Here is a 115,343-nt window from a genome sequence, read left to right as displayed (position 1 = left end):
ATCGGTTTACCCGTTTCATTATCATAAAATTCCAGTTTAACCTTTGCAGCTTGTCGGTACTTGAGATCAGCTTTAGCATAATTAGAGAGTGTAGCACCAGCTGGCGAAGTCATTTTAGCGGCTCTAAACCCGTCCAACTTCAAAGTACTCCCAATCCCGAATAACCCTTGTTCACTCTTATTAGTATTTGAACCTAGACCGTAACCGAGGCCCCAATTGGTCACAAATAGGCCATCTAAAGAGGTAGATTTATACCCTTTCGCTTTATATTGTAGCCAGTCATTATACCAGCCATGCTTTTCAAGGCCCATGAATTTCTGCTTCACATCAATCCAGTGTTGTTTCCCGTTTTCGTCACGGAAAGTCATGACTTTCGTATAATAGATATAATCTTCATCCCCATTTAAACCTTCTCCTGAGAGCTGATGATTCTTGGCCGTTGCTAATTTACCATGTAACGTCTCAGTCGAAACACCTGGAATAAAACTTGGAAACGCGTTATTTGGATAAGGAATTTCATTGTACGAATCATCTGGCACCAATGTTCCGGAGTCATCCGCAACCGATGTATGAGCGTTCCCAGTGTCATCGTAATTAACGGTAATTACACCTTTTTGTGATGATAACGTCTTACTGAAATCAGGATATTGATAATCAGTATCATCGGTAACCTCCCGCGGTTGAATTAAAACGGACTTAACTTGTTTCTTCGATGATGCTTTTTTTCCACTACTTTTCTTAGACTCACTCTTCTTAGAAGTTTGTTGTTCACTAGATGACTGAACAACACTTTGACTACTGCTACGAAGTTGAGAAGACCCACTGACTTGCGTAATTGCTTTACTGCTATCTACTATTTTAGACGTCTTCACACTATTATCACTGTCTTGCGTTGATGAGGTCGCTAATACAGCGCCTAGTGATTGAACCACCGTTGTCATCAATAGAAAAATTATTAATAAACTATAGATAATTCGCTTCTTCATGCTAAATGTCCTCCCGTAGTGCTCTGTTACGTTATGTAACCGTCTGCGTATCCTTAAGACTCGCCCTAGCTGCTACAGCGCTAGTTCAAATATTTTAAACAAAAACCATAACTCTTGAGTTATGGTTTTATCCAAAAAAGCAATTGTTGACAAAGCGTAATTAACACCCCCGTTAACAGAACAAGTTATTAATTTTTATAAAGCCCGTTAGAATAACATTAAAAAAAATAGATAATTACATTAATTACCTTGCACGCTATTAAACAATGGTGTAAACTAACTCTAGAGTTAATGATTCACAAATCAAGAGTTGTGGTTCTCATCTTTATTAATTAAAAAATTCTTTTTACGTTAAAATATAGCTATAAACCTTATGAATTAGCCCTTTTAATTTTAATTTCCCATTTTAACTAATTATAGAATTAAAAAATTACAGCTTATTATAGCCGTTAAATCAATCACATACAGGCTATTTTTATCGTATTTCTCCAATTAGCCATTTATTAGATATCATTTGAGGAATGAAATAATTCAGTATGTTGATACAAGTTAACTTAACGAATAATTCCAAATGTTAAATTACGCCTAGTCCAAACCGAATTTATTAATTCCAGATAAGCACAAAAAAAGAACTCATCACTTTCACAGTGATGAGTTCCTTTTTTTATGCTTATTTAATTTTAAGAGTTAGGGTTATGCTGTTGGCATAACTAACAAGATTGATTTGTCGCTTACTTGATCACCATTATGTTCCGTGAAAGCAACATTTGTTGGTAAATTAGCTTTGTCAATTTGTGATGTATCAAATGTGAATGATAAACCATCTTCACTAACAGTCACATTATATTTTTCGTTTGTAAACATATCAACCGCTTCAATTGTATGTCCTGGTGTACTAATTTTTCCATTTACAGTTGTACCCCACTTAACTTTCGTTCCATCTAATGATGGTGCTGGTGGCACTGCATTATCATGTTCCACAATTGCGGTTCCAAACCCTTTAGTGCCTAATGCCGTTGTTTGGTCAGCATATAGTTTCGTGCCGGCTTTTTGTTGGATAATATTAGCAATGTAAGTACCATCGACGCCAGCAATTGCTGTTCCAATCACTTCACCATCTTCTGAGTTAGCGCGAATCTTAACCGTTGAACCAGCTGGTGCGTTCCCACCAATTACTTGCTTATCTGTATCCTTAACTGGTGTGTGGATTGTTGGCACTTGGTTAATAATTGTCCATCCTTTATCTAATTTATCCCAGTTAATCTTACCTTCAGATTCTGCCTCCCCGATTAAGCTCCAATCTGGAATTGCTTCTGTCGATGTAACAACTGATTGAAATTGATAGAACGAGTTGTTATATGCATCCGGAATTCGTTCGCCTAAATCTGTAATTGCTTGACCTAAATCGATATAGATATGTGATTCAAGTGTTTGATTGTTGAAAATATTGTATAGGCCAATCTTGTTTTGGAAGACTAAGATGTTATTCGTACGATCGTATGAAATATCTTCGCGCTTATAAGTATATTTCTGTGGCTGACCAACTTGGTTATTTGGTGCGTAGAAGTAACTTGATGTTTCAATATAATCTAAGAATGTTTTACCATCCGCTGTTGTTTTATTCATTAACGCTTTAAATTCATCGGGCATTACGATCTGAGTTTTTGTTTTCTCACCTACCGCAAGAGCTACAGTTGTCTTACCGGTATATGAAATCTGTAAAGTACCAGAAGTTAATGAAAAGTCATTTGATAGATGAACACCCTCTAACATATTTGATCCTTCAAAAGTTGTTGATCCTTCCGTTAAGAATCCGATGCCCGCTTTTGGATCTGCAATCTTAGATTGTGCGTTCGTATCCACCTTTTGCGTTGTTCTCGCTGAACCATTATCTGCGGCCCGTACTGTTGCAACACCCGTACTCACCATCAAACCCAACACTGTTGATGATGCTAATAATACACTAACCATTTTTGTACTCTTAATCATAATTTTCGCCTCCATGTGCGTTTTTTATTTTTTAGCAGCGACGCTTATTAGTCAATGACGTTAATTGCCTTTGCTATGTGAACAATGTATCATCTATTTTTCGATGGTGCAAGTGATATTTTACATTAGTTTTTACTGATGTTACCAAACTCGTTGCCACTGTAAGCGTTATAAAAATAAACTTTTTTTAAATTACTCCTTCCGAGCATGTTATTTTTTTAACTTGTTCACCATTATATTTTGAGACATGTAAATATAATCTAACCCTTATATAAATCCTATTATCGTGGTGGTTTTCAGGATTCATGATAGGATTAGAAATAATTAACCGTCGATACTAAAAAAGCATCATCCATAAAATCACCCTTTTGAGGTTATTTTATAGACAATGCTTTTTTTATTGTTCATTAACGTAAGATTACTAACCCAACCGTTAATACCGCCATTGCGACAAACGCGAGTGTGTCTCTTGTTTGCCATTTTAGGACCCGGTATTTACTGCGGCCTTCGCCACCTTGATAGCCACGGGCTTCCATGGCAGTCGCTAAGTCATCAGCCCGGTTGAAGCTGCTGACAAATAGTGGAATTAAGATGGGGATAATGGATTTCATTTGTTGTAAGAGACTACCTTCTCCAAAATCAACACCCCGCGCACGCTGCGCATTCATGATCTTCGTCGTTTCATCCATCAACGTCGGTACGAAGCGCAACGCGATTGATAACATCAATGCGACTTCATAGACTGGGAAGTGAATGACTTTTAACGGCTTCAGAATCGATTCGATCGCATCCGCTAATGATAACGGTGGTGTCGTCAGCGTTAAGAGTGTCGACATGAAGATAATCAACACGAAGCGCATGAAGATGTACGCCCCGTTGAGTAACCCGAACTTGGTCAGGCTCAAAAAGCCCCATTGCCAATAGACGGTCCCCCCACGCGTGAAAAAGATTTGAAGTAAAACGGTAAAGAGGATGAGCCACAATAATGGTCGCACCCCTTTCAAGAAGAAACTGAGTTTAATTTTCGAAATTAGAATTAAGGCCATCGTGAAAACAAATAATAAGAGATAAGCTGGCCATGAGCGTGCTAAGAAAATGATCCCAATGTAATAGAAACTGGCGATTAACTTCGCCCGTGGATCCATTCGGTGGAGAATTGAATCTCCTGGAATATAGCGGCCTAAGATTAGTTTATTCATTAGCGCCACCTACTTCCCGTGGTAACTGATCGCGCAACATCGCTGCCAATTCGTGTTCTGTTAACGGTACTTTGGGGAACACGAAGCCCTTCTTGATTAATGCTTGGGCAAACTGCGTCGTGGTTGGCAGCCCTAATTGTTTAGACGTTAGCCACTCAGGGTCCGCAAAAATTTCGCGTGGTGTCCCACTCTTGGCAATCCCCCCATTTTCCAAGACAACGACATGATCCGCATAGTTGGCCACATCATCCATTTGATGCGTGACCATCACAATCGTCATGCCTTGTTCGCGGTGTAATTTTTCAAACAAGCCCATCATTTCCCGACGCCCGACTGGATCGAGTCCAGCTGTTGGTTCATCGAGAATTAAGACTTCTGGCTGCATAGCCAAGACACCGGCAATTGCGACCCTGCGCATCTGACCACCGGATAGATCAAACGGTGATTGTTCTAAAACAGCTTCCGGTAAACCAACCAGTTCGACCATCGCTTTAGCCCGTTCGAGCGCCTCAGCTTCAGGCACACCGAAATTTTGGGGCCCGAAGGCAATATCCTTTTGAACCGTCGCTTCAAATAATTGGCTTTCTGGGAATTGGAAGACCATGCCGACTTTTTGGCGGATGACCTTCAAGTTTTTGTTATTTGTTTCAGGTGTGATCTGGCGGTCACCAATCTGCACGACCCCTTCAGTCGGTTTCAACAACGCGTTCAAGTGTTGCAACAACGTCGATTTGCCACTGCCGGTATGGCCGATTAATGCCGTATAAGAGCCTGATTCAATCGTTAAATTAATGTGTTTTAACCCAATCCCTTGAAAAGGTGTCCCGGGTTGATACGTATAACTTACATCTTTGAATGTAATGTCCATAGATGATCAACCATCCTTTCCGTTGTGAGGTAGTCAGCTGGCATCGGTACACCAAGCTTAGTAAGTGCTGCTTTGAGTTTCTCGGGATACGGCACATCTAACCCAAGGTCGAGCAATCGTTGACCGTATGCGAAGATTTCGGCTGGTGTGCCTTGATCAATCACTTGTCCCTTATCCAACATGACGATCCGATCCGCACTAGCCGCTTCGTCAATATCATGGGTAATTGAAAGCACAGTCATATTCGTTTCTTGTTTCAACGTGTGAATCGTCTCGAGGACTTCTTGGCGCCCCTTAGGATCAAGCATGCTCGTTGCTTCATCGAGAATGAGAATCTCAGGTTGTTGGGCAATAATGCCCGCTAATGCCACTCGTTGCTTCTGACCACCAGATAAACGACTTGGTTCGCGCGTCATAAATTGGGTCATGCCAACGCGGTCAACTGCATCTTGAACCCGCCGCTGCATTTCAGTCCGTTCAATCCCTTGGTTTTCAAGGCCAAACGCGACATCATCCTCGACCGTCGCACCAACAAATTGGTTATCTGGGTTTTGGAAAACCATACCGATTTTACGGCGAATATCCCAAACCGTTTCAATCGATAAAGGCAAACCGTCAATCGTAATGCTTCCTGACTGTAAATCTAATAAGCCATTCAAGGATTTGGCAAATGTACTCTTGCCACTCCCATTATGACCAATAATTGCGACCCACTCCCCAGCATTGATGCTGACCGATAAATCATTAAGGGCCAACCGATTCGCCTGCGGATATTCATATTTTAAATGTGCCACTTCTATGATTTTATTTTCATCCATTGAGAATACCTAATTTCATGATTTAGAGTGCCATTTCAAGCGGTAGCTTCTGAGTATAGCATAATCAGGTGAATTAACGATGTAATCGTTGACTTGACTGATGTCGCTAGACGGAAAAAGTTGCTTGAAAGGGCACGTTTTCGATAAGAGTGCCGTCAAAGCGTTTTGGCTCTGAGCATTAGCATAGTATCGTGAATAAGCGACGCAGTCGATTATTTGCGATGCGTAGCTAAGCACAAGAGGCAGCTTTGAAAGGCACGTTTCTACTAAAACCGCCCAACCACTTGCTTCTAGGGCTGCGAAACTACCCTCTATTTTATCATAGAATCCCCTTAAAGTGGCTGTGTAAGTCGCTCTGTTTATAAATCCACCTAACACAAAAAACGCCTAACTCTGTCAACAGAATTAGACGTTTTATTATGTAAATCATCAATCGATGAAAGCTATGCTGTGGTGCTAACATAACCTTAGAACTAGACTTGGCAAACAAATGCCATCATCATAACGCCCTGTCTCATCGATCAAATGACCTAGAAATCATTTTTTATTATTAAACAAGTTCAATAATAACCATTAATGCACCGTCACCACGACGAGGGGCTGTTTTAAGAATACGTGTGTAACCACCATTTCTTTCAGCATAACGTGGAGCAATGTCACTAAATAACTTTTGTAAAGCAGATTGAACGATTACTGCTTCGTCTTCTTCGCGAATATCAGCTACTTCGTTACGAACGAATGCTGCAGCTTGACGACGAGCATGTAAATCACCGCGTTTACCTAAAGTGATCATTTTTTCAGTTGTTTTACGAATTTCTTTGGCACGAGCTTCAGTAGTAACGATACGTTCATTGATGATTAAATCTGTAGTCAAATCACGTAACATTGCTTTACGTTGAGAGCTTGTACGACCTAATTTACGATAACTCATGAATGGAGTCCCTCCTTCTTATCAGTTTATTCTTCTGTGCGTAAGCCTAAGCCAAGATCAAATAACTTGTTCTTAACTTCTTCTAACGACTTGCGACCAAGATTTCTAACTTTCATCATATCTGCTTCTGATTTGTCAGTTAACTCTTGAACAGTGTTGATACCAGCGCGTTTCAAACAGTTGTATGAACGTACTGATAAATCTAACTCTTCAATTGTCATTTCAAGCATTTTTTCTTTATGCGTCTCTTCTTTTTCGACCATGATTTCAGCATTCTTCGCTTCATCAGTAAGATCTACAAAGATTGCCAAATGCTCTGTCATAATCTTCGCAGCTAAGCTAATAGCTTCTCTAGGACTGATGGAACCGTTTGTCCAAACATCAAGTGTTAACTTGTCGAAATCGTTACGACGACCAACACGTGTACTTTCTACTTGATAGTTGACACGACTGATTGGGGTATAAATTGAGTCGATTGGTAAAACACCAATTGGCATATCGTCTGACTTGTTTTGAACAGCAGCAACATAACCACGGCCTTTTTTAACTGTCATTCGCACGTGGAAATTGCCGCCTTCAGCTACTGTACAAATATATTGATCAGTATTTAAGACTTCAACATCGTCATCCGAAATGATATCAGCAGCAGTAACTGTTGCTGGTCCCTTAACGTCAATCTCAATCGTTTTGTCTTCTTCAACGTGCAATTTAAGTGCTAATTTTTTGATATTCAAGATGATTTGTGTCACGTCTTCTAGGACGCCATCAATTGTTGAAAATTCATGTAAGACACCATCAATTTGGATATCTGTGACAGCAGTACCAGGTAAAGATGCCAATAAGATACGACGTAAAGAGTTACCTAAAGTCGTACCATAGCCACGTTCAAGTGGTTCAACAACGAATTTACCGTAGTTAGTACTTTCATCAACCTTTGTAATGTTTGGTTTTTCAAATTCGATCATTCTTATCTTTTACCCCTTTCAAAACGAGAAGTGTTTATACGTGAACACGTTTCAGTTTGTCTCAAAATGAAGCGTAGCCCAGACTAAACACGACGGCGTTTTGGAGGACGAGATCCATTATGAGGAACTGGTGTGACGTCACGAATAGCAGTAACTTCTAAACCAGTTGCTTGTAATGAGCGGATTGCAGCTTCACGACCAGAACCTGGTCCCTTAACAGCAACTTCAATAGATTTCATACCATGTTCCATGGCTTCTTTACCAGCAGCTTCTGCAGCCATTTGAGCAGCAAAAGGTGTTGACTTACGACTACCTTTGAAACCTAATGAACCAGCAGATGACCATGCAACAGCATTCCCGTTAGGATCAGTGATCATTACAAGAGTGTTGTTAAATGTTGAGTGAATATGTGCTACGCCAGCTTCGATATTTTTCTTTACACGACGCTTACGTGGTGCATTCTTCTTGTTTGCCATAAATTATAACCTCCTTTTACTGATTATTTTTTCTTGCCTGCGATAGAAACTTTCTTACCTTTACGTGTACGAGCGTTGTTCTTCGTGTTTTGACCACGAACTGGTAAACCACGACGATGACGCATGCCACGATAAGAACCGATTTCTTGTAGACGTTTGATGTTTAAGCTAACTTCACGACGAAGATCGCCTTCAACTTTAACTGTATCTAATGCTGCACGGATCTTGTCTTCTTGATCCGGCGTTAAATCGCGTGTACGGACGTCTGTTGGGACGCCAGCATCAGCCAAGACTTTAACGGCAGTTGTATTTCCGATTCCGAAAATATAAGTTAAAGCAATCACAATTTGTTTATCACGTGGTAAATCCACACCTGCGATACGAGCCATTCTTGCACCTCCTGCTTATTAATTAACCTTGACGTTGTTTATGTTTTGGATTAGCTGCGCAGATAATCATAACGCGGCCTTTTCGTTTAATAACTTTACAATGTTCGCACATTGGTTTTACTGATGGTCTTACTTTCATATCGACTGACCTCCTTGATATGATCCTTACGCCTATTTAAAGCGATACGTAATTCGTCCCTTAGTCAAATCATATGGTGATAGTTCAACTGTCACACGGTCTCCTGGTAAAATCTTGATGTAATTCTTACGGATTTTACCTGAAACGTGTGCCAAAATCACAGCACCATTTTCAAGTTCTACTTTGAACATTGCATTTGGTAAAGTATCAGTTACTTTACCTTCAATTTCAATGACGTCATCTTTTGCCACGCAAAAGTACCCCCTTGTGGTTATGAAAATTCATACAGAAAAATGGTGAGAGCTCTCCGCACTCACCCTAGTGTCATACCGAGATATTATATCACAAGCATTAAATTTTTAAAAGCACTGAGTACTTAGTCATTAACCACAAGTCAGGCTTTTACGTGAATAATGACCTAAAAGATCACTTGAGTTGATGACTAGTCTTTAATGGTATCAAGTACTTTTTTAACGGCAGCGAACACGTCATCAATTTCTTGATTCCCATCTACCGTGTAAAGCAGGTTACGTTTTTCATAAAAATCAAGTAAAGGTGTATTCATTTCGATATTGACCTTTAAGCGATTCTTAACCGTTTCAGGTTTATCATCTTCTCGTTGGAAGAAGACGTGGCCGCCACAGCGATCACATGTGCCTTCCACTTGAGTTGGATGGTAAAGCTTATGGTACGTTGCACCACAAGTTTTACAAATGAAGCGACCAGATAAACGATCAGCCAAGATTTCAGGATCAACATCAATGTTGATCACACCATCTAAAGGTTTGTTCAATTTATCAGTGATCACTGCCAAAGCATCCGCTTGGTCAAGTGTCCGAGGAAATCCATCAAGAAGATAACCTACATTAGTATCTGCTTGTGAAAGACGTTCCTCGACAATTCCGTTTGTCACATCATCTGGTACCAATTCACCTTTATCGATGAAGCCCTTAGCTTTAACACCAAGGTCTGTTTGATCTGCCATAGCAGCTCTAAACATATCACCAGTTGAGATGTGTGGAATATGATAAGTGTCAACAATCTTTTCAGCTTGTGTTCCCTTACCAGCGCCGGGAAGTCCCATTAACATGAGATTCATGCCTTTGCCTCCTATTTAAAACAAGGATTCAATACTTTTTAAACGATAATTGCTTATCGAATGAAGCCAACGTATTTCCGTTTCATGAGTAAACCTTCGAGTTGACGTGTGCTTTCAAGCGCCACACCAACGACGATTAGTAAACTAGTCCCACCTAAACCAATTGATTGAGGTAGACCACCGAGGTTTGCTGCTAATTGAGGTAATAATGCAATTACCCCTAAGAACAACGCACCGACAGTCGATAGTCGCATTAATACGCCGGAGAGATATTTCTCGGTACCTTTACCGGGCCAAACACCTGGGATATAACTCCCTTGTTTGGTCAAGTTCTCAGCAACTTTTTCAGGGTTAACCTGAACAAATGCGTAGAAGAAGGTAAAGAGAACAATGAGCACCGTATAAACAATCGAACCTGTCACAGTTTGCATACTGAAGATGTCTGACATAACTTTGAACCAAGCATCTTCACCATGACTTGCCTGGAAGGCCATTAAGATTGTTTGAGGTGTCATAATAAATGAACTAGCAAAGATAACCGGAATCACACCAGCAACATTAACCTTTAGTGGTAAGTAACTGTTGTCACCTGCACCTGCTTCGCGACGTGTATATTGGATTGGAATCTTACGGTTCGCTTGTTGAACCCAAGTAACGAAAGTCACAATGACTAAGACCGCTACAATTAAGCCAACAACGAACAAGATTCCTAACCACATTTCACCTTTAGAAGCATTCAAGACATGTTCCTTGATGATTTGATGAAGGCCGCTTGGGAGGCGCGCAATGATACCCGCGAAGATAATCATTGAAACACCATTCCCTAAACCTTTATCAGTTATCTGTTCACCTAACCAAGTAATTAACATCGTACCACCCGTAAGGATGATCCCGATGCTAACGAAGGTCTTAATTCCTGGATCTTTAACCAAGCCCATTTGACTGAGTGAGTTAAAGCCAGCAGTAATCCCAATTGATTGGATAAACGCTAAGATGATCGTTAAGTAACGCGTCACTTGGTTAAGTTTACGTCTCCCAACTTCACCTTGCTTGCTCCATTCTACAAATTTAGGCACAATGTCCATTTGTAGTAATTGAACCACAATTTGGGCCGTGATGAATGGTGAAACCCCCATCGAGAAGATGGAGTAATTCGCCAAGCCACCACCACTAACAGTATCAAGTAAAGGAATCAAACCAGTTGATCCTAACTTGGTTAACGCGCCAGCGTTAACACCTGGTACTGTAATCTGTGCACCTAAACGATAAACGATCAAAACGCCTAAAGTGAACAAAATCTTACTACGGATTTCCTTGACTTTAAATGCGTTTCTTAGTGTTTTAAGCAATTAAATCACCTCAATTGAACCGCCAGCAGCTTCTACAGCAGCTTTTGCAGCTTCAGAATACTTGCTTACCTTAATGTTCAATTTTTTGTTTAATTCACCATTTGCTAATACTTTAACACCTGAAAGTTCGTTCTTAACAACACCTGCTTCGATTAATACAGTTGCTGTGATTTCTGTACCGTCTTCAAAACGATTTAAATCGTTAAGGTTAACGATAGCATATTCTTTGCGGTTGATGTTCTTGAAGCCGCGTTTTGGCATACGACGGAATAAAGGCATTTGCCCACCTTCAAAGCCTAAACGTACCTTACTACGAGCCTTTTGGCCTTTTTGTCCACGGCCAGCTGTTTTACCAGTACCTGAAGACGTACCACGACCGACACGCTTGCGAACATCGCGAGCACCTTCGTTAGGTTTCAATTCATGTAGTTTCATTATTGTGCGCACCTCCTTGCAATATATGTTGAAATTAGTCTTTAATTTCTTCGACTGTTACTAAATGTGCGAGTTTGAAAATCACACCGCGAGTTGCAGCATCATCTGGTTTGATTACAGAACTATTTACTCGGTTCAAGCCAAATTCTTTGACCATTTTACGTTGTTCTGGAAGACGATGAGCAGCACTTTTTCTTAAAGTAATCTTTAATTTAGCCATGTTCAGTTATCCTCCTAGTTTTGTAAGCTTTCTACAGAGATATTACGCAATTCTGCGATTTGTTCAGCAGTCTTCATACGAGTTAAACCGTCAATTGTGGCACGAATAACGTTGATAGCAGTTTTGCTACCCAATGTTTTACTTGTCACATCATCGATTCCTGCTAATTCCATGACGGCACGAACAGCGCCACCAGCGGCGATACCAGAACCTTCAACGGCTGGTTTTAATAGAACACGACCAGCGCCGAAGCGACCGATAACTTCATGAGGTAAGGTTGTACCAACCTTAGGCACATTGATTAGATTCTTTTTAGCGTCTTCAACGGCTTTACGAATAGCTTCAGGTACTTCTTGAGCTTTACCAGTACCGAAACCAACGTGACCGTTTTTATCACCAACGATTACGATAGCAGCAAAACGTAGACGACGTCCACCTTTAACAACTTTTGTAACACGGTTGATTGAAACAACGCGATCTTCTAAGTCTAAATGAGTTGGATCAATGTAAGTCATAAATGGTTTTCCTCCTTATTAGAATTCTAGTCCGTTTTCACGAGCAGCTGTAGCTAAAGCTTCGATACGACCATGATATAAATAGCCGCCACGATCAAAGACAACAACTTTGTGGCCTGCTTTAACTGCACGTTGTGCAACTAATGCGCCGACTTGTTGTGCTTGTTCGACTTTAGTTCCTTCTACTTTTACTTCTTTATCTAATGTTGAGGCACTTGCTAGCGTCACACCCGCTACGTCATCAATAAGTTGAGCGTAGATGTTTTTGTTAGAACGGAAAACGTTCAAGCGTGGGCAGTCAGCAGTACCAGAGATCTTGCCACGAACGCGTGTATGGCGTTTTTGACGTGTCTTATTCTTGTCTGGTTTTGAAATCACAATTTTCACCTCTTAATGTTGTTTAAACAGCTAAGCTGCTTTATTTACCAGTTTTACCTTCTTTACGGCGAACATGTTCATCAGTATAACGAATACCTTTGCCTTTGTAAGGTTCTGGAGGACGAACATCACGAATTTCAGCTGCGAATTGGCCAACTTTTTGTTTGCTAATACCGCTGATAATGATGTTTGTGTTTGATGGTACTTCTACATTAACACCTTCTGGTGCTTCCATTTCAACTGGATGAGAATAACCAACGTTTAATACTAAAGTTTTACCTTTTAATTGAGCACGGTAACCAACACCGATAAGATCCAATGTCTTCTTGAAACCTTCCGTTACGCCCAAAATCATGTTGTTCAAGTTAGCACGCATTGTACCGTGCATTGCACGATCGCTTTCACTCTTACGTGTAAAGTTGATAAGGTTACCTTCTTCGTGCATTTCAATGATTGGATTGAAATGACGTGTTAGTTCACCCTTAGGTCCCTTAACTGTGATGTTGTTTTCACCGTCTTTAGTAACGGTAACACCTGCAGGAACTTCGATTACTTTTAATCCGATACGACTCACGTTACAGCACCTCCTTAATTTGAGTTTAGATTACCAAACGTATGCGAGAACTTCGCCGCCGGCAGCCTTTTCACGAGCTTCTTTGTCTGTTACGACGCCGTTACTTGTTGAGATAATAGCAATTCCTAAACCATTTAATACCTTAGGAACTTCGTTAGCTTTTACGTAATTACGTAAACCAGGTTTTGAAATACGTTTCAAACCAGAGATAACACGTTCGTTATTCTTACCATACTTCAAGAATACACGGATGATACCTTGTTTGTCGTCTTCAATCACTTCGTAATCGCGGATAAAGCCTTCGCGTTTCAAGATTTCAGAAATATCTTTTTTAATACGTGAAGCAGGAACTTCTAAAGATTCGTGACGTACCATGTTGGCGTTACGAATACGTGTTAGATAGTCTGCGATAGGATCTGTCATGACCATGTGGATTAACCTCCTTTATTGAATCTTTTGATTACCAGCTGGCTTTTTTCATGCCTGGAATTTGGCCCTTATGAGCTAATTCACGGAGGCAAACCCGGCAAAGCTTAAACTTACGATATACAGAATGTGGACGTCCACAACGTTCGCAACGTGTGTATTCTTGTGTTGAGAATTTTGCAGGACGATGATTCTTTACAACTAAAGATTTTTTAGCCAAGAAATTGACCTCCCTTTTTATTTAGCGAATGGCATGCCAAATTGTGTTAACAATTCGCGTGCTTCTTCGTCAGTGTTTGAAGTTGTTACAATAACAACATCTAAACCACGAACGCGATCTACCTTATCATAATCGATTTCAGGGAAGATCAATTGTTCGCGTACACCTAATGTATAATTACCGCGACCATCGAATGATTTTGCACTAACACCGTGAAAATCACGAACACGAGGTAAAGATACGTTAACTAATTTATCTAAGAAATCGTACATTCTTTCGCCACGTAAAGTTACTTTAGCGCCGATTGGCATACCTTCACGTAAACGGAAGCCGGCGATTGATTTCTTAGCTTTTGTGATTAATGGTTTTTGACCAGCAATCAAACCTAATTCTTCAACAGCTTTGTCCAAGTTCTTAGCGTTAGAAACAGCATCACCAACACCCATGTTAAGTACGATCTTTTCGATCTTAGGTACTTGCATGCTTGATGTGTAGTTGAACTTTTCGATCAACGCTGGTGTCATTTCTTTAACATATTTTTCTTTTAAACGGTTAGTCATGTAAAAAGTGCCTCCTTTCCCCAAAAGATTATTTATCGATTGATTCTCCAGTTTTCTTTGACACGCGTACTTTCTTGCCATCGACAACTTTGTAGCCTACACGAGTAGCTTCGTTGTTTGATGGGTCGATTAGCATGACGTTTGAAGCATCGATACTTGCCTCTGTATCAACAATCCCACCATTAGGATTTTGAGCATTTGGCTTAACGTGTTTTTTAATGGTATTGATACCTTCAACAACAACTCGACCTTCTTTAGGCATAGCTTTGATGATTGTACCTTCTTTACCTTTATCTTTACCGCTGATTACTTTTACTTTATCACCAGTTTTAACAAACATTGATATACGCACCTCCTTGGTAGTCTGTAATTATAGAACTTCAGGCGCTAAGGAAACGATCTTCATGAAATCACTGTCACGCAATTCACGTGCAACTGGTCCGAAGATACGTGTTCCTTTTGGAGTCTTGTCATCATTGATGATAACAGCAGCGTTTTCGTCGAACTTGATGTAAGAACCGTCTACACGACGGGCACCTGACTTAGTACGAACGATAACAGCCTTGACAACTTCACCTTTTTTGACAACGCCACCTGGTGTTGCCTGTTTAATTGTTGCAACGATAACATCACCAATATTGGCAGTCTTGCGACCTGAGCCACCTAAAACTTTAATAGTTAAAATTTCACGGGCACCTGAGTTATCAGCAACTTTAAGACGACTTTCTGATTGAATCACTTATAGGTCCTCCTTCCGTCACTTAATTATATGAGTAACGATTTAGATAATAACTGCTTTTTCAACGACATCTAATAAACGGAACCGTTTTGTACGTGACAAAGGACGAGTTTCCATAACACGTACAACGTCGCCAACTTTTGCTTCGTTGTTGTCATCTTGTGCATAATATTTCTTTGAATATTTAACACGTTTACCGTATTCAGGATGTGTTTTATAAGTTTCAACCATGACAGTGATTGTTTTATCCATTTTGTCTGAAACAACACGGCCTTGGTACACTTTACGATGGTTACGACTTTCTTCGCTCAAAGTAAATAGCTCCTTTCCATTTATTATTTGTTAAGTTCTTGTTGACGTAATACAGTTTTAATCCGTGCAATGTTCTGACGAACTTGCTTTAAGCGGGCGGTATTTTCTAATTGACCGGTAGCTTGTTGGAAACGAAGATTGAATAATTCTTCTTTGTATTGGTGTTCTTTTTCAAGCATTTCAGCAGTGGTTAATTCAATAATATCTTTAGCCTTCATTTGACTCGCCACCTACTTCCTCGCGTTTTACGATCTTAGTTTTAACTGGCAATTTATGTGATGCCAAGCGTAATGCTTCACGAGCAACTTCTTCAGAAACGCCGCCGATTTCAAACATGATCTTTTCACGTTTTACTACAGCAACCCATCCAGCAGGAGCACCCTTACCTGAACCCATTCGAACGCCGACACCTTTTGCAGTGTATGATTTATGAGGGAAAATTTTAATCCACACTTTCCCACCACGTTTCATGTAACGAGTCATGGCAACACGGGCAGCTTCGATTTGACGGTTGGTAATCCAACTTGATTCTAATGCTTGTAACCCGAATTCACCAAAAGTGACTTCTTTGCCACCTTTTGCAGCACCGCGCATCTTCCCACGGAATTCACGACGATGTTTTACACGTTTAGGTACTAACATGTTTATTTCCCTCCTTTCGTATTGTTGTTGGCTTTAGCAGGTAATACTTCGCCCCGATAAATCCAAGTCTTAACTCCTAATTTACCGTAAGTAGTCATGGCTTCGTCCCATGAATAATCGATGTCTGCACGTAATGTATGCAAAGGAACAGTTCCTTGAGCATGTGTTTCGATACGAGACATGTCAGCACCGTTCAAACGGCCGGCAACTTGAGTTTTGATACCCTTAGCACCAGCGCGCATTGTACGTTGCATAGCTTGGCGTTGAGCGCGACGGAAAGCAACACGTGCTTCCAATTGACGAGCAATACCTTCGCCTACTAAATGAGCGTCTAAATCAGGTTTCTTGATTTCCACAATGTTGATGTGTACTTTCTTGCCTGTTAAGTTATTTAAAGCTTTACGTAGATTTTCTACTTCTGAGCCGCCTTTACCAATGACCATACCAGGTTTAGCAGTATGGATTGAAACGTTCACGCGATTTGCAGCACGTTCGATTTCAATAGTAGAGACAGATGCGTCAGCTAATTTTGTGTTGATATATTTACGAATCTTAAGATCTTCGTGTAAGAATGTTGCGAAATCTTTTTCTGCATACCATTTAGCGTCCCAATCACGGATGACGCCAACACGAAAACCGGTTGGATTAATCTTTTGACCCACGCGATATCCCTCCTTATGCTTCTTTTTCTGATACAACTACAGTGATATGACTTGTACGTTTGTTGATTGGTGATGCTGAGCCTTTAGCGCGAGGACGAAAACGTTTCAATGTTGGTCCTTCGTTAGCGTAAGCTTTCGTAACAACCAAGTTTTCTGCGTCTAAGTCATAATTGTGTTCTGCGTTAGCGATAGCTGACTTCAAAACTTTGATAACAACTGGTGAAGCAGCTCTTGGTGTAAATTCTAAGATTGCAATTGCTTCTGCAACACTCTTGCCTCTAATCAAGTCGATTACCATACGCACTTTACGTGCAGGCATGCGAACTGACATAGCACTAGCTGTTGCACTAGTAATTTGATCTGCCATTGAGATTCATCCTCCTTTCTAGCGTGCTTTTGTTTTCTTATCGTCATTTCCATGACCATGGAAAGTTCTTGTTGGTACAAATTCGCCTAATTTATGGCCTACCATATCATCTGAGATGAAAACGGGAACGTGTTTCCGTCCATCATAAACAGCGATTGTGTAACCAATAAAGCTAGGGAAAATTGTCGAGCGACGGGACCAAGTCTTGATGACTTGTTTCTTTTCGCTGTCGGCTTGTGCTTCAATCTTGTTGAGCAAGTGAGCGTCTGCGAATGGTCCTTTTTTCAAACTACGACTCATTATGAAACCTCCTTCGAATGAAAAGTGCAACATGCCCTAATTGCTTAGGCCGCGTTGGCTTTGGATAAGTTCAATTTAAATTGATTATCTTGATTTACGATGACGAATAATAAGTTTCTCTGAACGAGCCTTACTACTACGAGTTTTCTTACCAAGTGTCTTCTTACCCCATGGAGACATAGGAGAAGGACGACCGATTGGCGCTTTACCTTCACCACCACCATGAGGATGATCGTTAGGGTTCATTACTGATCCACGAACTGTAGGACGAATACCCATCCAACGTTTACGGCCAGCTTTACCAATCTTGATTAATTCGTGTTGACCGTTACCAACTGTACCGACCGTTGCACGACATGTAAGTAGGATCATACGTGTTTCGCCTGAAGTTAAACGAACGATAGCGTATTTGCCTTCTTTACCTAATAATTGAGCTGATGTACCAGCTGAACGAACCAATTGTCCGCCTTTACCAGGTTTTAATTCGATATTGTGGATAAGAGTACCATCAGGAATATTAGCTAATGGTAATGCGTTACCTACTTTAATATCAGCATTAACACCAGATTCAACGATCATACCTACTTCAAGGCCTTTAGGGGCGATGATGTATGCTTTGATACCATCTGGATATTGGATTAATGCGATATTTGATGTTCTATTTGGATCATATTCGATTGACTTAACAGTCGCTTTGATATCATCCTTAATACGCTTGAAGTCAATGACACGGTAATATTGTTTATGACCGCCGCCACGATGACGAACAGTGATATGACCATGTGCATTACGACCAGCAGTATGGCTTTGGGATTCCAACAACGTCTTTTCAGGGGTTGTCTTTGTGATCTCAGCAAAATCTGAGCTGGTCATGTTACGACGACCATTTGTGGTTGGTTTGTACTTAATAATTCCCACGTGTATGCCCTCCTATAATTTATTCTATTTAATGTTAATTAATCTTCAAAAATCTTGATTTCTTTTGAGTCAGCTGTTAATGTCACGATTGCTTTACGGCGTTTCTTAGTGTAACCCGCATAGCGACCTTGGCGTTTTAACTTGCCACGAACGTTCATGATATTAACGTTTTTAACGTTGACACCAAAGATTTCTTCGATTGCGTAACGCACTTGTGTTTTGTTGGCACGAACATCAACATCAAATGTGTATTTCTTGTCGTCCATTGCAGCCATTGAGCTTTCAGTAACTACTGGGCGTAAAATAACATCGCGTGCTTCCATTATGCAAGCACCTCCTCAATTTTAGAAAGAGCAGCTTGAGTAAGGATTAATTTTTGGTTGCCTACAACGTCTAATACGTTGATACCATCAGCAGGAACAACAGTTACGTTAGGTAAGTTGCGAGCTGATAAAGCAGTAAAATCATTTCCGTCTTCAAGAACTACTAATACTTTAGTATTAACATCTAACTTGTTAAGTACTTCAGCGAATTCCTTAGTCTTAGGTGCATCGAAGCTAAATGAATCAACAACGATTAAATCATTATCGATAACCTTTTGTGAAAGTACTGACTTGATTGCAAGACGACGTACCTTACGAGGTAATTTATAGCTGTATGAACGAGGTGTAGGTCCGAAAACAACACCACCGCCACGCCATTGAGGTGAACGGATTGAGCCTTGACGAGCACGACCAGTACCTTTTTGACGCCAAGGTTTACGACCACCACCACGAACAGCTGATCTGTTCTTAACAGCGTGTGTTCCTTGTCTTAATGATGCACGTTGCATGATGATAGCATCAAATACAACATTTTCATTAGGTTCGATAGCCCAGATTGAGTCGTTTAATTCAACGTTCCCATTTTGGCTACCATCTTGTTTAAATAATGTTACGTTTGCCATTGGTAAAATCCTCCCTTCTCAGATTATTTATGAGCTTTAACGGCTGTTTTAATTGTAACCATTGAGTTTTTAGCGCCTGGTACGTTACCTTTAACAAGAATAACGTTCTTTTCAACGTCTGTGCTTACAACCACAAGGTTTTGAACAGTACGTTGGTTGTTACCCATGCGTCCAGGTAATAATTTACCCTTGAAGACACGGTTGATAACAGCACCCATTGAACCAGGACGACGGTGGTAACGAGAACCGTGACCCATAGGCCCACGTGATTGTCCGTCTTTTTTAATGTTACCTTGGAAACCATGACCTTTCGTTACACCAGTAACGTCAACGACGTCGCCGGCTGCGAAAGTATCAACTTTGATTTCTGTTCCTACTTCGTAATCTCCTAATGCGACATCTCTGAATTCTCTAATGAAGCGCTTAGGAGTAGTGTTTGCTTTTGCTACATGACCTTTAGCAGGTTTGTTTGACAAGACTTCGCGTTTATCTTCAAAACCGACTTGGATGGCTTCATAGCCGTCTGTTTCGTTTGTTTTAACTTGTAAAACAACGTTTGGAGTTGCTGCGATAACTGTTACGGGAATTAATTCACCGTTTTCAGTAAAGACTTGTGTCATACCTACTTTTCTACCTAAGATTCCTTTTGTGGTCATGGTAACACCTCTTTTCAATTATTTTTTATTTGGATAATGCTAATTAAAGCTTGATTTCGATGTCAACGCCACTAGGTAAGTCAAGTTTCATCAATGAATCAACTGTCTTAGGTGTTGGGTTAACAATATCGATTAAACGTTTGTGAGTACGCATTTCAAATTGTTCACGTGAATCCTTGTGCTTATGTGGTGAACGTAGAACTGTGTATAAAGTTCTTTCAGTTGGTAATGGGATTGGACCAGAGATTGAAGCTCCTGTTCTCTTTGCTGTTTCCACAATCTTATCAGCTGATTGATCTAAAATACGGTGTTCGAATGCTTTCAAACGAATACGAATTTTTTGTTTTGCCATGTTTTTCCCTCCTTCGTCTATTTTAAAAGTAGACTAGCTCCGTGAAAATTTTTCCGGCACGCCCGCCCATGGCAAAGCGGCCGGGTGTGTCGCAACCTCTCACATCTTAGCTACTCGGGGTATCTTGCGACCCCCATGTGTGCAAACCTCTGCTATAGAAATAGCACCTTATATATCTTACAAGATAGAGCGCGATAACGCAACCCCTTTTTGCTGATTTATCAAAGTTTTTCATGACATTTTCATTACAAAAACGTCAACAGCATGTTAGTGGCCTTTTACATCGGTTTTCGTTAAACTAAAGTTAATTTCAAACCTCAGGAGGCCTCTTCCAATGGATAAAGCTGCGTTATTGATCATCGACTACACGAATGACTTCGTCGCCCCAGACGGTGCCTTAACGGCTGGTAAACCGGCTCAAGACATCGCATCTATCATTGTAACACTTGCGGACCAATTCTTGGCCAAAAAACAATTTATTATTTTACCAACTGACTTACATGTTGCCAACGACCCTTTCCATCCAGAGGCTAAACTCTTTCCGCCTCACAACCTCGCAGATAGCCGCGGACGCGTTTTTTATGGTCCACTAGCTAATTGGTATGCCGAACACCAAGACAGTCCCTACGTCTACGCATTCGCCAAGAATCGCTACTCTGCGTTTGCGAACACTAATCTTGATAACTTCTTACGCGAACGGCAGATTACTAATCTGCATTTAACCGGCGTCTGCACCGATATTTGTGTGCTGCACACAGCCGTTTCAGCTTATAACTTAAATTATCCACTGACGATCCACCAAAAGGCTGTCGCTACTTTCACGCCAAACGGCCAAGAATGGGCGCTGGCACACTTCAAAAATAGTTTAGGTGCCACAATTGTCTGACGGTCACGCATATGGTATATTATGACCAATCTAATCATTAAGGAGATTTTTTATGTTAAATAATAATTCGGCAATTGTGCTATCTATGGCGGTATTTTCTGCATAGATAGCTAATATACCGCCATATTTTATACTCTACTATAGAAGTATTATAAATACGGAGGTTTTTAAATTGAATCAACAACTCACCGGCTGCGTTATTTTTCAAAGCCAAGATCATTATCGCGTTTTAATTAACGATATCGAAATGAATGCCATACTCAGCGGTCGTTATCGTCACGAGGCCCAAAGCAACGTCGACTTACCACTGGTCGGCGATCAAGTTTACGGTCAGCTTTACGATGACAATCGCCGTTTTCAAATTATGGGTTATACAAAACGCCGCTCAATCATTCAAAGACGTAGCACAAAACAACAGAGCCATCTCCAACCACTAGCTGCCAACATCGAGACCCTCTTCATTGTGACGTCAGCTAATAAAGAATTTAATGAAGCGCGTCTTCAACGTTATCTAGCGATGGCTTGGGAAAGCGGCGCCAATCCCGCAATCGTCCTCAGTAAAATCGATTTAATTAGCACCAATGAATTAACCGACTATTTGAATCAGATTAGTGCGATTACTTTCGATAGCGTACCGGTCATGACAACCGGCGCTAACCACGATCAACTTGCGGCACAATTCGCAAGCTACCTCGCTCCCGATAGTTGGGTGGGCTTTGTCGGCTCATCAGGGGTTGGTAAATCGACGCTGATTAAGCACATTATTGGTGACCAGCAGCTAACAACGCGTAGCATCCGTTCAGATGATGATAAGGGGCGCCATACAACAACTAGTCGTCAGGCATACCGGACGCCATCAGGAGCTTTCATCGTTGATACACCGGGCATGCGTGAACTTGGTATGACTAGCGAAATGGGCGCGACACTTAACGATGTCTTCACTGATATTGAGACCTTTGCCCAAAACTGTCGCTTCAACGACTGCCAACATAACGGCGAGCCTGGTTGCGCAGTTGCCGCAGCTATCGAAACCCATCAACTAACAGCCAAGCGTTTAATTGATTACCAGAAACTAAAAATCGAAGCTGAATATAGCCAGCTCTCCCCTAGAGAAATAGAACGTGCTAAGGTCACTCGTTTATTGGGTAGTTTAAAAACAAGGCCCGGCCAGAAATAACTAAAAAACACCGTCAATTTAAAATTGGCGGTGTTTTTTTAGTTAAGTATTATCGACGAAAAAATGTTATGCCAGGGCGGTGGCAATCGAGTTAGTAGGAGTTGAACCTACATCAACCATCTTATTCGGATCACCTTAATATCGTTGTGCCGTTTTAATCGTGCCTTCGAAAGCAATTAAACACAGGTCTCCAACTTAATACTAAGTGAGCCGACTCGATTTTCTTGGGAGGAATTTCAAATGATGGTTCGTTCTACCGATTGAACTATAACTCATTGGTGTTGCTTGCGATAGCTAATTCTTTCTAGGGAGAGCTACCACACAAAATTAACAAAATCAGATGATTCTTGGGAGGAATTTATCTGATGTATAAAGAATAACAATTAGTTGTGAACAAAATGTGAACATTCAATTATGAAACTGTAAAAGAATGACATCGCTCACAACTAAAAAACCGAGTTGCTTTTGACAGCAACCCGGTCACAAAAAACGATATTAAGCAATTAGTGCGGTCAAACGACCGTTCTGACGAACGATTCGCTTATTGGCCACCGTTCTTCTTAATGATTTCTTCTTGGATGCTCTTAGGAACAGCTGAGTAGTGGTCAAATACCATTGTAAATGTCCCACGACCTTGTGTAGCTGAACGTAATGTTGTAGCATAACCAAACATTTCTGACAATGGTACCATTGCATTAACGATTTGGGCATTACCACGTGCTTCCATACCTTCAACAGCACCACGACGAGCAGTTACTTGTCCCATGATATCGCCAAGATATTCTTCAGGAGCAATAACTTCAACCTTCATGATAGGTTCAAGGATTTCAGCGCCAGCTTGTTTAGCAGCGTTCTTCAATGCCATTGATGCAGCGATCTTAAATGCTGATTCATTAGAATCGACATCATGATAACTACCATCATATAACTTAGCTTTAACGTCAATCAATGGGTAACCAGCTAAGACACCGTTTGCCATTGATTCTTTCAAGCCTTGTTCAACTGATGGGATGTATTCACGAGGAACAACACCACCGACGATAGCGTCTTCGAATTCGAAGCCTTTACCTTCTTCATTAGGTGTAAATTCAACCCAAACGTCACCATATTGACCTTTACCACCGGATTGACGAACGAATTTACCTTGTGCAGATGCTTGTTTTGTGAATGTTTCACGGTAAGCAACTTGAGGTTCACCAATTTTGGCAACCACTTTAAATTCACGTCTCATACGATCAACCATGATATCCAAATGCAATTCACCCATACCAGAAATAAGCGTTTCGCCTGTTTCATTGTTGGTTTCAGCCTTGAATGTAGGATCTTCTTCAGCAAGTTTTTGTAAAGCAAGATCTAACTTATCACGATCTTCTTTTGATTCAGGTTCAACAGAAACTTGGATAACTGGGTCAGGGAATTCCATTGATTCCAAGATTAATGGATGATCAACGTCAGTCAATGAATCACCAGTTGTTGTATTCTTCAAACCGATTGCAGCAGCGATATCCCCAGAGAATACTTCAGGAATTTCGTTACGGTGATTTGAATGCATTTGTAATAAACGACCAACACGTTCACGTTTATCTTTAGTTGCATTCAAGATGTATGAACCAGATTGTAATGTACCAGTATAAACACGGAAGAATGTTAAACGACCAACGAATGGGTCAGTAGCAATCTTAAATGCTAAACCAGCAAATGGTTTGTCATCGCCAGCCATCAATTCAACTTCTGAATCGTCTTCTGGGTTTTTAGCGTTGTAAGGACGTACGTCTAATGGTGATGGTAGGTAATCTACAACACCATCCATTAACATTTGAACACCCTTGTTTTTGAAAGCTGAACCAGCGAAAACTGGGAAGAATTTCAAATCGATAGTTGCTTGACGGATCGCAGCTTTCAATTCTTCTTTAGAAATTTCTTCGCCTTCTAAGTACTTGTCCATAATGTCGTCATTAACATCAGCAACAGCTTCAACTAATTCGGCACGACGTTTTGTAGCTTGTTCTAGGTAGTCAGCAGGCACGTCAACTGTATCCCACTTAGCGCCTAATTCATCTTCGTCATAGATATCAGCTTGCATTTCGATCAAATCAATAACGCCTTGGAATTCATCTTCAGCGCCAATTGGCATTTGAACGGCATGTGCGTTAGCTTGTAGGCGATCTTCCAATGTTGTCATTGAATAATCAAAGTTAGCGCCAAGTTTGTCCATCTTATTAACGAAAACAATACGAGGTACACCATAAGTAGTAGCTTGACGCCAAACATTTTCAGTTTGAGGTTCAACCCCTGATTGAGCATCTAAGACAGTGATAGCACCATCTAAAACACGCAATGAACGTTCAACTTCGATTGTGAAATCAACGTGACCTGGTGTATCAATGATATTTACTCGATTACCTTTCCATTCAGCAGTTGTAGCAGCTGATGTGATTGTAATCCCACGTTCTTGTTCTTGTTCCATCCAATCCATTTGTGAAGCACCTTCATGTGTTTCACCGATTTTATGGATTTTACCAGTATAGTACAAGATACGTTCTGTAGTAGTTGTTTTACCAGCATCAATATGTGCCATGATACCAATATTACGCGTTTTGTCTAACGGAAATTCACGTTTGTTTGCCATAAGTGAATGTTACTCCTCTCGAATATTAACCTAAAGACAACAAGAGGCCATTATATGATTTTTTAAAAAACATACAATAGCCAACCTTGATAATCTTACCAGCGATAATGTGCAAATGCGCGGTTGGCATCAGCCATTTTATGTGTATCTTCACGTTTCTTAACAGCAGCACCAGTGTTGTTGGCAGCATCCATGATTTCACGTGCAAGACGTTGATCCATAGTATGTTCCCCACGTAGGCGAGCGTAGCTTACTAACCAGCGTAAACCTAAAGTTGTACGACGTTCTGGACGAACTTCAATTGGCACTTGGTAGTTAGAACCACCGATACGGCGAGCTTTAACTTCAAGTACTGGCATGATGTTGTTCATAGCTTCTTCGAACACTTCTAATGGTTCATTACCAGTTTCTTCTTTAATAATATCAAATGCGTCATATAAGATTGTTGACGCTGTACCACGTTTACCATCAATCATTAAGCGGTTGATTAAGCGTGAAACCAATTTAGAATTGTACATTGGATCAGGTAAAACGTCACGTTTTGCAACATAGCCTTTTCTTGGCATCCTGATAACCTCCTCAAGATATTTAAGTCCTTGAAGTAACACACAGTGTCATTTAAACTTCAATCGACTTTTTCAAATTTTTTTGTGTGTTATTTTTTAGGTCTCTTAGTACCATATTTAGAACGGCTTTGCATACGACCGTCAACGCCGGCTGTATCTAAAGCACCACGAATAACGTGATAACGAACCCCAGGTAAATCCTTAACACGACCCCCACGGATAAGAACAACACTATGTTCTTGTAGGTTATGACCAATACCAGGAATATAAGCTGTGACTTCGATTAAGTTAGATAAGCGCACACGAGCATACTTACGTAAAGCAGAGTTAGGCTTTTTAGGTGTCATAGTACCGACACGAGTAGCGACCCCACGTTTTTGTGGTGCTGGATTATCTGTAGCTTTTTTCTTCATACTATTGTAGCCAAAGTTTAATGCAGGTGCATCAGACTTTGAAGTTCTTGATTTACGACCCTTACGTACCAATTGGTTAATTGTTGGCATTTGAAGGTTCCTCCTTCCTTGATCTGAAAGTTATTTTTAAGTTTTAAGTCCACACATCCAGGTGGTTCTTTTTTTGTGATAAAAAAATGGCAACCTAGATTGCGCGAATTGTGATGCATTTTTAGACGTCAGTCAGCATGTCTGTTATCCAGAAAACCTCCGTAAAAAGCACATCTATAAGAATAGCATGCAAAAAATCGAAAGTCAACTCGATTTCGGCTACTTTTCTGAAAAAAGCAACGTCATTTTACCGTAGTTTAAGAGTAAGGAGGCTTCACTTATGTTACTTTATTTGATCATCTTTTATAGCGGTGCTTGTTGCGCCTCATTTCTAACAGTTTGCGCCTGGCGCTTACCCATTGAAAAGTCCATTATCACACCACGTTCGCACTGCGATTGCTGTCAGCAACCACTGGCTTGGTACGACTTATTACCGCTATTCAGCTACTTATACTTGCGTGGCCACTGCCGCACCTGTCACGCCCAGATTAAGCCTACTTTTTTATTCAGCGAACTAGCTGGTGGTCTATTAACCTGCTTCATTTTTAGCCAATCCCTTTCTTGGGACCTCGCTTATTTACTCGTGATTCTCTTTTATATCAGTCTCGTTGACCTCTTTTACTACGTTCTCTACCCGATTCCCTTATTCGCATCACTGGCGCCCCTCTTTTATTTGTATTGTCCACAGAATCATTGGCTAGGAGCCATCGTCTTTTGCTGTGGACTATTGCTCACCACTTACTGGGCACCTGGTTTTGGTTTTGGCGATGTCGAGTTACTCACTATCCTAACATTGTGGGTCGGCCTCGAACCCGTTTTGCGAATTCTCTTGGCAGCCTGTCTGATCTGCATTCTATTTCAAGGCATCAAAAAAATCTGGCCATCGCCTAAACAAGCGACGCGCCAGATTCCGTTTATTCCCTATATATCGATAGGGGTGGTAATACTGCTCCTACAAACACCGCAATAACGATTATTTCTTCTCCAAAAATGATGCCGTAGATATCACTTGCCCCATTCTTGGAAAAATATATTGTAAGCTGTGTTGGTGTTCAATCACCGTGCTAGCGGTCATTGCATCTTCGATGAAGATTTGGTGATAGTTATGTTCAAACGCATCACGCGCCGTTGATTCCACACCAATATTTGTAGAAATCCCACATAAGACGATGGTTTCAATCCCTCTTCTGCGTAATTGAAGGTCTAAGTCGGTGCCATAGAAGGCTCCCCATTGGCGTTTTGTAATTTGATGCGCATTTTTGTAGTTCGCAATTTCTGCTAATAAACGTGTGTTCAGTAGCGGTGATGGTTGGCGATAGTCAGGTGTCCGTTCACCTAAATTAGACGTTAGTTGATCTTGGCCATCTGTGACGCCAACATTTACGAGGACAACAAAACCTTGGTGCGCTTCAAAGTCTTCGATTAGTTGTTGGGCGTTTTGAACGACCGTTTCACCCGCATGAGGTGCGAGTGTTGGGCGATCCGCAATGCCAGGTTGTAAATCAATTACCACTAGGGCTGTTTTGGCATAATCAATGGTTGTCATCTGAAAGCTCCTTTTAATTTGATAGACAAAAAGAGGCCCCGAGGGACCTCTTTTTTAACGTGCATTTAAAGGCATATTCCTGTGCCTAGCGCCGTCCGTCGAATAAGCGACTGTGTCGCTTATTCACCAGACTATGCTAGCGCTCGGAATATAACCGCCTTTAATTGCACTCATTTATTCTTTTGTTTCTTCTTGTTTCATTTGTGCTTCAATGTCACTGATTGAGTAAACATTTTCTGATACAGCACCGACTGTCTTAGGTTCCATATGACGATACTTCGCCATACCAGTACCAGCTGGGACAATCTTACCAATGATAACATTTTCTTTCAAACCAAGTAATGGATCGCTCTTACCGCGGATAGAAGCATCCGTTAAGACACGAGTTGTTTCTTGGAATGATGCGGCTGATAAGAAACTATTTGTTTCCAATGATGCTTTAGTAATACCAAGCAAGACAGGACGACAAGTAGCAGGTACGCCACCGCTAATTAAGGTATCGTGGTTACGGTCTGTAAATTCACTAATATCCATTAATGTACCAGGTAAGATTTCTGTATCACCTGGGTCCATGACACGGACTTTACGTAACATTTGACGGACCATAACTTCAACGTGTTTATCGCCGATTTCAATACCTTGCATACGGTAAACTTTTTGTACTTCATGCAAGAGATAGTTTTCAGTTGATAACACATCGCGAACTTTAATTAATTGCTTAGGATCGACAGAACCACCAGTGATTTTTTCACCACGGTGAATCATGTCGCCTTCGCTAACAATGATGTTTGACGTATAAGGCACGCTGTATGAACGTGTATCAGTTTCGCCTTGAACAGTGATTTCACGTGTGTGTTCTGCTGGGTTTTCTTCAACCGCAACAACTTCACCCGTTACTTCAGTGATAGTAGCGATAGCTTTAGGATTACGTGCTTCAAAAATTTCTTGGATACGAGGCAACCCTTGAGTGATATCTTCACCACCAGCAACCCCACCAGTATGGAAGTTACGCATTGTTAATTGCGTACCAGGTTCACCGATTGATTGGGCAGCAACAGTACCAACTGCTTCGCCAACTTCAACTTCTTCGCCGTTAGCCATGTTACGACCGTAACATTTCTTGCAGACACCGTGTTTTGTGTTACATGTGAAGACGGAACGAATTGTTACTTCTTCAACACCAGCATCAACAACAGCTTGAGCAAGTTGTTCATCCATCAATTGGTTCTTAGCAACCATTACTTCACCGGTTGTTGGATTAACAATCGTCTTCATTGCACAACGGCCGACAAGACGGTCATACAATGGTTCGATCATTTCATTACCTTCACGAAGTGAGTGAATTAGAAGACCACGATCAGTACCACAATCTTCTTCACGAATGATAACATCTTGTGCAACATCAACTAAACGACGTGTTAAGTAACCAGAATCGGCAGTCTTAAGAGCCGTATCAGTCATCCCTTTACGGGCACCATGGGTAGACATAAACATTTCCATGACAGAGAGGCCTTCACGGAAGTTTGATGTAACAGGAACTTCCATCATCCCACCATTAGGAGCAGCCATCAAGCCACGCATACCAGCAAGTTGCGTAAAGTTAGAGATATTACCACGGGCACCAGAATCAGACATCATTGAGATTGGGTTCGTTGGATCAAATGAATCCGTTAAACGTTGTTGGATGTCATCTTTAGCATCGTTCCAAATTTCAATAACACGCGCATGGCGTTCTTCATCTGTAATCAAACCGCGACGGAATTGTTTAGAAATCGTTGTAACTTTCTTATGAGCGTCATCAACAATTTCTTGTTTTTCAGGTAATTGAGGAACATCGGCAACCCCAACTGTTAAACCAGCATGAGTCGCTTGAACGTAACCTAAGGTCTTCATGTCATCCAATAAATCAGATGTCCGTTGAACCTTATATACCTTGAAGACTTGCGCAATGATATCACTTAAGAAACCTTTCTTAAATGGTAAGATTACGGGTGCGCTAGCCAAGTAATCATGAATATCTTCACCGTTGTCGATGAAATACTTGTCAGGAACACCATTCATTAAGTTATCTGTTGTTGGTTCATTTAAATATGGGAAGTCAGCTGGCATGATTTCGTTGAACATCACTTTACCAACACTCGTTACCATAATCTTGTGACGTTGATCATCTGTAAATGGACGGTTAGCCATATCAGCAACTGATAAACCAATCCGACTGTGCAAATGAACGTGTCCAGTTTGATAAGCCATCAAGACTTCGTTTGTATCTTTGAAGATCATGCCTTCGCCGAGACGATTCTTTTGTTCAAGAGTTAAGTAGTAGTTCCCTAAAACAACATCTTGAGATGGTGTAACGATTGGCTTACCATCTTTAGGTGCCAAGATATGATGAGCGGCAAGCATTAACATTCTTGCTTCTGCTTGTGCTTCGTCAGATAAAGGTACGTGGATAGCCATTTGGTCCCCATCAAAATCGGCATTGTAAGCTTCACAAGCTAATGGGTGAAGACGGATTGATTTACCGTCAACCAAGATTGGTTCGAAGGCTTGAATACCAAGTCTATGCAATGTAGGTGCTCGGTTCAATAGAACTGGGCGTTCCTTGATTACGTCTTCTAAAACGTCCCAAACATCGTCGTCTTGACGATCAATTTTACGTTTAGCGTTCTTGATATTTGAAGCCATATCGCGCTTAACCAATTCGTGCATCACGAATGGTTTGAACAATTCAAGTGCCATTTCACGTGGTAACCCACATTGATAGAACTTCAATGTAGGGCCAACATCGATAACTGAACGACCAGAATAATCGACACGTTTACCAAGTAAGTTTTGACGGAAACGACCTTGTTTCCCTTTCAACATGTGTGAAAGTGACTTCAATGGACGGTTACCAGGTCCAGTAACTGGACGGCCACGACGACCATTATCAATCAAAGCATCAACGGCTTCTTGAAGCATCCGTTTTTCATTTTGAACGATGATGTTTGGTGCCATTAAGTCTAACAAACGTTTCAAACGGTTGTTACGGTTAATAACCCGACGATACAAATCATTCAAATCAGAAGTTGCAAAACGGCCACCTTCAAGTTGAACCATCGGACGTAAATCCGGTGGAATAACTGGAATAGCATCCATTACCATCCAGTCAGGACGGTTACCTGACTTACGGAAGGCATCTAGGATGTCTAAACGACGGATAGCACGTGTTCTCTTTTGGCCTTGAGCTGACTTCAAGTTTTCCTTCAATTCAGCGACTTCGCCTTCAAGATCAACGTCTTGTAACAATTCTTTAATGGCTTCAGCACCCATTTTGGCGTTGAATTTGTTGCCATATTCATCTAATTTTTCACGGTATTCGCGTTCTGTCATCAATTGTTTCTTTTCAAGCGCTGTATCACCTGGGTCGATAACAACGTATGATGCGAAGTAAATAACTTCTTCCAAAGCACGAGGGCTCATGTCTAAGACAAGACCCATCCGACTAGGAATACCTTTGAAATACCAGATATGTGTAACAGGCGCTGCTAATTCAATGTGACCCATGCGTTCGCGACGAACTTTTGAACGTGTAACTTCAACGCCACAACGGTCACAGACGATTCCTTTATAACGAATCCGTTTGTACTTACCACAAGCACATTCCCAATCTTTTGTAGGGCCAAAGATTCTTTCATCAAAAAGGCCATCGCGTTCAGGTTTTAAGGTACGGTAATTGATTGTTTCTGGCTTCTTAACTTCACCATATGACCAACTACGGATTTTGTCTGAAGATGCTAAACCAATTTGCATGCTTTCAAACTTATTGACATCTATCAAAGGGCGACCTCCTCATTATTTGTAAGATAGTCAAGTGTTTTACGCACTCTACTAATCCGATATCAAACGCTTATTCTGCTGATGGATCTTCTGCACTTGCTGCTTGTGCTTTTTCAGCTTCTTGTTGCGCTTTCTTTTCTTCTTGTTCTTTTGCGTATTTAGATAAGGCATCAACGTTAACAACATCGTCATCATCGTCATCCATATCGCGCAATTCAATTTCTTGATTATCGATATCTAAGACTTTCATGTCTAAACCAAGTGATTGTAATTCTTTAACCAATACTCGGAATGATTCCGGTACACCAGGTTTTGGAATTGGTTCACCCTTAACGATTGCTTCGTATGTCTTCACACGACCAACAACGTCATCAGACTTGTAAGTTAAGATTTCTTGTAAGGTATAAGCGGCACCGTAAGCTTCAAGGGCCCAAACTTCCATTTCACCGAAACGTTGGCCACCAAATTGTGCTTTACCACCCAATGGTTGTTGCGTAACAAGTGAGTATGGTCCGATTGAACGGGCATGAAGTTTATCGTCAACCATGTGGGCTAGTTTCATGTAGTACATGACACCAACTGACACACGTGTATCGAATGGTTCACCGGTACGACCATCATAAAGAATGCTCTTACCATCAGAAGGCATGTTTGCTTCACGAACAGCAGCCCATAAATCTTTATCTTGCGCACCATCAAAGACAGGTGTTGCAACATGGATACCTAAGTTTCTAGCAGCCATACCAAGATGTAATTCAAGCACTTGTCCGATATTCATACGAGAAGGCACACCCATGGGACTCAATAAGATATCAACTGGGGTACCATCTGGCATGTATGGCATATCTTCTTCAGGAACCACGATTGAAACAGTCCCTTTGTTACCATGACGTCCAGCCATCTTATCGCCGACTTGGATCTTACGTTTTTGTGTAATGTAAACACGAACCATCATGTTAACACCTGGTGATAATTCATCGCCAGCTTCACGCGTAAAGATCTTAACGTCTTGGATAATACCGCCGCCACCATGAGGTACTTTCAATGACGTATCGCGAACTTCGCGGGCTTTTTCACCGAAGATAGCATGCAATAGACGTTCTTCAGCTGATAATTCTGTCACACCCTTAGGCGTTACCTTACCAACTAAAATGTCGCCGTCTTTAACTTCTGCACCAACACGGACAATCCCGAATTCGTCAAGATCCTTCAATGAATCTTCGCCAACGTTAGGAATTTCACGTGTGATTTCTTCAGGTCCAAGTTTTGTATCACGTGCTTCTGATTCGTATTCTTCAATATGAATTGATGTATACAAATCTTCTTTAACTAAGCGTTCTGAAAGAACGATAGCATCTTCGTAGTTATACATATTCCAAGTCATGAAAGCGATCAATGGGTTTTGACCTAAGGCTAATTCGCCTTTTTCCATAGCTGGTCCATCAGCGATAATTTCATCAACATCAACGTGATCGCCTTTTGCAACGATTGGGCGTTGGTTGTAGTTTTTACCAGCATTTGAACGACGGAATTTCATTAATTCGTACGTATCTAATGAGCTGTCTTCACGACGAACACGAATAACTTTCGCATCGACATATTCAACAGTTCCGGCATGTTGTGCTAATAAAGCAATCCCTGAATCGTGGGCTGCTTTGTATTCCATCCCAGTCCCAACAAGTGGTGCATGTGGGTTAACCAAAGGAACAGCTTGACGTTGCATGTTAGCACCCATCAAGGCACGGTTTGAATCATCGTTTTCCAAGAAAGGAATGCAGGCCGTAGCGACAGCAACTACTTGCTTAGGCGAAACGTCCATGTAATCTAACTTGTCGATTGATGTTTCGATATTGTCATCCTTGTAACGGGCCAAGACCGTGTTATCAACGAATGAACCATCATCGTTTAATGGTGAGTTGGCTTGCGCAATGACATAGTTATCTTCTTCGTCGGCTGTTAAATAGTCGATCTTATCAGTAACATCATGTGTATCCCAACTAACACGACGATATGGTGTTTCAATGAAGCCATAACGGTTAACAACAGCGTAGCTAGCTAAACTATTGATCAAACCGATATTAGGGCCTTCAGGTGTTTCGATTGGGCACATACGACCATAATGCGTATAGTGAACATCTCGAACTTCATAACCGGCACGGTCACGAGTCAAACCACCAGGTCCTAAGGCAGATAGACGACGTTTATGCGTCAATTCGCCAAGTGGGTTGGTTTGATCCATGAATTGTGACAATTGTGATGAACCGAAGAATTCCTTGATTGAAGCAACAACTGGCCGGATATTGATCAATTGTTGTGGTGTTACGGTACTTGTGTCTTGGATTGACATCCGTTCACGAACCACACGTTCCATCCGTGATAAACCGATCCGGAATTGGTTTTGTAATAATTCACCAACTGAACGGATACGACGGTTACCTAAATGATCAATATCATCCGTTGAACCTAAACCTTCTTGTAAGTTAAAGAAGTAGTTCATTGAAGCGATGATATCAGCAGGAATCACATGTTTCACTTTGGCATCGATATGACCATTACCAATTAAGTTAATTTCTTTATCAGGTGTCTTTTGTGAGTAAACTTTAATGACTTGGAGTGTCATTGGTTCAGGCAAGACGCCTTCGTCAGAAGGTTGGTAAGTAACAGCTTTGAAGTCTTCTTGATCCAAATAAGGTGCCAAGGCATCCATTACTTGACGATCAACAACAGTATCTTTAGCAGCAATTACTTCGCCTGTGTCAGGATCAGCCAATGTTTCAGCCAATGTTTGACCCAATAAACGTGTCTTCAAGCTTAATTTCTTATTGATCTTGTAACGACCAACAGAAGCTAAATCATAACGTTTAGCATCGAAGAAACGGGCAAAAAGTAATGAACGTGAGCTATCAGCTGTCTTAGGTTCGCCTGGGCGAAGTCTTTCATAGACATCTTTCAAAGCTTCTTCCGTTCTTGAGTCGTCAGTATTCTTATGGATATCTTTTTCTAACGTCAACATTAATGAATCGTTGTCGCCCAAGATATCGATAATTTCTTGATCAGACCCGTAACCTAAAGCACGTACTAAAACAGACATTGGAATCTTACGTGTCCGATCAATACGAACGTATGCAATATCCTTGGCATCTGTTTCAAATTCTAACCAAGCACCCCGGTTAGGGATGACAGTTGTGCCGTAAGTTGTCCGGCTATTTTTATCAATAGCACTGTTGAAATAAACACCAGGTGAACGTACTAATTGAGAAACGATAACACGTTCTGCACCATTAATAATGAAAGTCCCTTGGTCTGTCATCAATGGGAAGTCCCCAAAGAAGACGTCTTGAGATTTAATTTCACCAGTTTCATGGTTTGTTAATTTCAAAGTAACGTGTAATGGTGCTGAATAGTTGGCATCATGTTGTCTTGCTTCTTCGACCGTATATTTAGGTTCAAGAAGTTGATAATCAACGAATTCTAATGATAAGTTACCAGCAAAATCGTCGATTGGCATGATGTCATCAAACATTTCACGAAGCCCTTCGTCTAAAAACCATTGATAGGAATTAGATTGGATTTCGATCAAGTTTGGTAGTTCCAACACTTCTTTAATCCGTGCATAGCTTCTACGTGTCCGATGTTTACCGTAATTGACTAAGTGTCCTGCCAAATTGTTCACCCCTCTATAAGTTTTCCGCAGTACTTAATGTTACAAAAATGTGACAAAGATTAAGAAAAGATTACATCGCCATATTTTCGAGTTTTTAAGCAGAAAAAAAACAAAAATAGTTGATTTGCTTGATTAAAATCAGCCTCACTATTTTTGCTTTTCATGAATACCGTGCTGGACAATAGATCAGCACAATAAATTTTTCTACGGATTTTCGCAGTTAATTGATAATATACCTTATTTCCTATTAAAAGTCAATCACTGACGCTCATCGAAATAGGCCAATGCTTTGCCCCCATAAACCGTCCCAGGACCGCCCGACATCATGACTGCCGTGTTGATTGTTTCAATCACTTCATCCCGACTAACGCCTTCTTTAATGAGGCGATTCATATGACTGAGGATGCAGCCCTCACACCGCGTCGCAATCGCAATCCCTAATGCAATCAATTCTTTTTCCTTCACCGTTAAGGCACCATCTTTGACGTTAGCCTTGTGCAAGTCACCAAACGCCCCCATTACTTCGGGCGACGCTTCTTTGAGTGCCGCGTATTCCTTCTTACCGGTTTGTGCCTGTTCTGAATAAGTCATCTGAATACCTCCTTGTTTTAATAACTCTACTATAACAAAGAAACCGTTTTTAACATGCTGATATGCATTTTTTACAATTTCATCACACTACTTTTACCATCTTTACAGTAATTACGGGTCAATCTTTACACTGGCTCGCTATACTTTTATTTGTACCTTAATTCAGGCTGGGAGGCTTAATTATGAAGAGAATGAGCACAGTATTACTATCAATCGGCACTATCGCCCTCTTATTAGCGGGTTGTCAAGGCAAACAAGCAAGTCAAGGTGATTCAAAAGAACAGTCGGCTAAAATCACAGCGGTTGGGTCAACGGCGCTTCAACCCCTTGTTGAACAAGCTGGCGCAACTTATCAAACAAAACATGCCGGCATCGACATCACGGTTCAAGGTGGCGGTTCAGGGACCGGGCTAGCACAAGTCAGCGATGGTAGTGTCACGATTGGTAACTCTGACATCTTTGCGGAAGAAAAAGCCGGCATCAATGCTAAGAAGCTTGTTGATCACAAGGTCGCAGTCGTCGCAATTGCCCCCGTCGTGAACGAAAAACTCGGTATCAAATCATTAACACAGGCACAACTAAAAGACATCTTCACTGGTAAAATTAAGAACTGGCACGCAGTTGGCGGCCCTGACCAATCAATTACCGTCGTTAACCGCGCACAAGGTAGCGGCACACGCCAAACTTTCGAAAATCTCGGTCTGAAAACGAATAAAGTCATGACCAGCCAAGAACAAGATTCATCGGGCACTGTTCAAAAAATCGTGCGCCAAACTCCGGGGGCCATTAGTTACCTCGCCTTTCCTTATATTAAGGATGGTTTGAAAGCTGTCGCACTTGATAAGGTTCAACCAACCACTAAAAACGTCCTCACCAACCAATGGCCTATCTGGTCTTACGAACATGCTTATACGAAGGGGGCGCCTAATTACCAAACCGCTAAATTTATTAATTACCTTCAATCTAAAGACGTGCAAAAAACACTTGTGCCTAAACTCGGTTACATCCCAATGACGCAAATGAAAGTGGAACGACATGCTGATGGTAGCATCCAAGACGTTAAATAATAATTCTTTAAAGACGGCTAAAATCAGCCGTCTTTTTATATTGGTATAGACAAAAATATTAAGCGAAATAATAAGCTTAACATTCAATCGCAAAATTGGTATAATTTAAACTATCAGTTTATGAAGGAGTCTTATTCATGATAAACAATAAAATGAAAACGCTATCCGATAAATATCCAACGAAAATGGCCGTTACTTCTGAAATCATCAATCTCAAGGCTATCTTAAACTTACCCAAACCAACCGAGGCCTTTATGAGCGACCTCCATGGTGAATACGATGCTTTCCAACATCTCATCCGGACCGGTGCCGGTAACTTACGCCAAAAAATCAATGAGCTCTTCTCCGGCGAGATGACCCCTGAGACGATGCAGGCCTTCGCTTTTCTCGTCTACTATCCCACCGAACGATTAGCGCTCAAACACAAGGCCCTCTCAGAAAATGAATTAAATCAGTGGTACCTGACGACTTTTAAACGGATGATTGACCTGCTTAAATTCGTTTCAACGAAATACACGCGTTCTAAAGTCCGTAAAGCGATGGCGCCCGACTTCGTCTACATCACCGAAGAATTAATGTACGGCGATGTCGCCAACGTTGATAAAAAGCGTTACTTCCAAGAAATTACCGCAACCATTATTGAATTAGGCCAAGCCGACGCGTTAATTATCGCCACAAGTCACACAATTCAGCGCCTCGTTGTTGACCAATGGCACATCATCGGTGATATTTACGACCGGGGCCCTCATCCCGACTTGATTGTTGACCAATTGACCCAATTGCCAGCGGTCGATGTCCAATGGGGGAATCACGATATTTTATGGTTCGGTGCAGCCAGTGGTTCTGAACTTTGTTTACTAAACCTACTGCGAATTTGTGCCCGTTATAATAACCTCGCAATTATTGAAGAAACCTACGGGATTGATTTAACCGACTTGGTCCGTTTTGCGGCCCAACACTATCAGGCTAATCCCGCCTTCATGCCGGTCGAAGATCCTAACCAAGGCCCACTAACGCTTTCGGAAAAACTAAAAATTAGCCAGGTCCAACAAGCGTTAGCCATCATGCAATTCAAACTTGAGTTAACGGTGATTAAACGCCATCCCGAATTCAACATGGATCACCGGCTCCTATTGTCGCAAGTCGACTTTAAGCGCCGCATCTTGCACCTCAACGGACAGGAATACCCACTAGAAAACACCTGTTTCCAACTCGTTGATCCCGAGAACCCCGAAGCTTTAACGGCGGAAGAAAGCCAAATCATCGCGGATTTACTGGCCGCCTTCACGCGCTGTCAGAAATTGCGCAAACACCTGACCTTTTTAATTGATCATGGTAGTATGTACCGCATTTACAATCAAAACTTACTCTTCCATGGCTGCTTGCCCGTTGATGCTGAAGGACACTTCCTAACACTGACCCTCGCTAATCAAAACTATGCCGGCAAACAGTTACTTGATTTCTTCGATCAACAAATTCGCTCGAGTTTTAACCACCCCTTACACCAGGCAAACCTCTCGACAGATTTGTTGTGGTATCTATGGACAGGGCCGTTGTCACCACTCTTTGGTAAGAACGCGATGACGACCTTTGAACGTTACTTCTGTCCAGATCCCGAAACCCACATTGAAACTAAAAACGCCTATTACAGTCTGCGCCACGACGCCGATTTCATCCAGCAACTCCTCAGCGAATTCAATCTTTCTCCTGAAACCGGCCATATCCTAAACGGCCACACGCCGGTCAAAAAAGGTCACGACCCCATTATGGCCAACCGCCAAATGATTGTGATCGATGGCGGATTTTCAAAAGCTTACCATCATACAACTGGTATCGGCGGTTTTACCCTACTCTATAATTCTTACGGGATGCAGCTGGTAACCCACCAACCCTTCACGACCAAGGCCGATGCGATTGCCAATATGAAAGATATCATCTCAACACGGCGGGTCATCGACCAAGTTAGCCAACGACAACGGGTGAGTCAAACCAATATTGGTGCAGCCATCAAAACCGAAATCGAACAACTCCAAACATTACTAACGATTCAACCGGATCATTAATAACATTAAAAAGCGCCCAGACAAAATCAATTTGTCTGGGCGCTTTTTAATATTGTTGGTACTCACTCTTATTTAACAGTTGTTTTTTCTTTTTTACTATTAATGGTAATTTCACCTTTGGTAGCACCAATTGTGACTGGTGTATCCGTTGTGATTTCACCAGCTAATAAGGCTTCACTCAAGCGATCTTCAACTTGCGTTTGTAATGCACGGCGAATTGGGCGCGCACCGTATTCTGGATCAAATCCGGCTTTAGCCACAACATCCATCGCTGCCGCAGTCATCTTGATCTTAACACCTTGTTCCGCTAAGCGGTTTAAGATGCCTTTGGACATAATCTTGACGATTTCACGCAATTCAGGTTGTGTTAATGAGTGGAAGACCACCGTTTCGTCAATTCGGTTTAAAAATTCTGGTCGGAATGACTTCTTCAATTCTTCCAAAATCCGGCCTTGCATTGCTTTATAGTCGGCAGTGACATCTTTGACCCCAAAACCAACTGACTTGTCATCACGTAAGGCTGTTGCCCCTAAGTTAGATGTCATAATCATGATTGTGTTCCGGAAATCAACCTTCCGCCCCTTAGAATCTGTCAAATAGCCATCATCTAAGACTTGTAACAAGATATTGAAGACATCTGGATGAGCTTTTTCAACTTCATCAAAAAGAACAACGGAATAAGGTTTGTTACGGACTTTTTCAGTTAATTGGCCACCTTCGTCGTAACCGACGTAACCAGGTGCTGCCCCGACTAAACGACTCGTACTGTAACGTTCCATGTATTCTGACATATCAACCCGGATCAAGTTATCTTCAGACCCAAACATCGCTTCTGCCAATGCTTTAGCCAACTCAGTCTTCCCAACCCCAGTAGGGCCTAAGAACATAAATGAACCGATTGGCCGCTTGGGATCTTTCAAGCCACTGCGGGCCCGACGAATTGCACGGGCGACAGCTGAAATCGCTTCTTCTTGGCCAACAACCCGTTCGTGTAAGACTTTTTCGAGTTGCAACAAGCGTTCGCTTTCTTTACGTTGCAATTGCGTCACTGGGACACCTGTCCATTGGGCAACGACTTGTGCGATATCTTCTGGTTGGACTTGAATATCTGTCCGGATACCATTTTCTTGTTCGGCTGCTTGGCGCTTAGCCATTTTAGCCTTAGCGATAATTTCTTTTTCGTGAATGGCAGCAGCTTTTTCGAAATCTTGCGCACCGACTGCTGCTTCTTTTTCCTTAGCTAATGCTTGTAGTTCAGTTTCTAAGCGGTCGATTGGTGATTTTTGGTTAACCGCATCTAAGCGAACCTTCGCAGCCGCTTCATCCATCAAATCAATTGCCTTATCAGGTAAGAAGCGGTTGGTGATATACCGGTTTGCTAAAACAACGGCTTCGTGTAATGCTTCATCAGAGATTGTGATGCCATGATGTTCTTCGTAACGTGGTCTTAACCCACGTAAGATTTGTTCCGCATCCTCTGGTGTTGGTTCATCAACCGTCACGGTCGCGAAACGACGTTCTAAAGCCGCATCTTTTTCGATGTATTTTTGGTATTCATCAAGGGTTGTTGCACCGATTAATTGCAATTCACCACGGGCAAGGGCTGGTTTCAAGATGTTTGAGGCGTCAATTGCGCCTTCTGCCCCACCAGCACCGATTAAGGTATGCAATTCATCGATAAAAAGGATTACTTGGCCATCTTCATGGATTTCTTCAATAATCTTCTTGAGACGATCTTCAAATTCCCCACGATACTTAGTGCCAGCAACTAATGAGCCCATATCAAGCATCATTAACCGTTTTTGTTGCATATCGCTTGGCACATCGCCGTTGATAATCCGTTGGGCAAAGCCTTCAGCAATCGCTGTTTTACCGACACCGGGTTCGCCAACTAAAACTGGATTATTCTTAGAACGACGCGCTAAGATTTGCACGAGACGTTTAACTTCTGAATCACGACCAACGACTGGATCAATTTGATTTTCACGGGCCATTTGCGTTAAATCACGTGCTAATTGATTCAAGGTAGGCGTGCCTTCTTGATCAACCTTTTTTGCACTGGCTTTAGCACGCTTCTTAGCAGTCGCTGCATCAATCCCCATCTTTTGGAGTAATAATTGACGTGTTTTAGCTAAACTGAGGCCTAAGTTTAATAGAATACGGGCCGCAATAATGTCATCATCGCGTAATAACGCTAATAATAGGTGTGCCGTCCCAATTTTGACTGAGTTAGCTTGTTGTGATTCAACGCGCGCTAAATCTAGCACTTGTTTAGCTTTAGGTGAGTATGGCAAATAGCCGCCCACACCCATGGCAACGATTGAATCGCCATAACCGGTTAAGCGTTCAATTTCTTCTAAGACATCAGTGGGTGTCACACCGAGTTCACGTAGTGCGTTCCCAGCAATCCCTTCGCTTTCGAGGACGAGCGCTAATAACAGATGTTCCGTCCCTAATGCATGATGATTAAACTTCTTAGCTTGTTCTTGCGCTAACATTAAAACGTTTTTGGCACTTGGTGTAAATAGATTATTCATGGATAATCCCCCACTCTTTACTTAATTTCGTAACGTAATCTTTCTAAGACAGCAATTAGCATTCGTGCGCGTAATTGCTCTTCTAACTGCTTATCATTGACGGCTAATGTCTGCGCATTTAGCATTGCTAATACCAAATTCCCCTCTTTTTGCGATAAAATATGCTCATCATAGAGTTTTTGGATAATAGCTAATGTATCGGCTTGCGAGATTCGATCCTCAACACTACCAATCAACGCTTCTAAAAAGTCGCGATCATCTAAGAATTGAACCTTAACGATGCGAATGTAGCCGCCCCCGCCACGCTTACTATTGACGACATACCCTCGTTGTTCTGTAAACCGGGTATTAATCACATAGTTGATTTGCGACGGGACACAGTTAAATAATTTGGCAATTTCGGAGCGTCGAATTTCAATCTGCTCGCTGTCAGCCAATATTTTTTTCAAATAGGCTTCAATAATATCCGAGATATTCTGACTTTGCAAATAGATCAATCCCTTTTTTTCATTCTTCAGCGCTTATAATTCAGTCTAAAAATTTAACTTTGACTAACGTTGACTATTATTATAACGATTATTCGTTCAAAAGGAAAGTTTGAAGAACTGCACAAAAAAAGACTTGTTCGACAACAAGTCTTTGAGAGTCGGGAAAACAAGATTTGAACTTGCGGCCCCTACGCCCCGAACGTAGTGCTCTACCAAACTGAGCTACTTCCCGGAGAGTTATTTAATTATTTACGGGTACAAAAAAAGCGGAAGACGGGATTCGAACCCGCGACCCCCACCATGGCAAGGTGATGTTCTACCACTGAACTACTTCCGCATTTTTTATTAACTTTTTGTATCCAGTCGGGAAAACAGGATTCGAACCTGCGACCCCCTGGTCCCAAACCAGGTGCTCTACCAAGCTGAGCTATTTCCCGTTATATGCACCCAGTAGGAGTCGAACCTACAACCTTCTGATTCGTAGTCAGACACTCTATCCAGTTGCGCTATGGGTGCATTTTTCATTATGATGCCGAGGACCGGAATCGAACCGGTACGGTAGTCACCTACCGCGGGATTTTAAGTCCCGTGCGTCTGCCAGTTCCGCCACCCCGGCTTAATCATAATGAAAGCGGAAGACGGGATTCGAACCCGCGACCCCCACCATGGCAAGGTGATGTTCTACCACTGAACTACTTCCGCATCTTAATGCCGACTAGACGATTCGAACGCCCGACCCTCTGATTACAAATCAGATGCTCTACCAACTGAGCTAAGTCGGCATAATAAGATAACTTTCATTGAATATTCAATTGAATGCGGGTGAAGGGACTTGAACCCCCACGTCTATATAGACACTAGAACCTAAATCTAGCGCGTCTGCCAATTCCGCCACACCCGCATTTTGGCGTGTAACTTGGCCGATGAGTCGTGACAGGCTCGAACTGTCGACCCTCTGATTAAAAGTCAGATGCTCTACCAACTGAGCTAACGACTCAATGGAGGTTACAGGGCTCGAACCTGTGACCCTCTGCTTGTAAGGCAGACGCTCTCCCAACTGAGCTAAACCTCCATTAAATATAGCGTGGCAACGTCCTATCCTCGCAGGTAGTTTCCCACCAACTACTATCGGCGCTAAGAAGCTTAACTACTGTGTTCGACATGGGAACAGGTGTATCCTTCTTGCTATCGCCACCACACTATTTTGTGCTTTCGCACTGAGAAGAACTTCGTTCTCTCAAAACTGCATAATAAGTAATATTTTCATTTCAAAAGCCAAACATTGCACCTTTGGTTAAGTCCTCGACCGATTAGTACTAGTCCGCTCCATACATCGCTGTACTTCCACTCCTAGCCTATCTACCTGATCATCTTTCAGGGGTCTTACTTCCATAAAGGAATGGGAAATCTCATCTCGAGGGGGGCTTCACACTTAGATGCTTTCAGCGTTTATCCCTGCCATACATAGCTACCCAGCGATGCGCCTGGCGGCACAACTGGTACACCAGAGGTATGTCCATCCCGGTCCTCTCGTACTAAGGACAGCTCCTCTCAAATTTCCTGCGCCCGCGACGGATAGGGACCGAACTGTCTCACGACGTTCTGAACCCAGCTCGCGTACCGCTTTAATGGGCGAACAGCCCAACCCTTGGGACCGACTACAGCCCCAGGATGCGATGAGCCGACATCGAGGTGCCAAACCTCCCCGTCGATGTGGACTCTTGGGGGAGATAAGCCTGTTATCCCCAGGGTAGCTTTTATCCGTTGAGCGATGGCCCTTCCATACGGAACCACCGGATCACTAAGTCCGACTTTCGTCCCTGCTCGATTTGTCAATCTCACAGTCAAGCTCTCTTATACCTTTACACTCTACGAATGATTTCCAACCATTCTGAGAGAACCTTTGAGCGCCTCCGTTACACTTTAGGAGGCGACCGCCCCAGTCAAACTGCCCACCTGACACTGTCTCCCGCCACGCTAAGTGGCGCGGGTTAGAGTGGTCATACAGTTAGGGTAGTATCCCACCAACGCCTCAATCGAAACTAGCGTTCCGATTTCTACGGCTCCTACCTATCCTGTACAAACTGTACAAACACTCAATATCAAGCTACAGTAAAGCTCCATGGGGTCTTTCCGTCCTGTCGCGGGTAACCCGCATCTTCACGGGTATTATAATTTCACCGAGTCTCTCGTTGAGACAGTGCCCAAATCATTACGCCTTTCGTGCGGGTCGGAACTTACCCGACAAGGAATTTCGCTACCTTAGGACCGTTATAGTTACGGCCGCCGTTTACTGGGGCTTCAATTCTGGGCTTCGCTTGCGCTAACTCATCCTCTTAACCTTCCAGCACCGGGCAGGCGTCAGCCCCTATACGTCATCTTACGATTTTGCAGAGACCTGTGTTTTTGATAAACAGTTGTTTGGGCCTATTCACTGCGGCTGACCTGACGGTCAGCACCCCTTCTCCCGAAGTTACGGGGTCATTTTGCCGAGTTCCTTAACGAGAGTTCACTCGCTCACCTTAGGATATTCTCCTCGACCACCTGTGTCGGTTTACGGTACGGGTAGTTTATTTCTCACTAGAAGCTTTTCTTGGCAGTGTAACATCAGGAACTTCGCTACTTAATTTCGCTCCCCATCACAACTTGTCCTTAAAGAATCAAGCATTTCACTCAACTCAAGACTTGTTGCTTGGACACACATTTCCAGTCGTGTGCATTCCTTAGCTTCCTGCGTCCCTCCATCATTCAAACAAAATAAACTAGTACAGGAATATCAACCTGTTATCCATCGACTACGCCTCTCGGCCTCGCCTTAGGTCCCGACTAACCCTGGGAGGACGAGCCTTCCCCAGGAAACCTTAGTCATACGGTGGATCAGATTCTCACTGATCTTTCGCTACTCATGCCGGCATTCTCACTTCTAAGCGCTCCACTAGTCCTTACGATCTAGCTTCATCGCCCTTAGAACGCTCTCCTACCGCGGACACTTACGTGTCCACCCACAGTTTCGGTATTATGTTTAGCCCCGGTACATTTTCGGCGCAGCGGCACTCGACTAGTGAGCTATTACGCACTCTTTAAATGGTGGCTGCTTCTGAGCCAACATCCTAGTTGTCTGTGCACCGCCACATCCTTTTCCACTTAACATAAATTTTGGGACCTTAACTGGTGATCTGGGCTGTTTCCCTTTCGACTACGGATCTTATCACTCGCAGTCTGACTCCCGGAACTAAATCAATGGTATTCGGAGTTTATCTGAATTCAGTAACCCATGACGGGCCCCTAGTCCAAACAGTGCTCTACCTCCATGATCCAATATTCCGAGGCTAGCCCTAAAGCTATTTCGGAGAGAACCAGCTATCTCCAAGTTCGATTGGAATTTCACCGCTACCCACACCTCATCCCCGCCATTTTCAACTGACGTGGGTTCGGTCCTCCAGTGTGTTTTACCACACCTTCAACCTGGACATGGGTAGGTCACTTGGTTTCGGGTCTACATCTATATACTCACTCGCCCATTTCAGACTCGCTTTCGCTACGGCTCCAGCTTTTCACTTTAACCTCGCATATAAACGTAACTCGCCGGTTCATTCTACAAAAGGCACGCCATCACTCATTAACGAGCTTTGACTAATTGTAGGCACATGGTTTCAGGATCTATTTCACTCCCCTTCCGGGGTGCTTTTCACCTTTCCCTCACGGTACTGGTTCACTATCGGTCACTAGGGAGTATTTAGCCTTGGGAGATGGTCCTCCCGGATTCCGACGGAATTTCACGTGTTCCGCCGTACTCAGGATCCAGAACGGAGGTTAAGTTGTTTAATCTACGTGGTTATCACACTCTTTGACTCAGCTTCCCAGCTGATTCGATTACAACTTAACTTGGTAACTCCAAAGTTCTGTCCTACAACCCCAAGAAGCAAGCTTCTTGGTTTGGGCTCTTCCCCGTTCGCTCGCCGCTACTTAGGGAATCGATTTTTCTTTCTCTTCCTGAAGGTACTTAGATGTTTCAGTTCCCCTCGTCTACCTTCATTAAGCTATGTATTCACTTAATGATAATACTCGATTAAAAGTATTGGGTTCCCCCATTCGGAAATCTCCGGATCAAAGCTTACTTACAGCTCCCCGAAGCATATCGGTGTTAGTACCGTCCTTCATCGGCTCCTAGTGCCAAGGCATCCACCATGCGCCCTTTATAACTTAACCTATCTTTACCTACGGTAAAGGGTTATTATTTGAGTTTAGCGATATGAACTAATTCATATTTCTATTATTAAAAAACTCTTTAAAACGCAATGTTTTTCTCGGCTTTTAAAACTAATATATTACTTATTATCCAGTTTTCAAAGAACAAAGTTACGATGACTATTGTCATCAATGGAGGATAACGGGATCGAACCGATGACCTCCTGCGTGCAAAGCAGGCGCTCTCCCAGCTGAGCTAATCCCCCATAATGAAACTATTAAATTGGTACAATGGGCCTAAATGGACTCGAACCATCGACCTCACGCTTATCAGGCGTGCGCTCTAACCAGCTGAGCTATAGGCCCAAAAACGTCCTTAATGATGAGAGTAGACCTCTCAAAACTAAACAAAGTTTTGATTTCGCAAATGTACAAGGTTTTCCGTATTATTCCTTAGAAAGGAGGTGATCCAGCCGCAGGTTCTCCTACGGCTACCTTGTTACGACTTCACCCTAATCATCTGTCCCACCTTAGACGGCTGGCTCCCCGAAGGGTTACCTCACCGGCTTTGGGTGTTACAAACTCTCATGGTGTGACGGGCGGTGTGTACAAGGCCCGGGAACGTATTCACCGCGGCATGCTGATCCGCGATTACTAGCGATTCCGGCTTCATGTAGGCGAGTTGCAGCCTACAATCCGAACTGAGAATGGTTTTAAGAGATTAGCTAAACCTCGCGGTCTCGCAACTCGTTGTACCATCCATTGTAGCACGTGTGTAGCCCAGGTCATAAGGGGCATGATGATTTGACGTCGTCCCCACCTTCCTCCGGTTTGTCACCGGCAGTCTCACTAGAGTGCCCAACTAAATGCTGGCAACTAGTAATAAGGGTTGCGCTCGTTGCGGGACTTAACCCAACATCTCACGACACGAGCTGACGACAACCATGCACCACCTGTCACTTTGTCCCCGAAGGGAAAGCTCTATCTCTAGAGTGGTCAAAGGATGTCAAGACCTGGTAAGGTTCTTCGCGTTGCTTCGAATTAAACCACATGCTCCACCGCTTGTGCGGGCCCCCGTCAATTCCTTTGAGTTTCAACCTTGCGGTCGTACTCCCCAGGCGGAGTGCTTAATGCGTTAGCTGCGGCACTGAAGGGCGGAAACCCTCCAACACCTAGCACTCATCGTTTACGGCATGGACTACCAGGGTATCTAATCCTGTTTGCTACCCATGCTTTCGAGCCTCAGCGTCAGTTACAGACCAGACAGCCGCCTTCGCCACTGGTGTTCTTCCATATATCTACGCATTTCACCGCTACACATGGAGTTCCACTGTCCTCTTCTGCACTCAAGTTTCCCAGTTTCCGATGCACTTCTTCGGTTGAGCCGAAGGCTTTCACATCAGACTTAAGAAACCGCCTGCGCTCGCTTTACGCCCAATAAATCCGGACAACGCTTGCCACCTACGTATTACCGCGGCTGCTGGCACGTAGTTAGCCGTGGCTTTCTGGTTGGATACCGTCACTACCTGATCAGTTACTATCAGATACATTCTTCTCCAACAACAGAGTTTTACGATCCGAAAACCTTCTTCACTCACGCGGCGTTGCTCCATCAGACTTTCGTCCATTGTGGAAGATTCCCTACTGCTGCCTCCCGTAGGAGTCTGGGCCGTGTCTCAGTCCCAGTGTGGCCGATTACCCTCTCAGGTCGGCTATGCATCACGGTCTTGGTGAGCCTTTACCTCACCAACTAACTAATGCACCGCGGGTCCATCCTAAAGTGATAGCCGAAACCATCTTTCAACCCTACACCATGCGGTGTTAGGTTTTATGCGGTATTAGCATCTGTTTCCAAATGTTATCCCCCACTTTAGGGCAGGTTACCCACGTGTTACTCACCCGTCCGCCACTCACTCAAATGTTTATCAATCAGGAGCAAGCTCCTTCAATCTAAACGAGAGTGCGTTCGACTTGCATGTATTAGGCACGCCGCCAGCGTTCGTCCTGAGCCAGGATCAAACTCTCGATTAAAAGTTTGTAGCTCTTGTTTTGTTACTTAATTTATTTGCTAGCGAAATTGACTTCGCAAATATGTTGTGCCCCGAAGGGCGACCCTACACATTTGGTTTATCAAAACTTTGTTCAGTTTTCAAAGGTCTACCTTATATGAATCGTCGCTGTTTGAAATTTAAAATCCCATAAGCAACGCAATTAATCATATCATGCGATCAAGTTGATGTCAACTACTTTTTAAAAATAATTTTTATCAACTTTTCAATCACACGTTCATCTCTCGACAACATAGAATATCTTACCATCCTAGTGTGACAACGTCAATCACTATTTTCACATTTTTTTAAAAAACTTGAAAATAACCTTTACCGAGCTTAAAAAAACCGTTTTAATCCATTAAAAAACCGCCCTAATTGCGCCACTGATTATCTCTTATAACACTTTTAAATCGCGATTTCGCCACCATTTTCACGAATTGGTATAGTTGAAAGGCGTATTGGCTAACAAATCATGCAAATTTGTTAGCCAATACGCCTTAATCACCGCTAATAGAAGTCTTCCAAGCGTTCATAATCTAATATTTCGACTTGCCGTCCTTGTCTTTTTATCAATTGACGCTGTTCTAATTGTTTTAATTGTCGTGATAAAGTTTCTGGTGTCGTCCCAATATACGTTGCTAATTCTTTTAACTTCATCGGGATTTTAACCGTCAACGTCTCACTGACCTTCACCAAAGCCAATAAATAAGTCACAATTCGCGATTCAACCGATTCGATATTCATCAGATTGGCTTGTTGTTCCAACTTAATCATCTTATTAGCCGTTACTTCTAAAAGTTTCAAACTAATTTCCGGATAAGTTAATAGTAGTTCTTGAAAAGGTGCGCGAGGTAATGTGCAGATTACACTGTCTTGGAGTGCCTCACCATATACTTGTTCCTCCTGATTCGTAAAGAGCAACTTCTCACCTTCAAAGTCACCCGGTTCCATAATCCGTAACAGTTGTTCTTTACCCGCTGCGGATAATTGATAAACCTTAATACTCCCACTGGCCAGAATCACTAGGCGTTTTTGCGCAGTCGGACTAATGACTTGCTGACCCTTAGCAACCTTTTCGTGGTGCGTTAGCGCCGAAATCTTCAGGAGACTATCGTGATCAAGGTGACTAAATATCGGTACTAGTTCTGCACAAATATGTTGTTCAACAGTTGCCACACGCCCACTTCCTTCTATTTAGTCGTCATCTTCTTCATCTAAACCTTCACGCGCATCCTTACCCAGTTGATTTTGCAATACGCGAATTTGATGTTGGTTATACCCTAACATATCAATCATATCAGTTACTAAAGCAAATCGTTCTTCTTTTTGGGCGAGCTTGATCGCCCGTGATACGAATAGGTTGGCGGTGTTAAAATCGTTGACCAATTCCGCCATCATAGCAGGCACATCCCAATACTTGATGCGAGCATCTTCAGTAAGCATCAAGTATTCAGTGTATTCCGCTTGGGTCGTCGGGATTACTTCGCCCTCATCCAATAATCGTTCGGCCGTCTTATCTAATAGCATATCATTTTCAGTTAATAAAGTTGCCACTTGTGCCTTGAAGGTGCCATTATCAATCCCTTTGGCAGACCACTTCATCTGACGGAGTTTGCGCCGTTGGATTGTGAGATTGGCCATAATGTGGCCGATCATTGCACCAGCCGTTGGTGTATGGTGATCCACATCCGCTTGTTTCAGTTCTGCTTGGTAACGTGCTTCAATTGCCGCTGTTGTTAACATCTCAATGCCCCCCTATTTAACCTTCACACTTTTAACCTTGTAGCCCAGATCCGTAACCACTTGGGTCAATTGTTCTGGGTTAGTCGTTGTTTCATCATATTCAGTTTTCACTTTGCTTGCATTAAATAGTACCTTGACTGATTCGACGCCTGCTTGTTGACTAACACCCGCTTGAATTTTTTGCATACATGATGGGCATGAGAGCTCATCTAATTGCATCACTAATTTTGCCATAACAAAAACCACCTTTTCTTCATTTGATACCTTTACTATACTGCCGGTCGCATAATTAAAAATTGATCGTCATCAAGTTTAGCGAACTTTAAACCGAATTAAGCGCATCGCGTTTAAAATGACGACTAAAATACTAATTTCGTGAACCAACATCCCGCTGGCCATTTGAACGTAGCCTAAAATCAATCCTAATAGAAGTAACGCGACCGTTCCAACCGCAATCACGATGTTTTGAACCGTATTACGGGCTGTCGCCTTAGTGAGGTAATCGGCGTAGACGACTTCAGAAAGTGTCGATTGCATCAATACAATATCCGACGTTTCAATTGCGACATCTGTGCCGGAACCCATCGCGATCCCAATGTCCGCAAGCGCTAATGAGGGACTATCATTGATGCCATCCCCGATAAAAGCGACTTTTTGGCCTTTTGCTTGGTACCTTTTCAAGTAATCAATCTTCTCCGCTGGTAACAAGTTCGCGTGAAATTCTGTGATCCCCACTTCGCGGGCAATGGCTGCCGCTGTTTTTTCATTATCCCCGGTCAGCATCACAAGCTTTTTAACGTCGGCCTTTCTCAAACGGGCCAAAGCTGCTTTGGCGTCCGGTTTCACCGTATCCGCAATCCCGATAATCAGCGCCAATGTTTGATCAATCGCCACCAACACTGTTGATTGCCCAGCCCTTTGACTGGCTTCAATCACCGCGCGTTGTTGCTCATCAATGATAATGCCGGCGTCCGTCAATAACTGCGCGCGGCCAATTCGAACCACTTGTTCCCCGACTTGGGCTTTAACCCCCAGCCCTTTGAGCGTTTCAATGTGAGTGACAATCGGTAAAGCCGTTAAGCCTTGTTGTTGGACATAGCTAACCACCGCCAGCGCTAATGGATGATCCGATTGCTTTTCGACGGCTGCAGCTAATTCCAAAACAGTCGCTTCATCAGCCGCATAGTTCACAACTTGTGCTACTGCCGTTTCGCCTTTAGTGAGTGTCCCCGTCTTATCGAAAACCATTGTATCGATCCCGGCCATCTTATTAACCACCTCGCCGCCTTTAATCAAGACGCCGTTTTTCGCACCGTTACCAATCCCAGCAACGATTGAAACTGGCGCGCCAATCACTAAGGCACCTGGGCAACCCAACACTAAAATCGTAATCGCTAATTTAAAATCGCGTGTGATCAAGCCGACCACTAACGCTAATACCAACACTGCGGGTGTGTAGTATGTCGCAAAACGATCGATAAACTTTTCCGCCGGTGATTTACTATCCTGCGCTTCTTCCACCAATTCAACAATTTGGGCAAAAGTCGTGTCATCCCCAACTTGATTAGCGACTACGGTCAGCGTGCCATTGTCGACAATCGCGCCAGAATAGACGCTGGCGCCAACTTCTTTTTTAACCAGCTGTGCTTCACCCGTAATACTGGCTTCATTAACAAAGGCACTTCCCGTGATAACCGTCCCATCAACTGGCACCTGACCACCCGCTTTGACTAAAACGTGATCGCCAATTACCACATCGTCGACATCGACTGCCGTCACAGTGCAGTCATCCGCAACCACTTGTGCGGTTTGAGGTGCCATCTCCGATAATGACCGGATTGATTCCCGGGTCTTTTTAAGTGTTCGTTGTTCAAGATAACTCCCGAATAAGAATAAAAAGGTCACAATCGCCGATTCGTTGTATTCGCCAATAACAAAGGCCCCAATCACCGCAATGGTCACCAATAAATCGATGCTCACCACTTTGACCTTCAAGGCTTGGTAAGCCTGCATCAAAATCGGCGCCACCCCAAGCACTGAAGCAATTAACAATAGCCCTTGCATCCCAATAACCGGCTCACCTAACCAGCGCCAACTGTAAGCTACCGCAATTAGTAGCCCTACAATCATCGCAATTTGATTCTTAGACGCTTGTAACGATTTTTGAAATCGCATTTGAATCCCTTCTTTCTATCTGTTGTCTCCATTATAGAAGGCCCGTGATCGAAAGAACTTGATGATCATCAAGTTAGTAAAAATTAAAAAACGGATTTTATTAGTAAAACAATTTGCGTTAAAATGTTTTTTACTAAAAATATAAATAAACATTAAAGCCTTATATATCGGATTATTAAAGCTAATTTAAATCCTAAAAATAAAAACTACCTTGAATTAGTTATTTACTTTTTTACTAAAAAATACTATTATAAATTCAAGAAAACGTTTTCAATTATAAATAGACTATTCAAATTCGAGGGTGAGTATATGGCAACAACCTGGTTCCAAGACGCAAAAGTCTACATTGAACAAAAAACAGCACACAACGCAACGACTATCGGACCATTTTTCCCACACACAACACTTGCTGGCCACTATCAGCTAGCTGAACCGCAATGGTGGACGGCTGGTTTCTGGCCCGGTATTCTCTGGCACCACTATCATGCCACTCAAGACCAAGCAACAGCTGCTTTAGCTGAACAACTTGAAGAAAAGATGCAACCACTCTTAAGCGACCCTAGCAAACTCGATCATGATATGGGATTCATGTGGACCCTAACCAGTTTAGCGCGCTACGATTTAACGCACGATTCGAAAGCCAAAACGAACGCTTTGTTAGCAGCCACCTTATTACTCGGTCGCTTCAATAGTGCTGGCCGTTATTTAGAAGCTTGGAATAGTTGGCAAGGTGCCGACGATACTAGCGGGATTGTCATTATCGATAGTTTGATGAACATCAGTCTCCTTTATTGGGCAAGCGAAGAAACGAGTGATCCCCGTTTTGCAGTTGCCGCAACGCAACATGCCGAAACTATCTTGCGCGAATTCGTTCGCGAAGACGGTTCCGTCCATCACATGGTCAACTTCGACTCTGCTACTGGCGAAGTACTTGAAAAAATTGGCGGCCAAGGATTTGCCGAAACGAGCGCTTGGTCTCGCGGTTGCGCCTGGGCCATTTATGGTTTTGCAATTGCTTATCACTATACACAAAAGCCTGAATTCTTAGCGGCTTCAATGAAAATTGCAAATTACTTCTATTTACACACGGCTAATAGCGACGTACCACTATGGGACTTCAAAATTCCAGCTAATACGGCTCAAACAAAGTACGATTACACCGATTCTTCGGCCGCAGCAATTGCCGCTTGTGGCTTTCTACTATTAGGTCGCATCGCCGCTCCTGAAGAACAGGCCTTTTACCACGATGCTGGCGCGGATTTATTGAAACGCCTCTATGATCACGCTACAACACCAACGACTGATACTGCATTGATCACTCACGGCACTGGTCATTGGCCAGAACAAAAGAATCTGGACACCGGTCTGATTTACGGCGATTACTTCTTCTCCGAAGGCATTTATCAATTAAATGACGTTTATAACATTTTCTGGTTAGGAGGCCACTGGCATGATGCAACCCTACAATCAAACACTCAAGAATAACCCTTTAAAAACACGCGCCGATTATGAACAAGCGTTAATTTCATTAATCGACCCCGTCTACAACTTAATGACGGCTCAAAAAGCAACCGGCCGTGTCCATCTCGGCACAAGTGGCGCCGTTTATGATGAACCACGCCGCGATATCGAAGGTTTTCTACGGAGTTTATGGGGCTTAGGCCCTTTGTGTAGCACGCCTGAACGAGCTGCCACTTATTCAACCTATTTTAAAGCTGCCACCGACGGTATTCTAGCAGGCACCGATCCACAATCACCTGAATATTGGGGCCAATTGACAGATTACGATCAATTATTTGTTGAAATGGGGTCTTTAGCAACTTTTCTAACCTTAACACGTGGTTTCTTCTGGGAAACATTAACCGACCAACAACAAACTAATATCCACCAATGGTTAGATCAAATTAACCATCGGACAATTCCACCAACCAACTGGTTATTCTTCCGCATCCTAGTTGATTCATTTTTCGAAACAGTCGGCTTGCCGGTACCTAATGACCAAATTACTCATGATTTAGCCGACATCGACGGTTACTACCTAGATGACGGCTGGTATTTCGATGGTTATCGCAATCAAATCGATTACTATATCGCCTGGGGAATGCAGTATTACGGCTTACTCTTCAGTACGCTCACACCTGAAAAAGATAATCCTCACATCACCGCTTTCCGCGAACGAGGCGCACGATTTGCCGCCACTTTCAAAGATTGGTTTGCCGCTGACGGTGCCGCATTACCTTTTGGTCGTAGTCAGGCCTATCGCTTTGCTCAATCCTCATTCTGGGCAGCGGCCGCTTTCACGCACACGCCTTTAAAAGACGTTTCACTTGGCGAGGCAAAATATCTACTCCTAAATAATATGCGCCAATGGTTCCAAAAACCAATTTTCAATAGCGACGGCACCCTTTCAATCGGCTACGGTTACGCTAATTTAAATATGGCAGAGGGTTACAACGCACCCGGTTCCCCTTATTGGGCGCTCAAAAACTTCATTATTCTAGCACTGCCAGATGATGATCCATTCTGGCAAGCAACAGAAGTTCAACCCACATTTACCACACTTGATCAAAATGACTATAGTCGTATGTTGATGGTTCACAGTCAAGACGGCCAAGAACTTCAAGCATTTACAGCCGGTCAACATTCTCATGAACACGCACATGGCGCAGCTAAGTATGAAAAATTCGTTTATTCGACAACGTTTGGCTTCAGTACGCCTAAGGATACAGTCTTACCTAAACAAGGCGCCTTCGACAATACGCTCGCCGTTTCCGAAAACGACTATCATTACCAAACCGTCTTCGGTTACCAAGGCTTCCAAACTCACAGTCATTACGTTTATGGTCAATGGCAATCTTGGCCCGATGTCACAATCAAAAGTTTTATCATCCCTTGTTACCCTTGGCACATCCGGATTCATGTGATTGATAACCAACGACCCATCAACCTCATCGAAGGTAGCTTTAGTGCCCCTTCCGACGGTCAACTGATTACTAGCCAATTAGCCAATAGCTGTTTCTACGTAAGTTCAATTGGCACTACCGGGATTGTCTCGCTAACACCAGATTTAACCACCGAGCTCACTGCACCAGAACCAAACACGAACTTTATTTATCCCAAAACGGTCTTACCACAACTCGCAGGTCATTTGGCAGTCGGTCAACATACCTTGATTTCAGCATATCTTGGCACACCAGATCAAGATGTCTCACTACCAGAGGCCATCGACGTTCAACTCAATCAAGACCAAGTCACGATAACAATCGGTAAGCAACAAACCAGCATCAAACTCACTGAAATTTAAAAGTCCAATCTTTGGGCCACCTCGAAATGTAAGCGGATTATATACGATGAAGGAGTGAATTCTTTTGGCTAAAACCAATCAAGCAGAAATCGATATTGCAAATGCAAACGCGAAAGTAAAAGATGAACAGCAACCCAAACTTCCTTGGATGTTCTCCTGGGCGATGTTCCTGGCACCAATGGTCTGGTACGGCCCAAACATTGCCGTACGAAATACCTTAATCCCCCAATTGTTCGGTCAAATCGACCCAGCTAATAAAGTTTGGGCTTTCGGGATTATCAGTGCCGCAGCGACTTTTACCGGCGCTATTACCAATTTATTATTCGGTGCCTTTTCAGACGTAACACGCTCAAGATGGGGGAGTCGAAAACCTTACATTACAATCGGCACCCTCGTAATGGCAGCCATGATGGTGATTATTGCCAATTCAGCATCTGTCATGACGATTATTTTCCTCTGGATTATCTGTGCGGCCGGCGAAAATGCGGTTGCCGCTTCAATCTACGCCCAAATTTCCGATCGTGTCGCGCCTAAATGGCGGGGTACCGCTTCAACCTTCTACGGTGTTGGCTTCACAATTTCGCAACAAGCGTTCACCATCTTAGCCGCTCAATTCTTAGGTAATATTAAATTTGGGATTTATTCTATGGCATTAATCTCCGTTATCCTTGGGATTGTCCACCTATTATTGGCTAAAGAACCTAGCAATCTTGATGAACCAAAGATTTCAATCAACAAAGAAACTTTTGCGAAGTACTTCTTCTTCCCAACAAAAGGTGCGCGTGATTTCTACCTCGCCTTATTCGCAAAATTCTTCATGGTTGTTGGTAGCACGATTATTACTACCTACACCTTATTCATTTTCACTGATTATATGGGCGTTACAAATCAACAAGCCGGCAAATCAATCTCGATTTTCTCAACCTTAATGCTTGTCTTCGGTGTAATTTTCGCACTAATTTCAGGCCCGTTAGCTGATTGTGCTAAACGGGTTAAGATGCCTGTTTTATTCGCAATTTTCTTACTAGGGTTTGCCGCATTATTCCCACTCTTTATCGCGCACCCTTGGGCAATGTACGCTTACGCCGTTTTCGCAGCGATTGGGAACGGGATTTTCAACTCAGTTGACGGTGCCTTAAACCTCAATGTACTACCATCATCTGATACTGCCGGCAAGGATTTAGGTTTAATCAACCTTGCCAACACCCTTTCTCAAATGATTGGTGCACTCGCTGCTTCAGCAATTGTTTCAACTATGGGCTATCAAAAGATTTTCTTGGTCGCCATCATTCTTGAATTGATCGGCGCAGCCCTCATCGCAATGATTCGTTCCGTTAAATAAATAAAAAAGCACTGATATTGGCTTTAACCAATATCAGTGCTTTTTTTCGACCGAAAACGCGGCTTAGATTGTGCCTTATAAATAATCACCATCAAAGAAACCAGGCTAACCACACTGATGATATTCCCAACTTTTTGAAGCGGCGTTTGTTGATACAAAATCGTTACTGTGCCGCTACCCTTCAAAGTAACTTGTGTTAAGCCGGTTTGCTGATTCATTTTTAGCGGCACCAGTTTATTTTCACCACTAATTCTGGCAACATACCCTTTGTAGTAGATAAATGGCACCTCTACAACGGCCCTTCGATCGTTGCGTGTCGCAAATTGAAAATAATATTGACCCCAAGTAGCCTGTTCCTTAGTAATTTTGATATCATTTTTCCGATATTTAAGCGTTCGTTTCTTATTTTTAAGGATTTTAGAATAATCCGTTTGAGCCGGTAGGTACTCACGCCCAGCACCAATATAGTAAGAATTAGGTTGATTATATGCAGCATTCGTCCTAAACCGCCAACTTTGCGTTTGAATACTATTTGTCGCATAAATAACGTTCCCTAGACCAAGCACCAAAAGCAGTCCATAAAAAAGCAGCTTATTATCCAACAAACGCAAGTCGTCTTTTGCGATTAAGTAGCTCACAATGGCCGTGATGACCACAAAAAAACGCCACGGAAACTGTATAGTATTGATAATCGTATCGTCAAAGAAATGCCACGGCATGATCGGTGTCGCCATAATAAACAACCCGAAGGCTATGACAATTAAATCCCGTTCTTCTTTTGAATGCCAGAATGAATAACCAGCAATCACCAACCCAATCAGAATCGTAATCCCGACATTAACCGTATTAGCATGAAAAACCGCATTCGTTAACGAGTGGTGTAGGAGTTTATCAAGCGCCAATGTGCGGTCCGATAGAAAAGCTAACGGTTGTGTTGCGACTTGAAACGTCATCGCCGTCATTTGTTCGCCAACCGCCAAAAAGTAACTCCCCAAGAGGCCAATAGTCATCACCCCAGCTGCGATCAGGTATTTCAAACTTCGATTTTGATAGAACCTTTTCAGATTAAATAGCGTATAGACTAAGATAAAAATACCTGTCATTTCAACAGAAATCATATGACTATACCCAATTGCAGCCAGTCCCACGGATAGTAAATACCAATGGCGCTGAATACCAGCCTTAAACCGCACCATCATCACAATGATTAGTGGGAAGAAAGTAAGGGCAATTACTTCACCAATCGCTTGGCGATTGACCAAATCAGCGAATCGATAAATACTGAGCCCGTAAACTAAAGCAAACACCAGTGCTCTTTTCTGATTAAAACCGGCTAATTTACCAGCGCCATAAGTGACTAGAAACGTGCTTAAATTAATAACAATCGCAAAAACAACGAAACTTTCTTTGATCGAGAAACCAACAACCCTCAAGATAGCCGGTAAATAAAGAAAGAAATCTGGATAAAATAAACCAGCCGCATAGCCCATCCCGCCAATAAAAAAATAGCTAATTTTCGGAAATAGCTCACCCTGTTTAAGCGATATTGCCAGGTTTTCGATTCTATTCATATGAAAATGGTAGTCAGAGCCCGATAAAATCTTGCCAGGCTGCAAATAAACAATGGCGACCATGGCAATACTCAGTACAATAAAAAATAATAGCGTTACAATCGCAATATGTTGGCGATAAAAACTTTTTAATTTTTTCACTATCTGCACCTCATAAAGTTTTCTAACCCTAACTTAGTCATTTAACAACAGCCGGCATATTCTTCACTATAGGACATCAATAAACAGGACTTATTATCTATTAACTTTACCGAATCAATATTATCAATGTACAATTATCTGTTTAGCGCTTAACATATCAAAAATTGATATGTTAAGCATAAAGGCAATCCCGATATGATTAAATAAATAAAAAAACGGACTAATCATTGATTAGTCCGTTTATCTATCTCCATTAACTAAAAGCATTTAAGTAATCTGTACTGATATCAAAATGACGCGCATTACCTAATTCCGGGAAGTATAAATCACTGGCCCATTGCCACGAGGCATTTTCCGTGTGTAATAACTGATTCTCAGAAGGATTCATTGGCCATTCAGCTACCCAGCAAGTCTTTGGACCCAATTTAGTCATATCTAACACTGACGAAAACCATGATTTAGAAGAATAATGATAGACATTTTTAAAGCCCGCTGCTTTTAAAGTATCAGCAAATTTCAAAGTATTGGTAGTCGCACTTGAACTATTAACTGCTTCGTAATCATTCACAAAAGATGTATTTTGAGCCAAATTTAATTCTTTTGCATAATTCATAAAGTAAGTCGCTTCTTCAGCCGCTTCTTGCGTATTAGCGAACCAGCTAAAATGATAGACACTCACTTTTAAGCCGGCTGCTTTGGCGTTTGCAATCTGTTCAGGTGCTAGTGGATTACGATAGGAATCTCCCTCTGTTAATTTGACAATCACGCCTTTAATCCCGTATTTATTTTTCATCAATTGGAATTCATCTTTTGAGATACTGCCATTATTACTTGAAATATCAATAAAATCTTTTGCAGGACGGCCGGTTTCAGCTGCCGAAATGCCCGATTCATCAGCAAAAGGCGTTAACTCACTTCGCTTAATCAAATCACCCATCGCGTGGTTATTATGTTCGTTGATGATGGTCTGCATGATTGCACCTGAGTGACCAGTCTGACTAGCGGCACCCACTATATTTGGCGTAAGCAAAGCGCTAGATAATAATAGCGTTCCTAAAGTTAACGTGACGATTTTTTTCATGTTGACCTCCTGCGTCTTTTTTCAACTGATTATCGTTTGTCACGATACATAAGTTTGGTTTTATAGATACCATATGAATATTATCTTATGATGGCGTTTTAAAATCAACTAATAACCTTTTTAAGCATCAAAAAAGACCTGCGGCAAAAAAAGATTGTCGCAGATCTTTTATGACAGATATCAATATCATGCCATTCTTAGCGGTGACACTCAGTCGTTGATTGTCTAATCACTAATTCCGTACTCAATACGATTCGTTGCGCGATTGACGGATTTTCGATCCGTTTTTGAAGCGTCGCAATCCCGACTTCACCCATTTCCTCGGTAAAAGTCTTAACGGTCGTTAAAGGCGGGTTCAAATAACGGGCAAAAGAGAGGTCGTTAATCCCGACCACCGAAATCGTCTCCGGCACCTTAATCTCTTGGGCCGCTAATTCGTTCATCACACCAATGGCCATCGCATCATTGGCGGCCAAAATAGCTGTTGGTAAATTATCACCCCAACTCGCTAAGGCCTGTTTCGTTAATTTCTCACCCAACCCAACCGTTAAACGGGCGTTGGTGTCGACGAAGAAGTACTGCTCATCTAATAATTGATAGTGTCGCATAATATCGCGATACGTGTTCACAACTGGCGTTCGGTATTCACGGTAACCATGTAAATTATCGTGTTCCTCGGCACCAATGAAGGCAATCTTTTGATGGCCTAACTGAATCAGATGTTCAATCGCCAGTTCAGCCGCTTGTTCATAGTCACTATTAATCGTGTCGAAATTTTGAAGTGGAAAATTGGTGCCAATAAAGACCGCATTATCACTTAACTTAACAATTTTCTTAATTGTTTGTTCGTCAAATTTACCAATACAAATACTGCCAACAACTGATTTCAAGGCATCTGATTCTGTATCGCCCTTAATCAAGTTGTAACCCAACTGTTGGGCCGCTTTTTCGGCACCAATCCGGATTGACATGTAATAAAGATCGTCAAACTCTTCATCACCTTGTCGCCATTGAAATAAAGCAATATTCTTTTCGGCAGCCTTGGTACGCTTAGATGACTTCCGTTTTTGATGCTTCTTCGTCTTATATTTTGTGTAATTTAGCGCTTCGGCGGTTTCAAACACCTTACGCTTAGTCGCTTCAGTAACGCTCAATGATGCATCGTAATTTAAAATCCGCGATACAGTCGCAATTGAGACATTCGCTTGTTCCGCAATGTCGCTAATCGTTGCCATGGTGACTCCCTTCGATAACTTAACTAAAAAAATAAGCCCCGACTTATTTTGAGGCATTCGCAATCTTACCAAAGTGATCATGCCTACCCTCTATTATAGACTATTTCAAGCCTAATATAACAGGAATTAGGCGAGTATTCCGGTCAAAATAAAAAAGCCATTACTAGAATGACTTCTTAAAATTTATTATTCATCTAACGTATACACCTTAGGGTTCTGTGCAGCTTTGATGACAGCTTCCGAATATTCATATCGAGTCCCAACATCATGCCAATTTAACGCATTTATCTCTTCAAAACTAATATCATCAATCGGCCGTAATCCCAATGCTTCCGACGGCGATTGCCAGTAATAGCTGATTGTCTGATTACTATTCACGATATAACCACCGATTGGTGAGCCATTCCCTGAATTTCCAGATAGAATATAATGCATTTCTTCATTTGGCTTCGTTTGAACATGGAATTCTATATCATTTTCAAAACCATCAACATTCTCCGTAAAATCAGTCATTTTTAACAAGTACCCTACAATATTTGCATCTGTCGGTCTGTTTTGTGTATTATGTTGTCCTTTTTTCTGATAACCGGCGATAACCTCTGCTTTTGTTGTTTTCTGAATACTTGATAACGTTAGCCAGTCGCCATTTCCGAACCGTGACCCACTTTGACCCGATAAATTACGAATTTGATATTGCCCATTGTTGATCCTTAAATCAAATTTTGATATACCTTCCGCATCATGCTGCTCCCCAGTATCAGTATCTACCATAATCAAGCCATTACTTTTCAATTCATAATAACCAGCATTTTTATAAATAATTGTCCCCGAACTAATGATTTGAGTAGTACCGTCTTCAGGATAGACAATGCTAAATTGTCCATCATCTTCTAGCGATTCAATATTAACCGCCAAATAATTTGACGTTGTCCAAGAACCAGTTGCTAAATCCTGATGTGCCACCGTTGATTCCTTTTTAGCCGTGACCACTTTTTTCCGTGCCACACTAAATGTGGTCGTCGTAACTTTCTTTTTCTTTATATTATCCTGTATTTTATGATGATGCGTATCAGGCGTTGCTTGCGACCGTATCATACCGCCTAGTTTAAACCCCGCGATAATAATCAGTACCAAAATTAAAACAGCCCCAATAATCTGCTTCGTTTGCTTTTTCATTTACTTTCCCCCATAAAAGTATTTATGATTCCGTTAACTATTGCTTCAGTATACCTGATGTTAATCACAAATAAAATATCAGCTAATTCACAACAAATAAAAAAACTAGGTCTCAGAATCAACCTAGCTTTTCTCAATTCTCACTTCCGATTGTATTGTTTTAACGCTAATGCAAAATCTCCAAGTGTTGCCGATCCATTGTTCTCAACTAATGGCATCGTTATATAATCTTCTAACTTAGGGACTTCAACATAATTGTTTAATTGTTCTTTAAATTGCAATCTAACTTTATCTAAAAAGATTTCATTAACTACCCCACCTCCTAAAATAATTTTATTAGGGCGAATAATCAAGGTTTGTTGCACCACAGCTTGTGCTAAATAGTAGGCCATAATATCCCAAACTGGGTCTGACTGATCGACATCCTGTCCTTTTTTGCCTAATCGCTTCTCAAAAGTGGGACCGGCAATCAATCCCTCTAGGCAATCACCGTGAAATGGACAGTTTCCTTCAAATTTTAAATCATCTGGATGCCGCTTTACGAGAACGTGTCCCATTTCAGGATGGCCCAAGGTTCCAATTAAATGACCATCAATAATAGCACCGGCACCAACACCCGTTCCAACTGTGTAGTAAACTAAAGAATCAACAGGTTGTTGCGCTATCCGAGCTGCTACATATTCACCGTACGCTGAGCCATTAACATCAGTTGTAAAAATAATTGGCCGTGCAAGTTCTTTCTTTAGATAACCCACAAAATCAACATCATGCCACCCAATCTTGGGAGTATTTGTAATATATCCATATTTAGCGTGATTTTTCCGTAATTCGATTGGCCCAAATGAAGCGACTGTTATTACTGTCACATTTGGGAATTTTTTAAAAAAGGTGACTACTCGCGCTAAAGTTTCTTGTGGCGTTGTCGTCGCAAATGTTACTTTATCCTTAACTTGATAGTGCTCATCTCCCACGGCACAAACAAATTTAGTTCCGCCGGCTTCCACACTGCCCACTAATAATTCACTCATGTTACTTTTCCTCATTCCCGATAGCTACAACCAACGCATCATACGGCTGTAATACACCACTTGTCGCTATTTTATTTAATAATAAATTATTGCTAATAATTTTTTGATTAGGCCCGAAGTGCTGAATGGGTAGCGTATAACTTTCTCTATTCTTAGATAAGTTAATAATAACCAACCAACTCTGTTCTCCTAACATCCGTTTGTAACTAATCACATTTTGATTACCTGTTGGTACATTTTCAAATCGGCCTTGGCGAATAATTGCGTTACGTTTTCGTAATTTTATTAACTGCTGGTAAGTCGCATAAATAGACCGTTCATCTTGTTTGGCCAATTCAACATTGATTTCTAAATAGTTAGGATTTACCGGTAACCATGGTGTCCCATCTGTGAAACCTGATTGATTCTTACCATTCCATTGCATCGGATGCCGCGCGTTGTCTCGACCTTTAGCATTAATCCCATTTAGGATATCACTTATCGCATAGCCTTGTTGCTGTCGTTGTTGGTAAACTCGCCGACTCTCAATATCCTCAATTTCGTGATAACTCGTAATTGGATAATTGGTCATGCCAATCTCCTCACCCTGATAAATATACGGTGTTCCTTTAAGCATATGCAGGTAAATTGCTAATGCTTGCGCACTTTTTTCACGATACTGGCTATCGTCTCCCCAACGTGACACAATTCGCGGTAAATCATGATTACTCCAAAATAACGAGTTCCAACCAACGCCATCTAGCGCTAATTGCCATTTACTAAATACCGCATGTAACTCTGCTGGAATAAGTGGTTTTAAATCCCAGCGAGTCATCCCTGATTGTTTATCTAAATTAATTTGTTCAAATTGAAAGATCATCGATAGTTCGTGGCGATTAGGATTACTGTACATCTGGCCAATTTCGGGTGTTGCCCCCCATGTCTCTCCAACCGTTACTACATCATACTGTGAAAGTACCCTTGCGTTCATCTCTTGAAGATACGCATGTAATTGCGGTCCGTTTTCCTTAATTTTGCGGTCAGGTTCCTTCCCTATCAGATCAATAACGTCCATCCTAAAACCACCAATCCCTTTTTGAAGCCACCAAGTCATCATCTGGTAGACAGCTTCTCTAACTTTAGGATTTTGCCAATTTAAATCCGGTTGTTCTTTCGCATAAAAATGTAAATAATATTGCCCAGTAACCGCATCAAACGCCCAAGCTGATCCTTTAAAATTACTTTGTAAATCATTCGGAACACTACCATCGGTTGCAGGGTCTCGCCAAATATAAAAATCACGATACGGATTATCTTTTGATTTTCGTGCTTCTAAAAACCATGGATGTTGGTCACTTGTATGATTAACAACTAAGTCCATAACAATTTTAATCTTACGAATCTTCGCCGCTTCAATTAACTGCTCCATATCCACCATAGAACCATATTCCGGATTAATTGCCTGATAATCTGAAATATCATAGCCATTATCAACATTAGGGGATTGATAAACTGGTGATAGCCAAATTGCATTTACACCCAGATCAGCTAGGTAATCTAATCTTTGAATAATACCTTGAATATCACCAATTCCGTCTCCATTACTATCTTGAAAACTTCTTGGATAGACTTGATAAAATACTGCATTTTGCCACCAGTTAGTTTGCATATAACTACCCCTTAATCCTTTTTAGCGTGTAATTGAATAATTTCTTCGCCTTGCATAGCAGCCTTGTCGACTGTTAAAAGCGGATCAACTTGTGCATATCCCGCTGTATTCGTCACAATAGTCATTGTTAGCGGTGTTAGCCCGGCCTGTTTAATCTTATCAATATCAAAATGACCTAATAAATCGCCTTCGCTAACATGTTGTCCCTGTTGGATAATCTTTTCAAAACCTACACCATTTAAATTAACTGTATCTAAGCCAATATGAATTAGCACTTCCGCACCATCATCCGATTTTATCCCGTATGCGTGACCAGTATCAGCCGCAATTGTTATCACACCGGTAACTGGTGCAAGTACATCTTGAGAAGTTGGCATAATCGCAATACCTTTTCCCATTGCTTCACTTGCAAAAACTGGATCAGGTACTGATGCTAAGTCAACAATTCGTCCGGTAACTGGTGAACTAATCTTTTCATCTTGTAATCTCTCCACTACTTCTGGGGTAGCTGGTGCTTCATTGATTATTTCTTCTTCAGTTGTCTTCATTGCCTTTTTACCGTACAAGTATGTCCCCACAAAGGCAATTACGAAACTAATAATAGCTCCCATCATAAAACTAGGGATGCTCTTAGGTGCAATCGCAATAAACCCAATAATTCCTGCAGGTCCCATTGATACTGATAAAACATGTAATAAACCAATAATAAACGATGAGATTCCTGATGCAATTAAACCAATAAAGAATGGAAACTTCAATTTTAAATTAACCCCAAATAATGCTGGTTCAGTAATTCCCAACATCGCAGAAATCCCAGCAGAAGTCGTTAATGACTTTTGTTGTTTATTCTTAGTAACGAAGAATACAGCGAAAGTTGCAGCCCCTTGAGCAATATTTGCCATCGCTGCAACGGGAAAAATAAACGATCCACCAGTTTTGGCAATATCTGCCAAAAGTGTCGTTTCAATTGCCGGGAAGCTTTGATGTAGGCCAGTTAAGACAATTGCTGAATAACCCAGGCCAAAAATCCCCATACCGACTGCACCTAACGTTTGATAAGCCCAAACTAAACTATCAGTAACACCATTTGAAACAATTCTCAATGCAGGACCAACTAATGTAAAGGTTAAAAATCCTGTGATAATAATCGATAACATTGGTGTAAACGTAAAATCAACAGCATCATTTAAATGTTTATGGAAGAATTTCTCTAAATTAGCAAGAATGAAGGCAACTCCGATAACCGGAATTACTTGACCTTGATAACCAGCTTGCGCAATATTCAATCCAAAGACATGCCAATACGTCATATGCCCTGTAGCGATACTTTCAGCAACCCCATAACCATTAACTAGGTTAGGCATAACCAACATCATTCCTGCTGCCGCACCTAAATATGGATTTCCACCAAATCGCTTAGTTGCAGAAAATGCAATTAAAATTGGTAGGAAGGTAAATGGCGCTGACGACATCATATTGACAATCTCAGCGAATCCTTTCCACTGTGGAAACATCTGGACAATTGATTGTGCGCCAAACAAGCCTTGACCTGTCAAAACATTATTAATAGCCATTAATAGGCCGCCAGCAGTTAACGCTGGTATTAATGGCACAAAGATATCGCTTAAAACCTTAATGAACTTCATAATAATATTGTCTTTATTATCAGCCGCAATATTTTTTAATTCTTCTTTAGAAGCTTCTTTAATATTTACAATCTTAATAAATTCGTCATAAACTGTATTAACATCCCCTGGACCAACAATAATTTGATATTGGCCATTCGCGTTAAACGTACCCTTTAGATCTGGATCATTATCTAATGCTGCTTGGTCTATTACTTTCACGTCCTTCACAACTAATCGTAACCTAGTCGCACAATGAGCAGCCGCAACCACATTATCTTTTCCAATTGCCTGAGCTATTCGTTTCGCTACTTCCTTATGATTCATGCCGAACACTCCTTTTAACATTATTGTTTTACACATTTTTGTAAACGCTTTTCAAATACGATGATACAACCGTTTACATTTTATGTCAAACGATTATCATATTTTATGAAAAACATCTATAATATACTTATTTATAAAGATTTAAAAGAATGACATACGTTTGACATATCAATCGTTTACATTTATATTATATTTATTAATAACATGTCACAAAGGAGTTTATTATGCCATTAATTACAAACTGGACACGTCAACTACGCTATCAACCTTACTCAGATTGGTCCATCGATTATCAACAACAATTGTTGAATCGTGTCCAAAATTCACCCTACCGTCTTAATTACCATATTCAGCCAGATACAGGTTTATTAAATGATCCCAACGGTTTCTCTTATTTCAATCACCAATGGCACTTATTTTATCAAAGTTATCCTATGGGACCAGTTCACGGTCTAAAATCCTGGCACCATCTTATTTCAGATGATCTTATTAATTGGCACAAAGCAACTCCTTTATTACCTGGCGGAAATTTCGATAGTCACGGCGTATATTCTGGTAGTGCATTACCAATTAACGATAGACTCTTCCTTTTTTATACCGGTAACGTCAGAAATAGCGACTGGAAGCGATCACCTTTTCAAAACGGTGCATGGCTAAGTCAAGCAGGTACCATCAGCAAAATATCTGAACCTCTAATCAAACAACCACGCCACTATACCGATCATTTCCGAGACCCAATGATTTTTAAGTATCAAGACCAAATCATGGCGCTAATTGGCGCTCAAGATAACAATAAAATTGGTAAGATTGCCGTTTTTAAAGCAGATCACAATAACATTAATGATTGGCGCCCACTCGGCGAATTAACTTTTACAAGTGAAAAACTAGGTTACATGATTGAATGTCCTAACCTCATCTTTATTAATCATCAGCCGGTTTTAATTTTTTGCCCACAGGGTTTAACATCCGAAGTTATTTCTTACCAGAACATCTATCCAAATATGTATGTGGTTGGTCATTCATTCGAACTCAATACAACCACCATTACGCAGCCTTCTGAGCTTACTAATCTTGATGACGGCTTTGACTGTTATGCCACACAAGCTTTTAATGCTCCAGATGGTCGTGCACTGGCAGTAAGTTGGTTAGGTTTACCTGAAATTGAATATCCAACTGATAAAGACGGTTGGGCTCATTGCCTAAGCCTAGTTAAAGAATTAACACTCCATGATAATCAACTTTATCAATACCCCGTCGAAGAAACAAAAGCGCTCCGCCAAACAAAACAAATCCTATCACTCAGTAAACAAAGCATAATACCTACAACTAACGCTTATGAATTAGAACTCGAAGTGCCGGCAAACACTAGTCAAACACTCCACGTCTTTAGCAATCCCTCAAAATCAAATGGTTTAGTACTTACTATCGATACAACAAATGGTAAAATTACAATGGATCGTTCTAACGCTGGGGTCTCATTTGGCCAACAATATGGTCAAATCAGAACAACTAATGTTCAACCCCATCATCCTATTCATATTAACTTATTCGCAGATCAATCAGTCGTTGAACTTTATATCAACCATGGTGCCAAAGTCATGAGTAGTCGCCTATTCCCCACGGAAAATCAAAATACAATCTGGGCAGAAATACCACAAAAAGCACAACTTTGGCCTTTATCTAAAGTAAATAACAACTGATATGACTAGCTTAGGGGGAAAAAACGTGCCTACAAAACTAACGGATGTTGCCAAATTGGCAAAGGTCAGTCCGACAACAGTTTCTAGAGTCATTAACAACTATGGTTATCTCAGTCAAAAAACAATTGATAAGGTTCATGCCGCCATGGCCGAATTAAATTATCAACCGAATAATTTAGCAAGATCGTTACAAGGAAAGAAAGCACAAATGATAGGGCTTATTTTTCCTTCTGTTAGTAATCCATTTTTTGGAGAATTAATTGAACGCCTCGAAAAGAAACTTTTTGATAAAGGCTACAAGAGTATTCTTTGTGACAGTAATCGTGAACCTGAAAAAGAAAAAGCATATCTTGGTATGTTAGCCGCAAATCAAGTAGACGGTATTATTGCAGGAGGTCATAATACCGAACTGCAAGAATATGAAAAAATGAGTGCACCCGTTATTTCATTTGATCGACTATTGAGTACACACATTCCCATTATTTCCAGTGATAACTTTGCCGGCGGTCAAATCGCCACCAATACCTTGATTAACCTCGGCGCTAAACGGATTGGTATTATTACTGGCAGTAACGAAACTAATTCACCGACGCTTTTACGACTTAATGGCTATTTAGATGCGCTACAAAAAAATGGCTTAGATCCTTTTGTCTTCCAAATTAAAAGTACCACTTCGAATAGTCTTAAAAAAATTGAAATTGCACGTATTCTCCGTGAAGAACACTTAGATGGTCTTTTTTGTACTGATGATTTAACTGCTATTTCCGTAATGAATGAAGCCCAAAATCAAAATATTAAGATTCCTCAAGATCTTAAACTAATTGGCTACGATGGTACTGAGTTAATTCAGAAATACTTCCCACAACTAACAACAATTATTCAACCGATTGACGAGATTGCCTCGCTGTTAGCCGAACTAATTACTCTACGTATTGAGGATCCTAGTGCTCCATTAGAGATGCGCTATACACTGCCCGTAAAATTATTACAATCTAATTCAATTTAAAAAAAGCAGTTGGGATAAAATTATTTTATCCCAACTGCCTCTTTTTTATTTACTAACAAGACTTAAAATGATAGACAACTGTATGAAAATCGGTCTTATTTCGAGGTAACGTTAATCCAACATTCATTAACTCGTCCCCACCATATTGTTCACCTGAATCAGACTGATATACCTTATTAGGATCTAAATAATTTAATTTAAATACCGGATAATGCGGTGCTGCTTGTGCTAGTTCACTGTAAATCAACACATTAAATTCACTACGATTTTCATTGATGATCAACCAAGCAGTGTAGTTATCATCTGTAACAACTAAGCGATAGAACCGACCGAATTGAGTTAATTGCCGTTCTTTTTTTGCAATTTTGGTTTGTTGTTTAATCTGTTGTTTCTCATTAGCACTTAATTGCGTTAAATCAAGTTCATAACCTAGGTTCCCAAACCTCGCAATATCAAACCTCGTCTGTATATCTGTTGTTCTACCTACTTGATGATTAGGAACTGCACTCACATGTGCAGCCATCGTAATTGGTGGGTATAGTAGGCTATAGCCATCTTGGATAACAACTCTGCTTGGTGCATCTGTATTATCACTCGTCCAGGTCTGTGGCATGTAATATAGCATGCCCGGATCAAACCGTCCACCTCCGCTTGAACAACCTTCAAATAATACTGTTGGGAACTCATTCGTAATCACTTCTAACACATGATATAAGCCTAAAATATATCGGTGCCAAACCTCACCTTGTTGACTATCATCGACTGCCGTACTATAAACATCTGACATATGTCGATTCATATCCCATTTAATATAATCTATTTTCCCAGTACTAAGATGTTGTCTCAGCATTTGTATTAGATAATCTTGAACCGCTGGGCGTGTTAAATCTAACACTAATTGATTTCTACCTTCCATTGGTTCGTAATTTGGAACATGTAAACACCAATCTGGATGCTGACGATATAGATTACTTTTCCGTGAAATCATCTCAGGTTCAAACCACAGACCAAATGACAAGCCATGTTGCTTAATCGTATCCGCTAACTGTCCAATTCCATTTGGTAATTTAGTCTGATCAACCGACCAGTCTCCCAAAGATGTCGTATCATCATTACGACCAACAAACCACCCATCATCCAAAACAAATAGTTCGATACCAACATCAGTCGCTTCTTGCGCCAATGCTTCACATTTAGCAGCGTCAATCGCAAAATACATTGCTTCCCAAGTATTAATTAAAATTGGCCGTTCCTGGTGGCTAAAACGTCGCGGTACTAAATGATCCTGATATAATTGATGAAAATTCTGACTCATTCCGTTTAAACCAGCCGTACTATAATTCATGATAGCTTCTGGTGCCACAAATGTTTCATTCGGTGCTAAGCGCCAATCAAATGTATCTGTATTCAAGCCTAGCTGTGCGCGAATATTACCGTATTGATCTTGCTCGACTTGTCCCATGAAATTACCACTATAGACCAAATGAAATCCATAAACCACACCAGTATATTCTGTTGTTTTAGGTGATAAAAGTGCAAAAAAAGGTTGGTGTTGCGGACTACTTGCCCCACGAACACTTTCTATTTTTTGAATACCTGGATAAATAGGATGTTGATTGCGATTAGCTTCATTAATATGTGCCCCGTACAATGATAACCAGGATAGCTCTTGAGGTGTAAAATCGATTGATAAGCTTTGACAATTCTGAATTGTAATTGCTCGTTGTCCAACATTCGTCACTTCTTGATGCGTTGCGATAATATCTAAATCCTTAAAGATTGTATAATACATCGCTACCCGCACACCGGCTTTCAAATCCTCCAAATTAATCCGGAGTGTTTGTGCATCATCGTCACTAACAGCATAAGTTGCCGGCAAGTCACTTAACTTGGGCTTCCCAGTAATTATTTGGTAATCACGATATTCTAGGTCAAGGTGGTTATTGTGACTAGCTTGTTGAATTGTTAAAGCAGGGATTCGATAATCACCCGTATCTCGTGTTGGACAAATCAGTGGTAACTCACCTAACGAAACCGTTCGATCCGTCGATGGATTAACAGCTAATCCACGGTCCGTAAACCGGATAGTGTTACTTTCATGATACTGACGAATATGAGCACCAAAATAGCGATGAATTACATATTTTTGTTGAACGATTGCTAAGACCATACTGATACGCCCATTATCTAGGTAAAATATTGCCTTTTTTTCATCAAAACTAATCATTTTATCACATCCTATTTCCACTTATTTATTCTATGATAAAATGAATACTAATCCACAACAAGAGTAACAAATTTAATGGGAGGGTAATAAATTGGGGCTTAATCATTCTTTTCAGCTGCACTATGATCACACACAGTACTTTCATTTAATCGGTGGCGGAAATGAAACTGTCACTGCAAATTATTATTGGGACTGTCGCCAAAGAACTGGGAACTATTGCCTTTTTCAATATACAATTAAAGGACAAGGTCATTTACAAATTGGCGATAGTCATTACACCCTAAAACCCGGTGACGCCTTTTTAGCGACAATTCCTGGTAACCAGATTTATTCATTAGCGCCAGATAGTATAAATTGGCAATTTATCTACTTGGAATTCTCACCACATTTTATTGATCAATGGCACCAAATGACACAAGATACGCCCATACTGAACTTTAAGGAACATCCCGTATTCGTTAAAAATTGTCTAGCGTTAAATCAAATAGGTCTCCAAAATACGTTTAGTGATTATTTCGAAAATACAAATCGATCAGCGCAATTTTTCTTTGATCTCTTACGAATTAGTCAACATACTCACCAATCGGCTCAAGATAAATATCCAGAATGGTTAATCCATTACCGTCAGTGGCTAGATATCCACTACGATCAGGACATTTCATTAGAAGATGCGGCTAATATTTTTAATAAATCAAAATACACACTCATTAAAGTCTTTAAACATCACTACCAACAATCACCAAAGCAATACCTAATTGATTTACGTATAAAAAAAGCAATGCGTCTACTCATCGAGCATCCCGAATTAACCGTCAAGACAGTTGCGCAAAAGTGTGGCTTTCAGTCAGCCAATTATTTCACCAAAGTTTTCCATAAAAAAACAATGTATTCTCCTCTAAAATTTGCTAAAGAAAATACATTGCACGATAGTAGTGTTCATTATTTTAATAACTAGATCTGCGCTTATTAATAAACTTAATTATTTTAGCGTTAGTTCATATTCCTCATGTCTCTTAGGGTCAACCTGCGTTGTCCCTGGGATGAAGTGAATGGCTTCTGTGCCTGCTTCTCTGGCTTGGTGATAATACCACTTCTTCCACCGTAAGAAAGCTAAATTCGTTTCTAACGCCTTGATTTTAGCTTCCAACTGACGCTCGTGCTCGACCATAAAATCGTAACGGTCAGGTAGCGTTTCATCGCCCACCATACACCAGTCAATAAACTGGCCAATTTCTTTAATCGGAATGGCCGATTTTTTCAAACAGTCGATCACTTCGACGTAACCTAAATCGTCATCCGTAAAAATTCGGCGGCCAGCCGCGTTTCGTTTAGCAAACGGCAATAACCCTTCCTTGTCATAATAGCGGAGCGTATCAACCGAAACGCCCATTTTAGTTGCAATCTCACCAATTAAATAAGTTGTCATTATTTCTCCTTGACCTGGAGCTACCTCCAGGTGGTATGCTTTTTATATAGCATAATATAGAAAGCAGGTTTTGACCACTATGAATAAACCATTAATTGTTATTACAGGCGCTAGCTCAGGCTTTGGTGCCGAAATCGCTAAAATTTTTAATGCCGCTGGCTACCCAGAATTACTCCTCGGGAGACGAACAGCTAAAATTGAAGCATTACCCTTAAACTTCGAAAACGTCTTAATTGAATCAGTCGACGTTACTGATCAAGCCCAATTTAAAGCAGCTATCCAAAAGGCTGAAGCAAAATTTGGCCCAACCGATTTACTCGTCAACAATGCCGGTGTCATGTTATTAGGTAACGTCTTGACTCAAGATGCCAAGGAATGGCAAACAATGCTCGACACGAACGTCATGGGCGTTTTAAACGGCACGCAAATCGTCTTACCTGCTATGGTTGAACGCCAACACGGCACAATCATCAATATGTCTTCATTAGCAGGCCGCAAAACTTTCGTAAACCATGCCGCTTATGTCGCTTCTAAATTCGGTGTGCACGGTTTAAGTGAAACAATCCGCGAAGAAGTCTCAGGTAAAAACGTCCGAATTTCAATGGTCGCACCAGGTGCTGCTGAAACAGAATTATTGACCCACGTTACTGATCAAGGTGCCCTAACAGATTATCAAGCTTGGAAAGATAGTATGGGTGGTATTACCTTAGATCCAGTGCACGTTGCTGAATCTGTTAAATTCATCTACGACATGCCACAAGCTGTTAATATCCGCGAACTCGATATCGCAGCAACTCGTCAAGATAGCTAATTATTTTTTATAAAGCGTATTGTGATAAATCCATATCATAAGACGCTTTTTTTAATGTTCAGCTCATATTCGCAACCCTTGATACCACTTAATGTAGTAATATGTTACACTTGCAAACTAATGATTGTCTTACGCCACTTTTTACTCTAAACTAGACTATAGAAAGCGGGGTATTACTTTTGCCAAAATATGAAGAGATCGCCGACACACTTCGCCAGCGGATTAAGCAAGGAATTTATCCTGCTAATTCGTTGCTACCTAATCAGGTTGAACTTGTCGAAGAATTCGATGCTAGTCGCATGACGGTTAAAAAGGCCATTACGATTCTCACCATGGAAGGGCTCGTTTTTGCTCGTCGTGGCGCTGGCACCAAAGTACTAGACCATTCTTTTTGGGACAAAAACACTGCACCAGCCGATCAATATCGCGGGATGTCGTTTGATTTAGCCGATGCTAATCAAACGCTCACCAGCAAGATCATTACCTTTAAAGTCACTTTCCCGTCACCTGAAGTTAAGGAACGCCTTACCTTGAGCGCGCAACAACCTGTTTACGAAATTATTCGCTTACGGATTGTTGACGGCGTCAATAGCGTTCTAGAACATACGTATATGCCGGTTAGCCTCGCACCTGGTCTAACAGATGAAATTCTTGAGGATTCCATTTATAGCTATCTGAAGAAGGATCTTCATCTGACATTTGCCGGTGCTTTCCGGAATATCCAAGCGGACAAAGCTGATAAATATGATCAAGAATATCTCGACTGCGCACCAACAGATCCAGTTTTAGAAGTCGAACAAGTTGTCTATCTCGATAGCGGTCAACCAATTGAGTATTCCCGGAGTCGTAACCGCTACGACCGCCGCGGTTATACTTACTTGGACGTTAATAACTGCTAATCATCATACAAAAAGAAGCCCTTATCGCATTGATAAGGGCTTCTTTTTTATAGTGCTTTATTTTTCAAGATCTTGTAATTTTTGGTTGTCATCTAATACTGAACGACCGCCATTACCGATTTTTTGTAAATGATTCATACCGAACCACAATAGGATCAATGCGACTACCATAAATAGTAGTAACGTGAAGACTGTTTGTAGCACTTGACCGTTACCTAAACCAGATGTAATTGCTTGTCTGAAGCCTAGGATTGAGTAAGTCATTGGTAAGAATGGATGGATCACATTGTAGAAGTGGTTTGTAATTTCCATTGGGAACGTCCCACCTGAACCACCTAATTGGAGCATCAAGAGAACCATGGCCAAGAAACGACCAGGATTATCGAACGTCATCGATAAGAACATGATGATCGCCATCGACGTCAATGAGAACATAATTGATACTAAGAAGAATTGAGCAGGATGATCAACATTTAAACCTGCGATCATCATCAAACCAGGTTCGATGATTGCCATGCCGACAGCAACTAATGCGCCGACAGAAATCTTACTTAAGTACCAAGCTGTTGCTGATTGACCAGTCATTGAAATCTTCCGAATTGGGAAGGCAAAGTTGAAGACGATTGCCCCAACGAATAAGGCTAATGAAAGCACATATGGTGCTAAAGCATGACCGTAGTTAGGGACATAGCTATAGTTTGAGTGTTTCAATTCAGCAGGTGCAGCGAACATATCCGCTGTCTTATTCGTTAATTGGATATCGTTAACTTGTTTTGCGCCACCCTTAAGGGCAGTTGCTAATGTCTTGTTACCATCAGTTAACTGACCAGCACCGTCGTTTAACTTAGCTGAGTTAGCAGCTAATTGACTTGTACCATCGGCTAATTGACCAACACCACTCGTTAATGTTGGGATCTTAGCGTTTAATTGACCAAGACCACCGTTCAATGTTTCAGAACCTGTTGCCAATTGACTAACGCCACTTGTTAATTGTGGGACTTGGCTATTCAATTGACCAGTACCAGTTGCTAATTGTTTTGAACCAGCAGCTAATTGACCAACACCGCTTGTCAATTGTGGCACTTGACCATTTAATTGTGTTGTACCAGCATACAAGGCTTTTGAACCTGTTGCTAATTGACTAACACCGCTTGTCAATTGTGGCACTTGACCGTTTAATTGTGCTGTACCAGCATACAAGGCTTTTGAACCTGTTGCTAATTGACCAACACCGCTTGTCAATTGTGGTACCTGACCGTTTAATTGTGCTGTACCAGCATATAAGGCTTTTGAGCCTGTTGCTAATTGACTAATACCACCTGTTAAGGCTGGGATTTGACCATTTAATTGGTTTGTTCCGGCAGCTAATTGTGTACCACCTGCAACTAATTCACCGTTCTTACTTACTAATGCTTTAGAACCATTAGCAGCAGTTGCGACACCTGTTGTATATTTACCTAAACCAGCGATCACTGCTTGTGACCCTGTTTCTAATTGACTAATACCAGCATCTAACTTAGCTGCACCAGATGCTAAACCAGGATTACCCTGTGCATCATCGTTCAAGCCAGTTTGAATTGCTTTAAGACTACCTAACATTGAAACAGAACCTTTAACAGCTGCTGTTAACTGTGCGTATTGTGCAGCCGTTGGTTTCTTAGCATCAATTTTAGCATTGATACCAGAAACAATTTGTTGTGCTTCATCCTTAGCTGAAGCAGAGAGTTGTGCACTCAACTTGGCTTTAATGCCTGCTTCTTGTTGTGCACTGAAGACAATACCAGCTTGTTTTTCAGCATCAATAATTGCTTGTGCTTTTGCATTGAAATCAGTTGTTGCAACAACTTGATCAGGAATCGCATTTAAATCTGTTTGTAATGCCGGAATCGTACTTTCAACTTGAGCAATCATCCCATTTAATGCTGTATATTGCGCAACGGCTGCATTATAACTTGCATCATCTTTGAATGTTGGATTGCTATTAAGTTGTGATTGCATCTTTTGTAACCCAGCAGAAATCTTTTGACTACCTGCTTTTAAGTCTTTAACACCAGATGCTAGACTTGTTGCACCGTTATTTAAATCTTTGTTGTTTTTAGCAAGTTCTTGTAAACCATCATTTAGACTACTTGTGCCATCAGTATAAGCTGTTACACCCTTACTTAAGCTAGCAGCACCATTATTTAAATCTTTTGCACCTGAGGCTAAATCGCCTGTTTTACCATTTAATGTTTGTAAGCCTGTATTTAATTGACCAGCACCATTATTTAAATCTTTTGCACCTGAGGCCAATGCGCCTGTTTTACCATTTAACGTTTGTAAGCCTGTGTTTAATTGACCAGCACCGCTATTCAATTGACTAGCACCTGAAGCCAATGCGCCTGTCTTACTATTTAACGTTTGTAAGCCTGTATTTAATTGACCAGCACCGTCGTTCAATTGGCTTGCGCCTGAAGCTAATGCGCCTGTCTTACTGTTCAATGTTTGTAGACCTGTGTTCAATTGGTTAGCACCGCTGTCCAATTGGCTAGCACCTGAGGCTAATGCGCCTGTTTTGCTGTTCAATGTTTGTAGACCTGTGTTTAAGGCCCCTGAACCGGCTGCTAATTTTTGAATACCGTCTGATAAAGGTGTCACGCTAGTTTTCATTGTCATGACGCCATCGTTGACCTTATCAACACCAGCTGTATAAGTGTTCAAGCCATCTGAAAGTGTGACTGAACCCTTTGTTAACTTCTTAGCCCCTGAAGCGGCTGTGCTGAAGCCTTTACCAGCTGTTTTAACTTGTTTGAACATAACTTGAGCATAAGCCTTTGTTACTGTTTCACGTACTTGGGCGTTCAATTCCTTGGCACCCATTTCACTGATAACTTCACCGATGAAGTTCAATGAATCGTTTGTTTCATATTGGATTTGCATCTTTTTAGGATTCTTATCCAAAACTGTTGCGGCGTTTGCTGAAAAGTTCTTAGGTAAAGTAACAACTGTATAGTATTCCTTATCCTTCAAACCTTGTTTAGCCTTCTTGGCTGAAACGAAGCGCCAACCTAATTGGTCATTTTTCTTTAATTCCTTAACCATATCCTTACCAGCACTCAACGTTTCACCGTTGTAAGTTGCTGGTTGATCGTTATTTACGACAGCGACTGGTAGTTCACCAGTGCTACCGTAAGGATCCCAGACAGATTTCAGGAAAAAGACACTGTACAAGAACGGAATAAACACGATTGCGATTAACGAAATCATGATGATTTTATTCTTGGCAATGAACTTAAATTCATTTTGAATCATCTTCATCTGTAAAACTCCTTACTTAATTTTGATGTATAATCAATTACATTTAATATCCACGATAACTGAATTAGTTTAACCTTTTTTCATGAAAATTTCAACCCTTACACATCAATCCGTCAAACAATGGGTATAAAAAAAGCGTTCCGGGTTATCCCGTAACGCTTTAGTACACTAATTACTTCCTATAATATAGGTTATCCTATAAATTTTGCTTAGCCATAATTCTTTGTGTGATATACCCAAAGAGGACCATCGCGATGATTTGAATGCCGTAAATCGCTAGATAATGGCCCATTTCGTTCACATCAATCGTTGGAATTACAAGCAATGCAAATGACGTTACGATCCGATAAACCCAAGTAAGACCGATGAAAACCAAAATGGCTTTTTTTGCCCCTCGCATCCAAGTGCAGGCCAACAACATCAATGTCACCGTTGTGAGATAGGCTAGAATAAGATCAATCAAATAATACCAAGAGAAATTATTCATGAATGACGAGAAGACGAGTTGCAGCATCTCGATATTCTTATTCAATTCAATGACTAGCAAGGTCCCTGGTACTAATAAAAGGACAACTGCGGCTAACATCGATAAGCAAATCGTCACAATCAATTTGGCGTAGAATAAATGTTTCCGTTTAATCCCAGAAGCCATCATCAGGGCCAAAACATCGTTATTATAGTCGACCGATAAAACGTGGAACGGATACCAGTATAATAAGATGAAATTAGCAGCTATTAACAGCATAATACTAATAATCATAAATGAGCCAAAGGTTTTATTGCCATATAACTCAGCTGGTAGTGATTGTGCGTTTGCCAATATCAAGGCAAAAATAATATTGAGGACCGCAATAATCCCAAAAATTAACATATATACTTTTTCATGGAAAAATTTGAAGAATTCCATTTTTACAATTCGTTGGATCGTCATCTAATCACTTCCTTAGTTTAATTTATTGTCCAATGCACTTAGTACGCCAATTTCATTGATCTCAATTTCAGCATCGATTAATTTCATTTGGACTTCTCGCCACTTAGGATCTTTAATCGATAATTGAATCCGACCGTCGGCTAACACTTCATGTGCGTAAGCCATTTCGGTTAAGATGGCTTGGACTTTTGCATTATCAGTCGTGTTGACCACCCGTAGTTTCTTGTCACTTTCGGTCGCTAAATCAATGGTTTCACGCAATTGACCGTGATCAATCACAAATACTGATTTACAGAACATTTCAATATCACTTTGAACGTGGCTTGAGATGAGTAAGGTCATTGACCCTTCGCTGATCAATTTTTGGAGATAGTTCTTGAACCATTGTACTGTCTCTAAATCTAGGCCTCTAAAAGGTTCATCTAAAATAAGCAGTTCAGGTTGATGCAATAACGCGATTAATAAGATTAATTTCTTCTTCATCCCGTAAGAATAAGTTTTAACTTTTTGATCCAAGACCGCTTCAATACCGATTTCAGCAGCTAATGTGCGCGCTTGTTCACGGTTGAATTCACCACGTAAGCCACTAAAATAAGCCAAATTAAACCAACCAGTTTGATTCATGTAAACTGACATGCCGTCTAAGACAATCCCCACCCGGTTTAAAATAGCTGGATTATCGCGGACGTTTTGACCATCAATTTGAATTTCACCCGAATAATTCGTAATGATATTGGTTAAGCTCTTAAATAACGTCGTTTTACCAGCGCCATTATGACCAACAATGCCGTAAGCACCGCCATCTGGAATGGTTAAGTTTTTTAAATCCAGTGCAACATTATTTTTATACGTTACGACAAGATTGTTAATTTCAATTTGCATTGTATTCCTCCTTAACTAATAGTCCCCATTATAAGGGTTTGAACCCTTAAAGCGGTAAAGATTAACTAAATTTAATTAAAAAACGCCTAACAATAAACCGATTGTTAGACGTTTTCCGTGTATATTAAATGCGTTTTTTAAAGCTGATGCCTGCGCTTAGATCTGAACGTCAAACAATTACTGACGTAATTATTCGCCATTCTGTGCTAATCCTCAGGATATACCTGGTTGGGTTCACACTCTAGCCAATTTTTGTCATGCCGCCCATGTATGGTACCAATGCTTCTGGGATTGTAACAGTACCGTCTTCATTTTGATAGTTTTCCAAAATAGCAGCGACTGTCCGGCCAACCGCTAATCCTGAACCGTTCAATGTGTGGACCAAGTTCACGTGGCCATCTTCGTCACGGTAACGAATTTGGGCGCGACGTGCTTGGAAGTCGGTACAATCTGAACAGCTTGAGATTTCACGATAAGTATTTTGAGCAGGTAACCAAACTTCAATATCATAAGTCTTAGCTGATGTGAAGCTGGCATCGCCTGTTGCCAATGTAATGACGTGGTATGGCAAGTTCAATGCTTTTAAGATATTTTCAGCATCGTTAGTCATTTTTTCTAATTCATTAAATGATTCTTCTGGTTTTGTAAATTTCACCATTTCAACTTTGTTAAATTGGTGCATCCGGATTAAACCACGCGTATCACGGCCGGCACTCCCAGCTTCTGAACGGAAGGCCGGTGATAAGGCTGTGAAATAGATTGGTAATTGTGCGCCATCTAAGATTTCATCACGGTAGAAGTTTGTCAATGGTACTTCGGCAGTTGGAATCAAGGTCATTGGTTCGCCTTCGTTAGTCATTGTGTAAACATCTTCCGTAAACTTAGGAAATTGGCCAGTCCCAAACATTGATTCGCCATTAACCAAGTAAGGTGTAATCATTTCTTCATAGCCTTCTTTGGCATGTTGATCCAACATAAAGTTATAAACGGCCCGTTCGAGACGTGCGCCAGCACCCTTGTAATAAACGAAACGACTTCCTGAAACTTTAGCAGCACGTTCGAAATCTAAAATACCAAGCTTTTCACCGATATCCCAGTGTGCTAATGGTTCGAAATCAAATTCACGTGGTGTTGACCATTTACGTTCTTCACGGCTGAAGCTTTCATCCAAGCCAACTGGTGCTGAATCATCAGGGAAGTTAGGTAAGCGAACCAAAATATAGTCCACTTTTTCCTTTACTTCAGCTAATTGTGCATCTAATTCTTTGATTTCTGCACCGACGTTCTTCATCGCAGCGATTTGTTCAGTTGCATCTTCCTTATTGCGTTTAGCAACAGCGATTGCTTCTGAAGCAGCGTTTCTATTTTTCTTCAATTCTTCGGTTTGGACGATTAAAGCGCGGCGTTTTTCATCTAAGGCAACTACCTCATCGATTTCTGCAGCATCAATGCCGCGAGTCGCTAATTTATCCTTTGCCCATTGGACATTTTCCCGAATTACTCTGATATCTAACATAGCACTCTCTCCTTTTTATAGATAATAATCAACAAAAAAAGCCTTCTCATCCCCTAAATTGGGACGAAAAGACTTCACATTCGCGGTACCACCCAAGTTCACTGATTACCAAATAACCAGTGCCCTTCATTGCTGATAACGGTCAGGTGCCGTGTAGTTGTTCACTACCCACTATTACGCTGGAATACTGGATTCAATACCTTCCACCAACCGGTATCTCTCTGTCAATCCATATAGGCGCTTATTCACGTGTTTATCTCTTGCATTAAGAATAACCTATTTAGCCATTAAATTCAATCTTAATCCGCTGACTTTTGTAACCAAAGTTCTCTCAATAAGCCATATAAACGACCATAATGATCGCTGTCTGCGTTTTGATTCCACTTAAACATCACTGCATTCGAGTTAACCTTATTGGCTAACGAGATACTTGACGTTGTGATGACTAGATCGGCATCAGCCAAATCAGCATCGTCGTGCGTCACTGTCACGTAACGAATATTCTTCAAAGCCATCATTAAATCAAAATAGCCTAAAAATGATTGTTCTGATACTAAGACGACCTTCACTGGGTTAGTAGGTGCCACTCGTTGAACAACTTGACGCAAGACATTATAAAGCCCACTAACAATTTGATCGCGTAAATCGCTGATAAAATCTAATTGCTTGTCCAAAAGTAAGTAATCGACCGTATCTTCAATATCTTGTTTTAAAACGGGGTTATCCCTTAAGCGTGTGTAATCGTCCATTAAATGGTTCGCCATAATCGACATCACATCTTGTTTAAACATATAGATTGTCATGACAGTTGCCATTAATGTCTGAACTAACCCTTGATAATCTTCCTCATCCAGGTTCAAATGTTCTTCAAGATTAATTGGGACCTTAGCCATGAAATCCATTACGAATTTATGGGTCTTAGGAATATAGCGTTCATAACGATCTTCATAAGATGGCATATACTGATTATTCCCTTGTAACAAGATGGGCCCAAAGTTCATCAAGTCATAAAGATTGAAGGATTCAGCCATTGCCTCTTCCATCGTCATCTGAGCCATTGCGTTCTTAATAATTAACGCTGGCCCAATGAACGGTTGGTTAATATACGCTTTAATCATATTGGGGACTGGGTACCGCAACAGATTTTCTTCGGTAGGTCCTTGAATATAGTGCCGTTGCGCAATCCGATAATACATTGTCACAACTAAGTACGCACCCAATTCACGGGTTAAAACATTTGGTTTTGCCAATTGGAACCGTTCGATTGCTAAATCAAACGCCTTTAAGGCATCCAATCGATCAATCGTTTCAAAAGGCCAAGTGTGCCCATCCGTCGCTAACCAGAATAAAATGGTGAGGACTAAACGAATCTTATTTTCATCACCTTCTAGGCGAATTGGATCGTAATACATGCGGATATCAAATGACCGGATTAAATCCCGAACACCCTTCAAATGTCGCAATGCGGTTGCTTTACTGATATCATGTGCTGTCCAAAATTCTTCGAACGTCACTTCTTCACCCTTCAACAAGATGTTTACAAAATCAAAAACATCTGATTGATTCACTAAATGATAGTGATAGGCATCTAGTGGGACGCTAAATAATCTTTGAATATCTTCAGTGTCTTCACCGATAACTTCTTTTAAATCAGCAACGATACTCATATAGGTATTATATAGACTACCGTAAGTCCGGTTTAACAAGGCGGCGACCTGTTTTAAATTAACGTCGTCGACCAATGGTTCATTTTTTCGAGATAATGCAATTCTTTTTTTGACGGGTAATTCATCCCGTTTCAAGCTCGCGATATCCAACAACAGACCATATTTATCATTTTCAGCCTGTGTTAAAAAATACTGTCATTTCTATTCAACTGACTAACCTCCCGGAAAGTATCTATAATGGGCAATTTATTTTACCATTAATGACTTCGCAATGAAACCATACCTCCCCTTGATAAACAAGCGTTGCTTTTTACGCTAAAAATGCTAGAATATTTAAGTGACGTTTGGTGATTAAACACCACATGTTGTATATCAATAACATTTAAAACACATTTTATAGTCAAAAGAGGGAGACTGATGACATTGCTCGTACTTGCTGGCACAATTGGTGCAGGAAAAACTAGTTTAACAAAATATTTATCTGATCATTTAGGAACGGAAGCTTTTTATGAATCCGTTGATGATAATGAAGTATTACCTTTATTTTATAAAGATCCTACTAAATACGCTTTTTTACTCCAAATCTATTTCTTAAATAAACGATTTGATAGTATCAAGCAAGCTTACACAGATGATAACAACATCTTGGATCGCTCAATCTTCGAAGATTCATTACTCTTCCACTTGAACGCTGACCTCGGTCGTGCCACAGCAACTGAAGTGCGCGTTTACGACGAATTGTTAGCCAACATGATGCAAGAATTACCATTTGCCGCCCACAAGAAACGTCCTGATTTATTAATCCATGTCCGCGTTAGTTTCGAAACAATGCTTTCACGGATTCAAAAACGTGGTCGTTCTTATGAACAACTAGAAGCCGATCCAACCCTCTACGACTATTACAAAGAATTGAACAGCCGTTACGATGCTTGGTACGATGCCTATGATGAAAGTCCTAAAATGCAAATCGACGGCGACGTATTAGACTTCGTTGAAAACGAAGCAGATCGTAAAAAAGTCATCGACATGATCGACCAACGGGTTAAAGAATTAAACGAACAACAAGCTAAAGCAATCTAAATCTAATTAAAAAAGGCCTGGATAAATTATTATCCAGGCCTTTTTTGCATACAAATGTGTACGTTATCAATTGAGCTCAGATTTTTCTAGATGTGATTTTTGAATCCATAATTCGTGGACAATGCCGTATAAGCGCGCATAGTGATCGCTATTAGCGTTCAAGCGCCAAACAAATGGCACTGCTTCTGGGTTGGTATATTCTGGCAAGGCGATGCTGGCTGTTGTAACCACTAGATCAGCATCTCGCAATGCTTCATCACTAGTGCTGACGTCAACATATTGGATGTTCTCTAAAGCAGCCAAGATATCCATGTAGCCCAAGTAATCTTGTTCGACTACCAAAGCAACCTTCACTCGATTAGTCGGACGATATTGCTGAATCAGTTGCCGCACCAAATTATAGTACGCTTTCACGAGTGCATCCCGATTAGGTTCAAATAATCGAAACTCAGGTTCAAATAAGAGATAATCAACCGTCTGACTGATATCAGCTCGTAATCGTTCGTTAGGCCGCAATAATTTTAACCGTTCCATTAACTGATGAGATGCGACTGATGTCATATCATTTCCCAGCACATGAATATTAGTCGTGACCACAAACAAGGCATTTTGTAACTCGTGATAAATCTTATCCGAAATCTTCAAATAATGCTGAATATCAATTGGCGTTCGTTCCAGGAAGTGTGTAACAAATTGATAGACCTCAGAAACATAACGTTCATAGATTTTACATTCCGTAATATCAAAACGTTCTTTGGATTTCAGCGGCATTGGACCATATTTTAAAATGAAATATAACCCTGCTGATTCGGCTCGACATTGCGCAGGTGATAGTTGCGCCAACGTTGCACGAAGATCAATTGAATCTTGCGTAAAATCAGCCACTAAATAAGCATTGGTTAAATCAGGATAAGGATAGCGAATAATCGACATTCGATCATCTTCTTCGATAACCTTCCCTTGCATTACCCGATAATATGAAACGGCAATCATGTAGGACCCAATTTCGCGTGTCAATAGATTAGGTGCCTCTAGTTGATAGGCCTTGACCGCATAATCAAAGGCTTCATGGGCCATTTGCTGGTCAACTTCATCAAATACCCAAGTATGACCACCGGCTGCCAACCAGTATAAAGTTACCAAGGCGATTCGAATCGCCTTTTCATCACCTTCTAAGTGAATCGGATCATAAGCAATTCGGACGTTAAAAGCTCGGATTAAATCACGCACCTGCTTCAAATGGCGCAAGACCGTCGCCTTACTACTTTGATGTTTCTCCCAAAACGATTGGAATGATACATTGCCACCATGTAATAAAATTTGGACAAAATCATAGACATCCGAATTTTTCACCATGTAAAAATGATAGGCATCACTCGGTACCTTAAAGAGTTGACGAGCATCATCAGTATCGGTCCCTAAGACCGCCTGTAAGTCGCCCACCATACTCATGTACATATTATATAAACTACCGTAGTTGCGATCTAAGAGCGCCGCAACCTGTTTTAAATTCACATCATCAATCAGGTAATCAACCTGTCTGGCCATACTAATTCGTTTCTTAACGGGCAGTTCATCCCACTTAACGTTAGTAATATCCAAGAATAATGCGTATTTTTCTTTCTCAGCTAGCGTCAAATAAATACTGTTCGTATTCATCTAAGTAGCACCTCCAGTCCAAACTAACTATCATTTAAAATGACTGATGAGCTAGAATTAATTTTATATTAATTTGAAGTCTTTTATTACCGCAGTTCCATTATACCCTTATCCAATACAATTAAACATTATAATCATAAATAATATTTTAGAATATTATAATAATCTATATAGTGTTGATAATTAACATTAAGCTACGTTAAATAATTTTCAACCTTAATTTGTCGTTTTTTTAGCATCTGACGTTATAAAAATGGCAAAAAAAGAACTTAGCATCATCATTAGATTTTGCTAAGTTCCATTTAAAATTTTTTAAAGCGTCAATTGCCACCCCATTGGTGCTGTGTACGCATTTGACGATACCTTATAGTTATTGCTATAGGGTAAATGAAGCTGCAACGAATTACTCTTAAGCGGATTATTACTCATCTTCGTTTCTAGACTCTGCGGTGTGGTATCACGCTTCAATATTCCATCAATCCACTCACCATCACTTTTATCTGGTGCTAGTGGTACTGGTGCTGCAGTATTGATATTATATTTAAAATTATTGGTAATATAAAACGGATTTGGACTTGTCGCATTCGCGTCTAAATAGGCTAATTTTAGATTAAACCCACTTAATAACGGATTATAAACAACAACCCTTGGTTCTTCTGCTGTTCCAGTATCTGCGACTGTTTTTTGGGTCAATTGAATCTCGTTGATAGCAACCGCCCTTGTTGCTTCACCAGAAGAATGACCTAAAACGTCAGTCCCAAATGATATTTTAGCAGGGACGGTTACTTCAAGAGACGCATCAATCTGTAACGTGAATTTAAACGTCGCAGTGGTTTCAATCTTATCTGCAGCAATCGTTGCCGCCTTGGCATCCGCCGTTGTTGCAAATTCAATCCCGCTAGTTTTAGTGAGCGGATAGCTAATCTTCTGCGCCTCAGTTTTCATGGTTCCCGCTGTCGCCTTAGTCTGATTATTTAAATCAGCCAATAAACTTTCTTGATCTAGCTTTACAGAGGTTCCAGTTTGAGCACCATCAGAATAACGACGCCAAGCACCTTTATCATTATTACCATTACTGTTATACCGATAATATAAGCCATAGCTGTCAGGTACATTCGATAGCTTTAACTCCCCTGTAATTCCTAGACTAGGTGCAGGCTTCAAAGCACCATCAGCGTAATCAAACTTAGCCGTCCCACCACTCTTAAGCGATTGAGAATTCTTGCTACCCGGATCATTTAAATCGATGGAATCGATAGTGATTTTTTTTGCATCCCCCCCATCATTTAAATCCGGAAATTCTTGGTTATTACCAAAAACAGACTTATCATGTTCTGGGGATATAATCGCATTATCCAACGTAATATTATTCGCCGCAACGACCCCACCAATATATAGTCCGTGTGTAGAACTCCCAGCGTAATAAGAACCATGAGGGATTAACATTGTCCCAAATAACATCGTACCTGGGCTACGGTTAGTATAACTAACTGCAGCGGTTTGTGCCGTTAACCCTGAATTATCCTGTTTATCTTGATTAAATGATTCTGGGTAGTTGTCAGCATCGTACGTGTCTGTAAAGTTATTTAGTAGATGAGAGCCGAATTTCAGTACATTTTTATCCTTCCAATCCTCAGTAGGATCAATAGGAGGAGTAGCAGTAGCATCTCCCTTAGCACCCACTTCCGTTGCAATGCTTCTAGCGTACCCCGGTTTGCCAAGAGTGTTTTCTGAGGGGAAATAATAATTATTAATGTCACCAATATAAAAACCATCACCAGGTTTGAAATCAAATCTTTTTGTGAAGAAATTCTTATAATTTAAAATAACATAGGGCATTTTCTCTGGATCTAATGTTTTTCCATCATCTTTATAGAAACTATCAGAAAAGTGAAACTGAATATTCATGTGCTTAGCGTCTTTATAGTTCTCTGTTAATCTATTTCGATCAATGGAAACCGCAACAATCGGCTTCTTACCATCCACTTCTGCAGTATATGGCTTAGTTTTTTCTCTTGTTTCGGCACTCACAGTTGGATCATCTGCTTTAGCTACAATATTAACTATTACATCAGTTACATCAGGCCATTGATCAGTAATATAAACAGGATTAGATTCTGGCCTTACCACCGCATTCTCATTATTAATCGGATTTGTTTGTTTTAAATCCATAATTTCATCAGTGCTCGACCAAAAACTCTGTCCTTCTGGAATGAGATCTTTATAAAAATCACTCACATCCTGAATGTTCTGCTGTAAACTGTAATCTGTAGCTGTTGAATCCCCACTCGTTTCGTACTTATTAATCCCGTTATCAACATACTGTGGTAGTTTAGCTAAATTACCGTTTGTACCTTCTACCATTTTATTCTTCCAAAGACCTTCAAAAGTCCCTTGTTGTCCCTTGCCAAAACCAGAAAGCGAAACAGACATTCCAGGGTATGCTGCTTCAGCATCGGCTTTCGGCGTATCAGTTGCAAACTCAGTATTTTTAGAAAGACCATCTTCAACTAGCGGATTTTGCCACATACCCCCTAAATGATAAACTAAGTTTTTCATTCCTTCAGTTTTATCAAATATTTTTTCATTTCCTTTTGTGAAATCATTAATAATAACTGCCGGATTTTTTAAATTCTTAAAATAGTTATCATATGCTGTATTCGTATTCAATTCAGTTGAACCGTTAAATCCTGGTGCACCAAGCCACTGCTTCTTCAAAATAACCGAATTCGCCATAATTCGGCCACTGAATGGAGATTCAAATTGAACAAACTGGTTTCCAGCAACCATCATAAAATTAGATGCCCCACCTAGCGGATATTCCGTATCAATTCGTGCCTTATTTTTAATCACCGTCTCAGTCGCTTGTACATTTTGATGATTAATAAAACTCGTCATTGCAAAACAACCAATTGCTAATGCGATTAAACCATAATTTCTTTTTATCATATATGTTGCCTCCAGTCCTAACTTCCCCATTAAGCGCTAGAAGACACCCCCATGTTATTGTTTTTCTAGTTCTTTCATTTGTTTTTCATCTTGTTTCTTACGACGACGATACCCCAAATAATACGTCGTAATCAATAGGATAATGAAAATAATAATTAATAGAATAATTAACCAAATCCACCATAGATTTTTATTCTTTCGGTTCATTTGCATTGCTTGGTTAACACTGATTTCAAAATCACGATCGAAAACCCAAATTTTTTGACTGGATTTCGCAACTAAATGCAAGTGATACTTCCCAGGATTAATCCAGCTATCACCAAGCGGAATCCCATATTCAAAGCTAGAGTTTGTCGCCATCGTGATACCCTCACGTTGATAGCCAAATAGTGTCTTAGAGCTTTTATGTTTCGACACTTTAGCATTGATAGTCATCGCACCTGGTGTTGCTGCTCGTACATTTTCCAACTTAGCTAATACGGCAGGCTCATGCAGATAGTTTGTTTCACTAACCCGAATCCGCCGCAATTTCAGATTTGCCGGTGTATGTATATTAGGATGTTCTCTTAGCACTACACCTATCGCCATTGCATAATAATTTTTTACACTAAAACCTTGTTGGTCTGTTCCTTGCGTACTACCTGCCTTTGTATCTTTAAAATACAGCGCACCCTTTAGAACGCCTGCATAGAGTTGATCTGGCATCTTTACCTTAAAATTAACTGTTTTTGTTTCTTTAGGTTTCAAAGTAATCATTTGTGGTTGATCAAAAAGCTGACTAAATTGATATTCCGCCTGTGATAATTTCCCAGGGTTATGCTTATCAAAGGCCTCTGTTCCTGAATCAGTTGTATAACCAGTATTAGCTGCGGCGCTAATCGTTTTTGTATTATCTTCTAGATTTTCAATCACCACTGATAATGTTTCGGTTTGATTTGGCTTCATAACTAAATCAAAACTAGATAATGCCTCGTTATATTGATTATCGGGAATATTAGCACTTACTGTAAAGCCAGCACCGGCTGCCTGGACCGTTTGCATATCCATAATCAATGGTAGCAAGAATAATCCTATTAATGACAACATTAGTATGTGTAATTTTTTCATGCGCTCTCCTTCACGAAAAAAAGTTGGGTTTCCCCAACTTTTTTCTGATCTAATCTTTAAAATTTGATAATTAAGCTGTTGGTAAAGTTGTTTGAGCACCATCCATTAAAGTCCATGTGATAGGTGCTTGATAAGTTCCTGCCACAACGTTCTTTAATTCGCTCAATTTAAGTGAAGATACCTTATCATCAGTAGCACTAAAATCAGCAGTTGTTGTTTGAGCACCTAATTTTTCTGGTGTATTTTTAAAGGTCTTGGCGGTATTCATGATGACATGTGCATCTTCACCAATGGTTGTAGTCGTTAGATTATCAACACCTTTACCAATTGTGATAACACCGGTTGCAGTCCCTTTGCTCTTTGTATCGATATTCTTAAATTCACCAAGTTGTGCGAATAATGTCCATTCACTACCAGCACCACGATAATCACTCACTTGTAACGTATTAACATCCTTATCAATATTACCTTGCGTACCGTCTGCTGGTGTAGCAGTTTGTGTATGGCCATCATTATGATGAGTATTATCAACAGTGTTGCTTGTTTGTCGGAGGTCATCGTTCTTTAAGTTATTGATAGTTGTATCAACATCACCAAAATGGAAATCAGGTGCAGCATCCAATGTCAATTGGCCAGCCTTAACCGTAAATTCAGCAGTCGTTGTTGCTTTTGCTGGTATTGCTTTAGTAGCTACCTTATCACTAACCGTTGCTGCTTGTACCCCTGCAACATTGATCAATGTTGCGCCTGCCAATGTAACTGCTGCTAATAGTGCGAATTTTGTTTGTTTCATTATGAACTTCCCCCAAATAGTTAGTTATTTAATAGTATTTAAGCCTATTATTCATTCACTTCTTTAAGGTTATTCTAGGTCATAAATCCCGAAAAGACAAGTTTCTCAGTTATCGTTGGCCTTATTAAATGCTTATCAATTTAATAGCTAAAAAGTATTCAATCACTGCTTTGCTTGACTCTATTTACTATATTCAAAAAAATGTATGATAAATGTATACATTCTTGAAAACACTGATTATTCAGCATTAAAACTATTAATATGATTGAATAGGTCCTCATAAATCGACCCGTGCTTTTATTACAAAAATTACACAATAATCAATAACAATATTATTATTTTATTTTTTTGAATTTAAATTTAGTTATTTGTACCCTAACACCTTATTGGTATTGACGTTGTGCGTTATCTATTCTCAAAGTCTTCTCATTATTGCGCTTGTTATTTTATTATATTGATAATTAGAATCATTGACTCTGCTAACGTTAGCGTATGATAACGTTATTAAAAATTTTTTAGAAAAATATTTTTTCCACTTTTTCCGAGTGAATGTTAAATGACATGAACTTTTATTATACTAGCATTATTTTTTTAATACTTATTGGACTGTACCACTCCCAGAACCCGTCAATTGCGAGAACATTCCTTTTAAAGTCCCATTTGATTCAGTATACTGATAGATAACAGCTATTCTTTGGGGGACTTCAAATGCGAACATGGCAAAAGACTATTATTATTATTCTAACACTTATCGCAATACCGATTATTTATTTCGAAAACCAGTATTTTAGCCATCAACAAACAGAGGCACAACTTAAAACAAGTCAAAAAACAGTTTTCAAAGCTTATCAAACCCATTCCGAAAATAACTATGCAAACTTTGCCGTCTATACCGATACAAAACCGGCTGGTAAAATTTACTATTTCGTTCCCAAAAACCAACAAGGCCACGCCATTGATTTACGGCGGCAACAACAGCGCATCGGTGAACAGCTCTACCAAAAAGCACTCCAAAAGAAACAAAAAAATATTATTGTCTACATTACCTACAATGGTGACAACTTGCACGATGATACCTACTGCTTAACACCAACTGGGGCAGTCTACAGCCGTGTCGAACATCGTTTCAGCACTAAATTTGGTAAAATTTCTGATCAATTAGGGCAAGAAGCCGTTTATAATCTCGCTAACCAAACTCATCCCGTGACCTTCAAGGATTTATACCAAGATGCCGCAACCTTACCGATGATTAAACAGCTCGCCATTGACCAAGAACTTAAAAAACACAACTACACACCTGAACAGTTAAAAGCCTTGGAGAATCTCGATTTTCCAACCGATGTTAACTACCAGCATTTTTCTTTCTCACAGCACGGTTTAACGCTTCAGTTCGCAAAAAATACATTAGGTATCAAGCAGATCACGCTACCACTAGCGACAATCGGCCCTTATCTAAATCCTGATTACATCACCGAAAATGACACGATGCCAAGCGCTAAGAAAAAATCTAAATCAGTCGCTTTAACTTTCAACACGGCGCTGGAACCAGTACGGACCAAGCAAATCCTCGCGATTCTTAATGAAAAAGCGGCGCAAGCTACTTTCTTCCCAACTGGTGAGGCGGCCCATTCGCATCCAAAAGTCCTCCAAAAATTAAGTGCCGCCAACCAAGCCATCGGTAATCAAAGTTACACTGTCGATGATGCAATCGATACAATGAGTGAAGCTGATTTGTCAGCAAACCTTGCGAAAACAGATCAATCAATTTTCAAAGCAACGGGGGCACTGCCCCGATTCATGCGCGTGTCTCCCGACACCTCTAACAAAGCCATTGCGACTGCCAGTCAGCGCGCATTGATTAGTTGGTCGGTTGATTCAGAAGATTGGCGCACCGATATTAAGGCCACTGAGATCACCAAAAATGTTATGGATCGGACAACTGGCGGTGATGTTATTTTACTCAGAACTGCTCCTGAAACAATCAAAGCCTTGCCTGCTCTCATCAATCAATTACGCGCCAAAGGTTATCACTTAGTAACAATTCCGGCATTATTTGCACACCGCTTAGCGCCTTTCCAACAATACGCTAAGGCCGCTGATCCTTATCAAGATTAAAAAAAAGAACCCCGAGACGGCTGTCTCGAGGTTCTTTTTTTAATCAGTATTATCGACAACTTTATCAGATGTCGATAATTCCCAAGTTGCTTCCAACTTATATTTGCCTGGACGTTTAGCATATTGATCTGCCTTGCCATTATGGAATTTCAAGTTAACATCGCTCTTATAAAACGGCATTGATTTAGCCGGTTGCATGGCATCTAACTGCTCATCTCCCGATAATTGTTTTTGGGTATCCAATGTTAACAATGGTGTTTCTGGACCTTTTAATAAATCACCTAGATTTAAAATCTGTCCTGCATCCCAATCATCGTCCGTCCCGGTTTTTAGCGAATACAGTTGGACGTTAAAATCGGTCGCATCATCTTGTAATAACGGATTATCAACAAGATCGGCACCAGAAGTGCTATTCTTAACAACTAATTTCCAGTTCATATAAAACGGATTTTCAACATTAATTTGGCCCTTAGCGATACTGAGCGGTTCTTGTTCAGAAGTCCCTAGTGTATAAGTCCCAAAATCGAACACTTTTGGATAGTTAACCAATAAATCACCATGCACGTTCAAGGTGTAATTGGTAATCGTGTTATCGTACTTCGCCTTAATCTCGCTTGCCGTCATCGTTGACAAATCGTCAGAGGCACTAGCGACAACAAACGAAAATTTATTCTTATGCAATAAATGCCAACCAATAAAGGCCTTTTCGACACCATCAACAACATAATCACCGTCAATCAAACCGGCATTATAGACGGTTTGATCATCGTAATTATCGACGTTGTCTTTCGTCTTTAGATCTTCGGTAACGTCGGCAATCGACAATTCGACTGTCTGCGCTTCACTCGTTTTATTAGGCTGTAACGGATTTTTACCATCTGGCTCATACTTTTTCCACTTACCATCATTCATCCGCGACCATAACACATTACTGGTTCCTGCCGGTTGATCGATTAAAAAGGTATTTTTAAAAGCCCGACCGTCTAAACGGTGCATTGTTTCTGAATCCGGATCAATCTCAACATTATTATTCAACGAAAACTGGAAGACGTAGTTTGTCGCTACATTTTCAGGACTAAAGTTAACGCCGTTGGGCAAGGTCACGGATAAAATCCGTGGCACTTTGGTCGTGGATTCCAAATCAGACGTTCCCGGGAATTTACCATCCGCATTGAAGTTCGCCCCAAAGGCCTTGTCAACCGCAACGTTCCCGTCTAGATAAATGCTCCGATTTGTAATGACATTCCCGGCGAAACTATACTTGGAGTCCCCTTGAATAATGATGTTAGTGTGGGGTGCTAAAATTGTTCCAATAAATGAGTAATTTTCTTCCGAGCCACGGTTAGAATTCAACGTAATCGCCGCGTCGTCCCCACCATTGATCGTATTAAAGTTATTCATCACATGCGCCGCTGAATTATACCGGACCTTGGTATCATTGGCCGGCGTTAAATCCAACCGAGCATTATACTGCGCTGTTGTTTGCGGATAATATTTATTATCCACGGGCGCATTAGCCTTAATCTGAGCCGGCGTATACGCACTCATACTATACGTTGAACTAGCACTAAAATTAAAAGTCTTAAAATTATGGAAATTAAAGATGATATATGGAATCTTTTGTTTTCCTGCCGTATAGTTCAATAAATTAATGGAAATCCCTTCCGCTTTTTGGAAAAGACCATCATTAGCAGCACCATCAATATCAACAACTGCAACCCCAACATCCGTGCTGGTCGTATCCATATCGACATTAACTTGAATGACATTACTATTTAAATCGACACCAAGCGAACTACCATTAACCGCTTTAGTATTGAGCGACACTGACTTAATAGCATCAGAATGAACATCACCCTTGTAACCCGTAATATTACCGTCTGCATCGTATTCTGTCGCAGTCAAATTGGCATAGTAATCACTCACGTTGGTCACATTACTAATCGCTTGAGACTGTGTGCTCACTTTATTGTCTTTGAAATAACTAATATCCCCTAAATAAGCGGTCTTGCCATTTAACTGATAGGCCCGATTTTTGAAGGCTTTCACCTTATTATCATCGTTCAGAATACTTTTTAATTGGCTGTCTGCGATATCATCTTTGGCAGAAGTCCCCATCACGTAATGCCCAACCTCTTTATTCTTACCGACCATACTATCATCTCGGGCAACAATCTTCGTAAAAGATTTAGAAAAAGCGGTCGCTGAGACAAGGGACGGATCTAAGTTGGTTGGCAAATCAATCTTCGCATTCGTAAAATTATTAACCTTCGAACTCGGATACTCATTCTTATCTTCAGTATCGTTAACAGAAGTCCCTACCAAAAAATGCCCGGCATAAAACTCACCCTGCATGTCTTGCGTATTATTACCATTCACAACCATGTTTTCACCGGCAAAGATTGTCGCATCGCTGGCAACCCCTAGTGGATAACGTTGGCTGGGCCGTTCGATGGTTTTATTGCCCATTCGAATTAACCCGCTGTTATTGGTCGCCGCCATACTTTTTTGCAGCGGCATTAAGCAAATCATAAAACTAAGTACTAATAAAGGCTTTAATATCGTCGTTATATTTATTTTCATATTGTTCCTCAATTAAATTCTCAATGACATCAACTAGTTTCATAGTATACGACAGTACGTGTATAGTCAATAATATAAATTGTTATAGACTTTATACTTTATCTTTTCATTTTAGTATGGTATTATTTCCTTTCAAGAGAAAGATAATTATGAAAGAAGGCACTATTTTGAATAAATTGGTAAAAATGTTAACAGTATCATCAGCAACACTTATGGGGGTTGTCGGGCTAAGCCAACTAACACCTGTTCACGCCGCAGATACAACGGCTAAATCAGTGGGAACCCTTGAAATTAAAGACGGGACACAAACTTTAACAAGCGTTGAAAGTCTTGATTTTGGCGACGTTGCATACGACGCAAACGGCATGTCAGTACCTTTGAAAAAGACTGGTGAAAAAGCCATCGTGAAAGATACAACATTTTCACAAACAGCTTGGACAATTTCTGGTCAAACAGATTCAGATGTTGCTGATTTAACGATCAATGGTCAATTATTATCAGCAACACCTGCTGCTGTTTTCACTAAAACTGCGGATGCAAAATTCGGCGAACAAACTGCTACTGTTGAAAATGCAACAATGGCATTATCTGCTGGTCAAGCAACTAAGAATGGTACAAAAGCAATCAGCATGGATGTTAACTGGACGCTTGCACCTACAACTCCAAGTTCTAACTTCAACTAATCACAGACAATTCATAAAAGGTCGGGACAATTTTTTGTCACGCCTTTTTTAATACCCCCACTGAAAGGAAGGTTCTATGAAAAAATCGCTCCGATTTTTCCTCCCATTATTATTAGCGCTCTTCTTCTTAGCCCCTACAAAAGCTTGGGCGGACACGGCTAATTTTTCAATTAAAAAGGTCGACACCCCCGAACAAACTAAAGAAGCTGATTTCTATGACATTTTAGCCAAACCTAATCAAAATACGCACCTCATTGCTAATATCACAAACGCCAGCGATCAACAATCAACATACACCGTTACACTCCGTAACGGCGTGACTAACGATAGCGGCCAAATCGCCTATGTCCCAAATACAAAAAAAGTAAGCGGCCAAACACTCAACCAATTGAGTCCGACCGCCGTTAAGGTGACGGTCCCCGCTAACAGCAAAAAAGATGTGACGATTCCCATCAAAATGCCCGCAACAACATATTCTGGGATTATCTTAGGTGCCATTCACGTTGAAAAAGAGACAGCAAAACAAAAGCAAACAACCAAGAAAACCCAAATCGTCAATCATTACGGGATTGAAATTCCGGTTGTCGTTCGTACCACACCTTCTTCAACACCAGACACCAAACTTCAGTTAAAAAAGGTAACGGCTGGGTTAGACTCGAATAAACATTCTGCCGTATTAGCAACCCTCTATAACGAAAGTAATTGGGTCCTCACGCCACTTAAGGTAGATGCTAAAGTTTATCGCAAATCAAACCACAAACTACTCTACAGCAGCCATAAAAAGGGCCTCGAGATGGCCCCCAATTCAAGTTTCAATTATGCTATCGAACCCGGTGATGAACCGCTCAAAGCGGGCACTTACACACTAGACATGACGGCTAAATCAGATAAGAAAACTTGGCATTTTAGCAGCGAGTTTACAATCAAACGAGCAACACTCAAAGAAAACGCCAAAGATGAATTGAAATCACCAGAAAAGAAGAAAAGTATTAACATCATCTGGCTGATTGTTGGCTTCAGTATCTTATTACTCATCCTGATTATTCTTTACTTGCTCTACAAACTACGTCAAAAAACAAAAGAACAATAATAATGAAAAGGCGCCGAGACAGTTGTCTCGGCGCCTTTTTTATTATCTAACGATGTTTACTAAGGTCTACTTTTTCTAATGGAATAACCTTTGTTTTATAGCGAATCTTGTAATAACTGTACAAAATGATGAACAACGGAATACTCATGTAACTAATCCCGATTGCCGTCCAATCAAAGTGGGCAAACGCTTGAATATCTTGGCCAATAATGACAATCACACAGAGTAAGAAAGCAAAAATTGGGCCAAATGGGAACCATCGTGCATGGTATTTCAATTCAGACAATTGATGCCCTTGCGCTTTAAAGGCGCGCCGGAAACGATAATGTGAAATCGCGATCCCTAACCAAGCGATAAACCCAGTCAAACCGCTGGCAGCCACAAGGAATAGGTAGATCCGTGTCCCAAAGACACTAGTCATAAAGGTTAAAGCCCCAATGATTGTTGTGCCGATCAAAGCCATGACAGGAATACCGCGTTTATTTGTCTTGGCAAAAAGCTTAGCGGCATAACCATCCTCAGCCATTGACCACAACATTCTTGAAGAAGCATACATGCCTGAATTAGCAGCTGATAACACTGATGTTAAAATAACTGCGTTCATGATGCTGGCAGCTGATGCTAAACCAGCACGCTTGAAGACCAAGGTAAACGGACTAACCGCAATGTTGGTTTCACTAGCACCTAATAATGATGGGCTTGTATAAGGAATTAAACAAGCGATAACGAAGATTGATAAGATATAGAACAATAAAATCCGCCAAAAAACTTGTTTGATGGCCTTTGGAATACTCTTTTCAGGCGTTTTAGATTCTCCCGCAGTGATCCCGATTAATTCGGTTCCTTGGAATGAGAACCCAGCAACAACGAACACACTCAACATCATTGGTAAGCCACCAACAAACGGCGCTTTCTTGATGGTAAAGTTGCTAAGGCCAGTCCGATGACCACCCATAATACCGAAAATTGTTAAGACACCGACGCCCAAGAAAATAATAACTGTTACCACTTTGATTAACGCAAACCAATATTCAGTTTCACCAAAAGATTTCACACTCGTGATGTTAATCAAGAAAATCAATAATAGCGCGACTAAACTAAAAATCCAGCCCGGCATATCCGGTAACCAGAATTGCATGACCAACGCTGCGGTACTGACATCAACGGCTAACGTAATCGCCCAGTTAAACCAGTAATTCCAACCAAGCGCAAACCCCAACGCTGGATCAACAAACCGCGTTGCATACGTTGAAAATGATCCTGAAACTGGCAAATAAGTTGCCATTTCACCCAAACTGGTCATCAAGAAGAAAACCATAATCCCAATACCACAATAAGCCAGTAGTGCGCCACCTGGACCCGCCTTGGCAATTGCCGACCCACTTGTGGCGAATAAACCTGTACCGATACTACCACCCAACGCAATCATCGATAGATGCCGCGTCTTTAACTCCCGCTTCATTTCATTTTCTGCCATACTACTTCCGCTCTTTTCTCCATTATTTCAAGAAAATCGCACCAACCCGCGAATTCAGCAAACAAAAAAGCCTTCTTGTCTGCTAAAAACGACAAAAAGACTATAAGCCTTATATTAACCGTTGATAGCGCCCCGTAACGTTTCGTTACGACAGTCCTTGATTTATTCAACCAAGTCCCAACATCAATTTGAATAAGCAAATTGACATTTCGGCAAATTCCCCTTTAATTATTCCTCATCACTGCTTAGTCAGTTCAGAATAACGACTGATGGTTTTTGCGACCTCTTATCTTGTTAAAGGTAGTATATCGAATTAAAGCGCATCCGTCAACATTGGACGCAATGCAAATTTTAATCATAAAAAAAATGATCACCTAGTGGTAATCATCCCTTTTTGATCGTTATTCTTCAGTCTTATCTTGCTTGTTTTTCCGCCATAATAGGAAGAGTAAGAACAAGATTAAGAGTACCATGATGCCAATAATCACGTATAACCACCAGTTATTTTGTGGCAATTCAACAGCCTTGCCATTGTATTTTCTAGCTTCTTTTTGCGTAATTTCAAAATCCTTTGATAATAGCCACTGGCCCTTATTCGAGTTAACTTTAATCTTAATATTATAGCGACCAGCCTTGAGCGGTTTATTTTTTAAATCAATCCCGTAATCAAAGTTAGAGTTGGGTGCCATCTGTAAATCAGTTTGTTTACTTTGATAGAGTACCTTACTTTGACCTACCTTACGAATCTTAGCATCGACTTGCATTTCACCAACCGAGTTCGCTTGTGTGTTTTGAATATTCGCTAAAATCGCAGTATGGCCGTTCAACAAGCCAGGTTTAATCCGATTTAAACGCAAATGTGGTTTCACAGCTTGATCCGATTGCGTCAATTTAACACCGAGGATATAAGAATAGCGATTCGTCAAAGACGTCCCTTTCTTATGGTCCAAAGCCTGTTCAACTTGATCTTGCTTAACTTGCGAGACATAGAACCCACCTAAAATGGTACCTTCAAAAGTTGCCTTAGGCGCATTTAAAGTAAAAGTTGCTGTCCGACTACTTTCGGCCGGCACCTTCAAGCGTTGCGCCGGTGACATCAATTTAGTAAATGGGTATTTTAACGTCTTATCATACTTAGGATCGGACTGACTGTAATCAATCACGCCGTTTTGATTAGTAATCGCCGTATTCGGTGCGATATCTACTTCAAGGTCTTTTTTCCCAGTATTTTGGACGACGACTGATACTTCCTCTTTCTGTCCAGGTTTCACACGTAAGTCGTAATAGCCTAAATTCTTATCCGTTTGATTTTCCGGATAGATTGGTGCAACCGAATAAGTTACCTTTTCAGCATGAACAACCTGTTGATTGACAGTAAATGCCACAAAAAACGTTGCCAACACGCCCATTAATAACCCAAGCCATTTTTTGAAATATGTCATTTTCTAATCTCCTCTATCTTAAGGGGCCGGTGTATTACCTAACGTCCAATCAATGGTCCCTGTGTAATCACCCGCATAGGCCCCTGCATTCACTTTTAACAATATCCCTTGATTATCATCCCACTTAATCGGTGTAATGTCATCATCTGATGTCGTTGTTTTAGAGGCAATTTTTTGAGGGGTTACGGTGACGTCCGTCGTCTTTTGACCATCAACATAAACTAGACCGCCGTCTAGCTGCTTATGATCTGTCGTCCGCGTCAAACCTGTTGAACTGGCGTATAAGTCCCAACGTGAACCGGTACCGCGTGTATCGGCCACAGTTGGTGCCCAATCGGTATTATCGCGCTTATTAATCGTATTCTTACCAACTGTCACGGGCGCAAACCCAATTTCATTTTTGACCTTATCTAATAAAAGCGTCCCGCCCTTTAATTTAAAATACACGGTAACCACTTCAGATTTCTCATTATAACCCGCATTAGTCATATAAAACGTCAATTTATGCGTATCATTCAACGATAAACCAACCGTTGGAATCCCACTAACCAACTTAGGGCCGACATTATTTTGCGCGATGGTCTTTTCTGCACCATCGTCAATTGAATAATGCAACGTACCTAGTGCATGGCTATCAATCTTACCAGTCGCTGATGATTGCGACCAAGAACCGGTCAGATCAATCGGTTGATTCTTATCAAGTGCAATTGGTTTTTCTTTGGTTGGATCAGTCCACTTTTTATCTAAGACAAGCTTAGGGACACTTGTGACGTAAACGGCCTTTTCGGTCGATTCACGGGCCATCTTACCATCCAAACTAACCTCATACTTACGGCCTAAATTGGTCGTGCCATCAGTTGGTGTTGGGTCAAAAGCAGTTAATGTAAACTGAATCTTAGACGTACTATTTTTAGCAATATCGCCCATATTAACCCCAGTACTATATTTATTATCACCAATCGGTCCAAAAAAGTCGCTTTCAGTCGCATCATGCGGCGTCAGTGTATTACCATTTAAATCAATAGCAGGCGTCTTAAAAAGACCTGTCGAAACTTTATTTTTCGATACTAATTTGTTATTAATCGCTAAATCATCGGCAACATAGGAGACACCCTGAGAAGTATCCGTTCCTTCAGCCATATAACGCACACCAACTTGTTTCCAATCAGAACCACTCGTTGGTTCATTATTAATTGTGACAACCCCTTTTAGTTCTTCTAAAGGTTTCGCTGGGTTATCCTTCGTTACCTCAGCACCTAGTGCATCACCATTTTCATGGTACACTTTATAATTTTGTGATGTGAGTGGAATATTCGAAATTTTTTCAAAGGCGACTTGATTCAATTCGTTACTACCACCAGTTTTACCAGTAAAGCCCCAGTAGACGTTCGTCCCACCGAAAGTTTTATTCAAATCGGTGATTGTGGCAGTTCCTCTTAAGACAGTGTCAAAATAGTAACTCAAAAGGTGTTTATCTGGATCCCAAGTCACTCTGAACTGGTGCCACTTACCATCTGATAAATATGAATTCTTTGGTAATTCATACAGATTGCTGTGATTCATAATTGTCGTATAACTCGTTAGAAGTCCTAACCCATTAGTCCCCGAAGTATAGGTGCCCTCTTGAGCCGGAAAACCACTGGCAATGTGATTAGTCGTTAGTTGCGTTACGGAGAAATCTAGCCAGTTCTGCTTAAAATTCTTAGCATCCCAGTTTTTATTATTAAATGTATCAAACTCGACCGCAAAACTATTTTGGATTGCCGTCGACAAATCTGGTTTTGCACTACTACTACTTTGGGGTTCAGCCCAAACACCTAGTTGCTGCCCACTACCATTCGGTTGAATGACACTCGTTCCACGACTATCGCCGTGCATGACAAAAGCCATCCCATCAGCGGCGTTAGCACCACTGTCACCAAAATTAAGCAACATTGATGAATCAAAACTTTTTGTCAAATCAATCCGATTATCCGGATTAGACCAAATAGCCCCCGACTGATTGTTGGCGGCTGGATTGATGACGGTCACCCCATCAACTGGTACTTTACTGTTAGAACCTTTTGGTGGGGCTGCGAATAAATTCTCAATATTCGTAATGTGTGCTGGTACTGGGTCAATTGCTGCCTTTGTTGGGCTAACTACCACCAAGATTCCTAGCAATAAACTAATACCTAGCACTAAAAATTGTATTGTTTTATTAATACGCATTGCCAGTCCTCCTTGAGCAGCTTTTCTCAAATGATTAATTAACTGTTACCTCAAGTGATTTCAACCTGGAAATCAACTGAGGTAACAGCTCATTATTGAGCTGTTACTACTATTATAACCATTGTAAAACGCTATCTCAAATTAGGGGTGAATTATGCTTTTGGTGTTGCGGTTAACGTCCATGTTAATTGACCAGTATAGTCACCAGCGTATGCGCCAGCTAAAACATGAAGATTTGAACCACTAATCTTGTAGTTCCAGTTCCCTAACCCTTGATCTTTACCAGCAGTGATAATATTTTTAGCACTATCATTTGTTAAATCAACTGATTTTGTATCCGCTACAGTGTGCGCTGCGTTATCAGTACTAATACCACTTGCATTCTTCAATGTTAATGTTGAGTTTTCAAGTGTATGACTGCTTGCATCTGTAAATGGTGTTGTCAGTGCAACATCAACTGTATAACCCGCACCAGTCCCACGAGCATCGGCAACTGAAACAGTGCCATCAGCTGATTGGGCTAAATCTAATGTAGAAGCCGTAATTTCTTTCGTTCCAAAATCTAAATCAGGAACAGCTGTTAATTCAACTGTGCTACTACCTGTTAGTTGTGCTTTTACAACGGAAGTCCCTTTTTGACCATCCGTTGCGATTTCATTTTTAGGGGCATCTGCTGCGAAGGCAGTTTGTCCTGAAATCATTGTTGCACCCGCTACTGTTACTAAACCGCTTAATAATAATGTACTAATCTTCATCACAAAGACCTCTATTCTTTAAATTTTCTTTTATCATCTAATTAACATTGTCAAAAAATCCGACGTTCTCACCATCTAATCCCTTGAAAAGTAACGTCATTAACCTTTTCGAGATTAGTATATCACCCCCATAATTGATTGTAAACAACTTATTTTCAAAAATATTTAATAATATAATCGTTTATTAAATAAAGTATAAGTAATATCCACTATCGAAAAATTAGTGAAAATAAAGATTGTTAATTTACCAACGTTTCATCACCTTTTATTGAAAATTAATTTTCAATAAATATTACAATTTCAGCAAATAATAACATTTTATTTTTTATTTTTAGATAATCCCATTTAACCTCGTGAGTTAAATTACTAAAAACTCTGTGAAAAAGACAAAAAAAACAGGCTAGAAGGAAGTCCCTTCTAGCCTGTTTTCGATTAATAAGTTAATTTATTTTAGATTTTTAATAATCTTTTGAATTAATAATTCCCGTTGTTCCGCCGATTGGTTCCAATCAATGACCGGAATATCAGGATGACCCATCGTTTCGACGATTAAACCTGAAACAGTTTGTTTCTTTAGTTCGTTCGCCCATAACATATCTGCCTTATGGAAGGCAGCGTTAATAATCAACGTCCCTTGTTTAGCGACCGGTTGAAAATCGTTGAATACCGTATCTAACTTGCCGGTATCCGGATACGACTTAATCTGACCTTCAGTCGCCAAAACCACATCGTAGATTGACACTTCACTAGCTGGTCTTGCTAAAGTAAAGCCACCACTGTTACCTGAAGCCGATTTTACAAGGCCAGCCACCACTAACTTACGAATGATTTTGCGTAAATAAGTTTGCGAGCCGCCTAAGCGGTGATGAATCACTTCTGACGAAATCGTATGTTCAGGATCTTGAGTTGCCAATAACACAATAATGCACGTTGCCTGTTCAAATGCTCGTGTCAGTTGCATACTAGTCTATCTCCTTTTAACAAACGTCCCCGAAGCCGCACCTGGGGCCGCTTTTACTTCAAATCCATATTTAGTTAAAATGTGTTCGACTTTGTTAAAACTCTCGCGATCAAACGTACTGATATTGCCATCGATTGTTTCAATTTCTAATTTGTTGGCTAAGTTACAAAAGGCTTTAACTGCCAATTGTGCTAATCCTAAGTTTTGGTAATCATAAACTGCTAAACGTGAAGCTGCACCCAATGTCTCCAAAACAGTGATATGCATTTCATTTTTCCATTTGTTAGTTTCAAACAAGAGTTGCGCTTGAAAATCAACTATTGAATGTCCAAATTTATCGACATTCGCATATGGTGTATACACGAAAATCGAGTTCGTTGATTCCCGCTGACCACCTTCACGATAGTCCGTATAGACAACGTACTGTTTAACCTCATCATCGCTGCTTTGATTCATGCTAGATAAAATTGTTAACTTCGAATCTGCCTCAATTTGCGCTAATTTTCTTGCAAAGGCTTGATCATTTTCACTTGCCATCTGATAACCCCCATTTGTCTTTCAATCCCGATTATACCACAGGTTTTCCAATTTAACCGCGCTTTTTAAAGGGTTCTCATTTCAATTGTGATTTTTTTATCGAAATCCTTTTTAAGCTAAATTATATTGGTAATATTGCACTAACTCGCCACCTAAATAGTCTGGCAGTTGCGTTTGATAAGCAGTGGTAAAGCCCACTTTTTGCAAACAACGGGCTGATTTTTGATTGGTAATAAAACAAGCCGCCATAAACTTCGTAATATGTAGGTCATCGTGATAAGCATTCATCACCGCAGATAATGCGTTTGTCATCAGGCCCTGTCGCTGGTATTGCGGCAAGATTGCAAAACTAAGTTCGTACGACTCAACAGTGATATCATCTTGCGCTAGGTTAGGCGCCAACATCATTATCCCACAGACCATATCAGATTTTTTAGACACAATCGCCCATGAATGTTCATCAGACTGGAGCATCGTCAGAAAAGATTGCGCTTCATGCTCAGATTGAAACGGCGGCATGTTGAGTTGCGTCGCAATCTCTTTTTCACAACCAATTTGGTAGACCACCGCTAAATCACTAGCGCTAAAACGTCTTAATTGTACGATTTCTGTTTGAATATTCAACCGATCGTCTCCTTTGGTATTTGCTACCTTTATCATACGTTAATGCCCTGTCTCAGCCAAGGGATTTTTTATATTTGTCTTAAGAACAAGCATATTAATTGTGGTAGACCACTAAATATTTTATAATAATAGCCATCAATTCCTATTGCTAGAAAGATGGTGTTCGTATGGCGTTACGTGATTACTTTCATTTATTCTCAACCGTTCCAGAACAATCAGAATCTTACGATTACATCCTTCATTTTCTAGGGACGACCATTCCGGATTTGCGCGACTATCCCGACTTAACCAAAATTTGCGATTGGGCCACTTACGACGATCACAGTTTTAGAATCTGGACCAGTTTACCTTTGGATGAATTCGAACAAAAATTTGCGCAATTAACACCGCTAAACGAAAAAGATTACCAAATTGATTACAGCTATAATTTTAAGGATATTAATTTCTTCTAAACTAAAAATGATCGAGGTTCTCCATTTTATCTGGGGTCCTCGATCATTTTTTTGTTTAGAAATTGCTTTTAATATCCTGTTTTACTTCTTTTGTATCTTAAAAATAATCAATTGAATAACTACATAGATAAGCGTCCCATAAAACCCTGATTTTATAAAATCGCCATTTATCGCATATTCTATAAGTATTCCCACAAAACTTGATATTGATACGATTGTTAATAAACTACGGTACGGATGTTTGTTAAGCTGTTCTTTTAGTTTATTCAACTGACTCAATCCCCATTATTATCATATTTTGTATCGCAACTCATTTCCTAGAAGCATTGCATCTAGTATGCTTATTATAAATAGTCGAACTCTTATAGTGCGTATTATTACCACTACACCAGATTTTACAGTAACCTCTACTAACACAAATGGCACTACAACGAACTTTATACTATGTTATATCGTAAAATCTATTATAATTACTACGTTATTAGACTTGAGAGTCCTATTAGCCAAATAGGCCAGTCCTACACCACGCATCGTTCATAAATTAATATGTTGAAACGTGTGTCCTTACAAGGACTGTGCAAGATTTTTTCATTATGTTAACTAGGATTAGATTTACCTTGTTTCTTTTGAATATACTCTTTTAAAATGATAATAATTACTAATACAGTAACCATTATCAATGTATTTTTAAAATCTGTGATAAATCTAAAGACAAATAACTCTAAAATAACTAAGACTAGAATAGTAGCTATTATTTCAATCAATTTTTTCATAATAGTCCCTCCAATTTAGCGGAATAAATATAAAATCCATCCGCTTCCAGCGAAGCACTTTCTTTATTTTTATAATACCATCTTTTCGATACATGTAAACCATTTTTACATATACCAATTTGTTCGTGATATTCATTCAATTTGATTTATCTGCAGTTGAGATGATTATTTCCACGAATAAGCACATAGACCTCTGTTAACATTTCAATTATTTGGCTGATGATCTAAGTAAGTGATACTCTTTTACGATATTTATTTTACGACTCTTTCAAATTTCTGACTTGACTTTTATTTCCGACTCCTGTAAATTGAGGACAATCAAATAAGTCATCTCATTCAAACCAAGTAATGCTTTATCTGTGTGTCAGGAAGTCGGTGGTTGCTGCGAACCGATCAGGGTAAATGTCGTGAAATACTGAATGAGGACTTCGGCTAACTAACAGGACCGTTATCCCCTGTAAGAGTGGCGTGTTGTCTTAAATTGGCGCGCTAACTGGGTGGTACCGCGGTTTCCAATCGTCCCTATTCGCAGATGCGAGTAGGGACTTTTTTTATGCAAAATACTATTGAAGGTAACTTTCAATAGCGCGTTTCAACTAATTTTAACCAAAGGGAGGTTTTTTCATGTTAAGGCATCTTGCATGTGGTGGTATTCTTCGTTATCAGTCCTATGACGCACAACTTCAGATAAAACTTAAAAAGGATGCGTTAATATGTCAAAAAAATCAATTAGTTTATTCGAAGCAACATTAGTCCTCGTCATTCTCCTGGCTATTATGGGAACCGGCGTTATTATTTTCCAGCTCTCTCCTCAAACCCCGGTCCTCACTGGGATCGCCCTTTTGATGTTATGGGCGCGATGGCGTCACTTTAGCTGGGATACGATTCATGAAGGAATTGAAGAAGGTTTAAAAAGTGGTCTAATTCCCATCATTATTTTCATTCTCGTCGGTGCCTTGATCAGTACTTGGATTGCTGCTGGTGTCATTCCCAGTTTAATGGTTTGGGGCTTCCAGATGGTCAATGTCCACTGGTTTATTCCATCCATTTTCGTCGTTTGCGCCCTCGTCGGGAGTGCAATTGGGAGTGCCTTTACCGTTATTTCAACGGTCGGAATTGCCTTTTTCGGAATTGGTGCCACACTGGGATTAGATACAACGATTGTCGCAGCCGCAATTATTTCCGGGGCAATATTTGGTGATAAATCTTCACCCCTCTCTCAATCAACTAATTTAACGGCTGCAGTTACTGAAACAGATCTCTTTGCCCACATCAAAAACTTAATGTGGACGACCGTACCAGCTTTCGTTGGTTCATTAGTGCTATACGCGATTATCGGTCATACATCTCGTGATATTCCGTTGACCAAAATCAGTACAACAGTTGCCATTTTAAAGGCGCATACCGACGTTAGCCTCTGGGCCTTACTCCCTATTATTTTAATTTTCGTCTGTGCGCGTTTAAAGATGCCTGCTATTCCAACGTTATTCTTAAACATCGCCGTTTCAATCGGCTTAATTTTCAGCCATCATCCACACACTTCTTTTAAAACAATCGCCAACTTGATTGAAAATGGCTTCGTCGCTCATACCGGCAATCAAAGTATCGATGCGCTTCTCACGCGTGGTGGTATTAATAGCATGTTGGGCACAGTTGCCTTGATCATCATGACGTTGACCCTTGGTGGTTTATTGATGAAACTCGGTTTAATTGAACGCGTGATGGCCCCCCTTGCGACCCACCTCAAAACACCTGGTCAATTGATCAGCGCGGTGATTGCTTCTGGGATTGGCGTTAACCTCTTTATCGGTGAAGAATTCCTTTCTGTTATCCTGCCAGGTAAAGCTTTTAAATCAACTTTCGAAAAATCAAACCTTAGCAACTTGGCCCTTGGCCGCGCACTCGAAGATGGCGGGACCGTTATTAACTACTTAGTCCCTTGGGGCGTTGCCGGCGTTTTCGCCGCTAACACACTCGGCGTACCAACACTAAGCTACCTGCCATTTTGTTTCTTCAGTATCCTCTCACCAATCTTCTCAATCTTGAGTGGTTTTACAGGTATTGGACTTAAAAAGAAAAATGTTACTAATTAAATAAAAGAGGTTGCGACAAAAGTAATTTTTGTCGCAACCTCTTTTTTGAATTCAAAATTTTAAAACGTGCTTTTTGAAACTGCCTTCTGTGCTTAGCGTCTCTCGTCAAACAACTGCTTACAGCAGTTATCCGCCGAGTTATGCTAATGCTCAAAGCCAAACCGTTTCAAACACACTCTTTTTAGAATAGATTCATCAAGAATTGACCGCCGTAAACTAGTGCGAAGCTATAGGCTGCAATTGATGCTGGTTTACATAAGATGATAATCCATGTGAATTTCTTCAATGACATTTCGGTCAAACCGGCCATCAAACATAAGACATCATCGGGCGCAACCGGTAGGAAAATCGCTAAGGCGAAAAAGCGCGCAAAGTTTTTCTTTTCCGTAATCGTGCCGATATATTTATCATAAGTTTTCTCGTTGATGACGTGGAGAATAAATGGTTTCCCAAACTGGCGCGCCAGTAGGAAATTAAAAATTGATCCGATTGCAATGCCGACATAGTTATAGATAAAACCCCATAGCGGGCCAAAAACTAAAACACCTGCGGCGGTACTAATCCCGCCCGGAATCACCGGAATCACAACCTGGATAATCTGAATCGTGATGAAAATAATCGGGCCGATGAGTACGGAGTGGCCCAAGTACGCTTGTAAGGCTGTTGTGTTGTTAAAAAGCCCTAGTCGTGACCAGTAAATGGCTAATGCAATGCTCCCAATTAGGGCCATCAGAGAAGTCGTACTAATTAAACGTCTTGAAATTGTTCTGCTCATCCGCCGAATTCCTTTCCCTCGATAATGTATCTTTAATTTACCACAATTTAAATTCTGAGTAGTCCGCCGATGGTCTGATTTAAGAAATCTTAACTTTTTAGTCGCTCATCCTAAAAATGTCCGAAAAGGTTTTAATCCTTGTGCGCGATATTTTTCAACAAACTGAGCAACTGCCTCAGGATCTTGCGTCTGATCATCGATCACCAATTGTTCAACTGGTAAAGGCCGTTCGTTAGCAATTTTGACATCAATCACAACTGGTCCTTGGCGTTTTTGAGCCGCTGCAAAAGCAGCCTTCAATTCATCTAACGTCCGGACCGTAAACCCTTGTGCCCCTAATGCTGTTGCGGCGGCACCGTAATCTGCACCTTGAATGGCAACACCAGAATGTGGTTGGCCCTTGTCATCTTGTTCTGCTTCAATAAAACCAAATGAATCATTACTCAACACAACGTTGATAATTGGCATTTGGTATTTAACTTGCGTGATCAAATCTTGCATCACCATCGTGAAGCCACCGTCACCACTGATTGACCAAACTTGGCGATCAGGGAAGGCTGCTTGGGTCCCGATTGCAGCTGGTAAAGCAGCCCCCATCGTTGCGTACCAAGCTGAAATCGTCGTCTTTTGGCCGGGTTTCATCTTCAAAAAGCGGACGCCATCAATCGTGACGTTCCCCACATCTAAGTTGAAAATAGCGTCATCGGTAGCCATCTGATTGATTTCTTTAAAGACTGGTTCCACCCGTAATGGTGTTTGTGGATCATCTTCAAAACTAGCGGTCCATTGATCCCAGTTAGCTTTATTAGCGACTGCTGCACGGTAGAAGGCTGTCTTTTCAGATACCGGTTCACTGGCTTCAAGCAAAGCCGCTAACGCTGTTTTCGCATCTGCTAAAATGCCAACGTCAACATGGTGTCTATGGCCAAGTTTGGTTGGATCAATATCGATTTGGATGAACTTCGCATCTGGTTTGAAGAAATATTGGCCAAATTCGTAGTTACTGCCGACAAATAAAATTAAATCGGCCGCTTCTGCCAAATCAACCCCAGGTTTAGTCGCAACACGACCTGCTGAAACCATGTAAGCTGGATTTTCGTCAGCAACAATCCCTTTAGAGAGGGCTGATGACATCATTGGAATACTTAATTTATCGGATAACGCCACTAATTCATCGCCGGCTGCCTTAGCACCTTGACCAAAATAAATAATAGGTTGTTTAGCTTCTTTAATTAATTGTAGGGTCTGTTGAATATCCGTTGAGCGGGGTTCTGGATAATTCCCCATCTGGAATAGGTTAGCAGTTGCTTCGAAGTGATCATCGATTGGTTGCCAGCCTAAATCCGTTGGAATTGTCACGACTGCTACGCCACTATGTTTATAAGCTTGTTGAATCGCTTGGTCAACAACTAGTGGTAATTGTTCAGCCGTCATGACCGTCCGGTTATAGACTGCCACATCCGCAAACATTGGATTTTCATTCATTTCTTGGAAATAATCAGTATTCATGACACCAGTTGCCACTTGGCCGACTAATGCTAAAACGGGGACGTGATCGTACTTGGCATCATAAAGCCCATTCAATAAATGAACTGCGCCAGGGCCAGCTGACCCAAATGTTGCCGCAATTTTACCAGTCACCTTGGCTTCACCTGAAGCTGCTAAAGCACCGACTTCTTCATGACGAACTTGAATATAGCGCATAATTGCTTTTTGGTTATGCAATGCATTCATCGTTGAATCAAATGAGCCGCCTGGTAACCCAAAAATATGGTCAATTCCCCAGTCTGCCATGACTTTTAACATTGCGTCTGCCGCATTTATCTTTTGTGTTACCATCTAAAAAGACCTCCTGATTAATTTTATTCTGCTTATTTAAGTATACCGCCTTAATTGTAAGCGTTACAAATGATAAGCATTTTTTAGCCGTTTTGACTGGTAAGTAATCGACTTTTTTGGTATGCTTGCATCAAGCTAGATAATAATGATTATTAATAAGTGATCATTAACTTTAGATTTTTAGGGAGGCTTTTTTAATGGCTATTATAGCTAAAGATGCACAAGATGTTTTTAAAGATGCGGGTGAAAATATTATTTTCACGACACTCAATTTAAATCGCCAAGATTTTTCATCAGACAAAGCTGCCGTTTCAGATTTGGCTGAACGGATCCCCGCAATTATCAATAGTATGAACATCCGCTATCCGGATGCACATTTGCGCGTTGCTTTTGGGATTGGCTCAGACGCTTGGGACTATCTTTTCCCAAACGCCCCTAAACCTCAAGAACTAGAACCCTTCCAAACGATCCCTAGTCCTAAACACGATGCTGTCGCTACTGGCGGCGACTTATTCTTCCACATTCGGGCCAAAGAAATGGCAGTTTGTTACGAAGTAATGGCCCAATTCATGCAATTCATCGGTCAAAATGCAACGACGATTGATGAAACTCACGGCTTCCGTTATTTCGAAGGCCGCTCAATCATCGGCTTTATCGATGGTACGGAAAATCCTGCCATCGATGAAACAGCCGAATACGCCCTAATTGGCGATGAAGACCCTGAATTCATCAATGGTTCATACGCCTTTGCCCAAAAATATATTCATTCGATGGACACTTGGAACCACACTTCAACTGAAGAACAAGAAAAAACAATCGGTCGTAAAAAATTCTCTGATCTTGAATTAGACGATACCGAAAAACCAACAAACGCGCACAACGTTGTTTCGCAAGATAACGAAGGTGGCGTCGAACATAAAATTGTTCGGATGAACGTGCCTTACGCTAATCCTGGTGAAAAGATGACCGGGACTTATTTTATCGGCTACGCTCGTCAATGGACAATCGTTAAACGGATGCTGACGAACATGTTCGTCGGCAAACCAGCCGGCAACTACGATCACCTACTAGATTTCAGCGAACCAACAACCGGCGCACTATTCTTCATCCCATCCAAAACACTACTAGCAAAAATTGCGGAAGAAGAAATTTAGAGTGCGTTTAAAGCGATTTGACGCTGAGCATTAGCTGAGTGTTGCGAATAAACGACAACCTTAAAAAGCCGACGAAGGTCGGCTTTTTAATTGCTTTTTGTTGACTTCCCGCATGCCGATTGCTAAACTGATATTACTTACTTTAAATAAGAAAACGATGAGGTGTTTTAAATGTCAGATACAATGCAAGCTGTTGCGATCAATCAATACGGCGATGAACAAACACTTGAAATGATTACTTTACCAATGCCAACCATTGGCGAACACCAAGTACTAATTAAATCAAAAGCAACTGCTATCAATCCTCTTGACTGGAAATTACGTGCGGGTTATCTCACAAGTATGTTCGATTGGGCTTTTCCAATCGTGCTTGGTTGGGATTTAGCCGGTGTCGTTACTGAAGTCGGTTCAGCTGTGACGGATTGGCAAGTCGGCGACGAAGTTTTTGCACGTCCAGCCACTTCTAACCGCGGTACTTATGCTGAATATGTTGCGGTTGATGACGAATTGGTCGCTCGCAAACCTAAGAACGTCACTTTTGAAGAAGCAGCTGCTGTGCCATTGGCCGGCGAAACAGCTTGGCAAGCCCTTTTCAACCACGGTCACTTAAAAGCCGGTGAAACAGTGCTCGTCCAAGCTGGTTCTGGTGGTGTTGGGTCATATGCCATTCAAATTGCTAAGGCAATGGGCGCCCACGTCATCACAACAACTAGTGCCAAGAATTTTGATCTCGTTCGCGACTTAGGTGCCGACGAAATTATCGATTACCGTAACGAAAAAGTTGCTGATAAAGCACACAACGTTGACCTGGTCATCGATACAATCGGTGGGCAAAGCCAAGTTGATGCTTGGTCCGTGCTCAATCCTGAAACAGGTCGCCAAATTTCAATCGTTGGTGAAGCACCCGAAACAGCTGACATTATCAAAGACACAAAGATGACTTTCAAAGCTATCTGGTTAATTCCAAATGGTGAACAACTTCGTGAAATTGCTGACCTAATGGCTGACGGTAAAGTAAAATCAATTATTGATACTGTCCTCCCATTCTCAGCGGAAGGCTTAATCAAATCACATCAACTAAGTGCAACACACCATTCAACTGGTAAAATCGTCATTAAATTCTAAATAATACAAAAAAGCATCGCCAAGTTGGCGATGCTTTTTTTAATCGTGAAAGAGTTTATCACTATCAGAACCCGTTCGATTGCCGATCACAAATACTTCTAAGATCACAAAAATCAATTCGATTGGCGGGAAGAAATAAATCGCAGCAACTAAGGCTACCTGAATCACCCAGAAATAAGGTTTCATAATAACACCGTAAATTGGCATCCCTGTAATCTTTTGATAAACCTCCGGTGCAACTTCGCGGTTGGCATCCGCTAGTGCGCGACTCAATAAGTAATACATCATCAACCAAGCAAAATGAACCACATAGTAGAAATATTCTGGGCCCCGTGAATTAATAAACCGCCCCGCCCAAGCAGTAGCAACGGGTAAAAATGACATTGATAATAACCATATATTATTCAACCAATAAATTCGTTTTGTCACCCGTTTCGTTAAACTAAACATGTAGTGGTGATTGTACCAAGCAACCCCTACGAAGAGATAGGTTACGATATAGGCAAAGAAGTATGGTGCATTTTCCAGTAAGGCCTTCACCTCAGCCGTTTCTGGTGTTTTAAATTCAAGAATCATAATCGTTACAATAATTGCAATGACCGCATCGCTGAAAGCTTCCAAACGTCCCTTATTCAATAGAATCCCTCCCAAATATTAATAACCATTTTATGTTTCACACTATTAATTAGTACCCTTATAATTTTACCGCCATCAAAGGGATTTGTCACGACTCTCTCAAAATAATCAACCATATTAACCGATTTATATTGCTTCCCCCCTTTAACTAATAGTATAATAATTTAAACTTTACTTTAGGGGGGATTTACAAATGGATAAAACATACAAATCAAGCGCTGAATTAAAGCGCGAGGCTAAGGCACTCTATGCGGGCCATTGGGGACAAGCAATCAAGCTTAATATCGTCCCAACACTCTTTTCAATCCTCGCTTTTATCTTAATTGGTGGCCTCTTTATGGCACTCACTGCACTCTTTATGACATCGGACTTTGTCTCATCAGGCTCTGGCTCATTTCCTAGCAATATGTCTTCTGGTAACTCGTTGACTGGTAATATTGGTGGCTTCATCGTTGGTTTAATTACTTTGGGGATTTCATTTACGACGCTCGATTGGATTCGCTCAAAGGATGCTGACTTTAACGCATTTAGTGGTGCTTTTAGCGTCTTTTCAAAACGTTATTTTCTCGGAGCTGTCATTACCGAACTATTAGCCGGCTTTTTCACCGTCTTATGGACATTGCTTTTCATCATCCCTGGGCTGATTAAGTCATTTTCTTATTCTCAAGCGCCTTTCATCTTCAAAGATTTAACGGACGCTCACCCAGAAGCCGATATCAATTACCTCGATTGCATTACAAAAAGTCGTGAATTGATGGACGGACACAAATTTAGATTCTTCATCTTAAAATTAAGTTTCCTAGGTTGGGATATCCTAGCCGGCTTTACTTTTGGGATTGGCTATATTTGGTTAAATCCTTATAAACAAGCGGCTTACATGGGCTTTTACGCCGACTTAGTGGACTAGCATACTGAAAGGATTGGCGATTGCCAATCCTTTTTTGTTACCCTCAATAACCGAAACGGCTAAAATAGAGAAGAAAGGATGTGTCCTCATTGATTGCAAATACCCAAATCACCCTAGATTCTCACCAAAATTGGCAAACTGTTACTACTCAGATCCCAACACCTGGCGACCACGAACTACTCATCAAAGTCCAAGCCGCCGCAGTCAATCCTATTGATCTCAAACGGCGCACCGTTACGACGCATATTTTAGGCTACGATGGTTACGGCGAAGTCTTAGCAATTGGCAAAGCCGTCACACAATTTGAAGTTGGCGATATCGTCTATTACGCCGGTTCTACTCAACTAGATGGCAGTTTTCAAGCCTACCAATGTATGACCGAAGCCCTCTGCGCACTTGCCCCCGGCCAATTATCAGCGAGTGAAGCGGCTGGCCTACCGCTAGTCTCACTAACTGCCTACGAACTACTTTTTGAAAAATTTCATTTCGAGGCCGCAGAACAAGCCCACCTCGGTAAAAACCTTTTGATTATTAACGGTGCTGGTGGGGTCGGTTCAATT

General features: G+C 40.9%; 100 protein-coding genes, 12 tRNA genes, 3 rRNA genes and 1 riboswitch (2 of these 116 only partly in view). Of the genes, 23 read left to right on the top strand and 92 right to left on the bottom strand.

The genetic code is table 11. The annotated features are described in order from the left end of the window. The 34 genes from ACPBEH_RS08655 to rpsJ form a co-directional block, all read right to left on the bottom strand. Window positions 1–986, bottom strand: partial view of a WxL domain-containing protein gene (locus tag ACPBEH_RS08655; RefSeq protein WP_424348904.1) — the 5' end (the start) only. Its footprint begins 5,416 nt before the window's first position; 986 of the gene's 6,402 nt are visible here — the first part of the coding sequence; its start codon is at window positions 984–986; its stop codon lies off the left edge, out of view. Between the two features lie 693 nt (window positions 987–1,679). After that, complete coding sequence (locus ACPBEH_RS08650) at window positions 1,680–2,975, bottom strand: Ig-like domain-containing protein (RefSeq protein ID WP_251933965.1); 1,296 nt, start codon at window positions 2,973–2,975, stop codon at window positions 1,680–1,682. Between the two features lie 407 nt (window positions 2,976–3,382). Further along, complete coding sequence (locus ACPBEH_RS08645; protein WP_011375426.1) at window positions 3,383–4,174, bottom strand: energy-coupling factor transporter transmembrane component T family protein; 792 nt, start codon at window positions 4,172–4,174, stop codon at window positions 3,383–3,385. After that, entirely contained in the window at window positions 4,167–5,042 is an 876-nt protein-coding gene (locus tag ACPBEH_RS08640; protein WP_424348903.1) for an energy-coupling factor ABC transporter ATP-binding protein, read from the bottom strand. Before ACPBEH_RS08640 ends, ACPBEH_RS08645 begins: the two co-directional genes overlap by 8 nt. Then, window positions 5,018–5,860 carry an energy-coupling factor ABC transporter ATP-binding protein gene (locus tag ACPBEH_RS08635; protein WP_424348902.1) on the bottom strand — a complete coding sequence of 281 codons (843 nt, stop codon included), beginning with the start codon at window positions 5,858–5,860 and terminating at the stop codon, window positions 5,018–5,020. Before ACPBEH_RS08635 ends, ACPBEH_RS08640 begins: the two co-directional genes overlap by 25 nt. A 550-nt stretch (window positions 5,861–6,410) precedes the next feature. Then, window positions 6,411–6,791, bottom strand: coding sequence for a 50S ribosomal protein L17 (gene rplQ, locus ACPBEH_RS08630; protein ID WP_011375429.1), 381 nt, complete (start codon window positions 6,789–6,791; stop codon window positions 6,411–6,413). A 26-nt stretch (window positions 6,792–6,817) separates the two neighbouring features. Further along, window positions 6,818–7,756, bottom strand: coding sequence for a DNA-directed RNA polymerase subunit alpha (locus tag ACPBEH_RS08625; protein WP_011375430.1), 939 nt, complete (start codon window positions 7,754–7,756; stop codon window positions 6,818–6,820). Window positions 7,757–7,839: 83 nt separating this feature from the next. After that, window positions 7,840–8,232, bottom strand: a complete 393-nt coding sequence (rpsK, locus tag ACPBEH_RS08620) for a 30S ribosomal protein S11 (RefSeq protein WP_011375431.1) — start codon at window positions 8,230–8,232, stop codon at window positions 7,840–7,842. A 23-nt stretch (window positions 8,233–8,255) separates the two neighbouring features. Continuing rightward, window positions 8,256–8,621: a 30S ribosomal protein S13 gene (rpsM, locus tag ACPBEH_RS08615; RefSeq protein WP_011375432.1), complete on the bottom strand. Its 366-nt coding sequence runs from the start codon at window positions 8,619–8,621 to the stop codon at window positions 8,256–8,258. A 22-nt stretch (window positions 8,622–8,643) separates the two neighbouring features. Continuing rightward, a complete protein-coding gene (gene rpmJ, locus ACPBEH_RS08610) occupies window positions 8,644–8,760 on the bottom strand; it encodes a 50S ribosomal protein L36 (RefSeq protein WP_011375433.1) in 117 nt (38 codons plus the stop codon). A 32-nt stretch (window positions 8,761–8,792) separates the two neighbouring features. Then, a complete protein-coding gene (infA, locus tag ACPBEH_RS08605; RefSeq protein WP_004270190.1) occupies window positions 8,793–9,011 on the bottom strand; it encodes a translation initiation factor IF-1 in 219 nt (72 codons plus the stop codon). 191 nt (window positions 9,012–9,202) lie between these two features. Then, on the bottom strand, window positions 9,203–9,859 hold the full coding sequence (locus tag ACPBEH_RS08600) for an adenylate kinase (RefSeq protein ID WP_424348901.1): 657 nt from the start codon (window positions 9,857–9,859) through the stop codon (window positions 9,203–9,205). 53 nt (window positions 9,860–9,912) lie between these two features. Next, window positions 9,913–11,208, bottom strand: coding sequence for a preprotein translocase subunit SecY (gene secY, locus ACPBEH_RS08595; protein ID WP_025015994.1), 1,296 nt, complete (start codon window positions 11,206–11,208; stop codon window positions 9,913–9,915). Then, on the bottom strand, window positions 11,209–11,643 hold the full coding sequence (gene rplO / locus ACPBEH_RS08590) for a 50S ribosomal protein L15 (protein ID WP_104964615.1): 435 nt from the start codon (window positions 11,641–11,643) through the stop codon (window positions 11,209–11,211). A gap of 34 nt (window positions 11,644–11,677) precedes the next feature. Beyond that, window positions 11,678–11,863, bottom strand: a complete 186-nt coding sequence (rpmD, locus tag ACPBEH_RS08585; RefSeq protein WP_004270183.1) for a 50S ribosomal protein L30 — start codon at window positions 11,861–11,863, stop codon at window positions 11,678–11,680. Window positions 11,864–11,877: 14 nt separating this feature from the next. Next, a complete protein-coding gene (gene rpsE, locus ACPBEH_RS08580) occupies window positions 11,878–12,378 on the bottom strand; it encodes a 30S ribosomal protein S5 (protein ID WP_011375437.1) in 501 nt (166 codons plus the stop codon). A gap of 18 nt (window positions 12,379–12,396) precedes the next feature. Further along, a complete protein-coding gene (rplR, locus tag ACPBEH_RS08575; protein WP_104964616.1) occupies window positions 12,397–12,756 on the bottom strand; it encodes a 50S ribosomal protein L18 in 360 nt (119 codons plus the stop codon). Window positions 12,757–12,796: 40 nt separating this feature from the next. Beyond that, entirely contained in the window at window positions 12,797–13,330 is a 534-nt protein-coding gene (rplF, locus tag ACPBEH_RS08570) for a 50S ribosomal protein L6 (RefSeq protein WP_112260948.1), read from the bottom strand. A gap of 30 nt (window positions 13,331–13,360) precedes the next feature. Beyond that, the gene (gene rpsH, locus ACPBEH_RS08565; protein ID WP_011375440.1) at window positions 13,361–13,759 is read right to left on the bottom strand and encodes a 30S ribosomal protein S8; all 399 of its coding nucleotides are present in this window, start codon (window positions 13,757–13,759) and stop codon (window positions 13,361–13,363) included. A 31-nt stretch (window positions 13,760–13,790) separates the two neighbouring features. After that, the gene (locus ACPBEH_RS08560) at window positions 13,791–13,976 is read right to left on the bottom strand and encodes a type Z 30S ribosomal protein S14 (RefSeq protein ID WP_076632258.1); all 186 of its coding nucleotides are present in this window, start codon (window positions 13,974–13,976) and stop codon (window positions 13,791–13,793) included. 17 nt (window positions 13,977–13,993) lie between these two features. Further along, window positions 13,994–14,536 carry a 50S ribosomal protein L5 gene (gene rplE, locus ACPBEH_RS08555; protein WP_004270214.1) on the bottom strand — a complete coding sequence of 181 codons (543 nt, stop codon included), beginning with the start codon at window positions 14,534–14,536 and terminating at the stop codon, window positions 13,994–13,996. Window positions 14,537–14,564: 28 nt separating this feature from the next. Continuing rightward, window positions 14,565–14,876: a 50S ribosomal protein L24 gene (rplX, locus tag ACPBEH_RS08550; RefSeq protein WP_011375441.1), complete on the bottom strand. Its 312-nt coding sequence runs from the start codon at window positions 14,874–14,876 to the stop codon at window positions 14,565–14,567. A 30-nt stretch (window positions 14,877–14,906) separates the two neighbouring features. Further along, on the bottom strand, window positions 14,907–15,275 hold the full coding sequence (gene rplN, locus ACPBEH_RS08545) for a 50S ribosomal protein L14 (RefSeq protein WP_004270201.1): 369 nt from the start codon (window positions 15,273–15,275) through the stop codon (window positions 14,907–14,909). A gap of 42 nt (window positions 15,276–15,317) precedes the next feature. Then, on the bottom strand, window positions 15,318–15,587 hold the full coding sequence (gene rpsQ, locus ACPBEH_RS08540) for a 30S ribosomal protein S17 (RefSeq protein WP_011375442.1): 270 nt from the start codon (window positions 15,585–15,587) through the stop codon (window positions 15,318–15,320). A gap of 23 nt (window positions 15,588–15,610) precedes the next feature. Next, window positions 15,611–15,805: a 50S ribosomal protein L29 gene (rpmC, locus tag ACPBEH_RS08535; RefSeq protein WP_004270191.1), complete on the bottom strand. Its 195-nt coding sequence runs from the start codon at window positions 15,803–15,805 to the stop codon at window positions 15,611–15,613. Beyond that, a complete protein-coding gene (gene rplP, locus ACPBEH_RS08530; protein ID WP_011375443.1) occupies window positions 15,795–16,229 on the bottom strand; it encodes a 50S ribosomal protein L16 in 435 nt (144 codons plus the stop codon). The genes rpmC and rplP overlap by 11 nt, the downstream gene beginning before the upstream one ends. Before the next feature lie 2 nt (window positions 16,230–16,231). Continuing rightward, window positions 16,232–16,891 carry a 30S ribosomal protein S3 gene (rpsC, locus tag ACPBEH_RS08525; protein WP_011375444.1) on the bottom strand — a complete coding sequence of 220 codons (660 nt, stop codon included), beginning with the start codon at window positions 16,889–16,891 and terminating at the stop codon, window positions 16,232–16,234. A 13-nt stretch (window positions 16,892–16,904) separates the two neighbouring features. Next, entirely contained in the window at window positions 16,905–17,258 is a 354-nt protein-coding gene (gene rplV, locus ACPBEH_RS08520) for a 50S ribosomal protein L22 (protein ID WP_011375445.1), read from the bottom strand. A gap of 18 nt (window positions 17,259–17,276) precedes the next feature. Continuing rightward, window positions 17,277–17,558 (bottom strand): 30S ribosomal protein S19, encoded by a 282-nt coding sequence (rpsS, locus tag ACPBEH_RS08515; RefSeq protein WP_004270198.1) that lies wholly within the window; start codon window positions 17,556–17,558, stop codon window positions 17,277–17,279. Between the two features lie 84 nt (window positions 17,559–17,642). Further along, complete coding sequence (gene rplB / locus ACPBEH_RS08510; RefSeq protein WP_011375446.1) at window positions 17,643–18,476, bottom strand: 50S ribosomal protein L2; 834 nt, start codon at window positions 18,474–18,476, stop codon at window positions 17,643–17,645. 38 nt (window positions 18,477–18,514) lie between these two features. Further along, the gene (gene rplW, locus ACPBEH_RS08505) at window positions 18,515–18,799 is read right to left on the bottom strand and encodes a 50S ribosomal protein L23 (RefSeq protein WP_011375447.1); all 285 of its coding nucleotides are present in this window, start codon (window positions 18,797–18,799) and stop codon (window positions 18,515–18,517) included. Continuing rightward, a complete protein-coding gene (gene rplD / locus ACPBEH_RS08500) occupies window positions 18,799–19,422 on the bottom strand; it encodes a 50S ribosomal protein L4 (protein ID WP_011375448.1) in 624 nt (207 codons plus the stop codon). Before rplD ends, rplW begins: the two co-directional genes overlap by 1 nt. Before the next feature lie 23 nt (window positions 19,423–19,445). Continuing rightward, window positions 19,446–20,078, bottom strand: coding sequence for a 50S ribosomal protein L3 (gene rplC / locus ACPBEH_RS08495; protein ID WP_011375449.1), 633 nt, complete (start codon window positions 20,076–20,078; stop codon window positions 19,446–19,448). A 43-nt stretch (window positions 20,079–20,121) separates the two neighbouring features. Further along, window positions 20,122–20,430: a 30S ribosomal protein S10 gene (rpsJ, locus tag ACPBEH_RS08490; protein ID WP_011375450.1), complete on the bottom strand. Its 309-nt coding sequence runs from the start codon at window positions 20,428–20,430 to the stop codon at window positions 20,122–20,124. Window positions 20,431–20,764: 334 nt separating this feature from the next. Here rpsJ and ACPBEH_RS08485 point away from each other — a divergent pair, with 334 nt between their 5' ends. Then, complete coding sequence (locus ACPBEH_RS08485; protein WP_424348900.1) at window positions 20,765–21,316, top strand: cysteine hydrolase family protein; 552 nt, start codon at window positions 20,765–20,767, stop codon at window positions 21,314–21,316. A gap of 172 nt (window positions 21,317–21,488) precedes the next feature. Further along, window positions 21,489–22,493: a ribosome small subunit-dependent GTPase A gene (gene rsgA / locus ACPBEH_RS08480; RefSeq protein WP_424348899.1), complete on the top strand. Its 1,005-nt coding sequence runs from the start codon at window positions 21,489–21,491 to the stop codon at window positions 22,491–22,493. A gap of 541 nt (window positions 22,494–23,034) precedes the next feature. On the opposite strand, the gene fusA is transcribed toward rsgA, so the two are convergent. The 3 genes from fusA to rpsL all read right to left on the bottom strand — a co-directional run bounded on the left by fusA (window position 23,035) and on the right by rpsL (window position 26,191). Next, window positions 23,035–25,122, bottom strand: coding sequence for an elongation factor G (fusA, locus tag ACPBEH_RS08475; RefSeq protein WP_016265721.1), 2,088 nt, complete (start codon window positions 25,120–25,122; stop codon window positions 23,035–23,037). A gap of 95 nt (window positions 25,123–25,217) precedes the next feature. After that, the gene (gene rpsG, locus ACPBEH_RS08470) at window positions 25,218–25,688 is read right to left on the bottom strand and encodes a 30S ribosomal protein S7 (protein WP_004270185.1); all 471 of its coding nucleotides are present in this window, start codon (window positions 25,686–25,688) and stop codon (window positions 25,218–25,220) included. An 89-nt stretch (window positions 25,689–25,777) separates the two neighbouring features. Then, the gene (rpsL, locus tag ACPBEH_RS08465; RefSeq protein WP_004270179.1) at window positions 25,778–26,191 is read right to left on the bottom strand and encodes a 30S ribosomal protein S12; all 414 of its coding nucleotides are present in this window, start codon (window positions 26,189–26,191) and stop codon (window positions 25,778–25,780) included. Window positions 26,192–26,471: 280 nt separating this feature from the next. Between rpsL and ACPBEH_RS08460 the strand changes: the two genes are divergently transcribed. Continuing rightward, window positions 26,472–27,161 carry a prepilin peptidase gene (locus tag ACPBEH_RS08460; RefSeq protein ID WP_424348898.1) on the top strand — a complete coding sequence of 230 codons (690 nt, stop codon included), beginning with the start codon at window positions 26,472–26,474 and terminating at the stop codon, window positions 27,159–27,161. Window positions 27,162–27,164: 3 nt separating this feature from the next. On the opposite strand, the gene ACPBEH_RS08455 is transcribed toward ACPBEH_RS08460, so the two are convergent. From ACPBEH_RS08455 to ACPBEH_RS08440, 4 genes are all read right to left on the bottom strand, one after another. Further along, a complete protein-coding gene (locus ACPBEH_RS08455; RefSeq protein WP_424348897.1) occupies window positions 27,165–27,737 on the bottom strand; it encodes an isochorismatase family protein in 573 nt (190 codons plus the stop codon). A gap of 174 nt (window positions 27,738–27,911) precedes the next feature. Then, complete coding sequence (rpoC, locus tag ACPBEH_RS08450) at window positions 27,912–31,556, bottom strand: DNA-directed RNA polymerase subunit beta' (RefSeq protein WP_112260955.1); 3,645 nt, start codon at window positions 31,554–31,556, stop codon at window positions 27,912–27,914. Between the two features lie 70 nt (window positions 31,557–31,626). Further along, window positions 31,627–35,220, bottom strand: a complete 3,594-nt coding sequence (locus ACPBEH_RS08445) for a DNA-directed RNA polymerase subunit beta (RefSeq protein ID WP_424348896.1) — start codon at window positions 35,218–35,220, stop codon at window positions 31,627–31,629. 258 nt (window positions 35,221–35,478) lie between these two features. Continuing rightward, the gene (locus tag ACPBEH_RS08440; RefSeq protein ID WP_011375458.1) at window positions 35,479–35,811 is read right to left on the bottom strand and encodes a carboxymuconolactone decarboxylase family protein; all 333 of its coding nucleotides are present in this window, start codon (window positions 35,809–35,811) and stop codon (window positions 35,479–35,481) included. A 182-nt stretch (window positions 35,812–35,993) separates the two neighbouring features. Between ACPBEH_RS08440 and ACPBEH_RS08435 the strand changes: the two genes are divergently transcribed. Both ACPBEH_RS08435 and ACPBEH_RS08430 read left to right on the top strand, forming a co-directional pair. After that, window positions 35,994–36,878, top strand: a complete 885-nt coding sequence (locus ACPBEH_RS08435) for a phosphate ABC transporter substrate-binding protein PstS family protein (protein WP_424348895.1) — start codon at window positions 35,994–35,996, stop codon at window positions 36,876–36,878. 137 nt (window positions 36,879–37,015) lie between these two features. Then, complete coding sequence (locus ACPBEH_RS08430; protein WP_424348894.1) at window positions 37,016–38,941, top strand: fructose-1,6-bisphosphatase; 1,926 nt, start codon at window positions 37,016–37,018, stop codon at window positions 38,939–38,941. 68 nt (window positions 38,942–39,009) lie between these two features. On the opposite strand, the gene ACPBEH_RS08425 is transcribed toward ACPBEH_RS08430, so the two are convergent. The 21 genes from ACPBEH_RS08425 to ACPBEH_RS08325 form a co-directional block, all read right to left on the bottom strand. Then, window positions 39,010–41,478: an ATP-dependent Clp protease ATP-binding subunit gene (locus ACPBEH_RS08425; RefSeq protein WP_424348893.1), complete on the bottom strand. Its 2,469-nt coding sequence runs from the start codon at window positions 41,476–41,478 to the stop codon at window positions 39,010–39,012. 17 nt (window positions 41,479–41,495) lie between these two features. Beyond that, window positions 41,496–41,966 carry a CtsR family transcriptional regulator gene (locus ACPBEH_RS08420; RefSeq protein WP_424348892.1) on the bottom strand — a complete coding sequence of 157 codons (471 nt, stop codon included), beginning with the start codon at window positions 41,964–41,966 and terminating at the stop codon, window positions 41,496–41,498. Window positions 41,967–42,124: 158 nt separating this feature from the next. Further along, window positions 42,125–42,198: transfer RNA gene (locus ACPBEH_RS08415), tRNA-Pro, on the bottom strand. Window positions 42,199–42,231: 33 nt separating this feature from the next. Next, a tRNA-Gly gene (locus ACPBEH_RS08410) sits at window positions 42,232–42,303 on the bottom strand. A gap of 26 nt (window positions 42,304–42,329) precedes the next feature. Next, window positions 42,330–42,403 (bottom strand) — tRNA-Pro (locus ACPBEH_RS08405). Window positions 42,404–42,408: 5 nt separating this feature from the next. Then, window positions 42,409–42,482 (bottom strand) — tRNA-Arg (locus tag ACPBEH_RS08400). 14 nt (window positions 42,483–42,496) lie between these two features. After that, window positions 42,497–42,582, bottom strand: a tRNA-Leu gene (locus ACPBEH_RS08395). Between the two features lie 14 nt (window positions 42,583–42,596). After that, window positions 42,597–42,668: transfer RNA gene (locus ACPBEH_RS08390), tRNA-Gly, on the bottom strand. Window positions 42,669–42,675: 7 nt separating this feature from the next. After that, window positions 42,676–42,748, bottom strand: a tRNA-Thr gene (locus tag ACPBEH_RS08385). Window positions 42,749–42,783: 35 nt separating this feature from the next. Next, window positions 42,784–42,867, bottom strand: a tRNA-Leu gene (locus ACPBEH_RS08380). A gap of 23 nt (window positions 42,868–42,890) precedes the next feature. After that, window positions 42,891–42,963, bottom strand: a tRNA-Lys gene (locus ACPBEH_RS08375). Window positions 42,964–42,965: 2 nt separating this feature from the next. Beyond that, window positions 42,966–43,038 (bottom strand) — tRNA-Val (locus ACPBEH_RS08370). 10 nt (window positions 43,039–43,048) lie between these two features. Beyond that, a 5S ribosomal RNA gene (rrf, locus tag ACPBEH_RS08365) occupies window positions 43,049–43,165 on the bottom strand. 91 nt (window positions 43,166–43,256) lie between these two features. Further along, window positions 43,257–46,175, bottom strand: a 23S ribosomal RNA gene (locus ACPBEH_RS08360). A gap of 172 nt (window positions 46,176–46,347) precedes the next feature. Further along, window positions 46,348–46,420, bottom strand: a tRNA-Ala gene (locus ACPBEH_RS08355). A 26-nt stretch (window positions 46,421–46,446) separates the two neighbouring features. Beyond that, window positions 46,447–46,520 (bottom strand) — tRNA-Ile (locus ACPBEH_RS08350). A gap of 91 nt (window positions 46,521–46,611) precedes the next feature. Then, a 16S ribosomal RNA gene (locus ACPBEH_RS08345) occupies window positions 46,612–48,185 on the bottom strand. Together the 16S, 23S and 5S rRNA genes with 12 tRNA genes alongside form the textbook arrangement of a ribosomal RNA operon. Window positions 48,186–48,712: 527 nt before the next feature. Next, on the bottom strand, window positions 48,713–49,381 hold the full coding sequence (locus tag ACPBEH_RS08340; RefSeq protein WP_271894952.1) for a Crp/Fnr family transcriptional regulator: 669 nt from the start codon (window positions 49,379–49,381) through the stop codon (window positions 48,713–48,715). An 18-nt stretch (window positions 49,382–49,399) separates the two neighbouring features. Continuing rightward, entirely contained in the window at window positions 49,400–49,948 is a 549-nt protein-coding gene (locus ACPBEH_RS08335) for a ferritin-like domain-containing protein (RefSeq protein ID WP_424348891.1), read from the bottom strand. A gap of 12 nt (window positions 49,949–49,960) precedes the next feature. After that, entirely contained in the window at window positions 49,961–50,182 is a 222-nt protein-coding gene (locus ACPBEH_RS08330) for a heavy-metal-associated domain-containing protein (protein WP_424348890.1), read from the bottom strand. A gap of 78 nt (window positions 50,183–50,260) precedes the next feature. Further along, on the bottom strand, window positions 50,261–52,123 hold the full coding sequence (locus tag ACPBEH_RS08325; protein WP_424348889.1) for a heavy metal translocating P-type ATPase: 1,863 nt from the start codon (window positions 52,121–52,123) through the stop codon (window positions 50,261–50,263). A 309-nt stretch (window positions 52,124–52,432) separates the two neighbouring features. Here ACPBEH_RS08325 and ACPBEH_RS08320 point away from each other — a divergent pair, with 309 nt between their 5' ends. The 3 genes from ACPBEH_RS08320 (at window position 52,433) to ACPBEH_RS08310 (ending at window position 56,769) form a co-directional block, all read left to right on the top strand. Continuing rightward, window positions 52,433–53,608, top strand: coding sequence for a glycoside hydrolase family 88 protein (locus ACPBEH_RS08320; protein WP_424348888.1), 1,176 nt, complete (start codon window positions 52,433–52,435; stop codon window positions 53,606–53,608). Further along, window positions 53,574–55,427, top strand: a complete 1,854-nt coding sequence (locus ACPBEH_RS08315) for a DUF2264 domain-containing protein (protein WP_424348887.1) — start codon at window positions 53,574–53,576, stop codon at window positions 55,425–55,427. The genes ACPBEH_RS08320 and ACPBEH_RS08315 overlap by 35 nt, the downstream gene beginning before the upstream one ends. A gap of 64 nt (window positions 55,428–55,491) precedes the next feature. Then, window positions 55,492–56,769: an MFS transporter gene (locus ACPBEH_RS08310; RefSeq protein ID WP_424348886.1), complete on the top strand. Its 1,278-nt coding sequence runs from the start codon at window positions 55,492–55,494 to the stop codon at window positions 56,767–56,769. A gap of 23 nt (window positions 56,770–56,792) precedes the next feature. On the opposite strand, the gene ACPBEH_RS08305 is transcribed toward ACPBEH_RS08310, so the two are convergent. The 7 genes from ACPBEH_RS08305 to ACPBEH_RS08275 all read right to left on the bottom strand — a co-directional run bounded on the left by ACPBEH_RS08305 (window position 56,793) and on the right by ACPBEH_RS08275 (window position 66,601). Further along, a complete protein-coding gene (locus tag ACPBEH_RS08305) occupies window positions 56,793–58,481 on the bottom strand; it encodes a hypothetical protein (RefSeq protein WP_424348885.1) in 1,689 nt (562 codons plus the stop codon). 253 nt (window positions 58,482–58,734) lie between these two features. Beyond that, window positions 58,735–59,562, bottom strand: a complete 828-nt coding sequence (locus tag ACPBEH_RS08300) for a GH25 family lysozyme (protein WP_424348884.1) — start codon at window positions 59,560–59,562, stop codon at window positions 58,735–58,737. A 197-nt stretch (window positions 59,563–59,759) separates the two neighbouring features. After that, window positions 59,760–60,797 carry a LacI family DNA-binding transcriptional regulator gene (locus tag ACPBEH_RS08295; protein ID WP_424348883.1) on the bottom strand — a complete coding sequence of 346 codons (1,038 nt, stop codon included), beginning with the start codon at window positions 60,795–60,797 and terminating at the stop codon, window positions 59,760–59,762. Window positions 60,798–60,983: 186 nt separating this feature from the next. Then, window positions 60,984–61,973, bottom strand: a complete 990-nt coding sequence (locus ACPBEH_RS08290) for a hypothetical protein (protein WP_424348882.1) — start codon at window positions 61,971–61,973, stop codon at window positions 60,984–60,986. A 140-nt stretch (window positions 61,974–62,113) separates the two neighbouring features. Next, the gene (locus ACPBEH_RS08285) at window positions 62,114–63,001 is read right to left on the bottom strand and encodes an ROK family protein (protein WP_424348881.1); all 888 of its coding nucleotides are present in this window, start codon (window positions 62,999–63,001) and stop codon (window positions 62,114–62,116) included. A gap of 1 nt (window position 63,002) precedes the next feature. Then, on the bottom strand, window positions 63,003–64,649 hold the full coding sequence (locus ACPBEH_RS08280) for a glycoside hydrolase family 13 protein (RefSeq protein ID WP_035146394.1): 1,647 nt from the start codon (window positions 64,647–64,649) through the stop codon (window positions 63,003–63,005). Between the two features lie 11 nt (window positions 64,650–64,660). Beyond that, window positions 64,661–66,601, bottom strand: coding sequence for a sucrose-specific PTS transporter subunit IIBC (locus tag ACPBEH_RS08275; RefSeq protein ID WP_424348880.1), 1,941 nt, complete (start codon window positions 66,599–66,601; stop codon window positions 64,661–64,663). A 224-nt stretch (window positions 66,602–66,825) separates the two neighbouring features. Between ACPBEH_RS08275 and ACPBEH_RS08270 the strand changes: the two genes are divergently transcribed. Both ACPBEH_RS08270 and ACPBEH_RS08265 read left to right on the top strand, forming a co-directional pair. Then, on the top strand, window positions 66,826–68,301 hold the full coding sequence (locus ACPBEH_RS08270; RefSeq protein ID WP_424348879.1) for a sucrose-6-phosphate hydrolase: 1,476 nt from the start codon (window positions 66,826–66,828) through the stop codon (window positions 68,299–68,301). Window positions 68,302–68,326: 25 nt separating this feature from the next. After that, complete coding sequence (locus ACPBEH_RS08265) at window positions 68,327–69,307, top strand: LacI family DNA-binding transcriptional regulator (RefSeq protein WP_011375476.1); 981 nt, start codon at window positions 68,327–68,329, stop codon at window positions 69,305–69,307. Between the two features lie 52 nt (window positions 69,308–69,359). Here ACPBEH_RS08265 and ACPBEH_RS08260 read toward each other — a convergent pair whose 3' ends face one another. Further along, window positions 69,360–71,534 (bottom strand): alpha-galactosidase, encoded by a 2,175-nt coding sequence (locus tag ACPBEH_RS08260; protein ID WP_424348878.1) that lies wholly within the window; start codon window positions 71,532–71,534, stop codon window positions 69,360–69,362. Between the two features lie 91 nt (window positions 71,535–71,625). Here ACPBEH_RS08260 and ACPBEH_RS08255 point away from each other — a divergent pair, with 91 nt between their 5' ends. After that, window positions 71,626–72,489 carry an AraC family transcriptional regulator gene (locus ACPBEH_RS08255; RefSeq protein ID WP_424348877.1) on the top strand — a complete coding sequence of 288 codons (864 nt, stop codon included), beginning with the start codon at window positions 71,626–71,628 and terminating at the stop codon, window positions 72,487–72,489. 24 nt (window positions 72,490–72,513) lie between these two features. Here ACPBEH_RS08255 and ACPBEH_RS08250 read toward each other — a convergent pair whose 3' ends face one another. After that, window positions 72,514–72,960 carry a MerR family transcriptional regulator gene (locus tag ACPBEH_RS08250; RefSeq protein WP_011375479.1) on the bottom strand — a complete coding sequence of 149 codons (447 nt, stop codon included), beginning with the start codon at window positions 72,958–72,960 and terminating at the stop codon, window positions 72,514–72,516. A gap of 79 nt (window positions 72,961–73,039) precedes the next feature. Between ACPBEH_RS08250 and ACPBEH_RS08245 the strand changes: the two genes are divergently transcribed. After that, window positions 73,040–73,771, top strand: a complete 732-nt coding sequence (locus tag ACPBEH_RS08245; RefSeq protein WP_424348876.1) for an SDR family oxidoreductase — start codon at window positions 73,040–73,042, stop codon at window positions 73,769–73,771. 179 nt (window positions 73,772–73,950) lie between these two features. Then, window positions 73,951–74,670, top strand: a complete 720-nt coding sequence (locus ACPBEH_RS08240; RefSeq protein ID WP_424348875.1) for a GntR family transcriptional regulator — start codon at window positions 73,951–73,953, stop codon at window positions 74,668–74,670. 57 nt (window positions 74,671–74,727) lie between these two features. Here the strand turns inward: ACPBEH_RS08240 and ACPBEH_RS08235 are convergent, their stop codons facing one another. The 5 genes from ACPBEH_RS08235 to ACPBEH_RS08215 all read right to left on the bottom strand — a co-directional run bounded on the left by ACPBEH_RS08235 (window position 74,728) and on the right by ACPBEH_RS08215 (window position 83,098). After that, on the bottom strand, window positions 74,728–77,967 hold the full coding sequence (locus ACPBEH_RS08235; RefSeq protein WP_424348874.1) for a YhgE/Pip family protein: 3,240 nt from the start codon (window positions 77,965–77,967) through the stop codon (window positions 74,728–74,730). Between the two features lie 196 nt (window positions 77,968–78,163). Then, on the bottom strand, window positions 78,164–78,898 hold the full coding sequence (locus ACPBEH_RS08230; protein ID WP_424348873.1) for a hypothetical protein: 735 nt from the start codon (window positions 78,896–78,898) through the stop codon (window positions 78,164–78,166). A 12-nt stretch (window positions 78,899–78,910) separates the two neighbouring features. Then, a complete protein-coding gene (locus ACPBEH_RS08225; RefSeq protein WP_424348872.1) occupies window positions 78,911–79,780 on the bottom strand; it encodes an ABC transporter ATP-binding protein in 870 nt (289 codons plus the stop codon). Window positions 79,781–80,021: 241 nt separating this feature from the next. Beyond that, window positions 80,022–81,296 carry a serine--tRNA ligase gene (serS, locus tag ACPBEH_RS08220; RefSeq protein ID WP_025016183.1) on the bottom strand — a complete coding sequence of 425 codons (1,275 nt, stop codon included), beginning with the start codon at window positions 81,294–81,296 and terminating at the stop codon, window positions 80,022–80,024. A 299-nt stretch (window positions 81,297–81,595) separates the two neighbouring features. Then, the gene (locus ACPBEH_RS08215; RefSeq protein ID WP_424348871.1) at window positions 81,596–83,098 is read right to left on the bottom strand and encodes a helix-turn-helix domain-containing protein; all 1,503 of its coding nucleotides are present in this window, start codon (window positions 83,096–83,098) and stop codon (window positions 81,596–81,598) included. Window positions 83,099–83,380: 282 nt separating this feature from the next. On the opposite strand from ACPBEH_RS08215, the gene ACPBEH_RS08210 reads away from it, so the two are divergent. Beyond that, entirely contained in the window at window positions 83,381–84,043 is a 663-nt protein-coding gene (locus tag ACPBEH_RS08210; RefSeq protein ID WP_424348870.1) for a deoxynucleoside kinase, read from the top strand. A gap of 66 nt (window positions 84,044–84,109) precedes the next feature. Here the strand turns inward: ACPBEH_RS08210 and ACPBEH_RS08205 are convergent, their stop codons facing one another. The 4 genes from ACPBEH_RS08205 to ACPBEH_RS08190 all read right to left on the bottom strand — a co-directional run bounded on the left by ACPBEH_RS08205 (window position 84,110) and on the right by ACPBEH_RS08190 (window position 90,551). Continuing rightward, window positions 84,110–85,702, bottom strand: coding sequence for a helix-turn-helix domain-containing protein (locus ACPBEH_RS08205; protein ID WP_424348869.1), 1,593 nt, complete (start codon window positions 85,700–85,702; stop codon window positions 84,110–84,112). 312 nt (window positions 85,703–86,014) lie between these two features. Next, complete coding sequence (locus tag ACPBEH_RS08200; protein WP_424348868.1) at window positions 86,015–88,651, bottom strand: hypothetical protein; 2,637 nt, start codon at window positions 88,649–88,651, stop codon at window positions 86,015–86,017. A 54-nt stretch (window positions 88,652–88,705) separates the two neighbouring features. Next, window positions 88,706–89,758, bottom strand: coding sequence for a DUF916 and DUF3324 domain-containing protein (locus ACPBEH_RS08195; RefSeq protein WP_424348867.1), 1,053 nt, complete (start codon window positions 89,756–89,758; stop codon window positions 88,706–88,708). A gap of 70 nt (window positions 89,759–89,828) precedes the next feature. Continuing rightward, entirely contained in the window at window positions 89,829–90,551 is a 723-nt protein-coding gene (locus tag ACPBEH_RS08190) for a WxL domain-containing protein (RefSeq protein WP_424348866.1), read from the bottom strand. Window positions 90,552–91,259: 708 nt separating this feature from the next. On the opposite strand from ACPBEH_RS08190, the gene ACPBEH_RS08185 reads away from it, so the two are divergent. After that, window positions 91,260–92,666 carry a polysaccharide deacetylase family protein gene (locus ACPBEH_RS08185; protein WP_424348865.1) on the top strand — a complete coding sequence of 469 codons (1,407 nt, stop codon included), beginning with the start codon at window positions 91,260–91,262 and terminating at the stop codon, window positions 92,664–92,666. A gap of 39 nt (window positions 92,667–92,705) precedes the next feature. Here ACPBEH_RS08185 and ACPBEH_RS08180 read toward each other — a convergent pair whose 3' ends face one another. Further along, a complete protein-coding gene (locus ACPBEH_RS08180; protein ID WP_424348864.1) occupies window positions 92,706–95,249 on the bottom strand; it encodes a hypothetical protein in 2,544 nt (847 codons plus the stop codon). Window positions 95,250–95,416: 167 nt separating this feature from the next. On the opposite strand from ACPBEH_RS08180, the gene ACPBEH_RS08175 reads away from it, so the two are divergent. Together ACPBEH_RS08175 and ACPBEH_RS08170 are read left to right on the top strand one after the other, a co-directional pair. After that, window positions 95,417–95,932, top strand: a complete 516-nt coding sequence (locus tag ACPBEH_RS08175) for a hypothetical protein (protein WP_424348863.1) — start codon at window positions 95,417–95,419, stop codon at window positions 95,930–95,932. A 76-nt stretch (window positions 95,933–96,008) separates the two neighbouring features. Beyond that, a complete protein-coding gene (locus ACPBEH_RS08170) occupies window positions 96,009–97,022 on the top strand; it encodes a DUF916 and DUF3324 domain-containing protein (RefSeq protein WP_424348862.1) in 1,014 nt (337 codons plus the stop codon). A gap of 46 nt (window positions 97,023–97,068) precedes the next feature. Here ACPBEH_RS08170 and ACPBEH_RS08165 read toward each other — a convergent pair whose 3' ends face one another. The 7 genes from ACPBEH_RS08165 to ACPBEH_RS08135 form a co-directional block, all read right to left on the bottom strand. Beyond that, window positions 97,069–98,499: an amino acid permease gene (locus tag ACPBEH_RS08165; protein WP_424348861.1), complete on the bottom strand. Its 1,431-nt coding sequence runs from the start codon at window positions 98,497–98,499 to the stop codon at window positions 97,069–97,071. A 118-nt stretch (window positions 98,500–98,617) separates the two neighbouring features. Beyond that, window positions 98,618–98,795: riboswitch (Lysine riboswitch) on the bottom strand. A 105-nt stretch (window positions 98,796–98,900) separates the two neighbouring features. Continuing rightward, window positions 98,901–99,941: a DUF916 and DUF3324 domain-containing protein gene (locus tag ACPBEH_RS08160; protein WP_424348860.1), complete on the bottom strand. Its 1,041-nt coding sequence runs from the start codon at window positions 99,939–99,941 to the stop codon at window positions 98,901–98,903. An 18-nt stretch (window positions 99,942–99,959) separates the two neighbouring features. Next, window positions 99,960–102,152, bottom strand: a complete 2,193-nt coding sequence (locus ACPBEH_RS08155; RefSeq protein ID WP_424348859.1) for a lectin-like domain-containing protein — start codon at window positions 102,150–102,152, stop codon at window positions 99,960–99,962. 152 nt (window positions 102,153–102,304) lie between these two features. Further along, window positions 102,305–102,907, bottom strand: a complete 603-nt coding sequence (locus ACPBEH_RS08150) for a WxL domain-containing protein (protein WP_424348858.1) — start codon at window positions 102,905–102,907, stop codon at window positions 102,305–102,307. Window positions 102,908–103,352: 445 nt separating this feature from the next. After that, window positions 103,353–103,868 carry an Rrf2 family transcriptional regulator gene (locus tag ACPBEH_RS08145; RefSeq protein WP_424348857.1) on the bottom strand — a complete coding sequence of 172 codons (516 nt, stop codon included), beginning with the start codon at window positions 103,866–103,868 and terminating at the stop codon, window positions 103,353–103,355. Window positions 103,869–103,874: 6 nt separating this feature from the next. After that, entirely contained in the window at window positions 103,875–104,405 is a 531-nt protein-coding gene (locus ACPBEH_RS08140) for a hypothetical protein (protein ID WP_424348856.1), read from the bottom strand. Window positions 104,406–104,516: 111 nt separating this feature from the next. After that, window positions 104,517–105,029, bottom strand: a complete 513-nt coding sequence (locus ACPBEH_RS08135) for a GNAT family N-acetyltransferase (RefSeq protein WP_424348855.1) — start codon at window positions 105,027–105,029, stop codon at window positions 104,517–104,519. Between the two features lie 167 nt (window positions 105,030–105,196). On the opposite strand from ACPBEH_RS08135, the gene ACPBEH_RS08130 reads away from it, so the two are divergent. After that, the gene (locus ACPBEH_RS08130) at window positions 105,197–105,481 is read left to right on the top strand and encodes a hypothetical protein (RefSeq protein ID WP_424348854.1); all 285 of its coding nucleotides are present in this window, start codon (window positions 105,197–105,199) and stop codon (window positions 105,479–105,481) included. A gap of 596 nt (window positions 105,482–106,077) precedes the next feature. Here the strand turns inward: ACPBEH_RS08130 and ACPBEH_RS08125 are convergent. Beyond that, entirely contained in the window at window positions 106,078–106,254 is a 177-nt protein-coding gene (locus ACPBEH_RS08125; RefSeq protein WP_424348853.1) for a hypothetical protein, read from the bottom strand. 713 nt (window positions 106,255–106,967) lie between these two features. Between ACPBEH_RS08125 and nhaC the strand changes: the two genes are divergently transcribed. Next, complete coding sequence (nhaC, locus tag ACPBEH_RS08120; RefSeq protein WP_424348852.1) at window positions 106,968–108,347, top strand: Na+/H+ antiporter NhaC; 1,380 nt, start codon at window positions 106,968–106,970, stop codon at window positions 108,345–108,347. Window positions 108,348–108,528: 181 nt separating this feature from the next. Here the strand turns inward: nhaC and ACPBEH_RS08115 are convergent, their stop codons facing one another. Both ACPBEH_RS08115 and spxB read right to left on the bottom strand, forming a co-directional pair. Further along, window positions 108,529–109,122: a TVP38/TMEM64 family protein gene (locus ACPBEH_RS08115; RefSeq protein ID WP_424348851.1), complete on the bottom strand. Its 594-nt coding sequence runs from the start codon at window positions 109,120–109,122 to the stop codon at window positions 108,529–108,531. Window positions 109,123–109,227: 105 nt separating this feature from the next. After that, a complete protein-coding gene (gene spxB, locus ACPBEH_RS08110) occupies window positions 109,228–110,961 on the bottom strand; it encodes a pyruvate oxidase (protein WP_424348850.1) in 1,734 nt (577 codons plus the stop codon). Between the two features lie 197 nt (window positions 110,962–111,158). Here spxB and ACPBEH_RS08105 point away from each other — a divergent pair, with 197 nt between their 5' ends. Next, on the top strand, window positions 111,159–112,115 hold the full coding sequence (locus tag ACPBEH_RS08105; RefSeq protein WP_424348849.1) for a Dyp-type peroxidase: 957 nt from the start codon (window positions 111,159–111,161) through the stop codon (window positions 112,113–112,115). 183 nt (window positions 112,116–112,298) lie between these two features. Then, a complete protein-coding gene (locus tag ACPBEH_RS08100) occupies window positions 112,299–113,240 on the top strand; it encodes an NADP-dependent oxidoreductase (RefSeq protein WP_424350066.1) in 942 nt (313 codons plus the stop codon). Between the two features lie 39 nt (window positions 113,241–113,279). Here ACPBEH_RS08100 and ACPBEH_RS08095 read toward each other — a convergent pair whose 3' ends face one another. Further along, window positions 113,280–113,876: a TMEM175 family protein gene (locus tag ACPBEH_RS08095; RefSeq protein WP_424348848.1), complete on the bottom strand. Its 597-nt coding sequence runs from the start codon at window positions 113,874–113,876 to the stop codon at window positions 113,280–113,282. Between the two features lie 193 nt (window positions 113,877–114,069). Between ACPBEH_RS08095 and ACPBEH_RS08090 the strand changes: the two genes are divergently transcribed. Together ACPBEH_RS08090 and ACPBEH_RS08085 are read left to right on the top strand one after the other, a co-directional pair. Beyond that, entirely contained in the window at window positions 114,070–114,783 is a 714-nt protein-coding gene (locus ACPBEH_RS08090) for a DUF975 family protein (protein WP_424348847.1), read from the top strand. A gap of 80 nt (window positions 114,784–114,863) precedes the next feature. Further along, a protein-coding gene (locus ACPBEH_RS08085; protein ID WP_424348846.1) for an alcohol dehydrogenase catalytic domain-containing protein crosses the window boundary here: on the top strand, window positions 114,864–115,343 show its 5' end (the start). It continues 513 nt past the right edge of the window; only the first 480 of its 993 coding nucleotides appear in the window; it begins with the start codon at window positions 114,864–114,866; its stop codon lies beyond the right edge, outside the window.

Origin of the sequence: Latilactobacillus parasakei, assembly GCF_049674265.1 — a bacterium.
In the GTDB taxonomy this organism is placed as follows: Bacteria; Bacillota; Bacilli; order Lactobacillales; family Lactobacillaceae; genus Latilactobacillus; species Latilactobacillus sakei.
The sequence above is the reverse complement of the archived record's forward strand: the minus strand, read 5'-3'. Positions and strand labels throughout refer to the sequence as shown.

Coding starts and splice junctions, on each gene's coding strand:
- ACPBEH_RS08225 (WP_424348872.1), bottom strand. CDS start 79,780: ATGCAAATTGAAATTAACAATCTTGTCGTAACGTATAAAAATAATGTT.
- ACPBEH_RS08645 (WP_011375426.1), bottom strand. CDS start 4,174: ATGAATAAACTAATCTTAGGCCGCTATATTCCAGGAGATTCAATTCTC.
- ACPBEH_RS08090 (WP_424348847.1), top strand. CDS start 114,070: ATGGATAAAACATACAAATCAAGCGCTGAATTAAAGCGCGAGGCTAAG.
- rpsM (WP_011375432.1), bottom strand. CDS start 8,621: ATGGCTCGTATCGCAGGTGTGGATTTACCACGTGATAAACAAATTGTG.
- ACPBEH_RS08180 (WP_424348864.1), bottom strand. CDS start 95,249: ATGAAAATAAATATAACGACGATATTAAAGCCTTTATTAGTACTTAGT.
- serS (WP_025016183.1), bottom strand. CDS start 81,296: ATGTTAGATATCAGAGTAATTCGGGAAAATGTCCAATGGGCAAAGGAT.
- rpsH (WP_011375440.1), bottom strand. CDS start 13,759: ATGGTCATGACAGATCCTATCGCAGACTATCTAACACGTATTCGTAAC.
- ACPBEH_RS08140 (WP_424348856.1), bottom strand. CDS start 104,405: ATGGCAAGTGAAAATGATCAAGCCTTTGCAAGAAAATTAGCGCAAATT.
- rplP (WP_011375443.1), bottom strand. CDS start 16,229: ATGTTAGTACCTAAACGTGTAAAACATCGTCGTGAATTCCGTGGGAAG.
- nhaC (WP_424348852.1), top strand. CDS start 106,968: ATGTCAAAAAAATCAATTAGTTTATTCGAAGCAACATTAGTCCTCGTC.
- rplW (WP_011375447.1), bottom strand. CDS start 18,799: ATGGAAGCACGCGATGTTATTTTACGCCCAGTAGTTACTGAAAGCTCA.
- ACPBEH_RS08300 (WP_424348884.1), bottom strand. CDS start 59,562: ATGAAAAAAATCGTCACGTTAACTTTAGGAACGCTATTATTATCTAGC.
- ACPBEH_RS08115 (WP_424348851.1), bottom strand. CDS start 109,122: ATGAGCAGAACAATTTCAAGACGTTTAATTAGTACGACTTCTCTGATG.
- ACPBEH_RS08335 (WP_424348891.1), bottom strand. CDS start 49,948: ATGTTAACAACAGCGGCAATTGAAGCACGTTACCAAGCAGAACTGAAA.
- ACPBEH_RS08205 (WP_424348869.1), bottom strand. CDS start 85,702: ATGAATACGAACAGTATTTATTTGACGCTAGCTGAGAAAGAAAAATAC.
- ACPBEH_RS08160 (WP_424348860.1), bottom strand. CDS start 99,941: ATGACATATTTCAAAAAATGGCTTGGGTTATTAATGGGCGTGTTGGCA.
- ACPBEH_RS08320 (WP_424348888.1), top strand. CDS start 52,433: ATGGCAACAACCTGGTTCCAAGACGCAAAAGTCTACATTGAACAAAAA.
- ACPBEH_RS08260 (WP_424348878.1), bottom strand. CDS start 71,534: ATGATTAGTTTTGATGAAAAAAAGGCAATATTTTACCTAGATAATGGG.
- ACPBEH_RS08165 (WP_424348861.1), bottom strand. CDS start 98,499: ATGGCAGAAAATGAAATGAAGCGGGAGTTAAAGACGCGGCATCTATCG.
- ACPBEH_RS08455 (WP_424348897.1), bottom strand. CDS start 27,737: ATGACAACCATTGATTATGCCAAAACAGCCCTAGTGGTAATTGATTTA.
- ACPBEH_RS08150 (WP_424348858.1), bottom strand. CDS start 102,907: ATGAAGATTAGTACATTATTATTAAGCGGTTTAGTAACAGTAGCGGGT.
- ACPBEH_RS08145 (WP_424348857.1), bottom strand. CDS start 103,868: ATGCAACTGACACGAGCATTTGAACAGGCAACGTGCATTATTGTGTTA.
- ACPBEH_RS08105 (WP_424348849.1), top strand. CDS start 111,159: ATGGCTATTATAGCTAAAGATGCACAAGATGTTTTTAAAGATGCGGGT.
- ACPBEH_RS08185 (WP_424348865.1), top strand. CDS start 91,260: ATGCGAACATGGCAAAAGACTATTATTATTATTCTAACACTTATCGCA.
- ACPBEH_RS08245 (WP_424348876.1), top strand. CDS start 73,040: ATGAATAAACCATTAATTGTTATTACAGGCGCTAGCTCAGGCTTTGGT.
- rpsG (WP_004270185.1), bottom strand. CDS start 25,688: ATGCCAAGAAAAGGCTATGTTGCAAAACGTGACGTTTTACCTGATCCA.
- rplV (WP_011375445.1), bottom strand. CDS start 17,258: ATGGCAGATCAAATTACTAGTGCAACAGCTAGTGCTATGTCAGTTCGC.
- ACPBEH_RS08600 (WP_424348901.1), bottom strand. CDS start 9,859: ATGAATCTCATGTTAATGGGACTTCCCGGCGCTGGTAAGGGAACACAA.
- ACPBEH_RS08650 (WP_251933965.1), bottom strand. CDS start 2,975: ATGATTAAGAGTACAAAAATGGTTAGTGTATTATTAGCATCATCAACA.
- rplE (WP_004270214.1), bottom strand. CDS start 14,536: ATGACTAACCGTTTAAAAGAAAAATATGTTAAAGAAATGACACCAGCG.
- ACPBEH_RS08295 (WP_424348883.1), bottom strand. CDS start 60,797: ATGGCAACGATTAGCGACATTGCGGAACAAGCGAATGTCTCAATTGCG.
- rpsJ (WP_011375450.1), bottom strand. CDS start 20,430: ATGGCAAAACAAAAAATTCGTATTCGTTTGAAAGCATTCGAACACCGT.
- ACPBEH_RS08210 (WP_424348870.1), top strand. CDS start 83,381: ATGACATTGCTCGTACTTGCTGGCACAATTGGTGCAGGAAAAACTAGT.
- rpsE (WP_011375437.1), bottom strand. CDS start 12,378: ATGACTTACATTGATCCAACTCATTTAGACTTAGAAGATCGCGTTGTT.
- ACPBEH_RS08200 (WP_424348868.1), bottom strand. CDS start 88,651: ATGATAAAAAGAAATTATGGTTTAATCGCATTAGCAATTGGTTGTTTT.
- ACPBEH_RS08230 (WP_424348873.1), bottom strand. CDS start 78,898: ATGACGATCCAACGAATTGTAAAAATGGAATTCTTCAAATTTTTCCAT.
- ACPBEH_RS08635 (WP_424348902.1), bottom strand. CDS start 5,860: ATGGATGAAAATAAAATCATAGAAGTGGCACATTTAAAATATGAATAT.
- ACPBEH_RS08190 (WP_424348866.1), bottom strand. CDS start 90,551: ATGAAACAAACAAAATTCGCACTATTAGCAGCAGTTACATTGGCAGGC.
- ACPBEH_RS08460 (WP_424348898.1), top strand. CDS start 26,472: ATGTTACTTTATTTGATCATCTTTTATAGCGGTGCTTGTTGCGCCTCA.
- spxB (WP_424348850.1), bottom strand. CDS start 110,961: ATGGTAACACAAAAGATAAATGCGGCAGACGCAATGTTAAAAGTCATG.
- ACPBEH_RS08315 (WP_424348887.1), top strand. CDS start 53,574: ATGATGCAACCCTACAATCAAACACTCAAGAATAACCCTTTAAAAACA.
- rpsS (WP_004270198.1), bottom strand. CDS start 17,558: ATGAGTCGTAGTTTGAAAAAAGGACCATTCGCAGACGCTCACTTGCTC.
- ACPBEH_RS08425 (WP_424348893.1), bottom strand. CDS start 41,478: ATGAATAATCTATTTACACCAAGTGCCAAAAACGTTTTAATGTTAGCG.
- ACPBEH_RS08155 (WP_424348859.1), bottom strand. CDS start 102,152: ATGCGTATTAATAAAACAATACAATTTTTAGTGCTAGGTATTAGTTTA.
- rpmJ (WP_011375433.1), bottom strand. CDS start 8,760: ATGAAAGTAAGACCATCAGTAAAACCAATGTGCGAACATTGTAAAGTT.
- rplC (WP_011375449.1), bottom strand. CDS start 20,078: ATGACCACAAAAGGAATCTTAGGTAGAAAAGTAGGTATGACACAAGTC.
- rplO (WP_104964615.1), bottom strand. CDS start 11,643: ATGAAACTACATGAATTGAAACCTAACGAAGGTGCTCGCGATGTTCGC.
- ACPBEH_RS08325 (WP_424348889.1), bottom strand. CDS start 52,123: ATGCGATTTCAAAAATCGTTACAAGCGTCTAAGAATCAAATTGCGATG.
- ACPBEH_RS08170 (WP_424348862.1), top strand. CDS start 96,009: ATGAAAAAATCGCTCCGATTTTTCCTCCCATTATTATTAGCGCTCTTC.
- ACPBEH_RS08250 (WP_011375479.1), bottom strand. CDS start 72,960: ATGACAACTTATTTAATTGGTGAGATTGCAACTAAAATGGGCGTTTCG.
- ACPBEH_RS08125 (WP_424348853.1), bottom strand. CDS start 106,254: ATGAAAAAATTGATTGAAATAATAGCTACTATTCTAGTCTTAGTTATT.
- fusA (WP_016265721.1), bottom strand. CDS start 25,122: ATGGCAAACAAACGTGAATTTCCGTTAGACAAAACGCGTAATATTGGT.
- ACPBEH_RS08130 (WP_424348854.1), top strand. CDS start 105,197: ATGGCGTTACGTGATTACTTTCATTTATTCTCAACCGTTCCAGAACAA.
- rpmD (WP_004270183.1), bottom strand. CDS start 11,863: ATGGCTAAATTAAAGATTACTTTAAGAAAAAGTGCTGCTCATCGTCTT.
- ACPBEH_RS08640 (WP_424348903.1), bottom strand. CDS start 5,042: ATGGACATTACATTCAAAGATGTAAGTTATACGTATCAACCCGGGACA.
- ACPBEH_RS08100 (WP_424350066.1), top strand. CDS start 112,299: ATGCAAGCTGTTGCGATCAATCAATACGGCGATGAACAAACACTTGAA.
- rplX (WP_011375441.1), bottom strand. CDS start 14,876: ATGTTTGTTAAAACTGGTGATAAAGTAAAAGTAATCAGCGGTAAAGAT.
- ACPBEH_RS08235 (WP_424348874.1), bottom strand. CDS start 77,967: ATGAAGATGATTCAAAATGAATTTAAGTTCATTGCCAAGAATAAAATC.
- rpsK (WP_011375431.1), bottom strand. CDS start 8,232: ATGGCAAACAAGAAGAATGCACCACGTAAGCGTCGTGTAAAGAAAAAT.
- ACPBEH_RS08485 (WP_424348900.1), top strand. CDS start 20,765: ATGGATAAAGCTGCGTTATTGATCATCGACTACACGAATGACTTCGTC.
- rpmC (WP_004270191.1), bottom strand. CDS start 15,805: ATGAAGGCTAAAGATATTATTGAATTAACCACTGCTGAAATGCTTGAA.
- ACPBEH_RS08435 (WP_424348895.1), top strand. CDS start 35,994: ATGAAGAGAATGAGCACAGTATTACTATCAATCGGCACTATCGCCCTC.
- ACPBEH_RS08430 (WP_424348894.1), top strand. CDS start 37,016: ATGATAAACAATAAAATGAAAACGCTATCCGATAAATATCCAACGAAA.
- rpsL (WP_004270179.1), bottom strand. CDS start 26,191: ATGCCAACAATTAACCAATTGGTACGTAAGGGTCGTAAATCAAGAACT.
- ACPBEH_RS08275 (WP_424348880.1), bottom strand. CDS start 66,601: ATGAATCATAAGGAAGTAGCGAAACGAATAGCTCAGGCAATTGGAAAA.
- ACPBEH_RS08625 (WP_011375430.1), bottom strand. CDS start 7,756: ATGATCGAATTTGAAAAACCAAACATTACAAAGGTTGATGAAAGTACT.
- ACPBEH_RS08290 (WP_424348882.1), bottom strand. CDS start 61,973: ATGAAAAAGCAAACGAAGCAGATTATTGGGGCTGTTTTAATTTTGGTA.
- ACPBEH_RS08440 (WP_011375458.1), bottom strand. CDS start 35,811: ATGACTTATTCAGAACAGGCACAAACCGGTAAGAAGGAATACGCGGCA.
- ACPBEH_RS08280 (WP_035146394.1), bottom strand. CDS start 64,649: ATGCAAACTAACTGGTGGCAAAATGCAGTATTTTATCAAGTCTATCCA.
- rplQ (WP_011375429.1), bottom strand. CDS start 6,791: ATGAGTTATCGTAAATTAGGTCGTACAAGCTCTCAACGTAAAGCAATG.
- ACPBEH_RS08285 (WP_424348881.1), bottom strand. CDS start 63,001: ATGAGTGAATTATTAGTGGGCAGTGTGGAAGCCGGCGGAACTAAATTT.
- ACPBEH_RS08330 (WP_424348890.1), bottom strand. CDS start 50,182: ATGGCAAAATTAGTGATGCAATTAGATGAGCTCTCATGCCCATCATGT.
- ACPBEH_RS08270 (WP_424348879.1), top strand. CDS start 66,826: ATGCCATTAATTACAAACTGGACACGTCAACTACGCTATCAACCTTAC.
- ACPBEH_RS08195 (WP_424348867.1), bottom strand. CDS start 89,758: ATGAAAAAATTACACATACTAATGTTGTCATTAATAGGATTATTCTTG.
- rplD (WP_011375448.1), bottom strand. CDS start 19,422: ATGGCAAACGTAACATTATTTAAACAAGATGGTAGCCAAAATGGGAAC.